Consider the following 90,020-nt stretch of genomic DNA (forward strand, 5'->3'; position numbering starts at 1 on the left):
AGCCGAGCGCTTCAAGGCACAGGCTGTAGAACACGCGTCGGATGAGGCGGAAGCCGCGCGCGAACTCAATGAAAAATTCAGTGCACTTGTGGAGGCACGCTGATGGCGACCATCGAACTTGAAAAGCTGGTCAAGCGCTATGGCAAGGTCGAAGCCGTCCGGGCGATCGATCTTCAGATCGAGGATGGCGAATTCGTCGTCTTCGTCGGTCCCTCGGGCTGCGGCAAATCCACGACCCTTCGCATGATCGCCGGCCTCGAAGATATTTCGGGTGGCTATCTCAAAATTGGCGGCGAGATCGTCAACGAGCGCGACCCGAAGCAGCGCAACATCGCCATGGTGTTCCAGAATTATGCGATCTATCCGCATATGACGGTGCGCCAGAATATCGGTTTCGGGCTTTACACATCGAAACTGTCCAAGGCGGAAAAGGACAAGCGGATCGAGGAAACCGGCAAGGCGCTCGGCCTCGAGCCCTATCTCGACCGGCGCCCGGCTGCATTGTCCGGCGGCCAGCGCCAGCGCGTCGCCATCGGCCGCGCCATGGTGCGCAACCCCTCCGCCTTCCTCTTCGACGAGCCGCTGTCGAACCTCGACGCCCAATTGCGCGCGCAAATGCGCATCGAGATCAAGCGCCTCCACCAGCGCCTCAAGACGACGACCGTTTATGTGACCCATGATCAGGTCGAAGCCATGACGATGGCGGACCGGATCGTGGTCATGCGCGATGGCAGCATCCTCCAGACCGGCACGCCGACCGAGCTTTACGAAAATCCGGTCGATGTGTTCACGGCGCGCTTCATCGGCAGCCCGTCGATGAACCTCATCGCGGGCCGCCGCAGCGGATCGGGCGTCGCGCTTGCGGCTGATGGCGACATTCTCGTCGGCGTCCGTCCCCATGATCTCAAGGTAGAGGATGGCCAAGCCGCCAACGGCCTTTCGCTCACCGGCACGGTCGCAGCGGTCGAGCCGCTCGGCGCGGAAACGCTGGTGCATCTTGATATCGACGGCACTTCGGTGATCGCCACCGCGCCCGGCAAGATCATTCCGGTGACGGGCAGCACGCTCACCGTCTCCGCGCCCGCCGGCTGCCTCTATCTCTTCGATGCGAAGACCGAGAAGAGCCTGGGCCGCGCATGATACCGCAACATTTCAAGCGTCCTGCTGTCCTCAGCATAGGACGGATTTACTGCGACCTTATTTTCACCGGCCTGCCATCGCTGCCGCAGCCGGGCCGTGAGGTCTTTGCGGAGAATATGAAGATGGCGGCGGGCGGCGGCGCATTCATTTCCGCCGCGCATCTTGCCCATGCCGGACGGGCGGTGGCGCTGGTCGCACGGCTCGGGGTGGATGGCCTGTCGCGCGGCATCGAGCCGGACCTCTACATGGACGGCATCGACCTGCGTTTTCTCGAACGCGCCGAGGATGCGGGGCCGCAAGTGACGGTCGCAAGCGTGATCGGCCATGACCGCGCCTTCCTGTCGCGCCGCGCCGGTTCCGCCCTTCCGGCGACGCTTCCCGACGCACTGCAATGGAGCGACGCCGGGCATCTCCACATCGCCGAATTCGCCACGCTGCATGAGATTCCTGATCTCGTGCGGCAGGCGAAATCCGCCGGGCTCTCGGTTTCGCTCGATCCGAGCTGGGACGAAACGCTGATCTACGATCCGAACCTCCTCGCCGCATGCGAGGGCGTCGACATTTTCCTCCCCAACCGCGAAGAAGCGCACGCCATCACCGGCCATGACGTTCCGGCACGCGCGCTTGACGTCCTCGCCAGGCATTTTCCCGCCGTTGCTTTGAAAGGCGGCGGTGAAGGCGCGTGGCTTCGCACGGGCGATGCGGACATCCACTTGCCGGCGAAAACCGTTCCAGTCATTGACACCACCGGCGCGGGCGACGCCTTCAATGCGGGCTTCATCGATGCCTGGCTCGAAGGACGCGATGCGCATGGAGCGCTGGCAGCCGGGATCGAATATGGCAGCCTCGCCGTACAGGCAGCAGGCGGCGCCGCAATTCTGGCAACGTCCGACCGCTTGGCCAGCTGAGCGCCAGCTTTTGTTTCCGCTCCAGAGCAGGATGCAATCAACTTGAATCAGGCATCCTGCTCTGACTCTTTGTTTTTGCCGCATGATCTTATCCGAAAAGTCTGCAACTTTTCGGGATCATGCTCTACCCTTTCACGCCCGAGGAGATCATGACCGCCTCGGTGACCTTCTTCTGGAAGATCAGATAGGCAATGGCGACAGGCATGGCGCCGAGCAGCGCGACCGCCATCAGCCGGGCATAAAACACGCCGAAGGCGTCGTTGACCTGGGTGATGCCGACGGGGATGGTCATCTTGTCTTCCGTCGTTATCGCAAGGAAGGGCCAGAGGAACTGGTTCCACGCCATGATGAAGGTGATGATCGCGAGCGCGGTGGTGATCCCCCAATTGAGCGGAAGATAGATCTTGAAAAGCAGCGTGTAATCGCCGCCGCCATCGAGCACCACGGCTTCGCGCATTTCCTTCGGCACGGCGTCGAAGAACTGCTTGTAGACGATGATGACGACAGGCACGATGAGTTGCGGCAGGATGATGCCCGCCCATGTGTTGATAAGGCCGAGATCGTTCATCAGAATGAACTGCGTGACCACCAGAGCCTGCGTCGGCACCATGAAGCTTGCCAGCACGATGCCATAGAGCAGGCGGCGGCCGGGAAAGCGCAGTTGCGAGATCGCGTAGGCGCACATCATGCCCGAGACGATCACCGTCACGGTGATGATCGCCGCCGTGCCGATGGAATTGAAGTACCAGCTGAGGATATTGCTGTTCGTGAGAATGTCGGCATAGGCATGGAGATTGAACTCGTCGGGCAAAATCCCGGCATGTTCGGACACCACCCGCTCCTCCGTGCGGATCGAGGTGACGAAGGCCCAGTAGAGCGGGAAGATCCACAGCGCGGCGGCGAAGAACGTGCCTGACGTCAGCACGATATTCTCAATCTTGCGGATCTTGTTCATCGGCGGCCTCCCGCTTTCAGAAGCTGGAATTGCAGCACGGAGAGGGCTGCGATAACCACGAACAGCACGAGCGCGATGGCCGAGGCGTAGCCGCCATGGTTCAATGAAAACGCCTCCCGGTAGACCATCAGCAGCAATACGGACGACGAGTTGAACGGGCCGCCATTGCTGAGGAGATAGACCTGATCGAACAGCTTGAGCTGGAGGATGAGCTGCAGCGTCAGGACCAGCGCCGTGACCGGCCATAGCAGGGGCCATGTGACCCTGGTGAAGAGCTGCAGCCGCGTCGCGCCGTCGAGCTGGGCCGCCTCGTAATAATCCCTGGGGATGTTGCGCAATCCCGCGATGAAAAGCAGGACATTGAAGCCGTTCGTCCACCAGATGGTCACGAGGGCGATCATCGGCATGACCCAATAGGGATTTTTGAAGACGGGCACCGGCTTGCCGTAGAAGAAAGCGATCACCGGCTGCAGAACGCCGAACTGGAAATCCAGCATCCAGTTCCAGATATGGGTGACGACCGAAACCGGCAGGATGTAGGGAAGGAAGAAAATCGCCAGCGCCAGCGCCTGCAACCGGCCATTGAGGCGGGTGACCGTCAGGGCGATGCCCAGGGCCAGCGCCGTCGTCGGCACCACCGTCAGCAGGATGAAATAGCCGTTGTTCTTCAGCGAGGTGAGAAACAGCCTGTCGGTCAGCAGCCGCTTGAAATTATCGAGACCCACCCATTCGCCGGGGCCGATGAGCGGCCCGTTCGTCAGGCTCAGTTCAACGAGCCGTATGACCGGGTAGAGAAAGACCAGGCAGAAGGTCAGCACGAATGGCGCCACCAGTGTCGCGGCGACCGCCACCTCCTTGCGCCGGTTTGTAAGCATTGCCACGTCCAGAACCCTCCTGGAATGTTGGGGCGGCCGCATCGCTGGGGATGCAGCCGCGCCGGACACATCACTTCAGCGCATCCTGAAGGTCGGACTTGACCTGTTCAGCGGCTTCAATAGGCTCGGCATAGCCGTGGATGGCGGGCGAGAGGACGTTAATCGAGGCGTCATAGGCCGGCGACGCCACGCCTGCAATCGGCGAGCGCGGATCGTAGGACGCGGTGTTCGCCAGCGCCGCATAGGTCGCGTTCGGCTCCATCTTCTTGAAGTCTTCGCTCTCGGCCACTGGCTTATAGGCCGGGATATGGCCGGCATTGGCCCAGGAGAGCGAGTTCTTCTCCATCCAGCCGATGACGGTCATCACGGCCTTGCGCTTTTCCGGGGACATCTTGTTGTTCTTTGGAATGGCGAAGGCATGAGAATCCGCCCAGGTCGTCAGCGTCCCCATCAGATTCGGCACCTGCACCGCGCCCCATTGGAAGCCGAGCGTGCCCTTCTTTTCCATGTCGGCCAGGGTCGGCACTTCCCAGACGCCGTTCAGCATGAAGGCGGATTTGCCTGACGTGAAGAGGGCCACGGATGCCTCATAGGCGGCCTGCTCCGGCTGCCAGCCATTCTTGCCCCAATTCGTCATGACCTCGATGGACTTCGCGGCCTTCTGCAGATTGTCGCCGGGCAGAACCTCATTTCCTTCAATCAACTCGCCGCCCTGCTGGCGAAGAAGCGTGTAGAATATGCGGTAAACCCCGCCATCGTCGCCGGTGGCATAGGTGACGGGCGCCTCCGCGCCCTTCTCCTTGGCGAGCGCAAGGGCCTCCTCGAAATCCTTCAAGCTTGCGATGCCGGTCAGCTTGCCGTTCGCATCGAGGAAGCGTGAGCCTTCGAAAAAGGATTTGTTGTAATAAAGAACCAGTGAGTGGATATCGAAGGGCACGCCATAGAGGTTGCCATCCTCGCCGCTTGCGGCTTTCACCGAGGCGTCGAAGAAGTCGTTCTTGCTCAGCCCCGCATTCTTGAGATCGTCTTCCGTGATTTCGTCAAGCACATCTTCGTTGAGGCCAAGCGGCATGCGCGAGAGGTGATAGGTCATCACATCCGGCCCCTGACCCACGGCCACGGCTGTGCGCACCTTGGTGTAGAACGGGGTACCCCATTCGAGCGTGGTGCTGGTGATCTTGATGTCAGGGTGCTCTTCGTTGAAACGGCTGATGAGCGCCTTCATCCGCACCCCGTCGCCGCCGCTGAGAAAATCCCACCAGGTAATGTTCTCGGCCGTCCATGCAGGTGTTGCCATCAGAGCGATGGCGCCTGCCGCAAGCAGTTGTGTCAGTCGCATTCCCATATCCTCCCAGATGCAAATGCCGCCTTCTCCCGTGGCGGCGGTTTCAACAATTCAGCGCAGCCGGCTTCCGTCCTCCGCGAAGACGAGCACGTCGCCGGGATCGGCTGAAAGCGTCACGGTCTTTCCGTCGAGGCTCTCGCGGCGGCCGCGCAGTTCGACGACGATCTCCTTGCCCCCGGCGACACGGGCATGCAGGTAGGAGACGCCGCCAAGATCCTCTGCCATCTCCACCTTCGCCTGGAAACCGGTCTCCGCCGGATGCAGATGCTCGGGCCGCAGCCCGACCTTGACCCTCGTTCCCGCGCCGGCGCCCGCGGCGACCCTGGCCGTCAATTCCGCGCCCAGCCCTTCGAGCTCGATCCTAAGCAGGCCCTGATCCTCGCCGACAACACGCCCGTCGAGGAAATTCATCGCCGGCGACCCGATGAAACCGCCGACGAACTGGTTGTCCGGGTTGTCGTAAAGCTCGAGCGGCCTGCCCGCCTGCTGCAGCCTGCCCTGCTTCAAGACAAAGATCCTGTCGGCGAGCGTCATCGCCTCCACCTGATCATGCGTCACATAGATCATGGTCGCCCCGATCTGCTTGTGAAGCCGGGCAAGCTCGATGCGCATCTGGACGCGAAGCTCCGCGTCGAGGTTGGACAAGGGCTCGTCGAACAGGAACACCTTCGGCTGGCGCACGATGGCACGGCCAATGGCGACGCGCTGGCGCTGGCCGCCCGAAAGCTGCGCTGGGCGCTTGTTCAAATGCTCCTCGAGATGGAGGATACGGGCGGCCTCGTTCACCATCTCGTCGATCTTCGCCTTCGGCTGCTTTTTCAGCCGCAGCGAGAAGGCCATGTTCTCGTAAACCGTCAGGTGCGGATAAAGCGCGTAGGACTGGAAGACCATGGCGACCTCGCGCTTGGCGGGCTCAACCTGCGTGACATCCCGGCCTTCGATCGAAACCGTCCCTGACGTCGTTTCTTCCAGTCCGGCAATCATGCGCAGAAGCGTCGATTTTCCGCATCCGGACGGCCCGACGAACACGGCAAAAGCGCCGGCCGGAATATCCATGCTTACATCATGGATGACCCCGACGGGCCCGAAGCTTTTGCTCACATTGCGCAAGGTGATGCTCATCGCGCCACCTCAAGCCACCTTGAGGCGCAGGACATGGTAGGAAAGCGGCGCAAGACTGCCCTTCACCCTGCCGTCCTCCACGCCGACGCCCGAGCCCTGCTTCGGCACGACATGGTCGGGCTTGTCGGGGCCGTTGGTTTCATTGAGGCCGTAGCCTTCCATGGCGTGATGCTCGGCCAGCGTCGCATCGGCGAAGCCTGTCAGGCCGACATCCAGTTCCGCCGCCTCGCTCAAATGGCGGTTGACGATGAAGAGCGTGAGCACCCCTTCTCGCGCGTTATGCACGGCTGCAACGTCGAGATAGGAAACATCGTCAGCCACGCTGCAATCATAGGTCGGCGCATCGACGGCGACATCAAGCGCCTCCCCGCGGCCATAGATCGAGGCGAAACGGTAGGGATGGTAGATCGTCTGGCGCCAGGCGGGACCGTCCTTCTCCGCCCGGATGGGCGCGATGACATTGACGAGCTGGGCGATGCAGGCGATGCGGACACGGTCGGACCGGCGGATGAATTCATTGAGCAGTCCCGCAACGAAGAGCGCGTCCTCGAAATTATAGGTCTCTTCCAGAAGCGCGGGCGCTTCCGGCCAGTCCCAGGTCCGCCAGCGATGGCTGTCCTCGTCGCGGATATGGTACCAGACGTTCCATTCGTCGAAGCAGATGTAGACATCGTTCTTGGCCCGCTTCTTCGCTTTCACATAATCGATCGTGCCGGCGATGGTCTGGATATAGCGGCCCGTTTCCTCGATCTTGCCGAAATAGTTGAGCGTATCCTTGCTCTTGTTGCCGAAATATTTGTGCAGCGAGATATAGTCGACATTCTCATAGCACTCTTCGAGAACCTCGCGCTCCCATTCGGGATAGGTCGGCATACCGTCATTCGAACTGCCGCAAACGATCGCCTCGATGCTGCGGTCGAAGCTCTTGAAGGCCTTGGCCGTCTCATTGGCGAGCCGGCCATATTCGGTCGCGACCTTGTGCCCGATCTGCCAGGGGCCATCCATCTCATTGCCCAGGCACCACATCTTGACTTGGTAGGGATCGTTTTTGCCATGCGAGCGGCGAAGATCGCTCCAGGCGGTGCCGCCGGGGAAATTGACATATTCGAGGAAATTGCGGGCATCGTCGAGACCGCGCGAGCCGAGATTGACCGCGAGCATCATCTCGATACCGGCCATTTTCGCCCAATCGGCAAATTCGTTGATGCCGATCTGGTTGGTTTCCTTCGACCGCCAGGCGAGGTCGAGGCGGACAGGACGGTTCTCGCGCGGCCCAATGCCATCTTCCCAGCGATAGGCCGATACGAAATTACCGCCGGGATAGCGAATGGCCGGGATTTTCAGGTCCTGCACGAATTTGAGAACGTCCCGGCGAAATCCCTGCTCGTCCGCTTGCGGGTGGCCCGGCTCGTAGATGCCGCCATAGATCGCGCGGCCCATATGCTCGATGAAAGCGGAATAAAGCCGCTCATCGATGTCGCTGATCTTGAAATCCCGGACAACCGCTACGCGCGCCTTCATGCATGCTCCTCCCAAAACATCCAGTTTTAACGATATTAATCGTATTTTTAGATATAGTTGATGGAGAAGCCCCTGATGTCAATGGGGCAAATGCGCGGCGGCGCGAAAGCATATGGGGCGGGCCGATAGCCCGCTGCCTATCTCTTTGTTTTTATACGCAGAACCATGTCCTGATCGTAGTTACCGAAACCGCGCCCGAAAATATTGATGCCGCCCGGATGCCGCCCCTCCGCCTTGACTTCGACCCGAAGCCGGATCGACCTGTGCTCATCGAGCTTCAGCGCGGCGGCGGTCACGTCGGAAATTTTGCGGCCATCGACATAGGTCCCCGCCGGACCGACGGACCATGTCTTCAGCATTCCGTATTGAGAGCCCTTCAGCTTCCACCATTCGGGCGTATAGGTGCCGCGGCGGTCGCCGAAATCGCCGGGAGAGGTCCACACGCCGATCTCCACGCCATTGATGGAAAGCACGATATCCGAGGGCCAGTTCGCCAGCGTGCCGGGAACTTCCGAGCTGACTTCCATCGAGATTTCAATGGCTTCGATCTCATCGCCCCGAAGCTTGGCATTGTTGGGAAACTGATATTCGACAAAGCCGCTGGTGAACCAGAGCAAGCTGGTCTTCATCCGCTCCGGGTCCATGAAGGTTTCCGGCACATCCAGAAGGCCGATAATGCCCTCGGTCGAGCAGATCCCGCACGGGCCGGTCACGGCGGCGTTCGTATAGAGGCCGAGCGGCATTGACACCTCGATGAGGTTGGAGGAGAGCGCCTGACTGCCCGGATGGAACGTCACAACGAGCTCTTCATACACCGCAAAGCAGATTTTCTGATTGCCCTTGCGCGCCTTTTGCACCTCCGTGCGGACAAGCCCCGCCTTTTCCAGCACCTGCAGATGGGCCGAAACCGAGGACTGGGGAAGCCCGGACAGCTGCGCCAGATCGTTGACATTGATTCCAGGGCTTTTCGAGAGTTCTTTGAGAAGCTTTACCCGAGTCAGCGAAGAAAGGCCTTTGATTGCAGCAAGATCTTTCTCAGGATCGATAACGAGGAATTTCGCGTCCATATACACGTCTCACCAATTTGGCCGAAGTGTATCGGTTTTTCCGATGCATTGCCAGTCGTTAGCCGCATCTATATTCATGGCGTAATGATCGATGTGGATGGCGGATGTTTGGCGCGGTAAATTAGGTCGTGCGCATCACGTCGCAGTCATTGCCCCGCCTCTGGCTCCTCCCTATATGAACTTCACATTTGCTTGAACAAGGAAAGACCATGACAACGACGTCCCGGGCAGCCCGGATTGTAACACTCCTGGGAGGCCTGTTTCTGGCGTTCTCCATGATTGCCGTCGATCACGCCGAGGCGCGCCGCGGCGGTAGCTTCGGCAGCAGGGGCGCCCGCACGTTCCAGTCCGCGCCGCCGACCCGGACAGCGCCGCAACCGGCCGCTCCGGTCGAGCGGTCGATGACGCCAAACACCGGCCCGAGCAACACCGCCCGCCAGACGCCGCCAGCGGCATCGCGCCCTAGCTTCATGGGCGGTTTCGGCGGCTCTATGCTGCGCGGGCTGGCGCTCGGCGGTCTGATCGGCCTCCTGCTCGGGCACGGGTTTGGCGGCATGGCCGGCATGCTGGGCTTCCTCATCCAGCTTCTGCTCATCGGCGGCGTGGTCATGCTGCTCATGAGACTGTTCCGCTCGCAATCGGCACGCTCACCAGCCCATGCGATGGCCGGCAAAGCCCCCTCCCCCGGCAGCTTCGCATACCGCGAGACGTCGGCCGGCAATTCGCGTGGAGCGGGGTCTTTCGGCTTTTCGCAGCGTCCGGATGCCGCGCCTCGGCCCGGCAATACCGACGAAATCGGCCTGACCCAGCGCGATCTCGACATTTTCGAACGCCTGCTGGCGGACGTGCAGGACGCCTTCGGACGCGAGGACCATGCTAGCCTGCGGCGGCTGGCGACGCCCGAGATGGTCTCCTATTTCTCCGAGGAACTGGCTGAGAACGCCAAGAATGGCGTGAGAAACGACGTGTCCGGCGTCAAACTGCTGCAGGCAGATATCGCCGAAAGCTGGCGCGAAGGTGACCACGATTACGCGACGGCGGCGCTGCGCTATGCATCGCGGGACGTGCTCGTTGAGCGCGCCAGCGGCGCCCTGGTAAAAGGGGATGACGAGCCCACGGAAACGACCGAAATGTGGACGTTTACGCGGCAGAACGGTTCCGACTGGAAGCTCTCGGCGATCCAAGAGGTATAGCCTATCGGGCAGCCGGGGTGTCCCGGCTGCCCCTGCCTGCAATATCGGCAAAGAGATAACACACGAAATCTTGGCCGCTGCCTTGATTTTACCGGCAATTGTCTCTATATTTCTGTTATCGACTTTTGCTTGTGGTTTTTGTTCGCGGGTCTCCCGCCCCACAAATCTCCCTTCATCATTCGATCCGAAAGGCGGCTTTGCAGCCGTCGAAACGCAACAATTGATGAAAGGAAATCATCATGAACACCGGCACCGTAAAGTGGTTCAACGCCACCAAGGGCTTTGGCTTCATTCAGCCGCAGGACGGCTCCAATGACGTCTTCGTGCATATCAGCGCTGTCGAGCGCTCGGGCATGGGCAGCCTGAACGAAGGCCAGAAGATCTCCTACGAGCTCGTGCAGGACAAGCGCTCGGGCAGGAATTCCGCCGAAAACCTTCGCGCCGCCTAAACCTTCGCGCCGTCTAAGGTGAAATATCATTCCCCGTCGCTGACCACGGATGTACTGGCAGCGTGCGGTACGGATGAAAGGAAGAGGTCGGGCAAGCCCGGCCTTTTTTGTTTGTTCGCTAATTTAAAAAATGCGTCATCCCGGCGCCCAGAAAAAGGAACACACTTTGCAGGTACTCGTAAGGGATAACAATGTCGACCAGGCGCTTCGCGTCCTGAAGAAGAAGATGCAGCGCGAAGGCATCTTCCGCGAAGCCAAGGCGCATACCGCCTATGAGAAGCCCTCGGAAAAGCGCGCGCGCGAACACGCCGAAGCCATCCGCCGCCACCGCAAGCTGGCGCGCAAGAAGCTGCAGCGCGAAGGTCTCATTCCCGGCCCGAAGAAGAAAGTCGCCCGGCCTGCGCGTGCGGGTGCAGCCAGCCGCTAACGCGGTTTGAGCGGAAGCAATATACGCTTCTTCACCCTTGCACCGGAGGCACCGTCGAGGCATGGATTCCTGTGACAAGCACAGGAATGACGGATTGCTTTGATGTCGCTGATAGTCTTCAATCCTGCAGCCTGCACAACGGTTCTCGTTTAAGGGCAGCCATCTCCATTTTCGTCATTCCTGTGCTTGTCACAGGAATCCATGCCTCGACATGTCCATCGCGACAACGGTGTAGGTTGGTATCGAGTGATCCGCCTGAAAGTGATTTGCTCTAACGCGCGGTTACCGCTACCAATACCAATCATCCACCACGAAGCGGGCCGCGTCCGGCCCGCCGCTCTGCGCGAAACTACCGCGCCCAGCAATAACCGAACGCGCAGCCTGATATCGTCACTTTCTGCGACACCGCGAAGGGGTTCTTCTCGTCCAGTGCGATGCGCACCAGCCGCGAGCGGTCACGGGGGCGGAACATGTTCTGGAATTCCGCCGGCAAAGCGTCGGCGACTGTCAGGATCGCGTCGATCCGACCCTTGGCCGATTGCGCACCGCCCTTCACATTGACGGGCATCCCCTCCCAGATATTGAACAGATATTCATCGGGCAGATAGGCGAGGATATAGGATTTGCCGCCATTGATCTGCATCAGCTCGTCGCCGAACTTCACGACCTGTCCGGGAATGGGCACCTTGGCACCGACGATGCCGGATGTGCTGGCGCGCAGATAGCCATTGTCATAAATACCGTTGAGCTTGTCCATGGCCTGGCGGAAGACGCCGCGTGATTGCTCCAACAACTTCAGCTCATTCTCCGTGGCGGTCTTTTCGCTTTGCAGTTGTGCCACCCGCTCGGCGGCCTGCAGACTATTGCGCAGCGCGTCATCTTTCGAGAGCGAGGACACGATGCCCCGGCCCGAAACGGTGTCGAACTGCCTCGAGGTCGCCTTGGTCTCGTGCGCGGTGCGCTCGGCCAGAGGATACACCGCGTTGATCGACGCCAGCTTGCCCTCGAGCTGGCCCTCGCGAATAGCGAGGTCGCTATCCCGGAAGGCGATGTTGGACAGTTCCTGGATCATCTCGAAGGATTCGATGCGGGCCAGCGGCGTGCCCGCCTCCACCTTGTCGCCTTCCTTGACGAAGACTTCGGTCACCTTGCCCGGATAGTTTGCGCCGACCGAATAGCGTTCCTTCAGCACGGTGCCATCGATCGACAGCACGAACATGCTGCCGAAGAGATAATAGGCGAGCGAGCCGAGGAAGACGATGACGAGGCCGAGATAGACCGTGCGTCCCATCCGGCCGGAAGACGAGCGTTTCTGGGCATCGAGAACGTCGATGCGCGGTTGTTTTCGTAGACGTTTCACTTGATTTCCGTTTTTACCAGGGGCGTTGCATGCGGACTTTGATGGGCGTGTAATTGTCGCGGTGGGAGCCGGAGAATGCCCATTCATCGATGTAGGAAATGAGCCTGACGGGCCGCATGACATAGGTCATGAACAGGGAATAGCCCGGCAGGAACAAGAGGTTGCGCAGGAATACGGGCCGCCCCGTACACCAGGCGGAAGCCGCGAGGATCAGGATATCGATGGCCAGAAGGCCGATTTGCATGCCGATGAGAATGGCCGGCGTGAAGGCGCCATATTGCAGGAACAGCCACACCAGATAGACCGGGAAAATGAATGCTCCAAGGACGTTGAAGAGCAGGAAATCCCACTGGTGGACCGCTTCGCTCAGGCGGAAGGCCGGGGAGAACGGGTTCATCAGCCGCGCGTGCTTGCGGTAGCGAATCCAGATCGCGTCGCGCTCCCAGCGCAGGCGCTGGCGGATATATTGATACATCGTGACCGGCACATCGGTGTAGCAGATGGCATCAGGCGCATAGTCGATGCGCCAGCCTTTCAGCCGCAGCCGGATCGTCGTGTCGAGATCCTCCCCGCCGCCGACATCGAAGCCGCCGATATCATTGAGGGCTTCGCGCCGGAACGCGCTGAATGCTCCCGAAGCGCAGACAACCTGGTTGACGGCGCTCGCAATGCGCTTGCCGACGGCGATGGACTGCAGATATTCGATCTCCTGAAACTGCGCGATCACGCTGGCATCGCTGTTGCGCGGCGCGATGTCGCCGCAAACGGCTCCGACGCGCGGGTCCGAGAAGGGCCGCAGCAGATATTCGAACGCATGGCGGTCGAACGAGCAGTCGCAATCGACATTGATGATGATGTCGCCCGTGGCATAGGCGCAGGCCAGGTTGATGCCGCTCGACTTGCCGCCCCGGAGATCGGTGGACAGTACCCGCGCGGCGAGGCCCTGCTTGACGAGGCCGCGGGCGACCTCCGTCATCCGGTCCGTGGAGCCGTCGCTGACGATGACCACCTCGAAATCCCGCATGGATTGCTCCTGCAGGGAGCGCACGCAGGCCTCCAGCGCATCCTCTTCATTATGGCCGACGAGAATGACGCTGACGCTGGGGCGCGCGGTTGCGGAAGACTCGTCTTCAAGCACAGCCTCGCGATCCGGCGAGCGCATCGACATGCCGGCCACCAGAAAGGGCAGGATGTAGCGCGGAAACTCGAACACAAGCGTATACCAGAAGACCGACATGATGCTGAGGGTCGTCTGGCTCAGCAGAAAGGCGAAGCCCAACTCCAGTATGTTCACGGCTTAGGCTCTTCCGAAACGCTGGATGATCGTCAGCCTGGGCGACAGTTTCAGCCGAAGCACCTGCTCGCCGCGCGCGATCAACGCCTGCAATTCCCGCTCCAGCTCGGCGTCGAAGGCTTCGGCGAAAATATAGGCGATGTCGCCATCCACATGGAGAGAGCCGGTATTGCCAAGGCCATTGCGGAGATTTTCGAAAAACAGGTCCCGTGACTTCTCGAACATCGGACGGCCGTTCGCTGAAATGATTTCTTCGCCCTTCGCAAAGCGGATTTCGGCAAGGCCCGCCTGAGTGCGCGCCAATGCACCGACATCCGCGATCTCTTTTTGAAGCGGAGCAGGCAGGGACGACGGAACCGCCGGGGCGCTCCCTTGCAGGAAGGCGACGGCGGCATCCGTCAGCATGTAGCTGTGGAGGTCGACATGCGTGGCAGCTTCGCCATCCATCCGGGCATTGCAATCGAGGCAGATGAAGCCGACTTCGAGTTCCGACGAAGTGGATTCGCAGGTGTTGCAGGTAAAGGCCTGTCCGGGCCGGTCGTAGTCTTTTCCGTAATTGCGCAGCTGCCGCTGGCATTTCGGGCAGACGAGCGACATGCCCCGGCGGAACTGCTCTTCCGGCAGAACCGCGGCGCAATGGAAATGGTGCAGAAGCGCGCTTTCGCGCAAATCCGCCGAACGGCAGGACGGACATTCCTCGCGCACGCTGAGACGGCGGGATTGGCAGGTCGAGCATTCATGCAGGCGATCGAAGAAGCGCCGCTTCAAAAAGCCTCGCAGCACCAGGCTTTCCGCCAGGGGCACCACCTTCGGCGCCGAGAAAAAGCCCGGATAACACACCGCCTCCGGCGCAAGCGGATAGCGCATGCCGCGCAGTTCCCTGCCCGATACGAACATATGCGCCAGAAGCTGCACCTCGGGATCGACGGTGTGGCGATGCTGCGCCGCAAGCGCTTCCCGGCCTTCCCGGAATTTAAGGATGCGCCGGGCGGTTTCAGTCCATGTGCGCGGTTCGAGAAGATCGAAATGGGCATCGGCGAAATCGCCCGCACGGCCCTTAAGATCGATCATCGGAGCCTGGAGAGAACCCGCAAAATCCCTGATATTGTGAAGCGGCGAGGAAAGCCGCTCATCGGAGAAAAGAACGGCGTCGACATCACCGCCGGCATCGGCTTCGAAAAGGAGGCTGAATATCTCGTCCAGATGGTTGGGCATGCGGGGAAACCAGCGTGCCCTGGGCTTCCAGGTCAGCCCGGTCTCGAACCACGCATTGCGTATTTGGTCGGCTAAATGGTCTGGCCTGGCGATGGCGCCATGCGAGAGGCGGGCGTGGCCAACGGAAGATGAAATCATATGGGTCTCTTAAATGCAGGCAGGGAATCGCGAAAACCCGCTTCAACGCGAGATTCTGTTTCGCGAGACGCTGTAAGAAAAGCTACATGAACAGAAGCTGAATTAGTGTCAGCTTATGCTCATACCCTTGAATGGGCGGGAAAAATCGCTTCCATCGGGCGAAATAATGGCCGGAGGAGCGCTCGGCATGCCCTTGGCACGCGCCGCGCCGTATTCTGTGAACGGCAATACAGCGTCGAGGCGCAAGAAATGGATGGCGTGCGAGACAGATATCTACGACAGCGAGGCTGCCGGTGAGGCATCTTCAAAATGACATCAAGTTGTTGGGAGGGCCGGTTGCGGCATGCCAGATGAAAAGTAGGCTCCCGGTTGCCCGAGAGCCTACTCCATCACGTCTCCGCCAGAAAAGGGAGAATTACTGGAAAAGGACGATCGATTTCTGGAACGTCACCCACACGCCCCAGAGAATGGGAATGCCCACCGCCGCCCAGGCGAGCGCAGCTTTGGTGTCGAGCCCGCCGGTGCCGATGCCGAAGGAGCCGGTGGGACCGGCGGCGGCCGCGGCGCTCTTCGCCTGAAGCGCGGCGACTTCCGCATCCGACATGAACCACTTTTCCGACAAAGGCTTGACGAAGAGATTGGCGAGGAAGCCCAGCGCCAGCATTCCCGCGAGGATGTACATGGTGAAATTATAGACCAGCTCGCGCGGGACGCCCGCATCGATCTGGAACTCCCTGATATAATTCACCACCACGGGACCGACGATGCCCGCCGTCGCCCAGGCCGTCAGCAGCCGCCCATGAATCGCGCCGACGAACTGCGTGCCGAAGATATCGGCCAGATAAGCCGGAACGGTGGCGAAGCCGCCGCCATACATTGAGAGGATGATGCCGAAGGCGAGCACGAACAGCGCCTTGTTGCCCATGCCGGCAAGTGTCGGCGCCAAGGCATAGAGCACGATCCCGAGCAGGAAGAAGGTGTAATAGGTGTTCTTCCGACCGATCCTGTCTGACAGCGATGCCCAGAAGAAGCGCCCGCCGATATTGAACAGCGACAAGAGGCCGGTGAAGCCCGCTGCAATGGCAGCGATGGCGGTCTTCTGCGAAGCGTTGAGCTGGGTGAAGGTCAGATCCGGCAGGCCGATGAGCTTGCCGCCGAAGATTTCCTGCAGCATGGGCGAGGCCATGCCGATGACGCCGATGCCGGCGGAGACATTAAGGCAGAGCACAGCCCATATGAGCCAGAATTGCGTGGTCTTGTGGGCGTCGCGCAAATGGACATGCCGCGTGGTTATCATCGCCTTCTGGCTTGCGGGCGGCGTCCAGCCCTCGGGCCGCCAGCCGGCGGGCGGAATGCGATAGCCGAACGCGCCGCACATCATGAAGACGAAATAGATCGCCGCCATGACGACGAAGGTTTCCCACACCCCTACCGATGTCGGCGACTTGAAGTGATTCATGATGATATCGGCGAGGGGCGCGCCGATCATCGCGCCGCCGCCGAAGCCCATGATCGCCATGCCGGTCGCCATGCCGCGCCGGTCGGGGAACCATTTGATGAGGGTCGAGACCGGCGAAATATAGCCGAGGCCAAGCCCGATGCCGCCGATGACGCCTGCCCCCAGCCACATCAGCCAGAGCTGGTGCATCATCACGCCGAGGGCGGCAACGAGAATGCCGCCGCACCAGCAAAGCGCGGCGACGAACCCCGCCTTGCGCGGCCCCGCTCGCTCCAGCCAGCCGCCCCAGAGCGCCGCCGAACAGCCGAGCAGCACGAAGAATAGCGTGTAAATCCAGCCGAGATCCGCCACGCGCCAATCGCAAGTGGTGGTGAACAGCGCCGTCAGCAGGTTCAGGTCCGGGCAGGCCACGGGCTGCGTGACGCCGAGCGCGCGCGAGAGCGGCAGCCAGAACACGCTGAAGCCATAGGCCATGCCGATGCACAAATGAATGGCAAGCGCCGCCGGCGGAACCAGCCAGCGGTTGAAGCCCGGTTGCGCGACGATGCGCTCCCGGTCGAGAATTCCGGCGCCGGTGAGTACGCCTGCTGTGGTGTCTGTGGACATGACAATAATCCTCTCCTTCCGCCGTGGTTCTCCTCCCAGGCGGTTACCTCATTGTCGAAATATCAGGTGTGGGTTGGGCTGGCCTGAAGGCTCAGCCGCTATAATCTGTTCTCAAATTTCCGATCAATCGCTCCTCCCTGTCGCGTTCAATCCGTTTTCAGGCGCTTCCCTCTCCGCCGTCATTCTCGGGCTTGTCCCGAAAATCTACCGTGGCCTAATCAGTCGGGACGGTAGTCACCGTTCTTCTTCTTATGGTAGATTCTCGGGACAAGCCCGAGAATGACGGCGGAGAGGTCTTATTCCACCTTTTCCGGCCGGCGTATGTTTTTCGCCGCCTCGATAACGAGTTCATTCAGCCCCTTGCCGCCCTCCTTCTCGAGAACGGCAAAAAGCTGGGCGCGCATGCGCGGCTCCCAGAAAAGATTGATGTGGTTGGCGACACCCGCCACCTGTTCCTCCCGCGGCTGCGAGGCGAAGAAGGTGGCGATCTGGTTGGCCATATAGATGAGCTTGTTTTGGGTTCCGCTATGCGACATGGGCCGCTCTCCCCGTCTCGATACGATCTGCATGGGTGTAAATGTCGAATTCGTCGCCCCGCACCAGTGCGATGAGCGTGATGCCCGCCGCCTCCGCCGTGCGGATGGCAAGGGCGGTGGGTGCGGAAACGGCGATCAGCACCGGCGCGCCGATTATGGCGGTTTTCTGCACCATCTCGATGGAAACACGACTGGTGACGACAGCAGCACCGCTTTGCCCATCGATCCCCGCCCGCGCCAGCGCTCCGGCTAGCTTGTCCAGCGCATTATGTCGCCCGACATCCTCGCGCGCGGCGATGATGCCCTTGCCCGGGACATAGAACCCGGCCGCGTGAACCGCACCGGTCTCGGTGTGAAGCGGTTGCCGGGCGGAGAGCAGCCGGACGGACTGCGCGATATCACCTGCCGTCAGACGCAGGCCGCTCCCTTGAACCAAAGCCACCGGCCGCAGCGCTTCATCGATTGACTCGATGCCGCAAAGTCCGCAGCCGACGGGGCCAGCCATATGGCGACGCCGCGCGGTGAGCGCCTCGCGCTTGTTTTCAGCAAGGACGATCTGGACATCGATCCCGCGCTCAAGTTCCTCAATGGCCATGTCCTCGATATCGGATGGCTTCTCGACAATGCCTTCCGACAGGCTGAATCCAACTGCGAAGTCCTCGATATCATCAGGCGTCGCCATCATCACCGCATGGGTCGTGCCGCCATAGCTGAAGGCCACCGGCGTCTCCTCCGGCACCAGCCGTTCCGCTGCCAGCAACCCGCCTTTGCGGCGGGCGATGCGGGGGACGGAGATGGTCGAGCGGCGGTTCATCGTGATCCCTTCTATTGCGGCCACCCGCCAGCGGGCCAATTGCGAGCGGTATGGATCAAATGCACGATAACGACAGTTTCGCGGTCTCCCGTTCGTTTCAGCGCATAGACGAGTATGTAGGGCGGACGTCCAAGAGATTTTTCATACGTACCAGCCACGCGACCGGGACGTCCTGTTGGCGTGTCGCCGAGTGCGTTGGCTGCATCCCGGATGCGGTCAGCCACCCGGCGGGCCGCATCCGGATTATTCAGGGCAATGAATTCGGTCTGCTGGCGTAATTCATCCAGCGCGTCTTGTGTCCAAATGACAGGACGCTTCACGACTTACGCGCCCGTTTTGCTTCAACGGCATCAATGGCTGCGTAGATTTCCGCCATAGCTTCGTCATGCGGTACAACGCGACCGGCTTCCATATCCGCTATGCCCCGCTTGATCCCCTCGATGATTTCCAGCTCGCGGTCGACATAAGCCTCGATCGCCTCGTTAGCGAGAAAGGACTTGCTGCGCTGTGTGCTGGCCGCGATGCGGTCCAATTTTTCTTTCAGGTCGGTGGTGACCCGGATCGTCATGGTCGTGCTTGCTGCCATTTCAATTCTCCTGTGTTTGTTTGTACACAAACTAACACAACCACAGTTCATTCACCAGCCATTTCCCGGCGGAGCTGGGAATGTTCTACTCCGCCGCTTCCAGCTTGGCCGTCACCCGGCGGCTCCGCTTCGCTTGATCCTCATATTCCACCTGCCATTCGCTCGGCCCATTGGAAGGCGCGACCTGAACGGCCGTTACCTTGTATTCCGGGCAGTTGGTCGCCCAGTCCGAGAAATCGGTGGTGACGACATTGGCCTGCGTCGAGGGATGGTGGAAGGTGGTGTAGACCACGCCCGGCGAGACACGGTCGGTGACCTTGGCGCGCAAGGTCGTCTCGCCGGCACGGCTTGCGATCCGCACCCAGTCGCCGTCACGCACGCCGCGCTGTTCGGCATCATGGGGGTGGATTTCCAGCCGGTCTTCTTCATGCCAGACCACATTCTCGGTGCGCCGCGTTTGCGCGCCGACATTATATTGCGAGAGGATACGGCCCGTCGTGAGCAGCAGCGGGAAGCGCGGGCCGGTCCGTTCGTCCGTCGCCACATATTCGGTGCGGATGAACTTGCCTTTGCCGCGCACGAAGCCGTCCATATGCATGACAGGTGTGCCGAGCGGCGCCTTCTCGTTGCAGGGCCACTGCACCGAGCCTTCACGCTCCAGGAGGTCGTAGGAAACGCCGGCGAAGCTTGGCGTGGTGGCGGCGATCTCGTCCATGATTTGCGAGGGATGCGTATAATTCCAGCCAAGGCCCATGGCGTTCGCCAGATTCTGCGTCACCTCCCAGTCGGCAAAACCGTTCTTCGGGCTCATCACCTTGCGCACGCGGTTGATGCGGCGTTCGGCATTGGTGAAGGTGCCGTCTTTTTCGAGGAAAGTGGAACCCGGCAGGAAGACATGGGCGTAATTGGCGGTCTCGTTGAGGAAGAGATCGTGCACGACGACGCATTCCATCGCCGCCAGCCCCGCCGCCACATGCCTGGTGTCGGGGTCGGATTGCAGGATGTCCTCGCCCTGAATGTAGATGCCCTTGAACGAGCCATCGACAGCGGCGTCGAGCATATTGGGAATGCGCAGGCCCGGCTCGTTGTCGAGCTTCACGCCCCACAGCTTCTCGAAAATATCGCGCGTCGCGTCTTCGGAGATATGACGATAGCCCGGCAGTTCGTGCGGGAAGGAGCCCATGTCGCAGGAGCCCTGCACATTGTTCTGCCCGCGCAAGGGATTCACGCCGACGCCGGGACGGCCGATATTGCCGGTCGCCATGGCGAGATTGGCGATGGCGATGACTGTGGTCGAGCCCTGGCTGTGCTCGGTGACGCCGAGGCCGTAATAGATCGCGCCATTGCCGCCGGTGGCGTAGAGCCGCGCCGCGCCGCGGATCAGATCGGCGGGAACGCCCGATATCTTCTCGACGGCCTCCGGGCTGTGCTCGGGCAAGGAGACGAAGGACGCCCAGTCCTGAAACTCCTGCCAATCGCAGCGCTCGCGGATGAAGGCTTCGTTGAAGAGGCCCTCGGTGACGATGACATGGGCGAGCGAGGTGACGACTGCGACATTGGTTCCGGGCCGCAGCGGCAGATGATAGGCCGCCTCGACATGCGGCGTGCGCACCAGGTCGATGCGGCGCGGATCGATGACAATAAGCTTCGCGCCTTGCCGCAACCGCTTCTTCAGCCGCGAGCCGAACACCGGATGGCCGTCGGTCGGATTGGCGCCGATGACGAGCACGACGTCACTGTGCTCGACGCTGTCGAAATCCTGCGTACCGGCTGAGGTGCCGAAGGTGGATTTCAGGCCATAGCCCGTTGGCGAATGGCAAACGCGGGCGCAGGTGTCGACATTGTTGTTGCCGAAGCCCTGCCGCACCAGCTTCTGAACCAGGAACGTCTCCTCATTGGTGCAGCGCGACGAGGTGATGCCGCCGATGGCGCTGCGGCCATATTGATACTGGATGCGGCGGAATTCATGGGCGATATGGGCATAGGCCTCCTCCCACGTCACCTCGCGCCAGGGATCGGTGATCTTTTCGCGGATCATCGGGTTGAGGATACGGTCCTTATGCGTGGCATAGCCATAGGCGAAGCGGCCCTTGACGCAGGAATGGCCGCGATTGGCCTTGCCGTCCTTATAGGGCACCATGCGGACGAGTTCCTCGCCGCGCATTTCCGCCTTGAACGAGCAGCCGACGCCGCAATAGGCGCAGGTGGTGACCTTGGAATGCTCGGGCTGGCCGATCTCGATCACCGATTTTTCGGTCAGTGTCGCGGTCGGGCAAGCCTGCACACAGGCGCCGCAGGAAACGCATTCGGAGCCGAGGAAGGATTCATGCATTCCCGGCGAGACGCGGGAATTGAAGCCCCGCCCTTCGATGGTCAGCGCGAATGTGCCCTGCACCTCCTCGCAGGCGCGTACGCAGCGCGAGCAGACGATGCATTTCGACGGGTCATAGGTAAAGTATGGGTTCGACTCGTCCTTCGGCAGGAACCTGCTATTCACCGCATCGCTGTTGCGGGCTTTGACATGGTTTTCGCCCTCATAGCCATAGCGCACATCGCGTAGGCCCACCGCGCCCGCCATATCCTGCAACTCGCAATCGCCATTGGCGGCGCAGGTGAGGCAGTCGAGCGGATGATCGGAAATATAAAGCTCCATCACGCCGCGGCGGATATTCTTGAGCCGATCCGTCTGGGTGCGAACGACGAGCCCTTCCATGGCGGGGGTGGTGCAGGATGATGGCGTGCCGTTGCGCCCCTCGATCTCCACCAGACAAAGGCGGCAGGAGCCGAAGGCATCCACCATGTCGGTGGCGCAGAGTTTTGGAATTTCGATCCCCGCCTCCATCGCCGCGCGCATGATGGACGTGCCTTCGGGTACGGTGACGTTTACGCCATCCACCGTCAGCGTCACTGTCTTCTCGGATTTGGAAGCTGGGGTGCCGTAGTCTATTTCATGCACGAGAGCCATAGGTATTACTCCGCTGCTTCGGCGATAGGCGCCGGCACAAAATCCTCGGGAAAATGCGTGAGCGCGCTCATGACGGGATAGGGAGTGAACCCGCCCAGCGCACAAAGCGAGCCGAATTTCATGGTGTTGCAGAGATCGGTGAGCACGGTGACCTGCTTCTCCGGCTCCACGCCGGCCGCGATGCGGTCAACGACTTCGACGCCGCGTGTCGAGCCGATGCGGCAGGGCGTGCATTTGCCGCAGCTTTCGATGGCGCAGAATTCCATGGCGAAACGCGCCTGTTTCAGCATGTCGACGGTATCGTCGAAGACCACGATGCCCGCATGGCCGATCAACCCGCCCTTTGCGGCAAAAGCCTCGTAATCGAACGGTGTATCGAAGAGTTCACGCGGGAAATAGGCTCCGAGCGGCCCGCCGACCTGCACCGCCTTGACCGGACGCCCGGATGCCGTGCCGTCGCCGATTTCATTGACCAGTTCGCCCAGCGTGAGTCCGAAGGCGGTTTCGAACAGCCCGCCATGCCTGACATTGCCGGCGATCTGGATGGGGATCGTGCCGCGCGACCGGCCCATGCCGAAATCGCGATAGAACGCCGCGCCCCTGTCCATGATAACAGGCACGGAGGCGAGCGAGATGACATTGTTGATGACGGTGGGCTTGCCGAACAGCCCATTATGCGCCGGAAGCGGCGGCTTGGCTCGCACCACGCCGCGCCTGCCTTCGAGGCTTTCGAGCAGCGCCGTCTCCTCGCCGCAGACATAGGCCCCTGCCCCGACCCGCACTTCCAGATCAAACGCATGGGCGGAACCCATGACGCTCTTTCCCAGAATACCGGCCTTCTCCGCAACCGAAATGGCCGCATTCATCGCGGCGACGGCGTGCGGATATTCCGAACGGATATAGATGTAGCCCTTCGTCGCGCCGGTGGCGAGCCCGGCGATGATCATCCCCTCGATCAGCACAAAGGGATCGCCTTCCATGATCATCCGGTCGGCAAAAGTGCCGCTGTCGCCCTCATCGGCATTGCAGACGATATATTTCTGCGGCCCCTGCGCTTCCAGCACCGTTTTCCATTTGATGCCGGTCGGGAAGCCCGCGCCGCCGCGCCCGCGCAGGCCGGAGTCGGTGACTTCAGCCACGATCTCGGCTGGCGAGAGCTTCAGCGCATTCTCCAGCCCCCGCAATCCGCCATGAGCGCGGTAATCATCGAGCGACAGCGGATCGACAATGCCGCAGCGGGCGAAGGTCAGCCGCGTCTGGCGGGCGAGGAACGGGATTTCTTCGGTGGGGCCTAGCGACAGGCGATGGACACCGCCTTCAAGCATTCCGGCATCGAGCAGCGAAGCAACATCCGAAGGCTTCACCGGACCATAGGCGACACGGCCTTGCGGCGTTTCCACCTCCATCATCGGCTCCAGCCAGTAAAGGCCACGCGAGCCGTTGCGGACGATGCGGACATCAAGCTCGCGGATAGCGATTTCGCGCGCAAAAGCCTGCGCCACCTTTTCGGCACCTAAAGCCACGGCGCCGGAATCGCAAGGAATATAAACGGTCACCGTCATAGCCGGACCCCCGCTGCAATTTCCTCAAGCTTTTCCTCGTCGAGCCTGCCGATCACCTCGCCATCGAGCATCGCGGCGGGGGCGCAAGCACACAGCCCAAGACAATAGACCGGCTCCAGCGTCACCGCGCCATCGGCGCTGGTCTCATTCCAATCGAGCCCGAGAAGCTCCATCACGCGCGCGGCCAGCCGCTCGCCGCCCATGGACTGGCAGGCCTCGGCCCGGCAGATCTTCAGCACGTGGCGCCCTGCGGGGTTTTCCCGGAAATCATGATAGAAGGTGAAGACGCCATGCACCTCCGCCCGAGAAATATTCAGCGCGCTGGCGACAATCGGCAGCGTCTCGCGCGGCACATGGCCGAACTCCTCCTGCAACCCGTGGAGAATGGGCAGGAGCGGACCTTCGACGTCCTTGAATTGATCGATAATCTCTATCGCCCTATTGGCAATATCGGTACTTGCGGTCTGCATGTCTGCAGCGCCCTCCCTATTTCTCCCCTCTTTTTTAGAATGAGACCAAAAACTCGGCTTATAATCAATAGCGCAGTATCGTTGAGCGATAGAAGAAATCTATCGATGCTCCCGATATGTTGAGCATATCGTTATCCAGACGCTGCCTGATAGCGTCGCGTCATGCCTTGAAACTCTCCGCCAGGATCTTCGCCTCGTGCAGGAGAGCGGAGACGAGCGGCGTGTAAGGCGTGCGCTCGGCGGCAACGAGCCCGACCAGATGCCGCGCGTCCGGCTCGACGATGGGAATGGAGCGGATCGGCTCGGTAAAGCCCAGCGTTTCCGCGAGATTGAGCGGCATGATGCTCGCCCATTTTCCCGTGCGGATATGGGAAAAAAGCACGATCATGGAGTTGGATTCGAGCGTCGTCTGCGGCTCGACGCCCGCCTCGCGCAGGTGAAGATTGATGATACGGCGATTCTGCATGTCGGGGGTCAAAAGGCAGAGCGGCAGCCGGCCCACTTCCGCCCAGGTGACGGTGTCGCGGTCATAGAAGATGTTGCCGCTCGACGTGATCAGATGATAGCGCTCGTCATAGAGCGGCACGGTCGTCACTTTGCCGAGAGGCTCGTTGTCGATATAAGTGATGCCGGCGTCGATCTGGAAGTTGGAAAGCAGCGACAGGACCTCCAGCGAGGTGCGCGACAGGATCGAGAAGGTCACATCCGGATGCCGCTCGCGGAACGGCGTCGTGATTCGCGAGACCATGGCGAGCGCGGTGGGAATGGCGGCGATGGTGATATGGCCTGACAGACCGAACCGCGCGGCACGGATCTCTTCGCGCATGGTGCGGGCATCGCCGACGATGCGCCGCGCCCATTCGAGTACCCGCTGCCCCTCGGGCGTCAGCCCCTTATAGCGCGAGCCGCGCTGCACCAGCATGACGCCGAGCGTATCCTCCAGCTGGCGGATCGCCGCCGAAAGGGTCGGCTGCGTGACCCCACATTCTTCCGCCGCGCGGCCGAAATGGCCTTCCCGCGCCAGCGCAATGAAGAATTCCAGCTTGTCAATCATGGCCTTGCTCCCCCTGAAACAAGGCTACCGCATATAGGTCGAATGCGATAGCGGGTCAGGGGGATGTGGGCGCGACCTTCGGAATCGGTAGGCAGAACCCTATTTAACCGTCGAGGAAGCGGCACTGTTGAGGCATGGATTCCTGTGACAAGCACAGGAATGACGGATGCTTGGCTGTTGGCGGCTATTCTTCGGCCTCTCCGCTTGGCAAGAACGGTCTTCGATAGGACAGAAAAATCTCCACCCCGTCATTCCTGTGCTCGTCACAGGAATCCATGCCTCGGCTTTTCCTCCACCACAACGGGCCCGAACAATTCTCCCTACAACCGCTCAGCCTCGTAGTCGGCGCAGGAATAATCCAGCATCGACAGCGCGTCGGCGAGATAGTCCGGGGCGAGCGGCGTGCCCAGAAAATAATCCGCCGTATGCTCATTGTGCGCCTCGGCGGCTTCCTTTCGCACGGTTTTCCAGTCCCTGGCGGCCTCGTCATTGCGAGCCAGCCACATCAGCGCGACGAGATCGATCTGCTCGTCGATGGAGAGATTGTCGATGATCGAGCGCAGTTCCTGTTCCGTCGCGTCATTCTTGTGATCTTCCAGAACCGCGGCGCCCCGGTCGTCGGAGGGATTGGAGCCCGGGTCCGGCTCCGTGACGACATCCTTGGCGTAATATTCGCGCGCCTTCATGATGATGAAACAGACTGTCTCAAGCGGTATCGTCAGCTCCACATCGCTTGCATCGGCCAGAGCGGTTCGTCGCGTCATTTCCATCGTGCCTCCATGCGGGATGAGGGAGTAACGCTCGCTATGCTGGCTGGTTCCCTGCTTGAAGGGGTGGATCATTCCTGCCATCATCCGATGCGGGAGGAACTAGCAAATGAACAGGATAGACCTTGAGGGCCAGCACGCGGTCGTCACCGGCGGCGCGCAGGGGCTGGGCTTTGCCATGGCCAGCCGTTTCATCCGATCCGGCGCGTCGGTGACGCTGTGGGACATGAATGCCGAATTGCTGGAAGCGGCGAAGGAGGCGCTCGGCGATGCCGTGAGAACGGTGACCGTCGATATCACGGATCATGAGGCCGTTTCCGCCGCGCATGAGAAGACGGAGGCGGAGGGCGGCCCCGTCTCGATCCTCGTCAATTCCGCCGGCATTGCCGGTCCCGCCGCGCCGCTCGACAGCTATGATATCGGCTGGTGGCAGAAAATCATCGACGTCAACCTCAACGGCACATTCTATGTCAACCGCGCCGTCGTTCCCGGCATGAAGGCGCGCAATTACGGGCGCATCGTCAATATCGCTTCGATCGCTGGCAAGGAGGGCAACCCCAACGCCGCCGCCTATTCCGCCTCGAAGGCCGCTGTGATCGGACTCACCAAATCGCTCGGCAAGGAACTGGCGGGCTACGACATCGCCGTCAATTGCATCACGCCGGCGACGGCGGAAACGCGCATTCTCGAACAGCTGACGCCTGAATTCATCGACTATATGCGCTCGAAAATCCCGCGCGGGCGGTTCCTGGAGGTCGAGGAAGCGGCGTCCATGGTCGCCTGGCTCGTCTCCAAGGAGAACAGCTTCACCACCGCCGCGACCTTCGATCTCTCCGGCGGGCGGGCGACTTATTAGAGTCTGTCAGGGATAATCGGAAGCGATTTTACCTCTGCCGTCATCCTCGGGCTTGTCCCGAGGATCTGCGACGGTACGGTTTTCAGGACGGTCATGGCCTCACGCCAGCCCGCCCTCAAGCTCAAGGAACGCGACGATGCGGTCAATGCCCTCGCCGCGTTTCATGTCGGTGAAGACGAAGGGCTGGCCGGACCGCATCCGGGCGGCATCGCGCTTCATAACATCGAGGTCGGCACCGACGAAGGGCGCGAGGTCCTTCTTGTTGATGATGAGCAGATCGGAGCGGGTAATGCCGGGGCCGCCCTTGCGCGGGATTTCCTCGCCCTGGCACACCGAGATGACATAGATCGTCAGGTCGGCAAGGTCAGGCGAGAAGGTTGCCGCGAGATTGTCGCCGCCGGACTCGATGAAGACGATGTCGAGATCGGGAATACGCCTGACGAGATCGGCAATGGCCTGCAGGTTGATCGAGGCGTCCTCGCGGATGGCGGTGTGCGGGCAGCCGCCCGTCTCCACGCCGACAATGCGGTCCGAGGGCAGCGCCTGCATGCGCACCAGCGCCTCCGCATCCTCCTTGGTGTAGATGTCGTTGGTGACGACAGCGACCGAATAGCGCTCGCGCATCGCCTTGCACAGCTTCTCCGTCAGCGCCGTCTTGCCCGAGCCGACCGGGCCGCCGATGCCGACGCGCAGGGGACCGTTATTGGATGTCATGGCTCAAATCCTCCGGATAAATGCGGCGCCCGTCATGAGCGAAACAGCCTGACGCCAAGGGTTTCATGTTTCAGGCTGGCGATGTCGGAAAGAATCGCCGCCGAGCCCAGATCATCGAGCGTGCTTGTTGCCGCGCGCGCGGCCGTGTCTCCGATATGAGGCTCGATGGCAGCCAGCACCGCCACGCCGTCGCGCTGGCCCAATACGCCGCAACGGATTGCCGCCGATACGAGGTTCGAGACCGCCGCGTGCAGGTAGAGCGCCAGCGTCGGCTCCAGCCCGGTGTCATGCGCGCCAGCCACTGCGCCGACGGCGACCGGATAGGCCATCCGGGGGCTAAAACGGCCAACCAGCGGATGCGGCCACGATGCCGCTGCGGCGAGGAAAGCTTCGCCCTGCAGCATCGTCTCGCGGTGACGCTCAGCGGAGCCGGCAAGCGCCTCGGCCAGTTCGGCAATCTCGGCAAACCGCTGCTCATCATCGAAGGCGCGGTAGGCGGCGGCAAGCAGCACCGCGTCGTTCCACTGCGCGCCATGCGCAAGGATCGTTTCGAGCCAATTCTGCAAGCTCTCCCGGTCGTGCACCTGCCCATCATGCACCGCCTGCTCCAGCCCGCCGGAATAGGAGAACGCGCCGACGGGAAAGGCCGGCGACAGCCACGCCGCCAGCCGCAGCAGCGCCGTGGTATCAGCCATGATGGTGGTGATGGTGCCCATGACCGCCGCTGCCATGATAGGCGCCGTGAACGGGGTGGAACGGCTCGGTCACCTCGGTCACGGTCGCGCCCAGGCCCTGCAGCATCCTGGCGATCACATGATCGCGCAGCACGAGAATGCGCTCTGCCTCGATCTGCGCCAGCAGGTGCCGGTTGCCGAGATGCCAGGCAAGCTCCGTCAGATGCAGCCGGTCCCGCGCGCGCACCTCCAGAAGCGGCTCATCCGCCGCCGCGATCTCCACCGTCGCCCCATTGTCGAGCAGCAGCCGGTCACCATGCTTCAGCTGCACCGGCTCCATCAGGTCCAGCATGACGACATCGTCATTGGTCATATGCAGGAGCTTGCGGCGGATATGGCGCTGGTCATGGCGCAGCACGATCACATCGATGGGATCGGTGCGCGGCGCATCGGATTTGAGGATTTCGGTGGAACGGTAGGGCATGGCTTCTCTTCTTGTAAAGGTTGGCGGACAGAGGGGGGTGCCTCGCGCCAACCCTCAAAACACTCAAAACAAAAAATACCGCTGCGCCATCGGCAGAACCGTAGCAGGCTCGCAGGTCAGAAGTTCGCCATCGGCGCGCACTTCATAGGTCTCCGGATCCACCTCGATATGCGGTGTCAGGCTGTTATGCACCATCGAGGCCTTGGAAATCCCGCCGCGCACATTTTTAACCGCCACCAGCTTCTTCGACACGCCGAGGCGCTGGGCGAGGCCGGCGTCAAGCGCGGCCTGGCTGACAAAGGTCACCGAGGAATTGGTTCTGAGCTTGCCATAGGCGGCAAACATCGGGCGGTAATGCATGGGCTGCGGCGTCGGGATCGAAGCGTTGGGGTCGCCCATCGGCGCCGCCGCGATGGAGCCGCCGAGCAGCACCATCTCGGGCTTTACACCGAAGAAGGCCGGATTCCACAGCACCAGATCGGCGCGCTTGCCGACTTCCACCGAGCCGATCTCATGGCTCACCCCGTGCGCGATGGCCGGGTTGATCGTGTATTTGGCGATGTAGCGGCGTATGCGGAAATTGTCGTTGTCGCCGGTCTCTTCCCTCAAGCGGCCGCGCTGGCGCTTCATCTTGTCCGCCGTCTGCCAGGTGCGGATCGCCACTTCACCCACCCGCCCCATGGCCTGGCTGTCGGATGAGATGATCGAGAACGCGCCGATATCGTGCAGTATGTCCTCCGCCGCGATGGTCTCCTTGCGGATACGGCTTTCGGCGAAGGCGATATCCTCGGGGATCGACGGCGACAGATGATGGCAGACCATCAGCATATCAAGATGTTCGGCTATGGTATTGATTGTATAGGGCCGCGTCGGGTTGGTGGAGGATGGAATGACGTTCGGCAGGCCGCACACTTTGATAATGTCAGGCGCATGCCCGCCGCCTGCCCCTTCCGTATGGAAGGCGTGGATGGTGCGGCCCTTGATGGCAGCGACCGTATCCTCGACGAAGCCGCTCTCGTTGAGCGTGTCGGTGTGGATCATCACCTGCACGTCGTAATCGTCGGCCACCGCAAGGCAATTGTCGATAGCGGCGGGGGTCGTGCCCCAATCCTCGTGCAATTTCAGCGAGGAAGCACCCGCGAGAACCATTTCCTCCAGCGGCCCGGGCAGCGAGGCATTGCCCTTGCCCGCCAGCGCGAGGTTCATCGAGAAGGCATCGAAGCTTTCGATCATCCGCTCGATATGCCAGGCCCCGGTGCAGGTGGTGGCGAGGGTGCCATGCGCCGGGCCGGAGCCGCCGCCGAGCATGCAGGTGATGCCGCTCATCAGCGCCTCCTCAATCTGCTGCGGGCAGATGAAATGGATATGCGCGTCCATGCCACCGGCGGTCAAAATCTTGCCCTCCCCGGCAATCGCTTCCGTCGAGGGGCCGACGATGATGGTGACATCGGGCTGGGTATCCGGGTTGCCCGCCTTGCCGATGGCATGGATACGGCCATCTTTTAGCCCAACATCCGCCTTGTAGATGCCGGAATAATCGACGATCAGCGCGTTGGTTATGACCGTATCGACGGCTCCATCCGCCCGTTTTGCCTGGGATTGCCCCATTCCGTCGCGGATCACTTTGCCGCCTCCGAACTTCACCTCCTCGCCATAGACGGTGAAGTCCTTCTCCACCTCGGCGAAGAGCTCAGTATCGGCCAGCCGCACCCTGTCGCCCACGGTCGGGCCGAACATGCTGGCATAGGCGGCGCGGGACATATTGAACGGCATATCAGAGCCTCCCCATAATCGCCTGGCGGAAACCGTAAATCTCCCGCCTGCCACGGAACGGAATGAGCCTGATCGTCCGGGTCTGGCCCGGCTCGAAACGGATCGCCGTTCCGCTTGGGATATCCAGCCGCATACCCCGCGCGCGTTCCCGCTCGAAGGACAGGGCGGGATTGGTTTCGTAGAAATGATAATGGCTGCCCACCTGCACCGGCCGGTCGCCGGTATTGGCGACGTCAAGCGTCACGACCGGCAGGCCGCTATTCAGTTCGATCTCGCCATTGGCGGGAATGATTTCACCGGGAATCATGGTTCACCTAATCGGCTCATGCACGGTCACGAGCTTCGTCCCGTCGGGAAACGTCGCCTCGACCTGGATGTCGTGGATCATCTCGGCCACCCCTTCCATCACCTGCTCGCGAGTGATGACATGCGCGCCGGCTTCCATCAGCTCGGCGACGGGGCGGCCGTCGCGGGCGCCTTCCACCACGAAATCGGTGATCAGCGCCACCGCTTCCGGATGGTTGAGCTTGACGCCGCGCTCCAGCCGCCGCCGCGCCACCATGGCCGCCATCGATATGAGAAGCTTGTCTTTTTCGCGGGGGGTTAAGTTCATGCGTTCCCGTCCTGTTACAGCGTCCAGACCTTCGGCAGGCTCGCGCCTTGGCGCAAGTGCGAAATGACCGGGATGAGAATTTTGCGCAAGGCAAAGCCATCGGGCGCAGCGAGGCGGGCGACGAGCTTATCCTGCCAATGGCTGGCGCCTGCCGGCGCGCCATCGAGCATGGCCCTCACAGGCCCGATGAGCGCCTCGGCGCTCGGTCCGCAATAGAGGATCGTCGCAAAGGCGCGTCCGCCCGAAAGGACAGCCTCGCGCTGGGAGAGATCGGCAATATCGCCCGACAATCGCGTCTCCTCGGCATGAACCAGATGCCCGGCGCGGCGAATGCGCCAGCGGTCGCGGAAGAGGCCCGCGCGCATGGTCTCGCCCATGGCCTTTCGCCCGAGCAGCACGGCTTCAACGGCGACGAACTCTGCGTCATCGGCAAGATCGACCTCCAGCCGGCGGGTGAGCGAGGCATTGTCGAAGAGGATCGTCTCCTGCGGCAGCCAGTCCACACGGCACCCGGCACCGGCGGTGATATGCGTCTCCACAGACGCGGTCCCGGCGCTCGCTTTATAGACCTTTTCGCAGGCCTGGGTGGTCAGCGTCAACGCCGTCCCCTCCCCTACCGTGAACCGCCAGTCGAGCGCGTCGCCGCCGGTGAGGCCGCCTGCGGTGTTGATGAGCACCGCCTCCATCGATCCGTCAAAGGTCTCCGGCAGGCGTATCTTGGCGCAGCCCTCCTGATGCAGCGTGTCGAGCCGGGTTGCCTCGCCCCGCCGCTTGGTGCTCATCCGGCCGGAGCCGCGCGCCCGTTGCATGGAAGATGTCGTCAAAAGGCTCGCTCGTCTTGAGGGCAGCGACACGGGAAGAACGTGGATCGTCATACCGTCAGATGCCTTCGCGCTTCCGGCGTATCCAGCGTTTCCGCGGGCCCTTCATGCACGATCTCGCCGCGGTCCATGATATAGACATGGTCGGCAAGCTCGCGGCAGAAGTCAAGATATTGCTCCACCAGCAGGATCGCCATACCGGATGAGTCGCGCAAATAGCGGATGGCGCGGCCGATATCCTTGATGATCGAAGGCTGGATGCCCTCGGTCGGCTCGTCCAGAACAAGGATTTGAGGCCGCGTGACCAAGGCCCGCCCGATCGCAAGCTGCTGCTGCTGGCCCCCCGATAAGTCGCCGCCGCGCCGGGAAAGCATGGATTGCAGCACCGGAAACAGCTTGAATATATCCTCAGGGATAGAACGCTCCGCCGGTTTCAGCGGCGCAAAGCCCGTCTCCAGATTTTCACGCACCGTCAGCAGGGAGAAGATTTCGCGCCCCTGCGGCACATAGCCGATGCCCTGACGGGCACGGCTATAGGGGGCCATGCCGTCGAGCGGCACTCCTTTGAAGCTAACCGAACCGGAGGAAAGGGGATGCTGGCCGGTGATGGCCCGCAGAAGGCTTGACTTTCCCACCCCGTTGCGCCCGAGCACACAGGTGATCTTGCCCATGTCAGCGTGAAGCGAAACGCCGCGCAGCGCCTGCGCCGCGCCATAATGCAGATTGGCCCGTTCGACGGTCAGCATGGCCTCACCTTCCCAGATAATGCTCGATGACCTTGCGGTCCGAACTGACGAAATCGATGGAGCCTTCCGCCAGCACCGAGCCTTCGGCAAGGCATGTCACCTTGACGCCCAGCTCCCGGATGAAGCCCATATCGTGCTCGACCACGACGACCGAGCGCGTCCTGGCGATTTCCTTTAGGAGCACCGCCGTTTCCGCTGTTTCCGCATCGGTCATCCCGGCGACGGGTTCGTCCACCAGAAGCAATTCCGGCTCCTGCGCCAAGAGCATGCCGATCTCCAGCCATTGCTTCTGCCCGTGGCTCAAGTTTGCAGCGAGGTCGTCGCGGCGATGGGCAAGCCGCACCGTCGAGAGGATCTCCTCGATGCGCGCCTCGTCCTCCCGCGTCAGGCGGTAGAACAGCGTGGCGAAGACGCCGCGGCGGCGGTTGAGCGCCAGTTCGAGATTATCCCAGACGGTGTGGCTCTCGAACACGGTCGGCTTCTGGAACTTGCGTCCGATGCCGAGCCGGGCGATCTCCGCCTCGTCCTTCTTCGTCAGATCGATATCGCCCTTGAAGAACACCTCGCCCTCATCGGGCCGGGTCTTGCCGGTGATGATGTCCATCATGGTCGTCTTGCCCGCGCCGTTGGGGCCGATGACGGCGCGCAACTCCCCCGGCTCGACGATGAAGGACAGGGCATTCAACGCCTTGAACCCGTCAAAGGAGACGGAAACGCCATCGAGATAAAGGACGCTTTTGGGTTTTTCGCTCATGGCTGGCTCACTCCGCCGCGACCGGGTTGACCGCCGCCGGCGTTCCGGCTTCCGCATCCGCCGCCTTGCGGATCGTCTTGCGGTTCGTCAGCCAGCCTTGCAATGTGCCGACGATGCCCTTCGGCAGGAACAGCGTGACGGCAACGAACAGGCCGCCCAGCGCGAACAGCCAGAATTCCGGGAAGGCGGCGGTGAAGATGCTCTTCCCGCCATTCACAAGGATGGCGCCGACAATGGGCCCGATGAGCGTGCCGCGCCCGCCCACCGCCGTCCAAATGACGACCTCGATGGAATTGCCGGGGGCGAACTCGCCCGGATTGATGATGCCGACCTGCGGCACGTAGAGCGCCCCGGCTACCCCCGCCATGACAGCCGAGACGGTGAAGGCGAAGAGCTTGAAGTGCTCCACCCGGTAGCCCAGGAAGCGGGCCCGGCTTTCGGCGTCACGCACGCTGACGAGGATCTTGCCATATTTCGAGCGGACGATGCCTGAGGTCACGGCCAGCGCGACCGCCAGCGCCACCGCCGAGGCCGCAAACAGGGCGGCGCGGGTACCGTCCGCCTGAATGTTGAAGCCGAGGATATCCTTGAAGTCCGTCAGGCCGTTATTGCCGCCGAAGCCCATATCATTGCGGAAGAAGGCGAGCAGCAGCGCATAGGTCATCGCCTGCGTGATGATCGAGAGATAGACGCCGTTGACTCTCGAGCGGAAGGCGAACCATCCGAAGACGAAGGCGAGCAGCCCCGGCACAACCACCACCATCAGCGTGGCGAACCAGAACATGTCGAAGCCGTGCCAGAACCAGGGCAGCTCCTTCCAGTTGAGGAACACCATAAAATCCGGGAGGATCGGGTCGCCATAGGAGCCGCGCGGGCCGATCTGCCGCATCAGATACATGCCCATCGCATAGCCACCGAGCGCGAAAAAGGCGGCATGGCCGAGGGAGAGAATGCCGCAGAAGCCCCAGACGAGATCGAGTGCCAGCGCCAGCAGCGCATAGGTCAGATATTTGCCGAACAGCGAGACGAGGTAAGTCGGCACATGCAGCGGATGGTCCGGGCCGGTCAAAAGATTGAGCGCCGGAACCAGCGCCGCCACCGCCAGAAGAAGCACGAAGGCGGCAACGATGGTGCGGTCGAAGGACTTCATCAGAAACGAGGTGATCATGCTTCCACCGCCCTTCCCTTGAGTGCGAAGAGCCCGCGCGGACGCTTCTGGATGAAAAGGATGATGAGGACGAGCACGAGGATCTTCCCCAGCACCGCCCCGGCATAGGGCTCCAGGAATTTGTTGAGGATGCCGAGCGTGAAAGCGCCGACCAGCGTGCCCCAGAGATTGCCGACGCCGCCGAAGACCACCACCATGAAGCTGTCGATGATGTAGCCTTGGCCGAGATTGGGCGAGACATTGTCGATCTGCGAGAGCGCCACCCCGGCGATGCCGGCAATGCCGGAGCCGAGCGCGAAGGTGAGCGCATCGACCCAGGGCGTGCGGATACCCATGGAGGCGGCCATGGGGCGGTTCTGCGTCACCGCTCGCATTTGGAGGCCCATCGGCGTGCGCTTCAAGAGAAAGAGCAGCGCGGCGAAGACGACAAGCGCGAAGACGACGATCCAGAGCCGGTTCCAGGTGATGGTGAGACCGCCGAGTTCGAACGCGCCGGACATCCATGAGGGATTGCCGACTTCGCGGTTGGTCGGGCCGAAAATGGTGCGCACCCCCTGCTGGAGGATCAGCGAAATGCCCCAGGTGGCGAGCAGCGTCTCCAGCGGACGGCCATAGAGGAATCGGATGACGCCGCGCTCGATCGCCAGCCCGACAAGGCCGGTGACGAGGAAGGCGAGCGGCAGCGCGATGGCGAGCGACCAGTCGAACAGCGCCGGAAAGGACGAGCGCACCACCTCCTGCACCACGAAAGTGGTGTAGGCGCCCAGCATCACCATCTCGCCATGAGCCATGTTGATGATGCCCATGACGCCGAAAGTAATGGCAAGGCCGATGGCCGCGAGCAGCAGCACGGAGCCCAGCGACAGGCCGTACCAGACATTCTGCCCCATGGCCCAGAGCTGCCGGCTTTGCTCGAACGAGGCGATGGCCGCCTCGATATCAGGCTTGAGGCTGGCATCGGCGGAACCGAGAGCGGAGGAGAGGATTTTCACCGCATCCTGCCCGCCCAAGGCGCGGATCGCGGCGACGGCTTGTCTTTTTTCGTCGACGGCACGATTGGAAAGCAGCAGCGAGGCCGCGCGCGCCTGTTCCAGCACCGGCTTCACCGTCGCGCTCTTTTCTCGCGCCAGCGCCTGTTCGACGAGTTCGAGCGAGTCTTCCGAGGGCGCGGCAAGGATGGTCCGGGCCGCCTGCAGCCGCACCGCCTCGTCAGGACTCATCAGCGTCAGTGCGCCGATGGCATCACGCACGGCCCGGCGCAGGCTGTTGTTGATCTTGATCTTCTCCAGCCCCGCCTTGCCTTCCTTTCCTGCTTCCGCGCCGGTGACAGGGTCGATCAATATAAAATCGGAACCTTGTTCCGGTTTGGCGATGAACACCTGCTTGTCAGCCTTGCGCTGATAAAGATCGCCCCCAGCCAGCGCTTCCAGCATCGGCACGAGCGTCAGGTCGCCGGTCCTGGCGAGTTCCTCGATCTGCTTGCGATTTTCCGAGAAATTGCCCTCGCCGAGGGCGTTGATCATGGGGCGGAGGTCGGCGGCATGCACAGGCGTAATTGCGAGGCAGATGGCAAACAGCAGCCATTGGAGAACCCTCTGCGTCAGCAATACCCCCCTCTGCCCTGCCGGGCATCTCCCCCACAAGGGGGGAGATCGGCCTTCATCGGTGACGGCTTTCAATCCTGCGGCGTTGACGGTTGGCGAAAGCGGGACTGACGGCCAATCTCCCCCCTTGTGGGGGAGATGCCCGGTAGGGCAGAGGGGGGTGTCACCGCGCCAACGCCTCCACTTCATCACCAACTGCTCCAGCCGCCTATCCATCAGCTTACGAACCCTTGCCGCCGCACTTGCCGGTGGCGACGTTGAAATTGCCGCAGGACATGGGGGCGCGCCAATCGGAGATCAGGTCCTTGGAGTCAGGCAGATAATCGGACCACTCGTCGCCGAGGACCAGGCCGGGCGTCTTCCACACCGTCTCGAACTGGCCATCGGTCTGGATTTCGCCGATCAGCACCGGCTTGGTGATGTGGTGGTTCGGCATCATCGTGGAATAGCCGCCCGTCAGGTTCGGCACCGAAACGCCGATCATCGCGTCGATCACCTTGTCCGGATCGGTCGATCCGGCCTTTTCGACGGCTTTCAGCCACATGTTGAAGCCGATATAATGCGCCTCCATCGGGTCGTTGGTCACGCGCTTGTCGTTCTTGGTGTAGGCGTGCCATTCCTTGATGAACTGGGCGTTAGCAGGCGTATCGACGGACTGGAAATAGTTCCACGCGGCGAGATGGCCGACCAGCGGGGCGGTGTCGAGACCGGCCAGTTCCTCCTCACCGACCGAGAAGGCCACTACCGGAATATCCTCTGCCTTGACGCCCTGATTGGCGAGTTCCTTGTAGAAGGGCACGTTGGCGTCGCCATTGATGGTGGAAACCACCGCCGTCTTCTTGCCCGCCGAGCCGAATTTCTTGATATCGGAGACGATCGTCTGCCAGTCGGAATGACCGAAGGGCGTGTAGTTGATCATGATATCCTCGGGCGCGACACCCTTGGACTTCAAATAGGCTTCGAGAATCTTGTTGGTCGTGCGCGGATAGACATAATCGGTGCCGGCGAGCACCCAGCGCTCGACGCCCTCGTTTTCCATAAGGTAATCGACGGCGGGGATCGCCTGCTGGTTGGGAGCCGCGCCGGTGTAGAAGACGTTGCGCTGGCTTTCCTCGCCCTCATACTGGACCGGGTAGAACAGGATCGAGTTCAGCTCCTCGAACACCGGCAGCACGGATTTGCGCGAAACGGACGTCCAGCAGCCGAACACCGCCGAAACCTTGTTGACCGCGATCAGCTCACGCGCCTTTTCGGCGAACAGCGGCCAATCGGAAGCGGGGTCTACCACCACGGCTTCCAGCTTCTTGCCGAGCAGCCCGCCCTTCTTGTTCTGCTCCTCGATGAGCATCAGCATGGCGTCCTTCAGCGTCGTCTCGGATATCGCCATGGTGCCGGAAAGCGAATGCAGGATGCCGACCTTGATCGTGTCGTCAGCCGCGAATGCCCCTTGCAGGGCGGTGGACGACAGGACGGCGGCAAGGAACGCGCCCGCAAGGCGTGATTTCATCATCGGTTTGACCCCTCTTGTGTTTTGCTTGGGTGCACTATGGTCCGAGGGGGCCGCGCTGCACATACGTCATATTGCGTAAGTCGCCGGTGCAAAGGGAGCATTTGCTCTGTTTTTATGCGATAAGCATGCGTGCTAACAATTCATGCATCGGCGTAACAGCCGCAACAAGGGGAACCATGGCCGCCCGCCAACGCATCATTCCGGTCCGGCGCGAGTATAATCGCTGGGTCGCCGACCAGACGCTCGAGGATTACGCGCTTCGCTTTACCGCGAAGAGCGCGCGGCGTTTTTCCTCGCAGCGCATTTCGCAGACGGCCATCGGCGCAATTTCCTTTCTGGCGCTGGAAGCCATCGGCGGCGCGATCACTATGTCCTATGGCACGACCAACGCCATCGCCGCCATCGCCGCCGCGAGCCTCATGATCCTGCTCATCGGCCTGCCGATCAGCCGCTACGCGATCCGCCACGGCGTCGATATCGATCTTCTTACACGCGGCGCCAGCTTCGGCTATATTGGCTCGACCATCACCTCGCTCATCTATGCGAGCTTCACTTTCATCCTCTTCGCCATTGAAGCCTCGATCATGTCCGGGGCGCTGGAGTTGGCCTTCGGGCTGCCGCTCTGGATCGGCTATATCGTCAGCTCAGTGGCTGTGATCCCGCTCGTCACCTATGGTGTGCGGCTCATCTCTAAATTCCAGCTTCTCACCCAGCCCTTCTGGATCGTCCTCAACATCCTGCCCTTCGCCTTCATCGCCTATGCCGCCCCCGGCAGTTTCAGCGAATGGCTGGCCTTTGCCGGGGTCGGCCATGCCCCAGCCCCCGCGGGCACCATCGCCCCGTTTCATCTCGTCGCGTTCGGCGCGGCCTCCGCCGTTATCTTCGCCCTGACAGCGCAGATCGGCGAGCAGGTGGACTTTCTGCGCTTCCTCCCGGCAAACGGACAGCGCAAGCTGCGGCATCGCATTGCCGTCTTTCTCGCCGGGGCCGGCTGGGTCGTCGTCGGCGCGCCGAAGCTGATCGCGGGCTCCTTCCTCGTCGTGCTGGCGCTGGGTGCAGGCGTTCCCGCCACCCGCGCCGCCGATCCCGCGCAGATGTATTTCACTGCCTTCGGCTACATGCTTCCCTCGCAGACGGCCGCGCTCATGCTGATGGTCGCCTTCGTGGTGGTGTCACAGCTGAAGATCAATGTGATGAACGCCTATGCCGGATCGCTCGCCTGGTCGAACTTCTTCTCCCGCTTAACCCACAGCCATCCGGGCCGGGTGATCTGGCTGGTATTCAATGTCGCCATCGCGCTTCTCCTGATGGAGCTCGGCATTTACCGCCTGCTGGAGGGAACGCTGGGAATTTTCGCCATCATCGCCATGGCGTGGCTTTGCACCATCTCGGCGGATCTCTTCATCAACAAAGCGCTCGGCCTGTCACCTCCTGGCATTGAATTCAAGCGCGCCCATCTCTACGATATCAACCCCGTCGGCCTCGGCGCAATGCTGTTTTCGGCGGGCATCGCCCTCACCGCGCATTTCGGCGCTTTCGGAGAGGCCGCCGCCTCGCTCGCCCCCTATATCGCCGCAATCGCGGCCTTCGTCGCCTCGCCCTTCATCGCCTGGATAACGAACGGCAAATATTACCTTGCCCGCAAGCCGCGGCGGAACTGGCGCCTCCACAACACCATCACCTGCTCGATCTGCGAGCATCCGTTCGAGCCGGAGGACATGGCCTGGTGCCCCGCCTATGCCGCGCCGATCTGCTCGCTTTGCTGCTCGCTCGACAGCCGCTGCCACGATATGTGCAAGCCCAAGGCGCGCTTCCACGCGCAGGCCGGTTTCGTCGCCCGCTCCGTGCTCCCCCAGCCGATCATAGAAAAGCTCGTGACGCGGCTTGGCCGCTATGCCATCTCGGCGGCGCTTTCGATCGCTGCCATCGGCATCATCCTTGCCATGATCGCCCATCAGGCCGGCACCGCCTCGCCGGAGACGGCCGCGGTGGTGGAGCGCACGGTGGCCATCGTCTTCTTCGTCTTCGCCGTCATTGCCTGCGTCGCCTGCTGGTTCTATGTGCTGGCTCATGACAGCCGCGTCGTGGCGGAAGAGGAATCCTCACGCCAGAACACGCTGCTCCTGAAGGAAATCGCCGCGCACAAGAAGACCGACGCGGCCTTGCAGGAAGCCAAGGAGAAGGCTGAGGCGGCGAACCGCGCCAAGAGCCGCTATGTTGTGGGCCTCAGCCATGAGTTGCGCACGCCGCTCAACGCTGTGCTCGGCTATGCGCAATTGCTGGAACGGGACGAGAGCATTCCCGCCCCGCGCCAGCCGGCGATCAAGGCGATCCGCCGCAATGCCGAACATCTCTCCGGCCTCATCGACGGGCTGCTCGACATCTCGAAAATCGAGGCGGGCAAGCTGCAGGTCTATTCCAACGAGATCAACATCTACGATTTCCTCGACCAGATCGTCGATATGTTCCGCTCGCAAGCGGTGGCGAAGGGCCTCGCCTTCGAATACAGCCGCGCGCCCTCGCTGCCCCTCTATGTGCGCACGGACGAGAAACGGCTGCGGCAGATCCTCGTCAATCTCATCTCCAACGCGCTGAAATTCACCGCCAGCGGCCATATCCGCCTCGATGTCGCCTATCGCAGCCAGGTCGCCACCTTTACGGTCGCCGATACCGGCCGGGGCATCGCGGAGAAGGATTTGCCGCGGATATTCGACCCCTTCCAGCGCGGCGAGGCGGAGCATCTGGGTGGCATGCCCGGTCTCGGACTGGGCCTGACGATCACGCGGCTGCTCACCCAGACGCTGGGCGGCGAAATCGCCGTCACCAGCGTCAAAAACGAGGGCACGACCTTCCGCGTCCGGCTGATGCTGTCGGCGGTCGAGCGTCCGCAAGCGCTGCTCAAGCCCGCCCGCCGCGTCTGCGGCTATGAAGGGCCGCGCCGGACGATCCTGGTGGTCGATGACAATGAGGATCACCGCCGCCTGATGCTGGAGACGCTGACGCCGCTGGGTTTCGACGTGCGAATGGCGGGCGGCGGGGTGGAGTGCCTGGCGCTCGTGGACACCCTCAGCCCGGACCTGTTTCTGGTCGATATCTCCATGCCCGGCATGAATGGCTGGGAACTGGTGGAGCGGCTGCGGCAAGCCGGGCAGACGGCGCCCGTCATCATGCTCTCCGCCAATATCGGCGACGGCTCGACACGCCGCGCCGAGAGCGGCCATGACGACACGCTCGCCAAGCCGTTCGGCCTGCGCGAACTCTATGACAAGCTGGCGCTGCATTTGAAATTGCAATGGCGGTTCGAGGATGACGAGGGCGAAGTTTTAATCCCCGCGCCGGGCGGCCGGATCGTCCGGCCTGATCCCGCCCATGTGGCCGAGCTCATCCGGCTCGGCGAGATCGGTTATATCAGGGGAATCGAGGCGAAGCTTGGCGAGATTGCGCGAGAGCCCCGCTATCAGCCCTTCGCCGACGCCCTGCGGGGCTATGTCGAGGCTTTCGATCTCGCCGGATACGACGCCTATCTGAAAGGACCCATCGGCCATGACTGACCTTTCCACCCCGCGCGACATCGTTCTTCTGGTGGATGATTCCCCCGAGGCGCTCGGCTTTCTGACCGAAGCGCTGGAGCAATCCGGCTTTTCGGTGCTGATCGCCACATCGGGCGCATCGGCGCTCGCCATTGTCGAACGGATCACGCCCGACATCATCTTGCTCGATGCCGTCATGCCTGGCATGGACGGGTTTGAGACGTGCCGGAGGCTGAAAGCAACCCCGGCGGCGAGCCAGATCCCGGTCGTCTTCATGACCGGCTTGACCGAAACGGAGCATGTGGTGCGGGCGCTCGACGCGGGCGGCGTCGATTATTTGACCAAGCCGATCAATATCGACGAATTGCGCGCCCGCATCCGCGTGCATCTGTCCAATGCCCGCTCCGCCCAAAGCGCGCGGGTGGCGCTTGATGCGGCCGGGCGTCACCTTCTCGCCGTCCATGGCGATGGCCGCGTGCGCTGGTCGACCCCGCAGGCGACCCGCCTTGTCAATGCCGCGACGGGTACGGAGGACGGCATGGGGGCGGTGGCCGCGCAAATCGGCCTCTGGATGCGCGACCAGCGCGGCGGCAAGGACAGCAGCTTCACTATCCGGCAGAGCGGACAGTCGGGCCTCCACCTCTCCTATCTCGGAGCCATCGGCGCGGATGAATATCTTTTCCGCCTGACAGCCGAGAACCGGCTCAGCGACGACGAGATTCTACGCCAGCATTTTTCCCTGACCCAGCGCGAATCCGAAGTGCTCCTCTGGATCGCCAAGGGCAAGGCCAACCGGGACATCGGCGAGATCCTCGGCCTCAGCGCCCGCACCGTGACCAAGCACCTCGAACAGATCTATGTGAAGCTCGGCGTGGAGAACCGGGCTTCCGCCGCGGTGAAGGCAACGCATGTGTTGAGTGCGGTTTGATACGAGCAACGGAATCGCGAGGCGCCCCCTCTGTCCCGCCAACGCTTCCACGCTCAAAGCGAGCCGCTCAGCATCGCCACGCCGATGAGCGCGACCACGCCGCCGCCGAGCCGCATTGCCGGAATGGAGACACGCCCAACCGCAGCTCCAAGCCCGATGCCGATGGCATGAAGCAGCGCCGTCGCGGCCATGAAGCCCAGCGCATAGGCGAGGCCTGAATTGTCGAGCGGCATTTCCGTGCCATGCGCATGACCATGGAAGACGGCGAAGAGGCTGACGACGGCCATCGCCATCGCAACGGGAGCCCTCCAGCGCAGCGCCACGGCAAGGCCCAGGACGACCAGCGAAGCGGCAATGCCGGTTTCAACGAAGGGCACAGCGATGCCGTTCATTCCCGATATTCCGCCCAAGGCCATCATCAGGACGAAGCTCCCCGGCACCAGCCAAAGCGCCCGTCCTCCAAGGATAAAGGCAAAGGCGCCCACCGCGATCATCGCCAGCAGATGGTCGAGCCCGCCAATGGGATGCATGAAGCCATGGACGAGGCCGCCGGCCGGCCCGACGCCGGTATGGGCGTGGGCAATTGCCGGCATTGCCGCGATAAGGGCGGCGGTCAGTGCGAGCTTGGCTGATGATTTCATTCTTTCGTTCCCCTGAAGCGTGACCCCGAGAAGATCACGCCGTTCTCATGAAAGCTTCGACCTTAACGCCCGGCGGTCGAAAGACAATCCGCGGCTTGGGCTCGGAATGGGGACGATTTGCGTATTGACGGTCCCGCCGGTCGCGGAGCCCGCAAAGGTTTAGAGTCTGTCAGGAATTCACTGAAACACGGCAGGATAACGCCTCGTCCGCCGTCCGGTCGACATTCTCTGGCTTGTCCCGAGAATCTGCCATAAGAAAATCAAAACAATTACCGTTCAGGCAAACCAGGACGTCGCAGATTCTCGGGACAAGCCCGAGAATGACGGCTGGGAAAACCGCTTCCGATTATCCCTGACAGACTCTAGCTCAATCCCGCGCCAGCGCAGCGACGGGATCGAGCTTCGAGGCATTGCGCGCGGGAACGAAGCCGAAGCCGATGCCGATGAGGCTAGAGCAGAGAATCGCGATGACGATGGAGGCGGGCGAATAGATCAGGTGGAAGTCCGGCACGAACTGCGTGAAAAGCTCACCCAGTCCGAGGGCGATGAGAATGCCGAGAACGCCGCCGACGAGGCAGACCAGCACGGCTTCGATCAGGAACTGCTGCAGGATGTCGCTCTGCCGCGCGCCCACGGCCATGCGCACGCCGATTTCGTTGATCCGCTCCGACACCGCCACGAGCATGATGTTCATCACGCCGATGCCGCCCACGAACAGCGATATGGCGGCAATGCTCGATATGAGAAGGGCAAGCATCGCCGTCGTCGCCTGAACGGTCTTTTGCAGCGTGCCGGTGTTGAAGATCGAGAAATCCTTTTCGCCGTGCCTTTTCGTCAGGAAGTCCGTGATCATCGTTTCGGCTATCGACGGGTTCATCGTGTCGGCAATGCGCACCATGATCATCTGCAGGGATTGCGAGCCGGTCATGCGGGTCTGCACGGTCGTGTAAGGCAGATAGACTTCCAGCCGCTGGCCCGACCCCGGGCCGCGGTCCTCGGCCTTGGCGATGCCGATGATCCGGACAGGCGCATTCTTCAAAAGGATGATCTTGCCGATGACCGGTCCCGCCGCATTGGGGAAAAGGGTTTTGCTGGTCGTATCGTCGATGACAGCCACCTGCGACATATCCTCGACATTGCGCTGATCGAAGAAGCGGCCTTCCAGCAATTTGGTGTTGCGGGTGGCGAAATATTCGGCGCCCACGCCGTTGACCGAAACGCTGACTTCCTTGTCCCCGACCCGGACGGTCGAAGCCGTGGCATTGTAGGGCGTCGCCGCCAGCACATAGGGCAGCTTTGCGATCTCGGTGGCGTCGCTGAGGTTGAGCGTGGTGATCTGCGCGGCTCTCAAGTCGCCAAAGCCTTTGCCGGGGCTGATGTAGAGCGTATTGGTGCCCAGTTCGCTGATGTTTTTGAGAATGTTCGCGCGCGTCCCCTGGCCGAGCGCCACCACGCTGATGACCGATGCGATGCCGATGATGATGCCGAGCATGGTCAAGAATGTCCGCAATCGGTGCGCGTTCATCGAGCGCAGCGCCATGGTGAAGGCTTCGGCGAAGCGGTCCCGGACATTCGAAAAGAAACGCGGCCTTCCGGCTTGGCCTTGCGCATTGCTTTCCGCATCTTTCCCGCCCCCGCTACCATCCTTCCGCGTGTCGGCGATGATCTCGCCGTCGCGGATTTCGATGATGCGCTGCGCCCTTGCCGCAACCTGCCGGTCATGCGTAACGATGATGATCGTGTGGCCTTCGCGGTTCAGTTCCTGAAGGATGCCCAGCACCTCTTCGCCGCTATGGCTGTCGAGCGCGCCCGTCGGTTCATCCGCCAGAATGACGTCGGCGTCATTGATGAGCGCGCGGGCGATGGAAACGCGCTGCTGCTGGCCGCCCGATAGCTGACTCGGCCTATGATGGGTGCGGTCGCCCATTCCGAGCCGCTCGAGAATGGCTTCCGCTCTTTCGCGCCGTGCTTCCCTGCCCTGACCCGAATAGATGGCGGGGATTTCAACATTCCCCAGCGCATCCAATTCGTTCAGCAGATGGTAACGCTGGAAAATGAAGCCGAAATGCTCGCGCCGCAGCCGCGCCAGTTCATCGGGGTCGAGCTCCGATGTCGAGCGGCCCGATATCAGATATTCGCCTTCCGATGGCCGGTCGAGACAGCCGAGGATGTTCATCAGCGTGGATTTTCCGGAGCCGGAGGCGCCGATGATCGCCACCATCTCGCCGCGTTCGATGGTCAGATCGACATGCTTCAAGGCCGTCGTGACCGTATCGCCCGAGGGATAATGCCGGGAAACGCCCTTGAGCGAGATCAGCGGCCTTTTCGCCATATCAAAACACCACAGCACGGCCGGTGCCGGTGTCAGGAGCGCCGCTGTCCACCACGACCTTGTCGCCTTCCTTCAGGCCCGACAGGATCTGCGTGTTGACCTTGTCGGTGATGCCCGTCTTGACCGTCCGTTCCTCGATCTTGTTGCCATCGGTTACGATACGGACGATGGCCTTGTTGGGGTCGTCGGTCGGCTTCAAAGCAGAAACCGGGGCGATCAGGGCATTCTTGGCGCTTGCCAGGATAATATGAACCTCCGCCGTCATATAGGTGCGCAGCAGCCCGTCCGGATTGGGCACGCTGAAGATGCCCTTGTAATAGATGGCCGATGCCGTAGGCGAACTGGAGGACATGGCGGACTGGGCCGATGGGGTGAAGCTCTTGTCGCTGAGGATCGAATCCGGTGCCGGCTCGATCTGCTCCAGCTTCGCGTCGTAACGCTTCGAGTTCTGGCTGGATATGGTGAAGTAAAGCGGCATGCCGACGCGAACCTGCGTGATGTCCGCTTCGGATATATTGGCCTCCACGGTCATGGTATCGAGCTGACCGAGCACGGCGATCATCGGCGCGCTCTGCTGGGCGCTGACCGTCTGGCCCTCCTGTACGGCGGTGGCGAGCACCGTGCCGCCGACCGGCGCGGTGATGCGGGCATAGCCGAGATTGGTCTGCGCGATCTGCACGCCGACCTTGGACGCCTCGATCGCGGCTTCGGCGTTAGCCACCTGTGCCTGCTTGGACTTTACCGCGCTGACCGCCTTGTCATAGTCGGCGCGCGCGACGGCGTTCTTGCCGATCATCATCTGGTTGCGGGCGAGATCATCCTCAGCCTGTTCGAGATCCGCAAGGTTCTGGTCGCGGGTGGCTTCATTCTGCCGCAACTCGGCCTCGGCCTTGTTCAACTCGTTTTGAAGATTGGTCGAGTCGATGAGGGCGATGACCTCCCCGGCCTTTACTTTCTGCCCCGGCTTCACCTTCAGCGAAAGAATACGGCCCGTCACCTGCGCGCCGACGGCGACCAGCACCTTCGGCCGCAAGGTGCCGGTGGCAAGCACCGAGCTTTCGACGTCTCCGCGCTTGATCTCAGTCGTCGCGGGCAGCGGCGGTTCCTTTGTGTATGAGCGCAGGGCGCAATAGCCCAGGAGCAGCAAAGGGATGAGAACAGCCAGCCACAGGCGCCAGCGGAAACGGCGTTTCGAGCGTGGTTTCATAGGCGCCTCTCATCATTCGCAGGCCGGGGCGAGGAAGGCTGCACAAAGCGCGGGCCGGTATAGCCGTCCACGACCTCGGGCGTCTCGACATCGACCGCGCCGTCCCAGCCGCCGCCCAGCGCTTTCTGCAGGTCGATATAGTTGAGGACCATATCGGTCCGCGCCTGGTTCAAATCCGTTTCGGCACCGAGGAGATTGCGCTGCGCCTCCAGCACGTCGACGAAACTCTTGGCTCCAGCCTCGTATTGATCGCGCGTCAGCTCGTTAATCTGCCGGTAGTTTCTGGCAATTTTTTGCAGTTGCGCCACGCGCAGGCGGTTCTGGTTGAGCGCCACGCTGGCGTTTTCCACTTCGCTGAGCGCTTTCAGGATCGCCTGGCGATAGGCGATGAAGGACTGGTCCCGCGCGGCTCTGGCCGCCTCGACATCGGCATTAAGCTGCCCGCCCTTGAAGATCGGAATGCTAAGGCTGGGTCCGAACTTCCAGCCGATCGTCGAAAGCCTGACCAGATCGCCGATGCGGGAGCCGCTGGTGCTGATGTCACCGGTAAGCGACAAATCCGGATAGAGCTTGGCCTCCTTTTCCCCGATAGCGGCGGTGGCGCTGGCGTAATCGCGTTCCGCCGCGCGGATATCCGGCCGGCTCAACAGGAGATCGGCCGGCACGCCAGCGGAAACATTGCGCGGCACAGCCGGGATCGGGCGGCTCTTGTCGAGCAGACCCGCAAGCGCGATGGAGGAACGGCCCGTCAGCAGGGAAAGCTGGTTCAGATAGGTCGCATAATTGATCCGCAGATCGGGTATCTGCGCCTCGGTGGAGGCGGCCTGCGTCTCGGCATTCAACAGATCGACCGCCGTGATATCCCCGGCGTCCAGCTTGTTGCGTGTCAGCGCCACCGTCTGCCTCTGCGAGGCGGCGTTGCGCTGCGCAATCGCGATGCTTGCCTGCGTTCCGCGCAATCGCGCATAATTGGTCGCGATATCGCCGATCAGCGTGACAAGCGCCGCACGCAATTGCTCGTTCTGGGACTCCAGACGATAATAGGCCGCCTCGACGCTGCGCTTATTGCCGCCGAAGAGATCGAGCTCCCACTGCGTCTGGAAACCGAGGCTCGCCTGTTTCGCGACCGGCGCTCCAGCGTTGCCGGAGCGTATATAGCTTCCGCTGCCGTCGAGCGTGGGATAAAGCGCGCCTCCGGTGGAAATGAGATTGGCGCGGGCCTCCCGCACCTTCGCCTTCGCCGTGGCGACATCGGGACTGCCGGCAACGCCATCGGCGATCAGACGGTCGAGAACCGGATCGTTGAGGTTTTTCCACCAATCGCCGAGGCGTGGCGCGCGCGTATCGGCCTTGCTGTTCCAGCCCGCCGGGGTCACCACAACAGGCTCCCGGTAATCGGGACCGACCGTAACGCATGCCGCCAATAGAAGAGGCAAAGTCAAGACGATGCCGGATCGCAGTTTAGAACGGTTAATCCGGCAGGTTGACGGCATTGATTATTAGCTTATCTGAAGTTGAGTGGATTTCCAGTTCGCTCGACAGCTTCCGAATGCCTACGAAATCCACGGATCGAATCGGAATCAGCCGGAATGTACATTAACCGGGGATGCCGGTCACCATATCATCAAAGAAATCGCCATTGCCCCGGGAAGCCAGCCTGATTAAAGGTGCAGCGCTTGACCGTGAGAACATAAAGCATGCGACACCTTGAAACACCATCCGCGCCGGTCTTCGCCGCCGATATCGGGGGCTCCTATATCCGGCTCGCCTATTCGGCCCGGCCCGGCTCCCTCGAGCTTCTCGACCGGCTGCCGACGCCCGCCGGAGACTGGGCGGCATTGGTGGATGCTTTGAGCCGCCTCATGAAACGCCACGCGCGCGGCAGCGGCGCGCCGCTGGCGATTTCCATTGCCGGGCTGGTCGATCCCGAGGATGGAAAGGCGTTCTCCGCCAATATTCCGTGCATTACGGGACACAGGCTGGAGCAGGAACTCGGCGAGCAGTTGAGGCGGCATGTCTTCGCCGCCAACGATGCCGACTGCCTTGCGCTCGCCGAAGCAGGCGAAGGCGCGGGAGCCGGTCACCGCATCGTCTTTTGCGCGGTGCTCGGCACGGGTGTCGGCGGGGGCCTGGTGGCCGAAGGCAGGCTTATCAGCGGCGCGGGCGGCCTTTCCGGCGAGTGGGGTCACGGTCCGATCCTCAACACGTCAGTCGAACTGGAGGGCGAAGAGCAGATATCGATCCCGCGCTTTGCGTGCGGCTGCGGGCAGAATGGCTGCGTCGACACCATCGGCGGCGCGCGCGGCATCGAGCGTCTGCATCGGTTCCTGAACGCCGAAGAGAAAGACAGCTACGGCGTTCTCAGTGCATGGCAGGAGGGTGACATTCCCGCGGGCCGGACGGTTTCAGCCTATCTCCAGCTCGTGGCCAACCCGCTGGCGGCGGTCGTCAACATCACCGGCGCCTCCATCGTTCCCATCGGCGGCGGGTTTGCGAGTGCAACGCAGCTTATCGCTGAGCTCGACAAGGCGGTGCGGCGGCGCATCCTGCGGCGCGTGGACCAGCCGCTCGTCGTGCCGGGCAAGTTCACCAGCGACGGCAGCCTCATCGGTGCGGCAGTTCTGGGGAGGCGGTCTTGCGCGTGAAGCTTGAAGTGTGTGTCGATAGCCCGGAAGGATTGCGAGCCGCCATATCAGGAGGAGCCGACCGGATAGAGCTATGCTCGGCGCTCGACGTCGGCGGCCTGACACCCTCGCCCGGCCTGATCGCACTCGCGGCCAAGGCGCCGATACCCGTCTATGCCATGATCCGCCCTCGCGCGGGCAGCTTCTGCTTTTCCACCGCGGAAGAAGCGGCCATGTTCGCGGACATCGATGCGGTGCGGGCAGCGGGCCTTGCGGGTGTCGTCATCGGCGCCTCCCTGCCTGATAGCAGCCTCGACACGGGGCTGTTGCGGCGGCTTATCGCCCACGCCCGCGGGCTGGGCACCACATTGCATCGCGTATTCGATCTGGTGCCCGATCCCGAGAAGGCGCTTCAGGAAGCCATCGAACTCGGCTTCGAGCGCATCTTGACATCCGGCCAGGCGAACACGGCCATCGAAGGGCTTTCGGTCCTCAAGAATTTGCGGGCCCAAGCGGAAGGCCGCATCTCCATCATGCCCGGAAGCGGCGTGACATCAGGTAACGCGGTCCTGATCGTCAGGGAAACGGGCGCATCGGAAATCCATGCCTCCTGCCGGCAAACCGCTGAAGTCATCGACGAGAGAAGCATCGCATTCGGCTTTTCCGCACGGGAGATAAAAATCACCTCCACCGCTTTGGTCCGCGAACTCAGGCAAAAGCTCGACGCTCTTCAAGGTTGAATGCCCGCCCCGCCATGATGGCACGGGCGGGCACACTGTTTATTGCGCGAGCCAGGTCGAGATGAACGGCACGTAAGTGACGAGCGCCAGGAAGGCGAACAGGGCCAGATACATGCTGACTGCCTGTTTGGTGAAGTCGCTGACCTGCACCTTGGCGAGATTGCAGACCATCAGCATCACGGTGCCGACCGGGGGCGTCAGCGTGCCGATGGAGAGGTTGACGATGATGACGATGCCGAAATGGATCGGATCGATCCCCAGCGCCTTCACGGTCGGCATCAGCAGCGGCACGAGCACGATCATCAGCGCCGTTCCCTCGATCAGCATGCCGAGGATGAGCAGCACGACATTGACCGCGAGGAGGAAGGCGTAAGGGTTGTCCGTGAAGGACGAGATCATCTGCATCAGCGACTGCCCCGCCTGCTCCAGCGAGAACACCCAGGCGAGCGCCGACGATGCCATAATGACCAGCATCACCGAGGCGGTAGATTTCGTCGTCTCGACCAGCGAATCCACCACATGCGACACCCGCATTTCGCGATAGATGAAGAAGCCGATGATCAGCACCAGCGTCACGGCGACGGCGCCCGCTTCCGTGGGCGTGAAGATGTTGAGCCGGATGCCGCCCAGAATCGCGACGATCAGCACCAGTGCCGGCCATGCCGAGGCCAGCGTGGCCCGGATTTCGCCGCCCGAAAGCTTGTGCTCGCGGCTCGGCTTATAACCGCGCCGGACCGAGGTGACATAGGCCGCGAACATGAGCAGGACCGCGCCCAGAATGCCGGGCAGGATGCCGGCCATGAACATCTTGCCGATGGAGACGTCGGCGATGAGGCCATAGATGATCAAGGCGATGCCGGGCGGAATAATCGGCGTAATCAGCGAGCCCGCGGCGGTGACCGCGCAGGAGAATGCGCGGTTATAGCCGCGCTTTTCCATCTCCGGCACCATCATGCGCGTCAGCATGGCGCTGTCGGCGAGGTTGGAGGCGCTGATGCCGCCCATCAGCGTCGAAACCATGATGTTGGTGAGCGCCATGCCTCCGCGCAGCCGCCCGACGAGCAGATCCGCGACCCGGATCATACGCTCGGCGATGCCGGTATGCGACATGACCGTTCCCAGCATGATGAAGAACGGAATGGCCAGCAGCGATACGTTCTGCGCCGGGCTGATGAAGCGCTGCACGGCAATCGCAACCGGCATCGGGTTGAAGAACAGGAAATAGACGAAGACCGCCGCGAGAATACCGACATAAAGCCGGGCGTTCAGCGCGAACAAGGCGAGCATCAAAAGAATGATGATGGTCAGGTTCATTTCGCGTCTCCCGAAAAGGCGGCGCGAATGTCCTTCCAGGCGCTCGCAAACATATAGAAGGCTATGATGGTAAAGCCGATGGGCACCGCGATATCGATCCAGTACCAGGAGATGCGCAGGATGCTCGTGACCTTGATCTTGGCGGCGATGGCGAGCTTGTAGCCGGCATAGGCGACATAGAGTAGAAAGAAGCTCGTCAGGATGGAGACGGCGCCGTTCAGGATGGCACGGGCCTTGCCGGGAAGCAGGTCCACCAGCATAGGAATCGCCAGATGCTGGTTCGTACGCTCGGCGGAAACGGCGCCGAGCATAACGATCCAGATCATCAGGAGACCGGCGATCTCCTCGGTCCATTGCAGGGGCTGGTTGAGCCAATAGCGCATGATCACCGCGACGTTGAACATCGCGAGCAGCGCAAACAGCGGCATGGCGGCCAGCCAGTCGATCAGTTTACCGAAAAATTTCATGAGAATTCCCTCAAGCCTCACGGCTTGCAATGGCCGTGCCGCGGGCCCTCCCGCAGCACGGCGTAATGGCGCGCGGATTACTTCAGCTCAGCCTGAATTTTCTCATAGAGACCCGGCGTCCAGTCCGGAAACTGGGTATAGACCTTGTCCGCGAGCGCCTTGAAGGCGGCGCGGTCGACGTCGATGACCTCCACGCCTTCGGCCTTCATCTTCTCGATCATCTCATTGTCTTTTTCGGTCGTCAGCTTCTGGCTGTAGAGGCCGGCGTCATAGGCCGTCTCGTGGATCAGCTTCAGCTGCTCTTCGGGAAGCGTGGAGAAGAACGCCTCGCCGCCGATGATGAGCGCGACATTGGTGAGATAGCCGATCTTGCTGAGATATTTCGCTTCTTCCTGGAATTTCTGGCCGTACAGCACCGAAATCGGGTTTTCCACGCCGTCGATGACGCCTTGCGCCAGTGCCGGGAAGGTTTCGCCCAAAGGCATCGGCGTCGGCGTCGCGCCCATGGCCTCGAACGACTTGATCTGCATGATATTGTTGGGCACGCGGATCTTCATGCCCTTCAAATCGTCGGGCGTGCGGATCGGCTTTTTAGCGATGACCTGACGGACGCCATAGAGATAGTTGGGCATAACGATATGGATGCCCTTGCCCTTCAGCTCTTCCGTCTTCTGCTTGAACCAGGGGCCGTCATAGACCTTGAGCAGCTTGGCGGGATCATCCGTCAGGAACGGACCATAAAGAATGCCCATGTCGGGATCGTATTCCGCCAGGAAGCCGACATCGGAGATGGTGACGACATTGAGGCCCATCATGGCCTGCTCGGTCACGTCCTTCTTGGAGCCGAGCTGGGAGCTGGGATAAAGCTCCAGCGTGATCTCGCCATTGCTGCGCTTGGCGAGATTGTCCTTCCAGTAATGCATGACCTCGTCGAAGGGCTCGCCGGGATTGTTTTCATAGGCGACCTTGATGGTCATATTGGCCGCAAGCGCCGCAACGCTTCCAGCCAGGAGCATGCTCGCGGCAACAATGCCGGTGACGAATTTCTTCATGGGGTCTTTCCTCCCTTGTTATCTGGCCTGACGGCCGGTTCTCCTTCGCCCTGCCCCGCAGCCTCCTTCCCGGCTCCACGGCAAAGCGTCGATTTCAGGTCCTTTCGATGATGATCTTCAGGATGTCGTTGCGGTTGGCGTCCCAATAGGGCAGTGCCTCCTCCGCCTCGGCAAACGGGAACACTTTCGAGATCAGGCGGTCCGCCTCGGGGCCCAGCTTCTCCAGATGCCGGATGACCGCCTCGAAATCGGCTGATGTCGCATTGCGCGAGCCCATGATGTCGAGTTCTTTAAGATTGAAGAACTGCGTCTGGTAGGTGACCGGCGCTTTGGAATAGCCGACATAGACGACGCGCCCGGCAAAGCAGGCGAGATCGACGGCCTGGGTGAAGGTAACCGGTAGGCCGACCGCCTCGAAGGCGACGTCCACGCCATCGCCGCCAGTCAGCTCCAGAACCTTCTCAACCACGTCTTCCCCGCTCGGCAGCGCATGTGCGGCGCCGAACCGCAAGGCGAGTTCGCGCTTCTCAACGCTCGGATCGATGGCGACGACCTTCGCGCCGCGCGCCACCGCGCCGATCAGCACGCCCATGCCGATCATGCCGCAGCCCAGCACCGCAACCGTATCCCCCGCTTCGACACGACCGCGTGCGACCGCGTGAAAACCGACCGAAAGCGGCTCCACCAGCGCCAGATGGCGCGGCTCCAGCGTGTCGTTGATGATGAGCTTTTCGGCAGGCAGAACGATCTCCTCGGCGAGCCCGCCATCCTGCTGCACGCCAAGCGTCCTGTTGGAGCGGCAGGCATTGAGCCGTCCCTTGCGGCAGGAGCTGCACTCGCCGCAATTGGTATAGGGCATGACGATCACGCGCCTGCCTGCTGAGTAAGCAGCCGCAACGCCCTCGCCGGCTTCAATGATTTCGCCTCCGATCTCGTGGCCGGGAATGCGCGGCAATTGGACGAGCGGATTGAGCCCCTTGAAGGTGTTGAAATCGCTGCCGCACAGCCCGACATGGCGCACCCGCACCCGGACTTGGCCCAATAACAGGGGCGCTTCGGCGATTTCGGCGAAGCGGGTGACGTTTTCGCTCTCGATACGCAGAGCCTTGACCATGAAATGTTACCTGCTGTTTTACGTTACCGCGCCGACCTGCCAGGGCACGAATTCATTATCGCCATAGTCGTAGATCTCGCTCATCGTCTTCTGGCCGGATGCGACGGCGATGATGTGCTCGAAGATGCGCGCGCCTGATTCCTCGATCGTCTCCTCCCCGGTGACGATGCTGCCGCAATTCAGGTCCATGTCCTCCTTCATGTGCTCGTACATTTCGGAGTTGGTCGAGATCTTGATGCAAGGCGCGGGCTTGAAACCGGAGACCGAACCGCGGCCGGTCGTGAAGCAGATGACATTGCAGCCGCCCGCCACCTGACCCGTGACGGCGACGGGGTCGTAGCCCGGCGTGTCCATGAAGACGAAGCCCTGCTCGGTCACGGTTTCCGCGAATTCGTAGACAGCCCTGAGCGGCATGGAGCCACCCTTGGCGACCGCGCCAAGCGACTTTTCAAGGATGGTGGTGAGGCCGCCCAGCTTGTTGCCATGCGAGGGGTTGTTGTTGAGCTCGTCGCCATTGCGCGCGGTGTAGTCCCGCCACCAGTCGATGCGGGCAAGCAGCTTTTCGGCGACCGCCGGGGTCACGGCGCGCCGCGTCAACAGATGCTCCGCGCCATAGATCTCAGGGGTTTCGGAAAGCACCGTCGTGCCGCCATGGCGCACGATCATATCAGAGGCGACCCCGAGCGCCGGATTGGCGGAAATGCCGGAATAGCCGTCCGAGCCGCCGCATTCCAGCGCCACCTTCAGCTTCGACAGCGGCTGTCTGGTGCGCGTCGCGGAATTGACCAGCGGCAGCATGTCCTTGATATGCTCGATGGCGGCATCGATGGTCTTGCGGGTGCCGCCATGCTGCTGGATCGTCATGGTGCGCAGGCGCGTGCCTTCCTCCATGCGATAATGCTCAAGGATCGGCGCGATCTGGTTGGTTTCGCAGCCAAGGCCGATCAGCAGGACGCCGCCGAAATTCGGATGCTTGGCATAGCCCTGGATGGTGCGCGTCAAAAGACGGTAACCCTCGGACTTGGTGTTGAGTGCGCAGCCGCTGCCATGGGTCAGCGCCACGACGCCATCGACATTGTCGAACCCGTCGAGCCCGCCCATGCGGTTGAAATAATCGGCGATATAGCGCGAGACCGTAGCCGAGCAGTTCACCGACGAAATCACGCCGATATAATTGCGGGTGCCGACGCCGCCCGCGCCCCGGTCAAAGCCCATGAAGTGCCGGCGCTCCGCCTCGGGCACCATGCCGCGCTCCTCGATATCGACGGAGAACTGGTGCTCATGCTCGGAAGGAAGCATGGCTAGGTTCTGCAGATGCACATGTTCGCCGGGCGCGATATCCTTGGTGGCGACGCCGATCACTTGGCCATATTTGAGGACTTCCCTGCCCTCAGCTATGGCGCGAATGGCGACCTTGTGCCCGCGCCCGATGAATTCCCGCGCGTTAAGGCCTTCGATTCCCGTGGGATCGCCGGCGCGAATTGGCGTGCGCGCCACCCCGACATCATCGGAGGGATGCAGCAGGATGACGGGCGCAACCGTCGTCACAATCGTCTCGCTCATATCAACGTCCTCCCAAGCCGGCTAATCGCGCGGCTCAATTCTTGTTTTACGCAAGTCCGGACGGAAAACCGGCTTCCACTTTTCCTGGACTTGCCTAATTATCCATCCACCTCTGCTTGGACTGCTGCAAATGCGTCCGCATCGCCGCCTGCGCCTGCAAGGGATCCCTCGCCTCCAGCGCCGCGTAAACCAGTTCATGCTCGGCGAGAGCCGAAGCCCAGGTGTCGTTGTCCTCGAAGCGGCTTCTGATCTGCGCCGTCAAAGGGCTGTGCCGCTCGTCGAAGAGATCGCCGATAATGCGGGTGAGGACGCTGTTGCCCGCCTGTTCGGCGATCAGCAGATGAAACTGCCGGTCAAACTCCATCGCTTTGCGATCGACGCCGACATTCGCCCGCATCGCATCGAGCGTCGCCCGCAGCCGGGCAAGCGCGTCTGTGGTCATCCGCGCGCAGGCCATCACGACGATGCTGCCCTCGAGCACTTCCCGCGCCTGCATGATCTCAAGCGGGCTCTCGCCGATGGAAATCCCGTGCGACGCCCGCGCCTCGGGCTCTTTCGTGACATAGATGCCCGAACCCATGCGGATTTCGACGTTCCCGGCAATTTCAAGCGCGATCAGCGCCTCGCGCAGCGAGGGGCGCGACACACCCAGCTGGTGCGCCAGCTCGCGCTCGGCGGGCAGCCTGCTTCCAGCCGGAAACCTGCCCTCCTGGATCAGATGCCTGACCCTGTCCGCGATCTGCTGGTAAAGCCTGCGCGGTTCCGCGTGGCCGGTGTGTTCGCTCATCTTCCCTCCCGAATTGGCCTTACCATATGCAGAGAATTCGCGAATTGCAACGCGGTGGAAGCAATTGGCTTGACCAATTCGCGCCGCATCGCTTAGTTGCTCACAGAAACGGGAGGACGCCATGCAGGAAAAACCAAGGATTTTGCAGTTCGGCACCAGCCGCTTTCTGCTGGCGCACGCGGATTTCTTCGTCTCGGAAGCTTTGGCGCGAGGGGAAGCCATCGGCACCATCGCGGTCGTCCAGACGACGTCCAATCCGCAGAGCGCCCGGCGAATCGCCGCGCTGAACGAGGGCACGGGCTACCCGGTCATCATCCGCGGTCTTTCCGAGGGCGCGCCGGTTGAAAAGACGTATCGCGTGCAAGGCGTCACCGCCGCCTATTCCGCGCATGAAGACTGGCCGGCCATTCTGGAGCTTGGCGCAACGGTGGACGTGATCCTCTCCAACACCGGGGATAGGGGATACGAGCTCGAGGCTGATGAAGGCCGTTCTTTGCCGGTCACCATGCCGAAGAGTTTTCCCGCCAAGCTGCTGGTGCTCCTGCACCATCGCTGGCAGAGAAACCCGGATGCTCCGCTTTCGATCTTCCCCTGCGAGCTGATCTCGCGCAATGGCGGCAAGCTGCGCTCGATCCTCCTCGGCTTGGCGCGGGATTGGCAACTGCCCGACGGCTTTATCCGATGGATCGAGACCCGCTGCATCTTCGCCAACAGCCTGGTCGACCGCATCGTCTCCGAACCCATCGAGCCGGTGGGCGCAATCGCCGAACCCTATGCGCTCTGGGCCATCGAAAAGGCGGAAGGGCTGGTGCTTCCCTGCACCCATCCGGATATTGTCGTGACCGGCGATCTCCCGCGCTACGAGCGCCTGAAGCTCCATCTCCTCAATCTCGGTCATAGCTTCATCGCCGAGCGCTGGCTCAAGAATGGCCGGCCCAAGGACGAGACCGTTCTGGAGGCCATGCAGGACGATGCGATCCGCACCGAGCTGGAAGCCGTATGGGGGGAGGAAGTGCTGCCGGTTTTTGCAGCCGACGGTCTTGGTGCGGAGGCGAAGACCTATATCGTCTCAGTACGCGAGCGCTTCCTCAATCCGTTCCTCAAGCACCGCATCGCCGACATCGCCTCCAATCATGAGGAAAAGAAGCAGCGGCGCTTCGTGCCGGTCATCGCCCGCGCGGCGGAGCTGGGCCTCGGATTGGAGCAGCCGCGATTGAAGGCCGCACTCGCCTGAGCCGTTTGCAGCGCCCGGCTTGCCCGCGCTTCATGCAGCCTTCTTTCGCGCCAGCGCGACGCCCTTGACCTGGGCATGCACCGCCATGCCTTCGGCGAGCCTGAGCTCGTCCCATGAGCGCCTGGTCAGGCGCGCCAGAATCTTGCTCCCCGTCCCGTCTTTCCCGAGGCCGAGCACCGCAACCATTTCATATTGGCCGGCCGGTTTTACCGACAATATCCGCGCTGGCAGGATGTTGAGCACGGTCGTCGCCCGCGGCGCTTCGCGCGCAAGGCTGACGTCGCCCGCGGCGATCGTCAAGCGGCGGCGCTCGCCGATGGCGGGTGCCGGCATCGGCACGGTGAAGCGGCCACCGTCGACGTCGAGGGAGGCAAGCCCGTAGGCCCGGTCATAAGCGCTCACCACCGCATCGAGGGTCACCGCCGCATCGCGCCCGACGGCGAGTGGAAGCGCGGGATCGCTCTGCAGCCTGCTCAAGGGACCAGCGGCCAGCACCCGTCCTGAGCGCATCAGGACCAGATAATCGGCGAGCCGCTCAACCTCCGCCATGTCGTGGCTCACATAAATGACCGGCAGGGAAAGCGTGTCGTGCAGGCGCTCCAGGAATGGCAGGATCTCATCCTTCGTCTGCCGGTCGAGCGCCGAGAGCGGCTCGTCCATAAGGAGCAGCTTCGGCTGCGATAGCAACGCCCGGCCGATGGCGACCCGCTGGCGCTCCCCGCCCGAGAGATGGCGCGGCGCACGGTCGAGGAGCTTTTCCAGCCCGAGCAGCGCCACCACCTCGTCGAAGCCGATCTGATCTTGCGGCGGCTTCGGCTTGCGGCCACGGGTCGCGTAAAGGAGATTGCCGGTGACGGAGAGATGCGAAAAGAGGCTCGCCTCCTGGAAGACATAGCCAATGGCGCGCTCATAAGCCGGGCGGAACAGGCCGCCATCCTGCCAGACCTCGCAGCCAACAGCGCAAGTGCCATCCGCCAGGCGCTGGAGGCCTGCCATGCAGCGCAGCACGGTGGTCTTCCCGCAGCCCGAGGGGCCGAAGAGCGCCGTGACCCCCGAGGCGGGCGCGGCGAACGTAGCGTCGAGGGCAAAGCGGCCGAGCATCCCTTTGAAGGCGACGCGGATTTCGTTCGGTCCGCTCATTCGGAAACCTGCGAAAAGCGCTTGTCGATCAGCATCATCGTGAGGATCACGGCAAAGGCGAACACCACCATGCCACCAGCCAATATCGTCGCCTCGAGCCATTGCGAGGTTTCGACATAATCATAAATCGCCACCGACAGCACCTTCGTCTCGCCCGGAATATTGCCGCCGATCATCAGCACCACGCCGAACTCCCCGACCGTGTGGGCGAAGCCGAGCACCGCCCCTGTCAGAAAACCCGGTCGCGCCAAGGGCACCGCGACGGTCCAGAAGGCGCGGCGGGGTGAGGCACGCAGCGTCGCAGCAACCTCCAGCGGACGATCGCCCATCGCTTCAAATGCATTGCGGATCGGCTGGACGACGAAGGGCAGCGAGTAGACGACCGAGCCGATGACCAGCCCTTCAAAGGTGAAGGCCAGCGTGCGCGCGCCCCAAAGGCCAGCGATCATGCCGCCGGGGCCATCCGGTCCCAGGGCCAAGAGGAGATAAAAGCCCAGCACCGTGGGCGGCAGCACGAGGGGCATGGCCACGATAGCGGCGACCGCCTCCTTCCACCACGCATTGGTGCGCGCAAGCCACCATGCGAGCGGCGTGCCGATAACCAAGAGAATCACGGTCGTGATCGCGGCCAGCTCGACCGTCAGCCCGATGGCGACCCACACATCTATGCTTAGCCCGCTCATCCTGCCTCAACTGGCCGCGGCGACGGCATAGCCATATTTTTCGATGATCGCGCGCGCCTCCGGACCTTTCAGGAAATCCATGAAGGCCGCCGCTGCTTTATTTCCTTCGCCCTTTTTCAACAGAACGGCATCCTGCCGGATTGGCGTGTATAATTCCTGCGGCACCAGCCAGCGCGAGCCGCTGTCATTGCCGGTCAGTTGCGAAAGCGCGACAAATCCAAGTTCGGCATTGCCGGTGTCCACGAACTGGAAGGTCTGGCTGATATTGTTGCCCTGGACGATCTTCGGCTGAAGCGCGTCATAGACGCCGAGTGCCTTCAGCGTTTCCACCGCCGCCGTGCCGTAGGGCGCGGCAGCAGGATTGGCAATGGCGATCTTGCTGAAGCCGCCATTTTTGAGCGTCTCTTCGCCTTTCACGAGGCTCGGGTCATTGCTCCACAGCACGAGCCTGCCGATGGCATAGGTGAACCGGCTGCCGGCGACACCGAAACCGTCATTGACGAGCTTCTCCGGGCGCTCCGCATCCGCCGACAGGAAAATCTGGAAGGGCGCGTCTTGCGTGATCTGGGTATAGAACTGCCCGGACGAGCCGAAGGAAAGCACCGCTTCATGCCCGGTCTTCGCCTTGAAGGCGGCGGCGATGTCCTTTGCCGCATCGGTGAAATTGGCGGCGACGGCGACATTGGTCTGATCCGCGCTTGCCTGGCCTGCGCTTAAGGCGGCGACGGCCAGGACGGCGGCGACCATGAGAGATTTCAGCATTTTCACGAGATTCCTTCCCCGTGACGGTTTCATTCGGCCGCGATGATGACATGCGCGGCATAACGAAGAAAGAGCGAAGCCCGAAATGCAGGGCGTGAGCCCTATGCCTTGCGGGGTAGCCCAATTGCTGCGGCGTCCGCATGGGCACACGCCAACCCCCGAATGCACGGAATACTGTGCTTTTCAAGCCACGTTTCGCTCATGGCGAGACATAGCTTGACCCAAATCAAGTGATGCGGGCCGTTCCTCGCTAACAGTCGATCATCGCGACCGTTGTCGGTGATCTCTACTCATCGGGGGGCGCCAGGCGCCGTACCTTGGGGGACATATTCATGAACTTAACATTCAAGCACTCGGCTGAGATCGTGGCTCTCGGCATAGCGGCCTTCCTGGCATTGCTCGGGGCGGCCTTTGCCCAGGACGATCTTTTCAAGGCCCATATGTGGGTGGCGTTCTTCACGCTTCTCGCGGGCACCGTCATTCTGATGCGCAGCACCAGCCTTGTTTCCGGCAAGGAACAGGCTGACAGCTCCGCCTATATGGACGATGTGGTCCGCTACGGCGTGATCGCCACCGTGTTCTGGGGCGTCGTCGGTTTTCTCGTCGGCGTCATCATAGCGCTGCAACTGGCCTTCCCCGACCTCAACCTTGCCCCGTGGCTCAATTTCGGCCGCATAAGGCCGTTGCACACGTCGGCGGTTATCTTCGCATTCGGCGGCAACGCGCTGATCGCAACCTCCTTCTATGTCGTGCAGCGCACGTCGCGAGCGCGGCTTTTTGGCGGCAATCTCGCCTGGTTCGTCTTCTGGGGCTACCAGTTCTTTATCATCATGGCGGCGACGGGCTATTTGCTCGGGATCACACAAAGCCGCGAATATGCGGAGCCCGAATGGTATGTGGACCTTTGGCTGACCATCGTCTGGGTCGCCTATCTGATCGTGTTCCTCGGCACGGTCATCAAGCGCAAGGAACCGCATATCTACGTCGCGAACTGGTTCTACCTCTCCTTCATCGTGACGATTGCGATGCTGCATATCATCAACAATCTCGCGATCCCGGTGTCCTTCCTCGGCTCGAAGAGCTATTCGGCCTTCTCCGGCGTGCAGGATGCGGTGACGCAGTGGTGGTACGGCCATAACGCGGTGGCGTTCTTCCTCACCATCCCCTTCCTGGCGATGATGTATTACTTCGTGCCGAAGCAGGCCAATCGGCCGATCTACAGCTATCGCCTGTCGATCGTGCATTTCTGGTCGATCATCTTCCTCTATATCTGGGCCGGCCCGCATCACCTTCACTACACCGCCCTGCCGGACTGGGCGCAGACCCTCGGCATGGTGTTCTCGATCATGCTGTGGATGCCCTCCTGGGGCGGTATGATCAACGGCCTGATGACGCTCTCCGGCGCGTGGGACAAGATCCGCACCGACCCGATCATCCGCATGATGGTCATCGCCATCGCCTTCTACGGCATGGCGACGTTCGAAGGGCCGATGATGTCGATCAAGGCCGTCAACTCGCTGTCGCACTATACGGACTGGACCATCGGCCACGTCCATGCTGGCGCGCTCGGCTGGAACGGCATGATCACCTTCGCGGCGGTCTATTACCTGACGCCAAGGCTGTGGAACCGGGAACGGCTCTATTCCATGCGGATGATCAACTGGCACTTCTGGCTCGCCACGCTCGGTATCGTTCTCTACGCCGCCGCGATGTGGGTCGCCGGCATCCAGCAGGGCCTGATGTGGCGCGAATATGATGAGCAGGGCTTCCTGGTCTACTCCTTCGCCGAAACCGTCATCGCGATGTTCCCCTACTACGTCATCCGCGCGCTCGGCGGGACGCTGTACCTCACCGGCGGACTGCTGATGGCCTACAACGTCTACATGACCGTCAAGGGCAGGATCCGCGACGAAGCCGCCCTCACCCGCGCCACGCCGGTCCCTCAGCCAGCCGAATAAGAGGTTACCCATGTCTATTCTCAACAAGCACTCCTTGCTGGAAAAGAATGCGACGCTCCTGCTGCTGAGTTCGCTGGTCGTGGTGACCATCGGCGGCATCGTGGAAATCGCCCCGCTGTTCTGGCTTGAGAACACAATCGAGAAGGTCGAGGGAATGCGGCCCTATTCGCCGCTGGAACTCGCCGGGCGCAACATCTACATCCGTGAAGGGTGCTACACCTGCCACAGCCAGATGATCCGGCCCTTCCGCGACGAGGTCGAGCGCTACGGGCATTACAGCCTGGCCGCGGAATCCATGTACGACCACCCATTCCAGTGGGGCTCGAAGCGCACGGGGCCCGACCTCGCGCGCGTCGGCGGGCGCTATTCCAACGAGTGGCACGTCCAGCACCTGACCGAGCCGCGCTCCGTCGTGCCGGAATCGGTCATGCCGAGGTACGCCTTCCTCAAGGACAAGCCGCTCCACATCAAGAATATCCAGGCCGAGCTGGTTGCCAATGTCAGGGTCGGCGTGCCCTACAACGACGACATGCTCGCCAATGCCGAGGCGGACCTGAAAGCGCAGGCGGACCCGGATGCCGATACGTCAGGCGTGCAGGCCCGCTATCCCAAGGCGGTTGTCGGCGATTTCGACGGCAATCCGAAGGCGGTGACCGAGATGGATGCGCTCGTCGCCTATCTCCAGATGCTCGGCACGCTGGTCGATTTCTCGACCTATGACGATGCCGCGGGCTATCGCTGAGGGAGCGCCACCATGGATACCTACACCACGCTTCGCCACTTCGCCGATAGCTGGGGCCTCCTCGCCATGCTCCTGTTCTTCATCGGCTCCATTCTGTTCATCTTTCGTCCGGGCGCCAAGTCGCTGGCGGATGACGCCGCCCAGATTCCTCTGAAGGAGGATTGATCCCATGACCGAAAAACATATCGATGAACAAACCGGCACCGAGACGACCGGCCATGTCTGGGACGGCATTCGGGAACTGAACAATCCCCTGCCCCGCTGGTGGCTATGGACGTTCTACGCCACCATCGTCTGGGCCATCGGCTATATGATCCTCTACCCGGCCTGGCCGTTGCTGACCGAGAACACCAAGGGTTATCTCGGCTATTCCAGCCGCGCGGAGCTGCGCGGCGCGATGAACGCGGCGGATGATGCCCGTGCGGGCCTCGTCGAGGCGATCAAAAAAGAGGATGTGGCGCAGATCCTCACCAATCCCGAGCTCAAGCAGTTCGCCATCTCCGCGGGCGCGGCGGCGTTCAAGGTCAATTGCGTCCAGTGCCATGGTTCCGGTGCGCAAGGCGGCGCGGGCTATCCCAACCTCAACGATGACGATTGGCTGTGGGGCGGCGACATCCAGTCGATCTACACCACCATCAACCATGGCGTCCGCTACATGGCCGACACCGATACGAGGCAGTCGGAAATGCCGAGCTTCGACGGCGTGCTGACACCGGAGCAGATGGGCGAGGTGGCGGCCTATGTCGTGAGCCTCTCCAGCACGCCGAAATCGCCGGAGAAGGTGGAAGCCGGGAAGGTCCTGTTCAGCGAAAACTGCGCCTCGTGCCATGGCAGCGACGCCAAGGCGGCCAAGGGCTTCGATGCCGCGACGGGCAAAGACATGGGCGCTCCCAACCTAGCCGACGCCATCTGGCTCTACGGCTCGGGCGAGACAGCCATCGTGCAACAGATGGTGCATCCGAAAAACGGCGTGATGCCCGCCTGGGGCGCACGCCTTGGCGAAACCACCGTCAAGGAACTGGCCGTCTACATCTATTCGCTCGGCGGCGGCCAGACGGTGGCGGCCGGGCAGTAACCTTCAGAAACCAAGCCCGCCGGCGGCTCTTCGCCGGCGGACGAGCTGATCGAAGAATGGAACGTCCCGTGACGGTCAATGTGCGAGAAGTGCTGAAAAGCAATAGCAAGCCTGTCGAGCCCGCCGGAAGCGGCCAGTCGCTCTATGCCGCGCGGAAGAAAATCTACCCGAAACGGGCATCGGGCACGTTCCGGCAGATCAAATGGCTGGTGATGGCCGTCACGCTCGCCATCTATTATCTGGCGCCGTGGATAAGGTGGGACCGGGGGCCTTATGCTCCCGATCAGGCCATTCTGGTCGATCTCGCCAACCGGCGCTTCTACTTCTTCTTCATCGAGATATGGCCGCAGGAATTCGTGCTGATCGCGGGCCTCCTCGTCATGGCAGGCGCGGGGCTGTTCCTCATCACCTCCGTCGCCGGGCGCGCATGGTGCGGCTATGCCTGCCCGCAGACGGTGTGGGTGGACTTGTTTCTCGTGGTCGAACGCGCTGTCGAGGGTGACCGCAACGCGCGGATGAAGCTCGACCAAGCGCCATGGACAGCAGGCAAAATCGGCAAGAAGCTCGTCAAGCACCTGATCTGGATCGTCATCGGCGTCGCCACTGGCGGCGCATGGATATTCTATTTCGCCGATGCGCCGACGCTTGCTCGCGATTTCGTCCTCGGTCAAGCCGCTCCCATCGCCTATTTCACCGTCGCGACCCTCACCTCCACCACTTATCTCCTCGGCGGATTCATGCGCGAGCAGGTGTGCACCTATATGTGCCCGTGGCCGCGCATTCAGGCGGCGATGCTGGATGAAGATTCGCTCACCGTCACCTATAATGCCTGGCGCGGCGAGCCGCGTTCCAGAGGCACCAAGAAGAGCGCCGCGGCGGGCATGGTCGCGGGCGACTGCATCGATTGCGACGCCTGCGTCGTCGTCTGCCCGCAAGGCATCGACATCCGCAACGGCCAGCAGATGGAATGCATCACCTGCGCGCTGTGCATCGACGCCTGCAACAATGTCATGGACAAGCTCGGCCGGGATCGCGGCCTCATCTCCTATGCGACCCTCGCCGATTACCAGCACAATATGGACATCGCCACCCTGGGCGGAACGAAGCCGATCAATCCGGCGCTCGTCCGCACCCCCGAGAGCAAGCTGAAGGCGGAGGTGAAGCATGTCCGCGCGAGCCATATCTTCCGCCCTCGCACCCTCTTCTATTTCGCCATATGGGCGCTCGTCGGCATCGGCATCCTCACCACGCTGGTGGGACGGACGCGGCTGGAACTCAACGTTCTCCACGACCGCAATCCGCAATTTGTGACGTTGTCCGACGGCTCGATCCGCAATGGCTATACGGTCAAGATCCTGAACATGGTGCCGAAGCCGCGCACCTTCACCATATCGATATCAGGGCTGCCGGGGGCAAGCATATCCGCGCCCGACGCCTCGAAGGCGCCGGACGGGACGTTCGATGTCGAAGCCGCGCCCGACCGCGTCCACACCTTCAGGGTTTTCGTCGCGGCGCCGGCCGGCTCCCTCGGGCAAGAAATGACCCCGTTCGAATTTTATGTCGCCGAAAAGGACGGCACCGAGAGCGCCGCCTACAAGGCCATTTTCAACGCACCGGAGAAAAAATGATGCCGCGTTCCGCCCCTCGTGAATTTACCGGCCGCCATATGCTGATCGCCATGCTCTCGTTCTTCGGCGTCGTCATAGCCGTCAATGTGACCATGGCCGTCTACGCCAATACGAGCTGGACCGGCCTTATCGTTCAGAACACCTATGTCGCGAGCCAGCAGTTCAACGAAAAAGCGGCGATTGGCCGAGCCCAGTCCGCCCTCGGCTGGCAGGGTAGCCTCACCTATAGCGGTGGCAAGCTCTCCTATCGCCTCGCTGATGCCGAAGGTGCGCCGGTGAAGCCCGCGGGCGTCACGGTAACGCTGAAGCGGCCCGCCTATGAGAGCGAGGATATGACGGTGAAGCTCCAGCCAGAGGGCGACGCTTTCTCCGCTGAGACCCTCGTGCGCGACGGGATCTGGATCATCGATGTCGAGGCCGAGATTCCCGGCCATGCGCCTTACCGCGATGTGTCGCGTCATCACGTCACCAATGGAGAGCTGCAATGAGCTGCTGTGCTCCCGGCCTCGAGCCCGATGCCGTCCTCGGCGAAGGCCCCTCACGCGAAGAGCTGCTGCTCGCCAGCCGGGCGCTTGGAAACGGCTTGCGCCAGATCGACCTTTCGGTGCCCGACGTCCATTGCGGCGCCTGCATCCAGACGATCGAACGGGCGATGAACAAGCTCGACGGGATCGAAAGCGCGCGCGTCAACTTGTCGACCAAGCGGCTCATGGTGCGCTGGCGCGAGGACAAGGCGCCGCCGCCGGTGACCGAAACGCTCAGCAAACTCGGCTATGCCTCCCACCTCTTCGAGAATGATGCGGGGGAGGACAAAGCGTTCTGGGAGCTCATCCGGGCCCTTGCGGTGGCAGGCTTCGCCGCCAGCAATGTCATGCTGATGTCCGTGGCGGTCTGGTCGGGGGCGGATGAGGCGACTCGCGACATGTTCCATTGGATATCGGGCATGATCGCGGCCCCCACGCTCGTCTATTCCGGGCGCATCTTCTTCCGCTCGGCCTGGGCCGCGCTCAAGGGCGGTCACATGAACATGGATGTGCCGATCTCGCTCGCCGTGACGCTCGCCTTCGTGATGAGTCTCTACGAGACCATCCATCACGGCCAGCACGCCTATTTCGACGCCTCGGTTTCGCTGCTCTTCTTCCTGCTCATCGGGCGCACGCTTGACCATATGATGCGCGAGCGGGCGCGCTCGGCGGTCAAGGGCCTGTCGCGGCTGGTGCCGCGCGGCGCGCTCATCATCGCCGAAAATGGCGAGCGGGAATATAGGCCCGTCTCCGAGATCAAGCCCGGCACGCGCCTCATCCTCGCCGCCGGTGAGCGGGCTCCAGTTGATGCCCGCGTCGAGGAAGGCGCGTCCGAGCTCGACTGCTCCATCGTCTCGGGCGAAAGCGCGCCGCAGGCGGTCCACCAAGGCTCGGTGATCCGCGCCGGGATGCTCAACCTGACCGCGCCGCTGACGCTTTCCGCCATCGCGACGGCGAACGAATCCTTCCTCGCCGACATGGTGCGGCTGATGGAAGCCGCCGAGGGCGGGCGGGCGCGCTATCGCCGCTTGGCAGACCGGGCCTCACAATTCTATTCCCCCGCCGTTCACATGATCGCGCTCCTCTCGGCGCTGGGCTGGATCGTGGCGACGGGCGATTGGTACCGCGCCATTTTCATCGCCATCGCCGTCCTCATCATCACCTGTCCGTGCGCGCTGGGCCTCGCCGTGCCGATGGTTCAGGTGATGGCCGCACGCCGGCTCTTCGAGAACGGCATCATGGTCAAGGATGGCTCCGGGCTGGAGCGGCTGGCAGATGCCGACACGGTCGTTTTCGACAAGACGGGAACGCTGACCCTGGGCCAGCCGCAATTGAGCAATGCGGGCGATGTGGACCCCGAAATGCTGGCGCAGGCGGCCCTCATCGCCTCCTATTCCAGCCACCCGCTGGCAAAGGCGCTGGCGCAGGCGGGCAAGAGTGTGCGCGCCGAAGGCATACGGTTCGACCATTTCGAGGAAGTGCCAGGCTGCGGCATGGAAGCTGTTTCAGGGGCCAAGACCTGGCGTCTCGGGCGGCGCCAATGGGCGGTGGAAGGGAATGCCGCCGCCAATGCGTCGCATAACGGACTCGAAACCGTTCTTTCCCTTAACGGAAGTCTCATGGCTGCCTTCCGCTTTGACGACCGGCCACGCAAGGACGCTGCCGAAACCGTGGCCGAACTGGAGGCCCGCGGCGTCGAGATGGAAATCATCTCCGGTGACCGCTATGACGCCGCCGCCGATCTTGCCGCCCGGCTCGGTGTTCCCGCCTTCACCGCGGGCGCGCTGCCGGGCGAGAAGGTGGCGCGTATTGAAGCCCTGGCGCAGCAAGGCCGCAAGGTGCTGATGGTGGGCGACGGGCTCAACGACGCTCCCGCCCTCGCCGCCGCCTATGTGTCGATGGCGCCGGCAACCGCTGCGGATATCGGGCGCAACGCCGCTGATTTCGTCTTCCTGCGCGAGAGCCTCGGCGCGGTGCCGCTCGCCATGGAGGTCTCGCGGCAGGCGAAGAAACTCATCCGGCAGAATTTCGCCCTTGCCATCGGCTATAATTTCCTCGCCGTGCCCATTGCCGTCATGGGTTATGTGACACCGCTCGTCGCCGCGCTCGCCATGTCGCTCTCGTCGATCATCGTCGTCGCCAACGCCATGCGGCTCAGGGCAAAGACGGACGGCGCACGAACAAATGCGGGGATGCTTGGGGACCTCACCCAGGCGTTTCCGGCGCCCATGCCTCAGAAGGCTTCCAAATGACCAGTCTCGCCGTTCTCATCCCCATCGCGCTCTTTCTCGGCGGCCTCGGCCTTCTCGCATTCCTGTGGTCGCTCAAGACCAACCAGTATGACGATCTCGACGGCGCCGCCGAGCGCATTTTGTTCGACGATGCTTCCGAGGAGGCTCACGCGGCGATTTCGCGTCAGTCCGCAAGCCGAACCGCGCCTCAAGCCGTCCCTGAGGTCTCCGGGAGATAAAATGGCTTTGTCATCAACGCCATGTCCAGGCGAACGTGCTCCAGGACACGGCGGATAATGGCCGATGCGTTTCCGCTGTAGTAGACATTTTTCACCAGGCGAGCCTCTTCGCGAAACAGCGGAGATGTCGCTTTTACGATTGCCTGATGAATGTCGTCCGCCTGTGCCGATGTATCCAGGATATTCGCCGAGCGTTCCCGCCCGGCCTGCCGCCGCCCCACATTGACGACCGGCACCCCGAACGACGCCGCCTCGATGATTCCCGACGAGGAATTTCCGATCAGCAATTCGCTATGGCTCATCGCGCTGAAATAGCCCTGACGGCCCAGATTATCGCGAATTTGGATCCAGGGTTTATGTCTGGCATGAGCCTCCAGCCGGGCGTTGATGGCTTGGCCGGCTTCGTCGGCGTTCGCTTTGCTGAAGATTGTCGTCACTTTGAAACGGTCCAGCGCCTCGATGAGCGCTTCGAATGCCGGAATGGAGGCGTTGACGTCAATGGTTTCCGGATGAAACGTCGCCATGAAATAGGGCTTGTCAGGCAGGTTCAGGCGCGCGAGCAATTGCGGGCGCTCATCGAGTTCCAAAGTGTCTAGCCCATCGAGTGCGGGCGCACCCGTAACATGCACCCTCCAGGGTTCTTCTCCCATCGCCACGATCCGGCGCCTGCTGAGTTCCGTCGCGCAAAAATGCAGCTGGCTGAGCTTCGTCATCGAATGCCGGTAGGCATTATCGATCGCGCCTTCGCTTTCCTCCCCGCCATGAATATGGGCGATGGGGATATGCAATGCGCTTGCCGCCACCGCGACGGCATGCATTTCGTAGCGGTCGCCAAGAACGACCAGAAGATCGGGCCGATTGCCTTCCAGCGCCTCGGCCGATCCCGCGGTGACCGCGCCCATCGCCTTGGCCACGTCCACCGCCGTCCCATCTCCGGTCGGCATCGGCACGACGCAAGCGGCGGGAATGCCGGCCGCCTCCTCGAGCCGGGCGACATGACGGGCTCGGTCAACCTCGTCCGCTTCGGCAGGGACATGGCTGCCCGATACGAACAGGCTTGCCTCGATGTCTAGGCTTTGGCGCAGCGCGGCAATGACAGGCTGATAGATGCCGAAGTCGGCCCGGCTCGTCGTGGCCAGGAAAACCTTCCGTTTATCCCGAAGCGCCATTGTCAATCCAAATGCGAGAGATTGAGGACCGTGCCCGCAGGCAGATCGGATGACACCCGCCGTCCGAGAACGAAATCAAGCATTTTGGGCGGCATTCCTGAGCCGGGCCGGCGTATTGCGCAATTCCTGTCCGTCAGCCTCTCACCCGCATGAACATCTTCCATCAGGACAATGCTGCGGCGGGCAACGGCTGCGGTATCGAGCTCGGCTGCTGTTGGGCGCTTGATGCCGCTTCCGAGCGCCTTCTCGGTGATGCGGATATCCGCGATGAAACGCTTCAATTCTTCAGGCTCGAGCGAAGCGGCATGGTCGGGACCGGGCAAGGTGCGATCGAGGGTAAAGTGCTTCTCGATCAGCCGCGCCCCCAAGGCCACGCTGGCAATGCCGGTCGCAGTGCCCAGCGTATGATCCGACCAGCCAACCGGCCTTCCAAATGCTTTTTCGAGCACTGGAAGCACGCGCAAATTGGCATCGGCGGGATCACAAGGATAGTCCGAAACGCAATGAAGTATCGCCAGCGGTGGGTTGCCGTTCTCCTCGATCGCTCTTACCGCCTCCTCCGTTTCGGCAAGATTGGCCATACCCGTCGAGATGATCATGGGCAGGCCCTTGCGCGCCAGATAGGCCAAAAACGCAAGATAAGTAAGGTCACCTGAAGAGACTTTGAAGGCGGTAACGCCCAGGCTCTCCAGGAAATCTGCGCTGGCAAAGTCGAACGGCGTCGAGAGAAAAGCAATTCCCTTCTGCCGGCAGCGGTCACGAATCGCTTCCCAGACATCGGGCGCCAATTCCAGAGCGGCCAGCATTTCCGCCTGCGTGGTGGCGCTACCGTCGTTGCGCACCTGATACGTCGCCTTGGGCGCATTTGCCGTCACCAAAGCGCTCGCCATGAAGGTTTGGAACTTGACGGCATCCGCTCCGGCCTCCGCTGCCACATCCACCAGCGCCAGAGCCTTGTCCGGGTCCCCATTATGATTGACGCCTGCCTCGGCGATAAAGTAGACGCTGGACGCCCAGTCGACCGAATGTGGAGCATTATGTCCGGCAGTCATTTGATGTGTAGGCCCCTTCATCCTGAATGTAAGGGTATCTCTGGCATATCAGGATTTTTTGGGCAAGTAATGCCTTTCATACCATGCAAGGACCGTCCGCAATGACCCACGAGCCGCTCATACCCCTGGCCATCCCCAATATCGGGTCGCTGGAGGGCGAATATCTGCAAGCATGCGTTCGCGAAAACTTCGTATCCACGGTGGGGCGCTTCGTAACGGAGTTCGAAGCCGGGATAGCCGCTCGTTCCGGTGTGGAGAGCGCGGCTGCGCTGGGTAGCGGCACGCAAGCGCTTCATCTTGCGCTGGTCGCCCTGGATATCCGTCCCGGCGACCTGGTGATACTGCCAAGCTTCACCTTTATCGCGAGCGCAAACGCTATCTCGCATTGCGGCGCGAGTCCCTGGCTCATGGATATCGCCCCGGACAATTGGACGCTCGATCCGCAACGGGTGGCGGCAGCACTGGCTTCCCAAACGGAGCGGCGGGGCGGCGAGCTCATTCATAAAGCCAGCGGACGGCGCGTTTCCGCGATCATGCCCGTCTATACCCTTGGCACCGTTGCGGACATGGATGCTTTCAGGGAGATCGCGCGGCAATACGGTCTCCGTCTCATCGCCGACGCCGCCGCAGCGATCGGTGCAACCTACAAGGATCGGCCTATCGGGCTTTTGGCCGATCTGACAGCCTATTCTTTCAACGGCAACAAGACGATCACCTCCGGTGGCGGCGGAGCGGTTACCGGCCCGGATTCGGCCTTGGTGAAACGTGTAAAGCATTTGTCCTCCACCGCGCGCATATCCCCGGATTACGACCATGACGAGGTTGGCTATAACTACCGCATGACCAATATCGAGGCCGCCGTGGGCTGCGCCCAATTGCAGCGCCTGGATGAATTCCTGGAGGCGAAGCGCCGCATCAGAGCCGGCTATGACGCGGCTTTTGCCGACGTTGCCGGTGTAAGCGCCTTCCCCGTGCCTGCCCGAGGGGAGAGCACCTATTGGTTTTCGGGAATTGTCCTCGAAGATGACCGTCTGCCCAGCGTGGCGAAGCTTTGCTTCGGTCTGCGTGAACGAGGTGTCGAAGCGCGTCCATTCTGGAAGCCCGTCCACCTTCAGACGCCCTATCTTGGCGCACCGCGCGAGGATATGCCGGTAACCGATGGGTTGTGGTCGCGGATCATAACACTGCCCTGCTCCACCTCGCTCACTGCGCAGGAACAGGCCAAAGTGATCGACACGCTCAAATCTCTTTTGACAACGGAACAGCGTATGGGGGAATGCGCATGACTTCGCTCGCCGAAATCGCTACGGGGCGCCCGGAATCCCTCTTCGCTCCTGATATCGAAAAGAACCGGCATCTTCTTTCCGATGCGATACGGGGGACGCGCATTCTTGCCATCGGCGCCGCTGGTTCTATCGGTTCCCAGACAGTCCTGACGCTTTCCCGATATCGCCCACGATCTCTTCATGTTGTGGATCAGAATGAAAACGGTCTTGCCGAGTTCGTTCGCCAGTTTCGCTCTTCTCCGGCGACCGCCGATGTCGCTGATATGCGCACCATGCCGCTCGATTATGGGTCCGTTGCCATGGAAAGGCTTCTGGAGCACGAGGGGCCTTACGATCTCATCTTCAACTTCGCGGCGATCAAGCATGTCCGCTCCGAGAAGGATGAGTATTCCATCCTGCAGATGCTGGACACCAATATCGTCAAGCAGGCACGGCTGATGCGGTGGATTGCCGCCTATAGCAAGAATGCACGCTATTTCTCGGTTTCCACCGACAAAGCCGCGAATCCCAGCTCCTTCATGGGCGCTACCAAGCGCATCATGGAGCATGTGATGTTCGCGGATGATTATACTGCAGATCTCACCGGGCCCGTGACATCAGCGCGCTTCGCGAACGTGGCCTTCTCCAACGGGTCGCTGCTGGAATCCTTCCAGAACCGGTTCAGACGGCGCGAGCCGATTGCCTGCCCCAAAGGTATCCGCCGGTATTTCGTCAGCCTCGCCGAGTCAGGCGAGATTTGCACGCTCGCCGGCCTCCTCATCCAGAACCGGCATGTTGCGGTGCCGAAACTCGACCCCGAAACCAATCTTGTCGAGCTTGAGAAGATCGCGGAGCGCTTTATCCGGCACCACGGTTACGAACCCACTGTCATGACCGATGAAGCGGAGGCCAAGGCGAAATGCGCCGGCGAAATCGCCGCCGGCCGCTGGCCACTGATCCTCACCGCCGGCGATACCGCGGGCGAAAAGCCGTATGAGGAGTTCATAGCCGAGGGGGAAAGCGCCGAGCCGACCAGCCTTTCCAATATCGACAGCATAAGATACATCGCTTCCAGAAATGGTCAGGTTGCGCCCATGGTTGAAGCGCTCGAACGTATCGTTCTGGGCATCGACCGTGGCGCTGCAGCGGATAAGGAGGCGGTGAAACGGCTCATCGCAAAGCTGGAGCCGGCTTTCCTAGAAACCCATCGAGCTTCCGCGCTCAACCTTGACCAGCGAATGTAACGGGTCGAGTTGTTTTTCCGGAAGAAGCGGTTAGGTCCGGCCTCCTCCGAAGCGTTCCAACAATACCGCCGCGATGAGAAAATCGAGCTCATTGTCGATGTCGATGGAACGCTCTTCCGGCATGATATAGGCGACGGGCCGGTCGCCCAGAACCTTGTCCCGCTGGCGGAACGTTTCTGGGCGCAAGGCATAGCCGGCGCCGTTTACGCGATATAACGGCTCCATATCCTGCGATCGCATATAACCGGCCGGGATCGGCATGAACGGGGAGGCGCGTTGCTGCTCATCGAGCCGGAACAGGTAAGCGGGATGGTCTCGCGCGGGGGAGACGGTAAAGGCACTGTCCGCCCTTTCGTCTTTCATGCGATCGAGCAGCCCGTCGATGTCTTCAGCGGTGCGCAAGGGTGACGTCGGCTGCAACAGCAGAACAACGTCGGGAAGACGGCTTTCATCCTCTTCTATCCAGTTTATAGCGTGCTCAACGACGCCATAGTGGCTCGACCGGTCACCGGCCAGTTCCGTCGGGCGCATGAAGGGCACTTCCGCGCCAGCGCTCCGGGAGACTTCGGCGATTTCCTGATCGTCCGTCGAGACGATCACACGCCTTACATGCTTTGCCTCCAACGCGGCTTTAATCGACCAGGAAATCAGCGGGCGGCCGGCGAGCGGCAGCACATTCTTGCGAGGCAGGCGTTTGGAACCTCCCCTCGCGGTGATCAGCGCAACGCAGTTCATGTCTGTCTTTGTCATCCTAGCGCTCCACGAATCTCCGGCGTCCGATTACACGAACGGCATAAGCGGACGGCGCTGCTCAGATCAAGCGGCCCTTATACCAATGCCCTCGATCTGAAGCGAGACGATTTGCGACCGTATCGACATGCCTATAGAACAGTCTCTTTATGTTAGACGTCTCGGAGATCTAGATGCTGCGCGATTTGAGCGATACCCTTGCTTTCGTGAAAGTGGTGCAGGAGGGAAGCTTCACCGCCGCCGCCCGGGTGCTGAAGACGCCGAAAACAAAGATCAGCAGGAAGGTCCGGGAGCTTGAAGAGCGGCTGGGCGCGCAATTGCTGCACCGGACGACGCGGGCGATCAGGCTCACCGAGGCGGGGACGATCTACTTCCAGCATTGCGAAAAGCTGGTGAAGGATATCGAGGATGCGGAGAACGCCGTCAGTGAAATACAGCAGCATCCGCGCGGCTGGCTAAGGATCGCCGCGCCGCACTGGTTTTCCACGCAGATATTGATGCCGATCCTTTCGGACTTCCGCAAAGCCTATCCCGATGTCTTCCCGCATCTGTTCCTGAGCCATGAGGTGACCGACATCATCGCCAAGGATATCGACGTCGCCTTCCGCATCTGGAACGGAGAGCTGCCGGCCTCCTCCTCGCTGACGGCACGAAGGCTGGGCACCCTGCCGAAAGGAATTTACGCCGCCCCCTCCTATATCGAACGGTGGGGAATGCCGGCCCACCCGTCGGAGCTGGAAAACCACGCCTGTCTGGTCACGCAGATCTATTTCGACCGGCCCATTCCTTCCTGGCCGCTCGGGCGGGATGGATCGCACAGCGATTTTGCGGTCCGTCCCGTAGCGGTTGCCGGCGATCCGGAGAGCCTGCACGGCCTTCTTTTGGCGGGTGACGGACTGCAATTGACGAACCACATGCGCGTCAGGGCCGATGTCGCCGCAGGCAGGCTCATCCGCGTCCTGCCCGAATGGTCCGGCCCTGAATTTACCCTCTATGCGCTGAGGGCTCGCAACCGGGTCCAGCCGCCGAAGCTCAAGGCGTTTCTGGACTTCCTCGCGCCCCGGCTGGATCTGGGAGATAAGGGCACGGATAGCGAATAGGTATGTGGAGTCCTATTCGCTGTCCGTTTCTCACTGGGCAGAATAGTTCACCGGCACCCAATCGTAATTCGTCTCGTCACGGCGCACATGGCCTATGCCGGGAAATGCGATATGCGCGCCGGCCACGAGATATTTTTCCCGGACGGCTTCTTCCAGGGCGACAGCGCGGGTCTCAACCGCCTTTTTCTGATCGACATCGAATTCGATCGCAACACCCGGCTCATCGAACTGCAGCACATCGCCATGGGTGATGTCGCCCCAGAAGACCAGCTTCTTCCCGCCATCCTCGATGACAATGGAGCTATGCCCCGGCGTGTGCCCCGGACGCAGGATGGAGCCGATGCCGGGCAGCACTTCGGCGCTGTCGGCGAAGGTCTCGACCTTGCCGGCGTCGAGATATGGCTGCAAGCTCTCCTTCGCTTCTTTGAAATGTTGGGCCGGTGCGGTGGCGGGCCGCTTTTCTACCGGCGTCTTCAGCCAGAAATCGAGTTCACGCTGGTTCACCCGCAGCGTCGCATTGGTGAAAAGCCGCTTGCCGCCTGCGCTCAGGCCACCGGAATGGTCGGTATGGATATGGGTGAGGATAATGTCATCGATCTGGTCCGGCTGATAACCCGCCGCCCTGAGGTTGGTAAGGAGCTTACCGAGCGTCGGCCCGAGATAGGTCCCGGTGCCCGCATCGATCAGAACCAGCCGGTCGCCGGTGTTCACCAAAAAGGCATTGACCGAGGTCTGCGTCGGCGTCTCCAGAAAGGCCGCGCCGAGCGCCGATTGCGCGTGTTCCCTGGTGGTGTTGGTGTAAAGCTCCGGCAGGACCAGCGGGACGGTTCCGTCCGAAAGCGCTGTCACCTCGAAGCGTCCGAACGGCAGTCGGTAGAAGCCCGGCGCCTGAAATGGCTGGAACGGCGCTTTCGCGAGGGCCGCGCCGGTGCTCCCCAAGCCCGTGCTTGCGACGGCGAGGGCGGCGGCCCCCTGCAAAATAGTTCTTCGCGTGTACATTTTTATCTCCAGGATTTGAATCTCTTCATTCATGGACCTTGGGAGCGTGGCCGGGTCCGCCGTGAAACTTAAGCGGCGGAGACGACGGCGATTAGTAACGGTAACCGGCCTGCATTGTCTCACCAGAAGACACAATGATGCGCCGGAAGGCCGAATGGACCGGCCGCACGAACAGATGCTATGAAACGCTGAATCAGCCGCGCGATCTGGAAGGAACGCCATGACAGAGAAGCCTGCGAGAGAACGCAAACGCGGTTCCGGCGCGCAATATGTCTACGAGATCCTGCGGGAGGAAATTCTCGATCTCGTGCTGGCGCCCGGAAGCCCCATCGATGAAAACCAGCTGGCCGAGCGGCTGGAGATGTCGCGCACACCCATTCGCGAGGCGCTTGTCCGCCTCGCTGGAGAAGGACTGGTGACCTCGCTCCCCAACCGGTCCACCATCGTCGCCAGCATCGATTTCATCAACCTCCATACCTTCTTCGACGCGCTGACGCTCATGTATCGCGTGACGACCCGGCTCGCCGGCGAATATCACACACCCGCCGACCTCGAAATCATCCGCACGCGGCAGGCGGATTTCGCCCGCGCGGTCGAAAGGCAGGACGCGCTCGCAATGATCGCCACGAACCGGGAGTTCCATGCGGCAATCGCCGAGGCGGGCCGTAACCGCTATTTCACCGGCCTCTTCTGCCGCCTCCTCGATGAAGACCAGCGGATCCTGCGGCTTTATTATTCCTCGTTCAATGATCAGTTGCCGAAACGCTATGTCGCCGAGCACGAGCAGATGATTGAGGCGATAGAAGCGCGGGATATCAATGCTTGCGACCGCCTGGCGCTCGCCCATGCCGACCAGATCGTGAGCCAGATTCAGAGCATGGTTTCGCGTGGAGCAACCCGCTCGATCTCGCTGGATTGAGCGCCCCGCGCTCGGGCATTATCTTGTCGACAAATATTATACATGATGTAAGGTGAGCGGACAGGCGGGAGGAGACTCCAGCCCCTACCCTGCAATCATACAATCTATGGAGACCCCCATGGCTCAAATTTTCTCCGGCTGCATCCCCGCGCTGATGACGCCCTGCAAGGAGGACCGCACGCCCGATTATGACGCGCTGGTGAAAAAGGCGCAGGAACTCATCGCCGCCGGCATGTCCGCCGTCGTCTATTGCGGGTCGATGGGCGATTGGCCGCTTCTGACCGATGATCAGCGCATGGAAGGTGTGGAGCGCCTGACGAAGGCCGGCATCCCTGTCATCGTCGGCACGGGCGCGGTCAACACCAGGCAGGCGGTCGCCCATGCGGCCCATGCGCAGAAGGTCGGAGCCAAGGGCCTGATGGTCATCCCCCGCGTGCTGTCGCGCGGCTCGGTCATTTCTGCCCAGAAGGCGCATTTCAAGGCGATCCTGTCGGCGGCGCCGGATCTTCCGGCCGTGATCTACAACAGCCCCTATTACGGCTTCGCCACCCGCGCCGATCTCTTCTTCGCGCTGCGGTCGGAGCACCCCAATCTCGTCGGCTTCAAGGAATTCGGCGGCCCGGCGGATATGCGCTATGCCGCGGAAAACATCACGAGCCGCGATGACGAGGTGACGCTGATGGTCGGCGTCGATACGGCGGTGTTCCACGGCTTCGTCAATTGCGGCGCGACGGGTGCCATCACCGGCATCGGTAATGTCCTGCCGAAGGAAGTGCTGCATCTCTGCGCCCTTTCCAAAGCCGCCGCAAAGGGCGACTTCGAAGCCCGCCGCCTGGCGCTGGAGCTGGAAGCCGCGCTCGCCGTGCTCTCCTCCTTCGACGAAGGGCCGGACCTGGTGCTCTATTTCAAGCACATGATGGTGCTGAAGGGCGACAAGGAATATACGCTGCACTTCAACGAAACGGACGCTTTGAGCGACAGCCAGCGCGGATATGTCGAGCAGCAGTTCAAGCTGTTCAATAAGTGGTACGCCGGCTGGAGCAAGTCGCTGCAACCGGAATATAAGATGGCGGCGTAAACGAGCCGCGCGCCTCCCCTCCCCCTTGCGGGGAGGGTGGCCCGAAGGGTCGGGTGGGGGTGGTGACGTTTGCGCTATTTTCTCCGGCGAAAGCGCCATGCGTCACCATCCCCATCCGCCCGCTAACGCGGGCACCTTCCCCGCAAGGGGGAAGGAGGGGCGATCTTATTATCTCCGCAGCGCCTGCAATTGCTCCATTTCCGCCGCTGAAAGCTCTATCCCCTCTGCCATGGATTTCGCGCGCGCGGCGAAGCGGCGCTGCGACGGCAGGCGGGCGCCCTGCCCTATGATGCCCTCGAACAGGGTTTCCGCGTGGGCGAGCGGGTTGCCCTTCCGCCCGGCGGCGAATTTTTGCGGATCGAAGGCGATGATCAGTTCGCCATGGTTCGGCGCCAGCGTTGTTGTGCCTGAAACTTCCAGCGCTTCCGTGCTCATCCGGTCGCCGATCATAACGGCGGCCAAGAGCTCGATCATGGTGGAAATGGCCGACCCCTTGTGTCCGCCGAAGGGAAGCATCGCGCCCGCGAGCGCCGCCTCCGGATCGGTCGTCGGCTGGCCCTCGCTGTCGAGTGCCCAGCCTTCCGGCAGGGTCTTGCCCGCGCGCCTATGCAACTCTATTTCGCCCCGCGCGGCCACGCTGGTGGCGAAATCGAAGACGTAAGGATGATCATTCTCGCGCGGCCAGCCGAAGGCGAATGGATTCGTTCCCAGAAGCGGCTCACGCCCGCCCGCCGGCGCGACAACGGCATAGCTCGGGCACATGGCGATGCCTGCCAGCCCCTCATCCGCAATCGCCTCCACCTCCGGCCAGAGCGCCGCGAAATGCGTGCAATCATTGATCACCATCGCCGCCAGCCCCAATTCGCGCGTGCGCTTTACCAGGACCGGCAGGGCGAGTTCGAACGCCGCATTGGAAAACGCGCCTTTCGCATCGACCCGGATGATGGCGCTATCGTCCTCAGTTATGACCGGCACCGCATCGGGCACGACCTTCTCGGCCTCGATCGTGCGCACGCAGCCCTCGATCCGGTAAATCCCATGCGATTTGCAGCCGTCGCGCTCCCCGGCGACGATCACGCGCGCGAGCGCGCCAGCCTGCTCTTTACTGCACCCTGCCTTTAGGAAGATTTCTTCCACCAGTCCGGTGAGTTCGGCAACAGAGAGAATGGCGGTGTCGGTCATGATTCCTCGCGTGATTTGCTCAAAAAGAAGGCCGCTCCGGCTTCTCCCGAAGCGGCCTTCTTATATCCCATGTATATCGCAGAGAACTACCTCAAAGCGTCGCGCCGACTTTTCTCAAATCCGCCAATATGGGCGCTTTCGGCAACCAGATCTTGTCGTATTCGGCGATAATCTTGCCCGTATCGGCCACCTGCACGTCCTTGATGGCGATCACCTTGCCGAATTCCTCCAGCCGCTTCGGCTCATTGGCGACGGTTGCGTCGATCTGTTCATCGAGCGCCGCCTTCGTCAAGCGAGAAATCAGCTCGCGGTCGGCCTCGGGCAGCCCCTTCCACACCCGGCCCGACGCGAGCGCCACGCAGGGCATGAAGATGGCGTTCATCTTCAGCATTGTCTTCGACACCTTGTCGAAGCGCTGGTTCCAGGAAAAATCTAGATCCGCTTCAAGCCCGTCCACCTGTCCATTGGACATGGCGTCGAACACCGCCGGCGTCGGGATCGGTGTCGGCGCGGTGCCGAGAAGTTCGTAGAAATCCTTATAGGCCGGCGTTGTATTGATGCGCAGCTTCATACCCTTGAGATCGTCAAGCCCGTTGATTTCCTTCGCCGTAAAGACGACGCGCATGGTGGTGATGCCCCAGGCGAGGCCGATGGTGCCGGTCTCGGCAGGCAGCACGTCGAGCAGCTTCATGGCGATCGGATCGCGCACGAGCTTCGCCACCTTGGCGGTGGAATCCACCACCCAGGGCGCATTGATGGCGGCGATGGACGGAATGCGCGAGCCCAGCTCCGCCGTCATGATCCAGCCGAAATCGAGCGAGCCCGCCTGCATCTGCTGCATCATCGCCGCCTCGGTGCCGAGCTGGTTGGCGGGAAAAACGGCGAGGTCGAGACGGCCATTGGTTTCCGTTTTCAGCGCCTCGCCCACTTTCAGCGCCGCATTGTTCCAGGGATGGCCGGGCGGCGTGGTGATGCCGAGGCGGAAGGTCCGCTTCTCCTGCGCCCGGACGATGGACGGCATGGCGAGAAGCGCGGCGCCGGCGGAGGCGGTGCGGATGAGATTTCTACGGGTTATAGTCATTGGTTTGTCCCTCTGGAGGTTGGTCGGCTTACCCGGCAAAAACGGTTGAAAGTTTCGGGAAGATGGAAAGCAGGACGAGCAGCAGGCACGCGACGAAGAAGAAGGGCAGCGTAACGATGAACATCTTGCCCGGCTTGGCGCCGGTAACGGCGGAAGCGACGAAGAAGCACAGGCCCACCGGCGGCGACAGGAAGCCCAGCACCAGATTGATCACGACCACCACACCGAAATGCACCGGATCGATGCCGTAGATTTCGGTCGCGATGGGCAGCAGGATCGGCACCGTCATGATTAGCCCCGGCGCGCCGTCGATGACTGTGCCGATGACGAGCAGGATGACGTTGACCAGCAGCATGAAGGTGACCGGATCGGATGCGACGGTCTGCACCCATGCCGCCACTTTCTGCGGCACCATCCCATAGACGAGCACCCAGGAGAACACCGCGGCCGCCGCCACGAGGAAGAGCACCACTGCGGAATAGATGCCTGCCTTCAGCAGCATCATCGGCAATTGCTTGTAGGAGAGTTCGCCAATCCAATAGCGCCCGACAAGAAAGGCTGCGACCGCACCCACGGCGGCAGCCTCGGTCGGGTTGGCTATCCCGGCGAGGATGGAGCCGACGATGATGATAGGCACGAGCAGCGTCGGCAGGGCATTAAGAACGATCCGCGCCCTTTCCGCTAGAGTCAGGCTTTCCCCCTTCGGATAGTTGTAGACGAAGCCCATCAGTGCGATCACGACGCAGAACAGGACCGTCAGCAACACGCCGGGCACCAGCCCTGCCATCAGCATGTTCGCCACCGGCACCTGCGCCAGCACGCTATAGACGACGAACATGATCGAAGGCGGAATAATCGGCCCCAGCATCCCCGCATAGGCGGTCAGGCCCGCGGCGAAGGTCTTGTCATAGCCCTTCTTCTCCATCTCCGGCACCATCATCTGCGCCATGATGGCGACCTGCGCCGTGGCGGAGCCGAGAATGGAAGCGACGAACATGTTGGCGAACAGGTTCACATAGGCAAGCCCGCCGCGCAGCGCGCCGATGAAGGCCATGGTCATATCGATGATGCGGCGGGTGATGCCGCCGCCATTCATCACCTCGCCGATCAGCACGAACAGCGGGATCGAGATGAGGCCATAATTGTCGACGCCGCCGAACAATTGCACCGGCATGCTGTCGAACAGCAGCGGATTGCCGCTGTCGAGAATGTAGACCATGCTGACAAGCACAAGGCAGAGGCCGATAGGCACGCCGACCAGCATGAGCAAGATGAAAGCGCCCGTCGTTACCATCAGTTGACCCCTTCCGCGTTGGTGAAGCCCGGATGCGCGCGGGGAGCCGACAGGCCGAGATCCTCCAGGAAATTGGCGAGCGTGTGAACTAGCATCGTCACGGCGAAGATCGGGATGACCAGGCTGACGGCCCATGTGGGCCAGCGCAGCGTCTGCGTCTGCTCCGTGTAGAGGAAGTTGAACGTCGCGCCGGCATAGGCCTTGGCGTCGAAACCGGCGGAGGCGATGCCGACCGGGTCCATCCACCGCCAGCACATGACGGCGAGCGCCAGCGCGAAGACAGCGCCGAAGAGGCTGGCCACGGCGCGCAACCGGCGGGCATTCGCCTCGGAGAGCTTGTCCGAGAGGAGCGTGACCGAAAAATCGAGCCGCAGCCGGGTCAGGGCGGAAGCGCCGATGAAGGCAAGCCAAACCATTGCATAGACGGCGGCCTCGTCCACCCAATAGAGCGGAATCCCGCCATAGCGCGTGGCCACATTGAGCAGGATCAACGCGAGGATCAGCGCCATCAACGCGCCGACCACCACTTTCTCGCAGGCGAGCACAGCCTCGGAAAGGCCGACCACGAAGCGGACAGGCGCTATAGATCGCGCTTCGGTTGAATTTGTTGTTGATTGCATCCCTGTTCCCTAGTTTTTTTATAACGTAGATTTTATACATTTTTGATGTCAAGAGAGTTTTAGCCGCATGCGCTTATCGGACGGGAACTTTCTGAACTCATGCTTTGAGGTTTTCACCGATGCAGCAGACTAAGCCGTCGCTCAAACACCGCACGCTTTCAGGCGCCCTGCTGGAAGAGATCCGGCAAGGCATCCTGTCGGGCCGTTACGAAGCGGGCACGCAGCTGCGCCAGGAGGCGCTGGCCGAGGCCTATGGCGTCAGCCGTATCCCGATCCGCGAGGCGCTGTTCCAACTCGAGGCGGAAGGTTTGGTGAAGATTCTGCCGCAAAAGGGCGTGGTGGTTTCGGAGCTCTCACGTACCGAGATCGATGACGTCTTCGCACTTCGCATCCTCCTGGAGCCACGCCTGCTTGCGGGGTCGGCTCCAAAGCTCAACGAAAGCGATTTCGCGCGCATCGAGGAGCGGCATGAGAATTACATCCGCGCCATTGCAGGCAATGCCGTCGATGATTATGGCAGGCTGAATGCGGAGCTGCACCAGGCGCTTTATATCCGCGCGGACATGCCGCGCACGCAGCAAATCGTCGCCTCTCTCCTCCAGACAAGCAACCGCTACACCCGCATTCAGCTTTCCAATCCGGCGGCGATGCAGCGCGCGATGGAAGAGCACGCCGAGCTTATCCGTCTATGCCGGTCGGGCCGCTTCGACCGCGCCGCACGCTTCCTTGCGGAGCATGTGGCGGCGGTTCGGGATGATCTGCTGAACGTGCTGCAGTTGCCCTGACCGGTTCGACAACTCTTGCAAGAAGGGAGCCCTCTCGGGTTGAGCCGGCCAATTGCGCGCTACGGCTCAAAAAAACCGCAGCGACCAATTCTTGGCCGCTGCGGTTGAGAGCAGACAGTGCTGTATTCAGGAAGCCTTAGAACTTCCCAATCACATTCAGGAACACGCCCCGGTCATCAAGGGTCAGATCCCTCAGATCGTCGGAGAAGACGCCGAAATTATACCCCGCGCCCACCTTGAAGTTCTCGCCGACATGGCGGTAGACGGCGAGGAGCGCGCCATAATCGGTGGTCTTCGCCTCCGGCATATGCAGCACCCGGCCTTCGACCAGCGCATCCCAGTTCTTGACGATATGCAGGTCGGCGCGGACGATGCCGAGATGGGCCGAGGAGGTATACCACTCGGAGAACTCCTCGCGGTCTCCGTCCAGCAGCCTTTCGCGGACCTGGCCGTAGCGCATGCCGTATTTGCCGCCGATGGAGAGCCAGGGCATCAGCTCATAGGTGAAGTCCGCCGACAGGATATGGCTGCGCTGCGCCGGGCCGTATTCATCGCCGGTGATGGCGCTGACCTGGTCCGTTCCGGGCAGATCATAGACCCAGGCATATTTGAACAGCGCGTTCAGCCGGTCATTGTCGACAGGGCGATAGGCATAGCCGATGGAAGCGTCGACATAGTCGCCGTCGTTGAACGAGCTCTCCCCGGATGAATCCGAAAGCACCGTATCGACATTGACGAGCAAGCGCCAATCCTCGCTGGTCTTCCAGGAAAGGCCCGTAGCGAATAGATAGGTGTTGCGGTCGCGGGTGCCGTCGCCGGAATCCTCAATTCGCACCTCGCCGCGCATACGGGCGTTGATGCCGCGCTCCTCGTCCTTGTAGCCGACCGAGAGCGAAACCGCCTTGCGGTCGAAATCGGAATTTTCGGTCGTTGTGGCCGTTCCGTCGGAATTGACGATTGTGGTCGTCGTGTCGTCCTCGACCGTGCCGGCCTCGAAGCCGCCATCGATGGTCCACATCGCATCAGGCGTATAGACGACGCCATAGGTCTTGGTGAGCGAGGTCCTGCGGCCGAAGAGATCGTAATTGTTCTCCGCATAAGCCGACAGAGACTCGTCGAGCTTGCGGCGCATACCGAGGACGAAGGTGCCCTTGTCGGCGCCGTCGAGGTCGTAACTGCGGTCGAGATCGAAGGCGCGGTCGGGGTCGAGCCTGTAGCCGAAATAGTAATTATCGTCGGCTGTGGGCGAATAGTTGATGGCCGCGAGCCCGCCCAGTCCCGAATTGCCATAGGAGATCTCGCCTTCCAGCCCGATCTTTTCAGTCAACTGGAACTTGGTGCCGACGCCAAGCCGGTCATTGCGGCGAACATCGCCATCGCGCGACAGCGTGCCCTGGCCGAAGACGTAATATTTGTGATCGGCATCCGGCGCATATTCCAGCTTGACGCCCGCATCGAGCCTTTCGCCATCATTGCCGCTCTTGCCGGAACGGACCGCGATGGGCGAACGCAGCTCGGTATAGGAAACGCCGAACGACGCTTTCCAATGTTCATCGAACTGCTTGCTGACGGTCGCCTCGCCCTTGCGCTTGGTCCGTCCGCCCGTCTCGTTGCCGTAGAAGTCGAGGTCACGCCCCTCCTTATAGTCGTCATAGGTGAGCTTGAGGTCGGTGTCCTCGGTCAGTTCCAGATCGGCATGGGCGCCCCATATGCGCTCGTCCACGGCGACCTGCTCGGCGAGCGTGGAGAAGCCGGCCTGCTTTTCTCCGTAATAACCGCCGACCGTGCCCTTGATGCCGCTCTTGGTAATATCCTCGAGGTCGATCTGGCCTTTGGTGCGCCAGGCCGTTGCCGCCCGGTCACGCGAGCCGGTGGTGGGATTGTCGTCGATGGTCAAGCCGCCATCGGTGGAGCGCGACAGGCCGAAGCCCGGACCCTTGGAGTGGGAAACCTCCGCTTCGAGGAAGGTCTTTTCCGAATGGCGGATGGTGATGTCGGCGCCCACCGCCTGCTGGTTGGCCTCGCCGGTCGTCTCGTTCATGCCGGTGACGCCGACGCGCACCTTCTCATCGAACCAATGCTGCGCCCGGCCGCCATAGACATAACCGTCGACCTCGCCGGCGGATGGCGTATATTCATATTGGGCGATGAGGTAGATGCGATTGCCGCCGAGCGCGCCCTCGCGGATCGCGCCGCCGGTACCTGACGATGACGACAGGGGCCGCTTCAGAATCACCACGCCCTGCAGGTAATCGAGCGTATAATCCTCGCCATAGACGAGGTTTCTGCGCTCCAGCACCTGTCCGGTCACCTGATCGCGTACCTCCACGGTCAGGGTTTCCGAGCCGGTGGTGATATCCTGCCGCTTCAGGAAATAGGCGGAGCCGCCCGTTCCCAGGAACTCGTCGCGCTGCGGCAGCGTGTCCGGCTGGGCGGCGTAGACATTGACCTCCGTCTGCCGCTCGCCGAACGAGGTCACCGCCTCGGAGCGGTAAACGCCGCTCGCGCCATAGAGCGCGCGCTCGGAATTCATGAATTCCGTGCCCGCGATGGCGGCCTTGTAATTGCCCCACATCACATGGCTGTCACCGCGCTCCAGCCGCACATAGAATTTGCCGTTGGTTGGCGCATCCTCGATGATGGTCGAGTCGTCGCCGTAAACAGGGTAATAGGCATCCGGATCGATGCGGCGAAGGAGGCTGCGCGGGTCGCGGTCGTCGAGGCCGCGGAACATATCCTTGATCTCGCTCTCGCGCGTGTCGGCCGCCGCCGTCAGCAGATATTTGCCCTTGATCTTGCCCTTCACATAGAAGGCGAGTCGCCCCTTGGTGTAGGTCTTGTCATATTCGCCCGGGCGGACTTCCTCGATCTTCGCGTCGCCCATGCGCCTGCCAACGGTCAAGTCCGCAAGGCCGACATAGAACCAGTCATTATCAGGAATGTTAATCTGGCGGCTGAAATCCAGCGCGCTGCCCTTGGCCGAGCCCAGAACCGCGACATCGACATTATGGTCGCCCGGCGGCAGGATGCGCTGCACCACGAAGGACTGGTTCTTGTCGAGCGGCACGATGCCGTCCAGCGCCTTCACCTGATAGCCTTCCGGCACATTGCGGCCATAGACCGTCACCGCGCCGCCGTTCACCTGGATATTGCGCGAGCCGGTATTGTCCTCGCCCATGCCCGGCGCCGGAGCGTCGGTGACCTTGGTGTCTTCCTTCGGCAGTTCCCTCTCGGTGCGGGCGATCGTGCGCGGCAGCGTCTCGTCATACCGGCCCTCGTTATCATAGACGCGCAGGACATATTTGAACCGCGTCTTGTCGTTCTCGGTTTCCGGCATCACCCATTCCGCCTCGCCATTGATGGCGACGGGAATGGTCGCCACCGGGTCGTCCCGCAGTGGCTTGTCCGCCTCGATGATGCGGATTTCCGAGCGCGTAATGAACGCCGGATAGTTCGAGGTCGCAAGGAAGCGCACTGTCTCGCCGGCCTTATAGGCGCGGCGGATCGGCGTGGTCGAAACGTTGAGGATCGGCTTGGCCTCGAGCCCGTCGAACTTCACCTGAATGTCGACGGCGGCAAGGCCGGTATCGGTCCTGCGCTGCTTGTCGGCCTGGGTCTTGCCGGGTTCCGTCTTCTTGCCGGATTCGGCAAGCGTCTCCCCGTCCACGCTGATGGAGAACGAGATTTCGCTTTCCTCGCCTGCGCTTTCCTGCTCGGTGTTGGGCGCGGGTGCGACATTGCTGACCGCGCTGTTATCGAGCGCCTTGCCGCGCAGCGGGTCCTCGGCATGCGCTTCGATGACCGCCGCATGGGCCGCGGCTAGGGCGCAGCCTGCCAGCAGCAGGCTACGCTTTCTCAGGATCACGCGGGCGAAGGTGGATGACGTCACCGTTCTCATTGACCTGCCTCCACACGGGTTTCAATGCTGAGTTCGTACCGGCCCCTGACCGATTTCCATCGTTTGGCGATGTCCTCCTCCAGGGCTTCGATACGCTCGCGGGCAAGGGCCGCATCCGCAGCCGCGCCATAGCTGAGCCGCAGCGTCGACGGCTCGCTTTCGAGCGCCTCGAACAAGCGGTCGAGACCTTTCAGCCACTTCTGCTTCAGGATGGTGGTGCCTGGCTCGAAGGCTGCGTCCGTCAGGTCGAGACGGACCACGCGGCCGATCGAGGCGCCGAAGTTCAGCGTCGACATCTTGCCGGCGGTCAGGCGGATGACGCGCGGGTTTTCCGTCGTCAGCCGGTAACCGGCAGGCAGGGTGCGCGGATCGAGCTTCATGATGAAGTTCGAGCCGATGCGGTTGTCGGGCAGGTCGGCGCAGGCCACATGGAAGCGGCCATGCTTGTCCGTCGTCACCAGCGAGCCGCGGACCGTGGCGATGCGCACGCCCGGCAGGCCCGGCTCACCCTTGTCCTGATAGCCGTTGCGGTTGACGTCATCGAACACCTTGCCGACGATGTCGCCGCAATCGAACACCGGCTCGATCATGATCTCGACATCGGCCCGCGCTTCCGGAGCGAGAGGCTCGCCATCGGGCGTGTGGACAATGGCCTTGTTGGTGTGCTTGCCCGGCCCGGCCGTGCTCAGCGCCAGCATCGAGAGCCGGATCTTCACCACCGCGTTGGGACCGAGTTCCACATCGTCGAAGCGCACCTGCCGGCCCTTGACGATTGGCTTGATCTCAACCGGATCGGTTCGATCAGGCTCCTCGTACCAGATGGTCGCCGACCCCTCGACGTAACGGAAACCCGCCGGGATGGTGTCGGTGACGCTGACGCGGCCCGCATTGCGCGTGGAATGGTTGGTCACCGTGATGGTGAACGGCGCCTTCTCGCCACGCTTGATCTGCCGCAGCCCAGCCTGCTTGATGATCGTGATATCCGACGGTTGAACCGACGGGATCGTCACCTTCGAGGTCGATGTGGTCGAGGGCACCTCACCGCCGCCAACGATGGTTCCCTTGGCGGTCGCCGAGTTTTCTATGCGGCCCTCCACACCGGCGGCGTTGTCGATATCCTCCTGCGTCAGGGCATAGGTCGCAGTGAAGACCTGCGAGCCATGCGCCGGCAGCGTCACGCTTTCCGGCTCGAAGGCGGAAAGCTTGCCCGCGGCCGGCTTGCCGTTGAAGGTCGGGCCTTCATCGACCGGCGAGACATCGGTAATGACCTGATCACCCGTGTTGGTGATGGTGAAGCTGTAGGTGACGGTGTCACCCAGGCTTGCATAGCCATTATTGTCATTGTCGTTGTACTTGCCGGTCTTCACGACCTCGAGCGTGGACGGCTTGGCCGGCGGAATGGCAGCCTCGTCGCGCAAGCTGCGCAACAACCTGCCGTCTGGCAGCGCGCCGATGGCGGTGGCCACATTGACCACAGATCCCGCCTCGATATCCGCCGGAGTCGGCCGATAGCTCGCCTCGAAGGTGAAACTTTCACCCGGCTGGAGCGTCTGCGGTCCCGGCGTGATGGTGATGCCCCTCCCGGCAAGCATCGGGTCATCGACCGTGACGTCGGTCATCGTCACCTTGCCGGCATTCGTCACCTTGAAGGTGTAGTGGATCGTCTCGCCCAGATCGATGAGCTCATTGCCGTTCTGGTCATCGAGCGTCGCCGTCTTTTCGATGATCAGCTCCGTCGACGTATCCGGCGGGACGATCACCGTGTCCGGCGGACTGTCAATCGGGGTGCCGCCATCAGGAGGCGTGCCGGTGCCGGTTGCGGTGTTTTCCACCTTGCCGCCATCGATATCCTCCTGCTTCGCCACATAGGTCGCCGTAAAGACAGCTTCCTCACCCGGCGCGAGCGTCTGCGGTCCCGGCGTTACCTTCAGGCCGTTGCGCGCAAGCATCGGATCGTTGACGGTGACATCGGTCATCGTCACCGCGCCGGTGTTCTTCACCACGAAGGTGTAGACGATCTCCTCGCCCACATCGGCAAGGTCATTGCCATTCGCGTCCTTAAGCTCGCCAGATTTACGGATCTCGAGGCCCGCCGCATCGTTCGGGGGAACCGTGACGGTGTCCGGCGGGCTGTCAATCGGCGTGCCGCCACCCGGAGGTGTACCGATGCCGGTCGCGGTGTTCTCCACCTTGCCGCCGTCGATATCCTCCTGCTTGGCCGTATAGGTCGCCGTGAAGATGGCCTCTGCACCCGGCGCAAGCGTCTGCGGGCCGGGCGTCACCGTCAGGCCATTGCGTGCCAGCATCGGGTCATTGACGGTGACACCTGTCATCGTCACTGCACCGGTGTTCTTCACCACGAAGGTGTAGACGATCTCTTCGCCCACATCGGCAAGATTGTTGCCGTTCGTGTCTTGCAGCTGACCGGACTTGCGCACCGATAGACCCGTCGCCTCGTTCGGCGGCACAACCACTGTCGAGGGCGGGCTGTCGATTGGCGTATTGCCGCCTGGAGGCGTGCCGGTGCCGGTCGCGGTGTTCTCCACCTTGCCGCCGTCGATGTCTTCCTGCTTGGCAGTGTAGGTCGCCGTGAAGATGACTTCTTCGCCTGGGGCGAGCGTCTGCGGACCCGGCGTCACCGTCAGGCCATTGCGCGCAAGCATCGGATCGTTGACGGTTACACCAGACATCGTCACCGCACCGGTGTTCTTCACCACGAAGGTGTAGACGATCTCTTCGCCCGCATCGGCAAGCTTGTTGCCGTTCGTGTCCTTGAGCTGACCCGACTTCCGGATCTCCAGACCCGTCGCCTCGTTCGGCGGCACGACGACTGTCGAGGGCGGACTTTCGATTGGCGTATCACCACCCGGAGGCGTACCGGCGCCGGTCGCGGTGTTTTCCACCTTGCCGCCGTCGATATCCTCCTGCTTGGCCGTATAGGTGGCCGTGAAGATGGCTTCTTGGCCTGGCGCAAGCGTCTGCGGACCCGGCGTCACCGTCAGGTTGTTCCGCGTCAGCATCGGGTCGTTGACGGTGACATTGGTCATCGTCACCGCACCGGTGTTCTTCACCACGAAGGTGTAGATGATCTCTTCACCCGCATCGGCAAGGTTGTTGCCGTTCGTGTCCTTGAGCTGACCCGACTTGCGCAGCGAAAGCCCGGGCGCCTGATCCGGCGGGACCTGCTCGGTATCGGGGTCGCTCTCATAGGACGTGCCCGAGGGCGTCGTCCCCGTCGCCGTCGCGGTGTTGATCACCTTGCCAGCGTCGATCTCCGCCTGCTCCGGCTGATAGCTGCCGGAGAGATGGAAGGTGAAGCTCTCACCCGGCGCCAGCGTCTGCGCAGSCTCGACAATGGTCAGCCCCGCCGCCGCYAGCTTCGGATCGCTGACCGTGACATTGGTCATCGTCACCGTGCCGGTGTTCGTCACCTTGAAGGTGTAGTCCACCGTCTCACCGGGATCGATGACATTGTCGCCGTCCGCGTCGTTGAGCGAGCCGACCTTGTCGATGGTCAGGCGCGG

The 90,020-nt window shown here is 61.9% G+C and carries 79 protein-coding genes and 1 pseudogene (1 of these 80 cut by a window edge); 26 read left to right on the top strand and 54 right to left on the bottom strand.

The features are described from left to right. The 3 genes in view from argH to ACOWVG_RS14740 are tightly spaced (each overlapping or abutting the next) and all read left to right on the top strand, a layout consistent with a single transcriptional unit that may run on beyond the window. Nucleotides 1-103, top strand: partial view of an argininosuccinate lyase gene (gene argH, locus ACOWVG_RS14730; RefSeq protein WP_420963002.1) — the final stretch only. Its footprint begins 1,412 nt before the window's first position; only the last 103 of its 1,515 coding nucleotides appear in the window; its start codon lies beyond the left edge, outside the window; the stop codon is at nucleotides 101-103. Beyond that, nucleotides 103-1,140 (top strand): ABC transporter ATP-binding protein, encoded by a 1,038-nt coding sequence (locus tag ACOWVG_RS14735; RefSeq protein ID WP_420963003.1) that lies wholly within the window; start codon nucleotides 103-105, stop codon nucleotides 1,138-1,140. The genes argH and ACOWVG_RS14735 overlap by 1 nt, the downstream gene beginning before the upstream one ends. Beyond that, nucleotides 1,137-2,048, top strand: a complete 912-nt coding sequence (locus tag ACOWVG_RS14740) for a carbohydrate kinase family protein (RefSeq protein WP_420963004.1) — start codon at nucleotides 1,137-1,139, stop codon at nucleotides 2,046-2,048. Before ACOWVG_RS14735 ends, ACOWVG_RS14740 begins: the two co-directional genes overlap by 4 nt. Before the next feature lie 124 nt (nucleotides 2,049-2,172). On the opposite strand, the gene ACOWVG_RS14745 is transcribed toward ACOWVG_RS14740, so the two are convergent. From ACOWVG_RS14745 to ACOWVG_RS14770, 6 genes are all read right to left on the bottom strand, one after another. Further along, the gene (locus ACOWVG_RS14745; protein ID WP_420963005.1) at nucleotides 2,173-3,003 is read right to left on the bottom strand and encodes a carbohydrate ABC transporter permease; all 831 of its coding nucleotides are present in this window, start codon (nucleotides 3,001-3,003) and stop codon (nucleotides 2,173-2,175) included. Further along, entirely contained in the window at nucleotides 3,000-3,878 is an 879-nt protein-coding gene (locus ACOWVG_RS14750; RefSeq protein ID WP_420963107.1) for a carbohydrate ABC transporter permease, read from the bottom strand. Before ACOWVG_RS14750 ends, ACOWVG_RS14745 begins: the two co-directional genes overlap by 4 nt. 70 nt (nucleotides 3,879-3,948) lie before the next feature. Beyond that, on the bottom strand, nucleotides 3,949-5,217 hold the full coding sequence (locus ACOWVG_RS14755) for an extracellular solute-binding protein (protein ID WP_420963006.1): 1,269 nt from the start codon (nucleotides 5,215-5,217) through the stop codon (nucleotides 3,949-3,951). A gap of 57 nt (nucleotides 5,218-5,274) precedes the next feature. Further along, nucleotides 5,275-6,345 (bottom strand): ABC transporter ATP-binding protein, encoded by a 1,071-nt coding sequence (locus tag ACOWVG_RS14760; RefSeq protein ID WP_420963007.1) that lies wholly within the window; start codon nucleotides 6,343-6,345, stop codon nucleotides 5,275-5,277. Between the two features lie 9 nt (nucleotides 6,346-6,354). Continuing rightward, nucleotides 6,355-7,866 (bottom strand): alpha-N-arabinofuranosidase, encoded by a 1,512-nt coding sequence (locus ACOWVG_RS14765; RefSeq protein ID WP_420963008.1) that lies wholly within the window; start codon nucleotides 7,864-7,866, stop codon nucleotides 6,355-6,357. Between the two features lie 137 nt (nucleotides 7,867-8,003). Continuing rightward, nucleotides 8,004-8,933 carry an ArsR/SmtB family transcription factor gene (locus ACOWVG_RS14770; protein WP_420963009.1) on the bottom strand — a complete coding sequence of 310 codons (930 nt, stop codon included), beginning with the start codon at nucleotides 8,931-8,933 and terminating at the stop codon, nucleotides 8,004-8,006. A gap of 209 nt (nucleotides 8,934-9,142) precedes the next feature. On the opposite strand from ACOWVG_RS14770, the gene ACOWVG_RS14775 reads away from it, so the two are divergent. The 3 genes from ACOWVG_RS14775 (at nucleotide 9,143) to rpsU (ending at nucleotide 11,002) form a co-directional block, all read left to right on the top strand. Further along, nucleotides 9,143-10,126: a TIM44-like domain-containing protein gene (locus tag ACOWVG_RS14775; RefSeq protein WP_420963010.1), complete on the top strand. Its 984-nt coding sequence runs from the start codon at nucleotides 9,143-9,145 to the stop codon at nucleotides 10,124-10,126. 239 nt (nucleotides 10,127-10,365) lie between these two features. Beyond that, nucleotides 10,366-10,575: a cold-shock protein gene (locus tag ACOWVG_RS14780; protein ID WP_420963011.1), complete on the top strand. Its 210-nt coding sequence runs from the start codon at nucleotides 10,366-10,368 to the stop codon at nucleotides 10,573-10,575. Nucleotides 10,576-10,741: 166 nt separating this feature from the next. After that, a complete protein-coding gene (gene rpsU / locus ACOWVG_RS14785) occupies nucleotides 10,742-11,002 on the top strand; it encodes a 30S ribosomal protein S21 (RefSeq protein WP_420963012.1) in 261 nt (86 codons plus the stop codon). A gap of 349 nt (nucleotides 11,003-11,351) precedes the next feature. Here rpsU and ACOWVG_RS14790 read toward each other — a convergent pair whose 3' ends face one another. The 13 genes from ACOWVG_RS14790 to ACOWVG_RS14850 all read right to left on the bottom strand — a co-directional run bounded on the left by ACOWVG_RS14790 (nucleotide 11,352) and on the right by ACOWVG_RS14850 (nucleotide 25,903). Then, nucleotides 11,352-12,362: an HlyD family secretion protein gene (locus ACOWVG_RS14790; protein WP_420963013.1), complete on the bottom strand. Its 1,011-nt coding sequence runs from the start codon at nucleotides 12,360-12,362 to the stop codon at nucleotides 11,352-11,354. 13 nt (nucleotides 12,363-12,375) lie between these two features. Further along, nucleotides 12,376-13,656 carry a glycosyltransferase gene (locus ACOWVG_RS14795; RefSeq protein WP_420963014.1) on the bottom strand — a complete coding sequence of 427 codons (1,281 nt, stop codon included), beginning with the start codon at nucleotides 13,654-13,656 and terminating at the stop codon, nucleotides 12,376-12,378. A 3-nt stretch (nucleotides 13,657-13,659) separates the two neighbouring features. Beyond that, the gene (locus ACOWVG_RS14800; RefSeq protein WP_420963015.1) at nucleotides 13,660-15,009 is read right to left on the bottom strand and encodes a hypothetical protein; all 1,350 of its coding nucleotides are present in this window, start codon (nucleotides 15,007-15,009) and stop codon (nucleotides 13,660-13,662) included. A 415-nt stretch (nucleotides 15,010-15,424) separates the two neighbouring features. Next, the gene (locus ACOWVG_RS14805; protein WP_420963016.1) at nucleotides 15,425-17,074 is read right to left on the bottom strand and encodes an OFA family MFS transporter; all 1,650 of its coding nucleotides are present in this window, start codon (nucleotides 17,072-17,074) and stop codon (nucleotides 15,425-15,427) included. 296 nt (nucleotides 17,075-17,370) lie between these two features. Beyond that, the gene (locus tag ACOWVG_RS14810) at nucleotides 17,371-17,610 is read right to left on the bottom strand and encodes a formate dehydrogenase subunit delta (protein ID WP_420963017.1); all 240 of its coding nucleotides are present in this window, start codon (nucleotides 17,608-17,610) and stop codon (nucleotides 17,371-17,373) included. Beyond that, the gene (gene fdhD / locus ACOWVG_RS14815) at nucleotides 17,600-18,424 is read right to left on the bottom strand and encodes a formate dehydrogenase accessory sulfurtransferase FdhD (protein ID WP_420963018.1); all 825 of its coding nucleotides are present in this window, start codon (nucleotides 18,422-18,424) and stop codon (nucleotides 17,600-17,602) included. The genes ACOWVG_RS14810 and fdhD overlap by 11 nt, the downstream gene beginning before the upstream one ends. Before the next feature lie 11 nt (nucleotides 18,425-18,435). Beyond that, on the bottom strand, nucleotides 18,436-18,744 hold the full coding sequence (locus tag ACOWVG_RS14820) for a type II toxin-antitoxin system RelE/ParE family toxin (protein ID WP_420963019.1): 309 nt from the start codon (nucleotides 18,742-18,744) through the stop codon (nucleotides 18,436-18,438). After that, complete coding sequence (locus ACOWVG_RS14825; protein WP_420963020.1) at nucleotides 18,741-19,010, bottom strand: CopG family ribbon-helix-helix protein; 270 nt, start codon at nucleotides 19,008-19,010, stop codon at nucleotides 18,741-18,743. Before ACOWVG_RS14825 ends, ACOWVG_RS14820 begins: the two co-directional genes overlap by 4 nt. Nucleotides 19,011-19,095: 85 nt before the next feature. After that, nucleotides 19,096-21,975: a formate dehydrogenase subunit alpha gene (gene fdhF / locus ACOWVG_RS14830; protein WP_420963021.1), complete on the bottom strand. Its 2,880-nt coding sequence runs from the start codon at nucleotides 21,973-21,975 to the stop codon at nucleotides 19,096-19,098. A 5-nt stretch (nucleotides 21,976-21,980) separates the two neighbouring features. Next, on the bottom strand, nucleotides 21,981-23,537 hold the full coding sequence (locus ACOWVG_RS14835; RefSeq protein ID WP_420963022.1) for a formate dehydrogenase beta subunit: 1,557 nt from the start codon (nucleotides 23,535-23,537) through the stop codon (nucleotides 21,981-21,983). Then, complete coding sequence (locus ACOWVG_RS14840) at nucleotides 23,534-24,007, bottom strand: formate dehydrogenase subunit gamma (protein ID WP_420963023.1); 474 nt, start codon at nucleotides 24,005-24,007, stop codon at nucleotides 23,534-23,536. Before ACOWVG_RS14840 ends, ACOWVG_RS14835 begins: the two co-directional genes overlap by 4 nt. A gap of 160 nt (nucleotides 24,008-24,167) precedes the next feature. Continuing rightward, nucleotides 24,168-25,061 carry a LysR family transcriptional regulator gene (locus tag ACOWVG_RS14845; RefSeq protein WP_420963024.1) on the bottom strand — a complete coding sequence of 298 codons (894 nt, stop codon included), beginning with the start codon at nucleotides 25,059-25,061 and terminating at the stop codon, nucleotides 24,168-24,170. Nucleotides 25,062-25,381: 320 nt separating this feature from the next. Further along, the gene (locus ACOWVG_RS14850; RefSeq protein WP_420963025.1) at nucleotides 25,382-25,903 is read right to left on the bottom strand and encodes a DUF3775 domain-containing protein; all 522 of its coding nucleotides are present in this window, start codon (nucleotides 25,901-25,903) and stop codon (nucleotides 25,382-25,384) included. Nucleotides 25,904-25,937: 34 nt separating this feature from the next. Between ACOWVG_RS14850 and ACOWVG_RS14855 the strand changes: the two genes are divergently transcribed. Continuing rightward, on the top strand, nucleotides 25,938-26,684 hold the full coding sequence (locus ACOWVG_RS14855) for an SDR family NAD(P)-dependent oxidoreductase (RefSeq protein ID WP_420963026.1): 747 nt from the start codon (nucleotides 25,938-25,940) through the stop codon (nucleotides 26,682-26,684). A 99-nt stretch (nucleotides 26,685-26,783) separates the two neighbouring features. On the opposite strand, the gene ureG is transcribed toward ACOWVG_RS14855, so the two are convergent. The 12 genes from ureG to urtA form a co-directional block, all read right to left on the bottom strand. After that, on the bottom strand, nucleotides 26,784-27,398 hold the full coding sequence (ureG, locus tag ACOWVG_RS14860) for an urease accessory protein UreG (protein WP_420963027.1): 615 nt from the start codon (nucleotides 27,396-27,398) through the stop codon (nucleotides 26,784-26,786). A 32-nt stretch (nucleotides 27,399-27,430) separates the two neighbouring features. Further along, entirely contained in the window at nucleotides 27,431-28,129 is a 699-nt protein-coding gene (locus ACOWVG_RS14865) for an urease accessory protein UreF (protein WP_420963028.1), read from the bottom strand. Continuing rightward, complete coding sequence (gene ureE, locus ACOWVG_RS14870; protein WP_420963029.1) at nucleotides 28,086-28,556, bottom strand: urease accessory protein UreE; 471 nt, start codon at nucleotides 28,554-28,556, stop codon at nucleotides 28,086-28,088. The genes ACOWVG_RS14865 and ureE overlap by 44 nt, the downstream gene beginning before the upstream one ends. Nucleotides 28,557-28,619: 63 nt before the next feature. Continuing rightward, nucleotides 28,620-30,329 carry an urease subunit alpha gene (ureC, locus tag ACOWVG_RS14875; protein ID WP_420963030.1) on the bottom strand — a complete coding sequence of 570 codons (1,710 nt, stop codon included), beginning with the start codon at nucleotides 30,327-30,329 and terminating at the stop codon, nucleotides 28,620-28,622. Between the two features lies 1 nt (nucleotide 30,330). After that, nucleotides 30,331-30,636, bottom strand: a complete 306-nt coding sequence (locus ACOWVG_RS14880; RefSeq protein ID WP_420963031.1) for an urease subunit beta — start codon at nucleotides 30,634-30,636, stop codon at nucleotides 30,331-30,333. 3 nt (nucleotides 30,637-30,639) lie between these two features. Beyond that, nucleotides 30,640-30,942 carry an urease subunit gamma gene (locus ACOWVG_RS14885; RefSeq protein ID WP_420963032.1) on the bottom strand — a complete coding sequence of 101 codons (303 nt, stop codon included), beginning with the start codon at nucleotides 30,940-30,942 and terminating at the stop codon, nucleotides 30,640-30,642. 14 nt (nucleotides 30,943-30,956) lie between these two features. Next, nucleotides 30,957-31,751, bottom strand: coding sequence for an urease accessory protein UreD (locus ACOWVG_RS14890; protein WP_420963108.1), 795 nt, complete (start codon nucleotides 31,749-31,751; stop codon nucleotides 30,957-30,959). A 62-nt stretch (nucleotides 31,752-31,813) separates the two neighbouring features. Then, nucleotides 31,814-32,509: an urea ABC transporter ATP-binding subunit UrtE gene (gene urtE / locus ACOWVG_RS14895; RefSeq protein WP_420963033.1), complete on the bottom strand. Its 696-nt coding sequence runs from the start codon at nucleotides 32,507-32,509 to the stop codon at nucleotides 31,814-31,816. Nucleotides 32,510-32,513: 4 nt separating this feature from the next. Further along, nucleotides 32,514-33,263, bottom strand: a complete 750-nt coding sequence (urtD, locus tag ACOWVG_RS14900; protein WP_420963034.1) for an urea ABC transporter ATP-binding protein UrtD — start codon at nucleotides 33,261-33,263, stop codon at nucleotides 32,514-32,516. A gap of 7 nt (nucleotides 33,264-33,270) precedes the next feature. Further along, nucleotides 33,271-34,431, bottom strand: a complete 1,161-nt coding sequence (gene urtC, locus ACOWVG_RS14905) for an urea ABC transporter permease subunit UrtC (protein WP_420963035.1) — start codon at nucleotides 34,429-34,431, stop codon at nucleotides 33,271-33,273. Continuing rightward, nucleotides 34,428-36,011, bottom strand: coding sequence for an urea ABC transporter permease subunit UrtB (gene urtB, locus ACOWVG_RS14910; protein WP_420963109.1), 1,584 nt, complete (start codon nucleotides 36,009-36,011; stop codon nucleotides 34,428-34,430). Before urtB ends, urtC begins: the two co-directional genes overlap by 4 nt. Before the next feature lie 244 nt (nucleotides 36,012-36,255). After that, nucleotides 36,256-37,545, bottom strand: a complete 1,290-nt coding sequence (gene urtA, locus ACOWVG_RS14915) for an urea ABC transporter substrate-binding protein (protein ID WP_420963036.1) — start codon at nucleotides 37,543-37,545, stop codon at nucleotides 36,256-36,258. A gap of 176 nt (nucleotides 37,546-37,721) precedes the next feature. Between urtA and ACOWVG_RS14920 the strand changes: the two genes are divergently transcribed. Then, on the top strand, nucleotides 37,722-41,096 hold the full coding sequence (locus ACOWVG_RS14920; protein ID WP_420963037.1) for an ATP-binding protein: 3,375 nt from the start codon (nucleotides 37,722-37,724) through the stop codon (nucleotides 41,094-41,096). Beyond that, on the top strand, nucleotides 41,089-42,003 hold the full coding sequence (locus tag ACOWVG_RS14925; RefSeq protein WP_420963038.1) for a response regulator: 915 nt from the start codon (nucleotides 41,089-41,091) through the stop codon (nucleotides 42,001-42,003). Before ACOWVG_RS14920 ends, ACOWVG_RS14925 begins: the two co-directional genes overlap by 8 nt. A gap of 53 nt (nucleotides 42,004-42,056) precedes the next feature. Here the strand turns inward: ACOWVG_RS14925 and ACOWVG_RS14930 are convergent, their stop codons facing one another. From ACOWVG_RS14930 to ACOWVG_RS14945, 4 genes are all read right to left on the bottom strand, one after another. After that, nucleotides 42,057-42,644: a HupE/UreJ family protein gene (locus tag ACOWVG_RS14930; protein WP_420963039.1), complete on the bottom strand. Its 588-nt coding sequence runs from the start codon at nucleotides 42,642-42,644 to the stop codon at nucleotides 42,057-42,059. A 367-nt stretch (nucleotides 42,645-43,011) separates the two neighbouring features. After that, the gene (locus ACOWVG_RS14935; RefSeq protein ID WP_420963040.1) at nucleotides 43,012-44,976 is read right to left on the bottom strand and encodes a MacB family efflux pump subunit; all 1,965 of its coding nucleotides are present in this window, start codon (nucleotides 44,974-44,976) and stop codon (nucleotides 43,012-43,014) included. A 1-nt stretch (nucleotide 44,977) separates the two neighbouring features. Continuing rightward, nucleotides 44,978-46,183 carry an efflux RND transporter periplasmic adaptor subunit gene (locus ACOWVG_RS14940; protein ID WP_420963041.1) on the bottom strand — a complete coding sequence of 402 codons (1,206 nt, stop codon included), beginning with the start codon at nucleotides 46,181-46,183 and terminating at the stop codon, nucleotides 44,978-44,980. Next, a complete protein-coding gene (locus tag ACOWVG_RS14945; protein WP_420963042.1) occupies nucleotides 46,180-47,625 on the bottom strand; it encodes an efflux transporter outer membrane subunit in 1,446 nt (481 codons plus the stop codon). Before ACOWVG_RS14945 ends, ACOWVG_RS14940 begins: the two co-directional genes overlap by 4 nt. Nucleotides 47,626-47,880: 255 nt before the next feature. On the opposite strand from ACOWVG_RS14945, the gene ACOWVG_RS14950 reads away from it, so the two are divergent. Together ACOWVG_RS14950 and ACOWVG_RS14955 are read left to right on the top strand one after the other, a co-directional pair. Beyond that, nucleotides 47,881-48,828: an ROK family protein gene (locus ACOWVG_RS14950; RefSeq protein ID WP_420963043.1), complete on the top strand. Its 948-nt coding sequence runs from the start codon at nucleotides 47,881-47,883 to the stop codon at nucleotides 48,826-48,828. Continuing rightward, complete coding sequence (locus ACOWVG_RS14955; protein ID WP_420963044.1) at nucleotides 48,819-49,547, top strand: copper homeostasis protein CutC; 729 nt, start codon at nucleotides 48,819-48,821, stop codon at nucleotides 49,545-49,547. The genes ACOWVG_RS14950 and ACOWVG_RS14955 overlap by 10 nt, the downstream gene beginning before the upstream one ends. Before the next feature lie 39 nt (nucleotides 49,548-49,586). Here the strand turns inward: ACOWVG_RS14955 and ACOWVG_RS14960 are convergent, their stop codons facing one another. The 6 genes from ACOWVG_RS14960 to ACOWVG_RS14985 form a co-directional block, all read right to left on the bottom strand. Next, nucleotides 49,587-50,861, bottom strand: a complete 1,275-nt coding sequence (locus ACOWVG_RS14960) for a TRAP transporter large permease (protein ID WP_420963046.1) — start codon at nucleotides 50,859-50,861, stop codon at nucleotides 49,587-49,589. Next, nucleotides 50,858-51,328, bottom strand: coding sequence for a TRAP transporter small permease (locus ACOWVG_RS14965; protein ID WP_420963047.1), 471 nt, complete (start codon nucleotides 51,326-51,328; stop codon nucleotides 50,858-50,860). Before ACOWVG_RS14965 ends, ACOWVG_RS14960 begins: the two co-directional genes overlap by 4 nt. A 77-nt stretch (nucleotides 51,329-51,405) precedes the next feature. Beyond that, nucleotides 51,406-52,380: a C4-dicarboxylate TRAP transporter substrate-binding protein gene (locus ACOWVG_RS14970; RefSeq protein ID WP_420963048.1), complete on the bottom strand. Its 975-nt coding sequence runs from the start codon at nucleotides 52,378-52,380 to the stop codon at nucleotides 51,406-51,408. A gap of 94 nt (nucleotides 52,381-52,474) precedes the next feature. Next, nucleotides 52,475-53,494, bottom strand: coding sequence for a zinc-binding alcohol dehydrogenase family protein (locus tag ACOWVG_RS14975; RefSeq protein ID WP_420963049.1), 1,020 nt, complete (start codon nucleotides 53,492-53,494; stop codon nucleotides 52,475-52,477). Between the two features lie 18 nt (nucleotides 53,495-53,512). After that, nucleotides 53,513-55,057 (bottom strand): UxaA family hydrolase, encoded by a 1,545-nt coding sequence (locus ACOWVG_RS14980; protein ID WP_420963051.1) that lies wholly within the window; start codon nucleotides 55,055-55,057, stop codon nucleotides 53,513-53,515. Nucleotides 55,058-55,151: 94 nt separating this feature from the next. After that, nucleotides 55,152-55,844, bottom strand: a complete 693-nt coding sequence (locus tag ACOWVG_RS14985) for a FadR/GntR family transcriptional regulator (protein WP_420963052.1) — start codon at nucleotides 55,842-55,844, stop codon at nucleotides 55,152-55,154. A 121-nt stretch (nucleotides 55,845-55,965) separates the two neighbouring features. On the opposite strand from ACOWVG_RS14985, the gene ACOWVG_RS14990 reads away from it, so the two are divergent. Beyond that, on the top strand, nucleotides 55,966-57,078 hold the full coding sequence (locus ACOWVG_RS14990) for a mannitol dehydrogenase family protein (protein WP_420963054.1): 1,113 nt from the start codon (nucleotides 55,966-55,968) through the stop codon (nucleotides 57,076-57,078). Nucleotides 57,079-57,108: 30 nt separating this feature from the next. Here the strand turns inward: ACOWVG_RS14990 and modC are convergent, their stop codons facing one another. Genes modC through modA form a run of 3 tightly spaced genes read right to left on the bottom strand, consistent with a single transcriptional unit; the run spans nucleotide 57,109 to nucleotide 59,648 of the window. Further along, a complete protein-coding gene (modC, locus tag ACOWVG_RS14995; RefSeq protein ID WP_420963055.1) occupies nucleotides 57,109-58,218 on the bottom strand; it encodes a molybdenum ABC transporter ATP-binding protein in 1,110 nt (369 codons plus the stop codon). After that, nucleotides 58,215-58,901: a molybdate ABC transporter permease subunit gene (modB, locus tag ACOWVG_RS15000; RefSeq protein WP_420963056.1), complete on the bottom strand. Its 687-nt coding sequence runs from the start codon at nucleotides 58,899-58,901 to the stop codon at nucleotides 58,215-58,217. Before modB ends, modC begins: the two co-directional genes overlap by 4 nt. Nucleotides 58,902-58,907: 6 nt before the next feature. Further along, the gene (gene modA, locus ACOWVG_RS15005; protein ID WP_420963110.1) at nucleotides 58,908-59,648 is read right to left on the bottom strand and encodes a molybdate ABC transporter substrate-binding protein; all 741 of its coding nucleotides are present in this window, start codon (nucleotides 59,646-59,648) and stop codon (nucleotides 58,908-58,910) included. Between the two features lie 347 nt (nucleotides 59,649-59,995). On the opposite strand from modA, the gene ccoN reads away from it, so the two are divergent. The 8 genes and pseudogenes from ccoN (at nucleotide 59,996) to ccoS (ending at nucleotide 68,060) form a co-directional block, all read left to right on the top strand. After that, nucleotides 59,996-61,621 carry a cytochrome-c oxidase, cbb3-type subunit I gene (gene ccoN, locus ACOWVG_RS15010; RefSeq protein WP_420963057.1) on the top strand — a complete coding sequence of 542 codons (1,626 nt, stop codon included), beginning with the start codon at nucleotides 59,996-59,998 and terminating at the stop codon, nucleotides 61,619-61,621. Between the two features lie 10 nt (nucleotides 61,622-61,631). Then, nucleotides 61,632-62,363 (top strand): cytochrome-c oxidase, cbb3-type subunit II, encoded by a 732-nt coding sequence (gene ccoO, locus ACOWVG_RS15015; protein ID WP_420963058.1) that lies wholly within the window; start codon nucleotides 61,632-61,634, stop codon nucleotides 62,361-62,363. A gap of 12 nt (nucleotides 62,364-62,375) precedes the next feature. Continuing rightward, complete coding sequence (locus tag ACOWVG_RS15020) at nucleotides 62,376-62,528, top strand: cbb3-type cytochrome c oxidase subunit 3 (protein WP_420963060.1); 153 nt, start codon at nucleotides 62,376-62,378, stop codon at nucleotides 62,526-62,528. Between the two features lie 4 nt (nucleotides 62,529-62,532). Next, nucleotides 62,533-63,438, top strand: coding sequence for a cytochrome-c oxidase, cbb3-type subunit III (gene ccoP / locus ACOWVG_RS15025; protein WP_420963061.1), 906 nt, complete (start codon nucleotides 62,533-62,535; stop codon nucleotides 63,436-63,438). 56 nt (nucleotides 63,439-63,494) lie between these two features. Next, a complete protein-coding gene (gene ccoG / locus ACOWVG_RS15030; protein ID WP_420963062.1) occupies nucleotides 63,495-65,066 on the top strand; it encodes a cytochrome c oxidase accessory protein CcoG in 1,572 nt (523 codons plus the stop codon). Next, complete coding sequence (locus ACOWVG_RS15035; RefSeq protein WP_420963063.1) at nucleotides 65,063-65,554, top strand: FixH family protein; 492 nt, start codon at nucleotides 65,063-65,065, stop codon at nucleotides 65,552-65,554. The genes ccoG and ACOWVG_RS15035 overlap by 4 nt, the downstream gene beginning before the upstream one ends. Further along, a pseudogene (locus ACOWVG_RS15040) lies at nucleotides 65,551-67,752 on the top strand (cation-translocating P-type ATPase); the annotation flags it as partial. The gene ACOWVG_RS15035 and the pseudogene ACOWVG_RS15040, both read left to right, overlap by 4 nt. A gap of 86 nt (nucleotides 67,753-67,838) precedes the next feature. After that, complete coding sequence (ccoS, locus tag ACOWVG_RS15045; protein ID WP_420963064.1) at nucleotides 67,839-68,060, top strand: cbb3-type cytochrome oxidase assembly protein CcoS; 222 nt, start codon at nucleotides 67,839-67,841, stop codon at nucleotides 68,058-68,060. Here the strand turns inward: ccoS and neuC are convergent. Both neuC and neuB read right to left on the bottom strand, forming a co-directional pair. After that, on the bottom strand, nucleotides 68,030-69,229 hold the full coding sequence (gene neuC / locus ACOWVG_RS15050) for a UDP-N-acetylglucosamine 2-epimerase (protein WP_420963065.1): 1,200 nt from the start codon (nucleotides 69,227-69,229) through the stop codon (nucleotides 68,030-68,032). The genes ccoS and neuC overlap by 31 nt on opposite strands. Nucleotides 69,230-69,231: 2 nt before the next feature. Then, nucleotides 69,232-70,281 (bottom strand): N-acetylneuraminate synthase, encoded by a 1,050-nt coding sequence (gene neuB, locus ACOWVG_RS15055; RefSeq protein WP_420963066.1) that lies wholly within the window; start codon nucleotides 70,279-70,281, stop codon nucleotides 69,232-69,234. A gap of 101 nt (nucleotides 70,282-70,382) precedes the next feature. Here neuB and ACOWVG_RS15060 point away from each other — a divergent pair, with 101 nt between their 5' ends. Further along, complete coding sequence (locus ACOWVG_RS15060) at nucleotides 70,383-71,567, top strand: aminotransferase class I/II-fold pyridoxal phosphate-dependent enzyme (RefSeq protein WP_420963068.1); 1,185 nt, start codon at nucleotides 70,383-70,385, stop codon at nucleotides 71,565-71,567. Further along, nucleotides 71,564-72,790, top strand: coding sequence for a polysaccharide biosynthesis protein (locus ACOWVG_RS15065; RefSeq protein ID WP_420963069.1), 1,227 nt, complete (start codon nucleotides 71,564-71,566; stop codon nucleotides 72,788-72,790). The genes ACOWVG_RS15060 and ACOWVG_RS15065 overlap by 4 nt, the downstream gene beginning before the upstream one ends. A 30-nt stretch (nucleotides 72,791-72,820) precedes the next feature. Here the strand turns inward: ACOWVG_RS15065 and ACOWVG_RS15070 are convergent, their stop codons facing one another. Beyond that, on the bottom strand, nucleotides 72,821-73,540 hold the full coding sequence (locus ACOWVG_RS15070; protein ID WP_420963070.1) for a cytidylyltransferase domain-containing protein: 720 nt from the start codon (nucleotides 73,538-73,540) through the stop codon (nucleotides 72,821-72,823). Between the two features lie 173 nt (nucleotides 73,541-73,713). On the opposite strand from ACOWVG_RS15070, the gene ACOWVG_RS15075 reads away from it, so the two are divergent. Further along, nucleotides 73,714-74,640 (top strand): LysR substrate-binding domain-containing protein, encoded by a 927-nt coding sequence (locus ACOWVG_RS15075; RefSeq protein ID WP_420963072.1) that lies wholly within the window; start codon nucleotides 73,714-73,716, stop codon nucleotides 74,638-74,640. A 30-nt stretch (nucleotides 74,641-74,670) separates the two neighbouring features. Here the strand turns inward: ACOWVG_RS15075 and ACOWVG_RS15080 are convergent, their stop codons facing one another. Continuing rightward, nucleotides 74,671-75,639 carry an MBL fold metallo-hydrolase gene (locus ACOWVG_RS15080; RefSeq protein WP_420963073.1) on the bottom strand — a complete coding sequence of 323 codons (969 nt, stop codon included), beginning with the start codon at nucleotides 75,637-75,639 and terminating at the stop codon, nucleotides 74,671-74,673. 220 nt (nucleotides 75,640-75,859) lie between these two features. On the opposite strand from ACOWVG_RS15080, the gene ACOWVG_RS15085 reads away from it, so the two are divergent. Continuing rightward, nucleotides 75,860-76,558, top strand: coding sequence for a GntR family transcriptional regulator (locus tag ACOWVG_RS15085; protein WP_420963075.1), 699 nt, complete (start codon nucleotides 75,860-75,862; stop codon nucleotides 76,556-76,558). A 118-nt stretch (nucleotides 76,559-76,676) separates the two neighbouring features. Beyond that, nucleotides 76,677-77,636 carry a dihydrodipicolinate synthase family protein gene (locus ACOWVG_RS15090; RefSeq protein ID WP_420963078.1) on the top strand — a complete coding sequence of 320 codons (960 nt, stop codon included), beginning with the start codon at nucleotides 76,677-76,679 and terminating at the stop codon, nucleotides 77,634-77,636. A gap of 168 nt (nucleotides 77,637-77,804) precedes the next feature. Here the strand turns inward: ACOWVG_RS15090 and ACOWVG_RS15095 are convergent, their stop codons facing one another. From ACOWVG_RS15095 to ACOWVG_RS15110, 4 genes are all read right to left on the bottom strand, one after another. Then, nucleotides 77,805-78,818 carry an Ldh family oxidoreductase gene (locus tag ACOWVG_RS15095; protein ID WP_420963080.1) on the bottom strand — a complete coding sequence of 338 codons (1,014 nt, stop codon included), beginning with the start codon at nucleotides 78,816-78,818 and terminating at the stop codon, nucleotides 77,805-77,807. Nucleotides 78,819-78,909: 91 nt separating this feature from the next. Then, a complete protein-coding gene (locus ACOWVG_RS15100) occupies nucleotides 78,910-79,899 on the bottom strand; it encodes a TRAP transporter substrate-binding protein (RefSeq protein ID WP_420963082.1) in 990 nt (329 codons plus the stop codon). Nucleotides 79,900-79,927: 28 nt separating this feature from the next. Then, nucleotides 79,928-81,193, bottom strand: coding sequence for a TRAP transporter large permease (locus tag ACOWVG_RS15105; protein ID WP_420963084.1), 1,266 nt, complete (start codon nucleotides 81,191-81,193; stop codon nucleotides 79,928-79,930). Next, on the bottom strand, nucleotides 81,193-81,813 hold the full coding sequence (locus ACOWVG_RS15110) for a TRAP transporter small permease (protein WP_420963086.1): 621 nt from the start codon (nucleotides 81,811-81,813) through the stop codon (nucleotides 81,193-81,195). Before ACOWVG_RS15110 ends, ACOWVG_RS15105 begins: the two co-directional genes overlap by 1 nt. A 119-nt stretch (nucleotides 81,814-81,932) precedes the next feature. Between ACOWVG_RS15110 and ACOWVG_RS15115 the strand changes: the two genes are divergently transcribed. Continuing rightward, nucleotides 81,933-82,598, top strand: coding sequence for a GntR family transcriptional regulator (locus ACOWVG_RS15115; RefSeq protein WP_420963088.1), 666 nt, complete (start codon nucleotides 81,933-81,935; stop codon nucleotides 82,596-82,598). A 136-nt stretch (nucleotides 82,599-82,734) separates the two neighbouring features. Here ACOWVG_RS15115 and ACOWVG_RS15120 read toward each other — a convergent pair whose 3' ends face one another. Together ACOWVG_RS15120 and ACOWVG_RS15125 are read right to left on the bottom strand one after the other, a co-directional pair. Continuing rightward, complete coding sequence (locus ACOWVG_RS15120; protein WP_420963090.1) at nucleotides 82,735-86,496, bottom strand: TonB-dependent receptor; 3,762 nt, start codon at nucleotides 86,494-86,496, stop codon at nucleotides 82,735-82,737. Then, a partial coding sequence (locus ACOWVG_RS15125) for a DUF7507 domain-containing protein (RefSeq protein WP_420963092.1) occupies nucleotides 86,493-90,020 on the bottom strand: 3,528 nt, incomplete at its 5' end. The genes ACOWVG_RS15125 and ACOWVG_RS15120, both read right to left, overlap by 4 nt.

It is taken from the genome of Brucella sp. IR073, assembly GCF_049065735.1.
GTDB lineage: Bacteria > Pseudomonadota > Alphaproteobacteria > Rhizobiales > Rhizobiaceae > Paramesorhizobium.

Excerpts from the sequence above, each read along its gene's own strand:
- ureC (WP_420963030.1), bottom strand. The coding sequence starts at position 30,329 with ATGCCGTTCAATATGTCCCGCGCCGCCTATGCCAGCATGTTCGGCCCG.
- neuB (WP_420963066.1), bottom strand. The coding sequence starts at position 70,281 with ATGACTGCCGGACATAATGCTCCACATTCGGTCGACTGGGCGTCCAGC.
- ACOWVG_RS14810 (WP_420963017.1), bottom strand. The coding sequence starts at position 17,610 with ATGTCGCATAGCGGAACCCAAAACAAGCTCATCTATATGGCCAACCAG.
- ACOWVG_RS14880 (WP_420963031.1), bottom strand. The coding sequence starts at position 30,636 with ATGATTCCCGGTGAAATCATTCCCGCCAATGGCGAGATCGAACTGAAT.
- ACOWVG_RS14740 (WP_420963004.1), top strand. The coding sequence starts at position 1,137 with ATGATACCGCAACATTTCAAGCGTCCTGCTGTCCTCAGCATAGGACGG.
- ACOWVG_RS15100 (WP_420963082.1), bottom strand. The coding sequence starts at position 79,899 with ATGACTATAACCCGTAGAAATCTCATCCGCACCGCCTCCGCCGGCGCC.
- ACOWVG_RS15020 (WP_420963060.1), top strand. The coding sequence starts at position 62,376 with ATGGATACCTACACCACGCTTCGCCACTTCGCCGATAGCTGGGGCCTC.
- urtE (WP_420963033.1), bottom strand. The coding sequence starts at position 32,509 with ATGCTGACCGTCGAACGGGCCAATCTGCATTATGGCGCGGCGCAGGCG.
- ACOWVG_RS14840 (WP_420963023.1), bottom strand. The coding sequence starts at position 24,007 with ATGCAGACCGCAAGTACCGATATTGCCAATAGGGCGATAGAGATTATC.
- ACOWVG_RS15110 (WP_420963086.1), bottom strand. The coding sequence starts at position 81,813 with ATGCAATCAACAACAAATTCAACCGAAGCGCGATCTATAGCGCCTGTC.
- ACOWVG_RS14845 (WP_420963024.1), bottom strand. The coding sequence starts at position 25,061 with ATGATTGACAAGCTGGAATTCTTCATTGCGCTGGCGCGGGAAGGCCAT.
- ACOWVG_RS14745 (WP_420963005.1), bottom strand. The coding sequence starts at position 3,003 with ATGAACAAGATCCGCAAGATTGAGAATATCGTGCTGACGTCAGGCACG.
- ACOWVG_RS14805 (WP_420963016.1), bottom strand. The coding sequence starts at position 17,074 with ATGTCCACAGACACCACAGCAGGCGTACTCACCGGCGCCGGAATTCTC.
- ACOWVG_RS14890 (WP_420963108.1), bottom strand. The coding sequence starts at position 31,751 with ATGCAACGGGCGCGCGGCTCCGGCCGGATGAGCACCAAGCGGCGGGGC.
- ACOWVG_RS15035 (WP_420963063.1), top strand. The coding sequence starts at position 65,063 with ATGATGCCGCGTTCCGCCCCTCGTGAATTTACCGGCCGCCATATGCTG.
- ccoG (WP_420963062.1), top strand. The coding sequence starts at position 63,495 with ATGGAACGTCCCGTGACGGTCAATGTGCGAGAAGTGCTGAAAAGCAAT.
- ACOWVG_RS14750 (WP_420963107.1), bottom strand. The coding sequence starts at position 3,878 with ATGCTTACAAACCGGCGCAAGGAGGTGGCGGTCGCCGCGACACTGGTG.
- ACOWVG_RS14970 (WP_420963048.1), bottom strand. The coding sequence starts at position 52,380 with ATGAAGAAATTCGTCACCGGCATTGTTGCCGCGAGCATGCTCCTGGCT.
- ureG (WP_420963027.1), bottom strand. The coding sequence starts at position 27,398 with ATGACATCCAATAACGGTCCCCTGCGCGTCGGCATCGGCGGCCCGGTC.
- ACOWVG_RS14965 (WP_420963047.1), bottom strand. The coding sequence starts at position 51,328 with ATGAAATTTTTCGGTAAACTGATCGACTGGCTGGCCGCCATGCCGCTG.
- ACOWVG_RS14850 (WP_420963025.1), bottom strand. The coding sequence starts at position 25,903 with ATGATCCACCCCTTCAAGCAGGGAACCAGCCAGCATAGCGAGCGTTAC.
- ACOWVG_RS14940 (WP_420963041.1), bottom strand. The coding sequence starts at position 46,183 with ATGAAACCACGCTCGAAACGCCGTTTCCGCTGGCGCCTGTGGCTGGCT.
- ACOWVG_RS14765 (WP_420963008.1), bottom strand. The coding sequence starts at position 7,866 with ATGAAGGCGCGCGTAGCGGTTGTCCGGGATTTCAAGATCAGCGACATC.
- ACOWVG_RS15095 (WP_420963080.1), bottom strand. The coding sequence starts at position 78,818 with ATGACCGACACCGCCATTCTCTCTGTTGCCGAACTCACCGGACTGGTG.
- ccoN (WP_420963057.1), top strand. The coding sequence starts at position 59,996 with ATGAACTTAACATTCAAGCACTCGGCTGAGATCGTGGCTCTCGGCATA.
- ACOWVG_RS14835 (WP_420963022.1), bottom strand. The coding sequence starts at position 23,537 with ATGACGGTGACCGTTTATATTCCTTGCGATTCCGGCGCCGTGGCTTTA.
- fdhF (WP_420963021.1), bottom strand. The coding sequence starts at position 21,975 with ATGGCTCTCGTGCATGAAATAGACTACGGCACCCCAGCTTCCAAATCC.
- ACOWVG_RS15060 (WP_420963068.1), top strand. The coding sequence starts at position 70,383 with ATGACCCACGAGCCGCTCATACCCCTGGCCATCCCCAATATCGGGTCG.
- ACOWVG_RS14930 (WP_420963039.1), bottom strand. The coding sequence starts at position 42,644 with ATGAAATCATCAGCCAAGCTCGCACTGACCGCCGCCCTTATCGCGGCA.
- modA (WP_420963110.1), bottom strand. The coding sequence starts at position 59,648 with ATGGTCGCCGCCGTCCTGGCCGTCGCCGCCTTAAGCGCAGGCCAGGCA.
- ACOWVG_RS14865 (WP_420963028.1), bottom strand. The coding sequence starts at position 28,129 with ATGGCAGCGGCGGTCATGGGCACCATCACCACCATCATGGCTGATACC.
- ACOWVG_RS14960 (WP_420963046.1), bottom strand. The coding sequence starts at position 50,861 with ATGAACCTGACCATCATCATTCTTTTGATGCTCGCCTTGTTCGCGCTG.
- ACOWVG_RS15065 (WP_420963069.1), top strand. The coding sequence starts at position 71,564 with ATGACTTCGCTCGCCGAAATCGCTACGGGGCGCCCGGAATCCCTCTTC.
- ACOWVG_RS14825 (WP_420963020.1), bottom strand. The coding sequence starts at position 19,010 with ATGGCAGCAAGCACGACCATGACGATCCGGGTCACCACCGACCTGAAA.
- ccoS (WP_420963064.1), top strand. The coding sequence starts at position 67,839 with ATGACCAGTCTCGCCGTTCTCATCCCCATCGCGCTCTTTCTCGGCGGC.
- ACOWVG_RS14775 (WP_420963010.1), top strand. The coding sequence starts at position 9,143 with ATGACAACGACGTCCCGGGCAGCCCGGATTGTAACACTCCTGGGAGGC.
- ACOWVG_RS14735 (WP_420963003.1), top strand. The coding sequence starts at position 103 with ATGGCGACCATCGAACTTGAAAAGCTGGTCAAGCGCTATGGCAAGGTC.
- modB (WP_420963056.1), bottom strand. The coding sequence starts at position 58,901 with ATGAGCGGGCTAAGCATAGATGTGTGGGTCGCCATCGGGCTGACGGTC.
- ACOWVG_RS14950 (WP_420963043.1), top strand. The coding sequence starts at position 47,881 with ATGCGACACCTTGAAACACCATCCGCGCCGGTCTTCGCCGCCGATATC.
- ACOWVG_RS14980 (WP_420963051.1), bottom strand. The coding sequence starts at position 55,057 with ATGAGCGAGACGATTGTGACGACGGTTGCGCCCGTCATCCTGCTGCAT.
- ACOWVG_RS15075 (WP_420963072.1), top strand. The coding sequence starts at position 73,714 with ATGCTGCGCGATTTGAGCGATACCCTTGCTTTCGTGAAAGTGGTGCAG.
- ACOWVG_RS14920 (WP_420963037.1), top strand. The coding sequence starts at position 37,722 with ATGGCCGCCCGCCAACGCATCATTCCGGTCCGGCGCGAGTATAATCGC.
- ACOWVG_RS15105 (WP_420963084.1), bottom strand. The coding sequence starts at position 81,193 with ATGGTAACGACGGGCGCTTTCATCTTGCTCATGCTGGTCGGCGTGCCT.
- urtA (WP_420963036.1), bottom strand. The coding sequence starts at position 37,545 with ATGATGAAATCACGCCTTGCGGGCGCGTTCCTTGCCGCCGTCCTGTCG.
- ACOWVG_RS14935 (WP_420963040.1), bottom strand. The coding sequence starts at position 44,976 with ATGGCGAAAAGGCCGCTGATCTCGCTCAAGGGCGTTTCCCGGCATTAT.
- ACOWVG_RS14990 (WP_420963054.1), top strand. The coding sequence starts at position 55,966 with ATGCAGGAAAAACCAAGGATTTTGCAGTTCGGCACCAGCCGCTTTCTG.
- ACOWVG_RS14885 (WP_420963032.1), bottom strand. The coding sequence starts at position 30,942 with ATGAACTTAACCCCCCGCGAAAAAGACAAGCTTCTCATATCGATGGCG.
- ACOWVG_RS14780 (WP_420963011.1), top strand. The coding sequence starts at position 10,366 with ATGAACACCGGCACCGTAAAGTGGTTCAACGCCACCAAGGGCTTTGGC.
- ACOWVG_RS15120 (WP_420963090.1), bottom strand. The coding sequence starts at position 86,496 with ATGAGAACGGTGACGTCATCCACCTTCGCCCGCGTGATCCTGAGAAAG.
- fdhD (WP_420963018.1), bottom strand. The coding sequence starts at position 18,424 with ATGAACCGCCGCTCGACCATCTCCGTCCCCCGCATCGCCCGCCGCAAA.
- ACOWVG_RS14855 (WP_420963026.1), top strand. The coding sequence starts at position 25,938 with ATGAACAGGATAGACCTTGAGGGCCAGCACGCGGTCGTCACCGGCGGC.
- ACOWVG_RS15070 (WP_420963070.1), bottom strand. The coding sequence starts at position 73,540 with ATGACAAAGACAGACATGAACTGCGTTGCGCTGATCACCGCGAGGGGA.
- ACOWVG_RS14975 (WP_420963049.1), bottom strand. The coding sequence starts at position 53,494 with ATGGTCAAGGCTCTGCGTATCGAGAGCGAAAACGTCACCCGCTTCGCC.
- ACOWVG_RS15085 (WP_420963075.1), top strand. The coding sequence starts at position 75,860 with ATGACAGAGAAGCCTGCGAGAGAACGCAAACGCGGTTCCGGCGCGCAA.
- ACOWVG_RS15080 (WP_420963073.1), bottom strand. The coding sequence starts at position 75,639 with ATGTACACGCGAAGAACTATTTTGCAGGGGGCCGCCGCCCTCGCCGTC.
- ccoP (WP_420963061.1), top strand. The coding sequence starts at position 62,533 with ATGACCGAAAAACATATCGATGAACAAACCGGCACCGAGACGACCGGC.
- ACOWVG_RS14755 (WP_420963006.1), bottom strand. The coding sequence starts at position 5,217 with ATGCGACTGACACAACTGCTTGCGGCAGGCGCCATCGCTCTGATGGCA.
- ACOWVG_RS14800 (WP_420963015.1), bottom strand. The coding sequence starts at position 15,009 with ATGATTTCATCTTCCGTTGGCCACGCCCGCCTCTCGCATGGCGCCATC.
- urtD (WP_420963034.1), bottom strand. The coding sequence starts at position 33,263 with ATGAGCGAAAAACCCAAAAGCGTCCTTTATCTCGATGGCGTTTCCGTC.
- neuC (WP_420963065.1), bottom strand. The coding sequence starts at position 69,229 with ATGGCGCTTCGGGATAAACGGAAGGTTTTCCTGGCCACGACGAGCCGG.
- ACOWVG_RS15115 (WP_420963088.1), top strand. The coding sequence starts at position 81,933 with ATGCAGCAGACTAAGCCGTCGCTCAAACACCGCACGCTTTCAGGCGCC.
- ACOWVG_RS15090 (WP_420963078.1), top strand. The coding sequence starts at position 76,677 with ATGGCTCAAATTTTCTCCGGCTGCATCCCCGCGCTGATGACGCCCTGC.
- ACOWVG_RS14985 (WP_420963052.1), bottom strand. The coding sequence starts at position 55,844 with ATGAGCGAACACACCGGCCACGCGGAACCGCGCAGGCTTTACCAGCAG.
- modC (WP_420963055.1), bottom strand. The coding sequence starts at position 58,218 with ATGAGCGGACCGAACGAAATCCGCGTCGCCTTCAAAGGGATGCTCGGC.
- ACOWVG_RS14770 (WP_420963009.1), bottom strand. The coding sequence starts at position 8,933 with ATGGACGCGAAATTCCTCGTTATCGATCCTGAGAAAGATCTTGCTGCA.
- ccoO (WP_420963058.1), top strand. The coding sequence starts at position 61,632 with ATGTCTATTCTCAACAAGCACTCCTTGCTGGAAAAGAATGCGACGCTC.
- ACOWVG_RS14760 (WP_420963007.1), bottom strand. The coding sequence starts at position 6,345 with ATGAGCATCACCTTGCGCAATGTGAGCAAAAGCTTCGGGCCCGTCGGG.
- ureE (WP_420963029.1), bottom strand. The coding sequence starts at position 28,556 with ATGCCCTACCGTTCCACCGAAATCCTCAAATCCGATGCGCCGCGCACC.
- urtC (WP_420963035.1), bottom strand. The coding sequence starts at position 34,431 with ATGATCACCTCGTTTCTGATGAAGTCCTTCGACCGCACCATCGTTGCC.
- ACOWVG_RS14925 (WP_420963038.1), top strand. The coding sequence starts at position 41,089 with ATGACTGACCTTTCCACCCCGCGCGACATCGTTCTTCTGGTGGATGAT.